Origin of the sequence: Burkholderia sp. AU39826 (assembly GCF_020419965.1) — a bacterium.
In the GTDB taxonomy this organism is placed as follows: domain Bacteria; phylum Pseudomonadota; class Gammaproteobacteria; order Burkholderiales; family Burkholderiaceae; genus Burkholderia; species Burkholderia semiarida.
Genome location: NZ_JAIZQG010000002.1, coordinates 341,303 through 455,482, shown reverse-complemented (window position 1 = coordinate 455,482; position 114,180 = coordinate 341,303). Strand labels below are relative to the sequence as shown.

104 protein-coding genes and 1 other RNA gene (2 of these 105 only partly in view) are annotated in these 114,180 nt (G+C 67.5%); 71 read left to right on the top strand and 34 right to left on the bottom strand.

From position 1 onward, the window contains the following. A protein-coding gene (locus LGM42_RS06900) for an acetoin dehydrogenase dihydrolipoyllysine-residue acetyltransferase subunit (RefSeq protein ID WP_226231858.1) crosses the window boundary here: on the top strand, positions 1-23 show its end. 1,093 nt of this gene lie to the left of the window's left edge; the window shows 23 of its 1,116 coding nt (coding positions 1,094-1,116); its start codon lies off the left edge, out of view; its stop codon occupies positions 21-23. A 2-nt stretch (positions 24-25) separates the two neighbouring features. Beyond that, on the top strand, positions 26-991 hold the full coding sequence (gene lipA, locus LGM42_RS06895) for a lipoyl synthase (protein WP_226231857.1): 966 nt from the start codon (positions 26-28) through the stop codon (positions 989-991). A gap of 11 nt (positions 992-1,002) precedes the next feature. Here lipA and LGM42_RS06890 read toward each other — a convergent pair whose 3' ends face one another. The 8 genes from LGM42_RS06890 to trxA all read right to left on the bottom strand — a co-directional run bounded on the left by LGM42_RS06890 (position 1,003) and on the right by trxA (position 9,596). Continuing rightward, on the bottom strand, positions 1,003-2,355 hold the full coding sequence (locus tag LGM42_RS06890; protein WP_226231856.1) for an MATE family efflux transporter: 1,353 nt from the start codon (positions 2,353-2,355) through the stop codon (positions 1,003-1,005). Positions 2,356-2,357: 2 nt separating this feature from the next. Beyond that, positions 2,358-4,190 (bottom strand): ArnT family glycosyltransferase, encoded by a 1,833-nt coding sequence (locus tag LGM42_RS06885; protein ID WP_089464815.1) that lies wholly within the window; start codon positions 4,188-4,190, stop codon positions 2,358-2,360. 145 nt (positions 4,191-4,335) lie between these two features. Next, positions 4,336-4,599 carry a type B 50S ribosomal protein L31 gene (locus LGM42_RS06880; RefSeq protein ID WP_040144297.1) on the bottom strand — a complete coding sequence of 88 codons (264 nt, stop codon included), beginning with the start codon at positions 4,597-4,599 and terminating at the stop codon, positions 4,336-4,338. 157 nt (positions 4,600-4,756) lie between these two features. Further along, positions 4,757-5,590 (bottom strand): zinc-dependent peptidase, encoded by an 834-nt coding sequence (locus tag LGM42_RS06875; RefSeq protein WP_226231855.1) that lies wholly within the window; start codon positions 5,588-5,590, stop codon positions 4,757-4,759. A gap of 38 nt (positions 5,591-5,628) precedes the next feature. Then, the gene (locus tag LGM42_RS06870; RefSeq protein WP_226231854.1) at positions 5,629-7,185 is read right to left on the bottom strand and encodes an MFS transporter; all 1,557 of its coding nucleotides are present in this window, start codon (positions 7,183-7,185) and stop codon (positions 5,629-5,631) included. Next, positions 7,182-7,682, bottom strand: a complete 501-nt coding sequence (locus tag LGM42_RS06865) for a MerR family transcriptional regulator (RefSeq protein ID WP_059645701.1) — start codon at positions 7,680-7,682, stop codon at positions 7,182-7,184. Before LGM42_RS06865 ends, LGM42_RS06870 begins: the two co-directional genes overlap by 4 nt. Positions 7,683-7,811: 129 nt before the next feature. After that, the gene (rho, locus tag LGM42_RS06860) at positions 7,812-9,074 is read right to left on the bottom strand and encodes a transcription termination factor Rho (protein ID WP_006753675.1); all 1,263 of its coding nucleotides are present in this window, start codon (positions 9,072-9,074) and stop codon (positions 7,812-7,814) included. Between the two features lie 195 nt (positions 9,075-9,269). Continuing rightward, positions 9,270-9,596, bottom strand: coding sequence for a thioredoxin TrxA (trxA, locus tag LGM42_RS06855; RefSeq protein ID WP_006402348.1), 327 nt, complete (start codon positions 9,594-9,596; stop codon positions 9,270-9,272). 389 nt (positions 9,597-9,985) lie between these two features. On the opposite strand from trxA, the gene ffs reads away from it, so the two are divergent. The 10 genes from ffs (at position 9,986) to LGM42_RS06805 (ending at position 19,583) form a co-directional block, all read left to right on the top strand. Beyond that, positions 9,986-10,084, top strand: an RNA gene (gene ffs, locus LGM42_RS06850) — signal recognition particle sRNA small type. Between the two features lie 127 nt (positions 10,085-10,211). Beyond that, entirely contained in the window at positions 10,212-12,590 is a 2,379-nt protein-coding gene (locus LGM42_RS06845) for a DNA polymerase III subunit gamma/tau (protein ID WP_226231853.1), read from the top strand. Positions 12,591-12,685: 95 nt separating this feature from the next. Beyond that, positions 12,686-13,012 (top strand): YbaB/EbfC family nucleoid-associated protein, encoded by a 327-nt coding sequence (locus LGM42_RS06840; protein ID WP_006482124.1) that lies wholly within the window; start codon positions 12,686-12,688, stop codon positions 13,010-13,012. Positions 13,013-13,043: 31 nt separating this feature from the next. Next, the gene (recR, locus tag LGM42_RS06835) at positions 13,044-13,640 is read left to right on the top strand and encodes a recombination mediator RecR (protein WP_006478665.1); all 597 of its coding nucleotides are present in this window, start codon (positions 13,044-13,046) and stop codon (positions 13,638-13,640) included. A 48-nt stretch (positions 13,641-13,688) separates the two neighbouring features. Further along, on the top strand, positions 13,689-14,894 hold the full coding sequence (locus LGM42_RS06830) for a CaiB/BaiF CoA transferase family protein (RefSeq protein WP_226231852.1): 1,206 nt from the start codon (positions 13,689-13,691) through the stop codon (positions 14,892-14,894). Between the two features lie 198 nt (positions 14,895-15,092). Continuing rightward, positions 15,093-15,854, top strand: coding sequence for a 5'/3'-nucleotidase SurE (gene surE / locus LGM42_RS06825; protein ID WP_059585303.1), 762 nt, complete (start codon positions 15,093-15,095; stop codon positions 15,852-15,854). Further along, on the top strand, positions 15,851-16,801 hold the full coding sequence (locus LGM42_RS06820) for a protein-L-isoaspartate(D-aspartate) O-methyltransferase (RefSeq protein WP_060316874.1): 951 nt from the start codon (positions 15,851-15,853) through the stop codon (positions 16,799-16,801). Before surE ends, LGM42_RS06820 begins: the two co-directional genes overlap by 4 nt. A 5-nt stretch (positions 16,802-16,806) precedes the next feature. Continuing rightward, positions 16,807-17,697, top strand: coding sequence for a peptidoglycan DD-metalloendopeptidase family protein (locus LGM42_RS06815; protein WP_059585304.1), 891 nt, complete (start codon positions 16,807-16,809; stop codon positions 17,695-17,697). Between the two features lie 11 nt (positions 17,698-17,708). Beyond that, positions 17,709-18,803, top strand: a complete 1,095-nt coding sequence (gene rpoS, locus LGM42_RS06810) for an RNA polymerase sigma factor RpoS (RefSeq protein WP_060316434.1) — start codon at positions 17,709-17,711, stop codon at positions 18,801-18,803. 3 nt (positions 18,804-18,806) lie between these two features. Next, positions 18,807-19,583: a 3'-5' exonuclease gene (locus tag LGM42_RS06805; RefSeq protein ID WP_059645787.1), complete on the top strand. Its 777-nt coding sequence runs from the start codon at positions 18,807-18,809 to the stop codon at positions 19,581-19,583. A gap of 29 nt (positions 19,584-19,612) precedes the next feature. Here the strand turns inward: LGM42_RS06805 and LGM42_RS06800 are convergent, their stop codons facing one another. Then, positions 19,613-20,467 carry an endonuclease/exonuclease/phosphatase family protein gene (locus LGM42_RS06800; RefSeq protein ID WP_226231851.1) on the bottom strand — a complete coding sequence of 285 codons (855 nt, stop codon included), beginning with the start codon at positions 20,465-20,467 and terminating at the stop codon, positions 19,613-19,615. A gap of 324 nt (positions 20,468-20,791) precedes the next feature. Here LGM42_RS06800 and rlmD point away from each other — a divergent pair, with 324 nt between their 5' ends. Continuing rightward, complete coding sequence (gene rlmD / locus LGM42_RS06795; RefSeq protein WP_264168169.1) at positions 20,792-22,096, top strand: 23S rRNA (uracil(1939)-C(5))-methyltransferase RlmD; 1,305 nt, start codon at positions 20,792-20,794, stop codon at positions 22,094-22,096. 64 nt (positions 22,097-22,160) lie between these two features. Here rlmD and LGM42_RS06790 read toward each other — a convergent pair whose 3' ends face one another. Continuing rightward, positions 22,161-22,859 carry a Bax inhibitor-1/YccA family protein gene (locus LGM42_RS06790; RefSeq protein WP_059585309.1) on the bottom strand — a complete coding sequence of 233 codons (699 nt, stop codon included), beginning with the start codon at positions 22,857-22,859 and terminating at the stop codon, positions 22,161-22,163. A 249-nt stretch (positions 22,860-23,108) separates the two neighbouring features. Here LGM42_RS06790 and ndk point away from each other — a divergent pair, with 249 nt between their 5' ends. From ndk to LGM42_RS06705, 17 genes are all read left to right on the top strand, one after another. Then, positions 23,109-23,534 carry a nucleoside-diphosphate kinase gene (gene ndk / locus LGM42_RS06785; RefSeq protein ID WP_040144283.1) on the top strand — a complete coding sequence of 142 codons (426 nt, stop codon included), beginning with the start codon at positions 23,109-23,111 and terminating at the stop codon, positions 23,532-23,534. Positions 23,535-23,589: 55 nt separating this feature from the next. Further along, on the top strand, positions 23,590-24,729 hold the full coding sequence (gene rlmN, locus LGM42_RS06780; protein WP_060316423.1) for a 23S rRNA (adenine(2503)-C(2))-methyltransferase RlmN: 1,140 nt from the start codon (positions 23,590-23,592) through the stop codon (positions 24,727-24,729). Positions 24,730-24,948: 219 nt separating this feature from the next. Continuing rightward, positions 24,949-25,962: a helix-turn-helix domain-containing protein gene (locus LGM42_RS06775; RefSeq protein WP_226231849.1), complete on the top strand. Its 1,014-nt coding sequence runs from the start codon at positions 24,949-24,951 to the stop codon at positions 25,960-25,962. A 112-nt stretch (positions 25,963-26,074) separates the two neighbouring features. Then, complete coding sequence (gene ispG / locus LGM42_RS06770) at positions 26,075-27,379, top strand: flavodoxin-dependent (E)-4-hydroxy-3-methylbut-2-enyl-diphosphate synthase (protein WP_059585331.1); 1,305 nt, start codon at positions 26,075-26,077, stop codon at positions 27,377-27,379. 20 nt (positions 27,380-27,399) lie between these two features. Beyond that, positions 27,400-28,740, top strand: a complete 1,341-nt coding sequence (hisS, locus tag LGM42_RS06765) for a histidine--tRNA ligase (RefSeq protein WP_034207440.1) — start codon at positions 27,400-27,402, stop codon at positions 28,738-28,740. A gap of 54 nt (positions 28,741-28,794) precedes the next feature. Beyond that, complete coding sequence (locus LGM42_RS06760) at positions 28,795-29,424, top strand: tetratricopeptide repeat protein (RefSeq protein ID WP_059585311.1); 630 nt, start codon at positions 28,795-28,797, stop codon at positions 29,422-29,424. Positions 29,425-29,465: 41 nt separating this feature from the next. Beyond that, positions 29,466-30,611, top strand: coding sequence for an outer membrane protein assembly factor BamB (bamB, locus tag LGM42_RS06755; protein ID WP_089464807.1), 1,146 nt, complete (start codon positions 29,466-29,468; stop codon positions 30,609-30,611). A 247-nt stretch (positions 30,612-30,858) separates the two neighbouring features. Further along, complete coding sequence (gene der / locus LGM42_RS06750) at positions 30,859-32,196, top strand: ribosome biogenesis GTPase Der (protein WP_226231848.1); 1,338 nt, start codon at positions 30,859-30,861, stop codon at positions 32,194-32,196. A gap of 142 nt (positions 32,197-32,338) precedes the next feature. After that, positions 32,339-32,578 (top strand): RNA chaperone Hfq, encoded by a 240-nt coding sequence (gene hfq / locus LGM42_RS06745; protein WP_006399927.1) that lies wholly within the window; start codon positions 32,339-32,341, stop codon positions 32,576-32,578. 72 nt (positions 32,579-32,650) lie between these two features. Then, positions 32,651-33,823: a GTPase HflX gene (gene hflX / locus LGM42_RS06740; protein WP_179231732.1), complete on the top strand. Its 1,173-nt coding sequence runs from the start codon at positions 32,651-32,653 to the stop codon at positions 33,821-33,823. Between the two features lie 47 nt (positions 33,824-33,870). After that, positions 33,871-35,217, top strand: a complete 1,347-nt coding sequence (hflK, locus tag LGM42_RS06735; RefSeq protein ID WP_060316414.1) for an FtsH protease activity modulator HflK — start codon at positions 33,871-33,873, stop codon at positions 35,215-35,217. 15 nt (positions 35,218-35,232) lie between these two features. After that, positions 35,233-36,132, top strand: a complete 900-nt coding sequence (gene hflC / locus LGM42_RS06730; RefSeq protein ID WP_226231847.1) for a protease modulator HflC — start codon at positions 35,233-35,235, stop codon at positions 36,130-36,132. 36 nt (positions 36,133-36,168) lie between these two features. Further along, on the top strand, positions 36,169-36,360 hold the full coding sequence (locus LGM42_RS06725) for a DUF2065 domain-containing protein (protein WP_006478685.1): 192 nt from the start codon (positions 36,169-36,171) through the stop codon (positions 36,358-36,360). Between the two features lie 113 nt (positions 36,361-36,473). Then, positions 36,474-37,622 (top strand): ATP phosphoribosyltransferase regulatory subunit, encoded by a 1,149-nt coding sequence (locus LGM42_RS06720; RefSeq protein ID WP_006496416.1) that lies wholly within the window; start codon positions 36,474-36,476, stop codon positions 37,620-37,622. 113 nt (positions 37,623-37,735) lie between these two features. Beyond that, on the top strand, positions 37,736-39,082 hold the full coding sequence (locus tag LGM42_RS06715; RefSeq protein WP_059585316.1) for an adenylosuccinate synthase: 1,347 nt from the start codon (positions 37,736-37,738) through the stop codon (positions 39,080-39,082). A gap of 8 nt (positions 39,083-39,090) precedes the next feature. Beyond that, a complete protein-coding gene (locus LGM42_RS06710; RefSeq protein ID WP_059585317.1) occupies positions 39,091-39,687 on the top strand; it encodes a phosphoribosyltransferase in 597 nt (198 codons plus the stop codon). Positions 39,688-39,960: 273 nt separating this feature from the next. After that, positions 39,961-41,877, top strand: a complete 1,917-nt coding sequence (locus tag LGM42_RS06705; RefSeq protein WP_059585318.1) for a potassium transporter Kup — start codon at positions 39,961-39,963, stop codon at positions 41,875-41,877. A 113-nt stretch (positions 41,878-41,990) separates the two neighbouring features. Here the strand turns inward: LGM42_RS06705 and LGM42_RS06700 are convergent, their stop codons facing one another. Next, positions 41,991-44,315: a Tex family protein gene (locus tag LGM42_RS06700; protein WP_226231846.1), complete on the bottom strand. Its 2,325-nt coding sequence runs from the start codon at positions 44,313-44,315 to the stop codon at positions 41,991-41,993. A gap of 163 nt (positions 44,316-44,478) precedes the next feature. Between LGM42_RS06700 and LGM42_RS06695 the strand changes: the two genes are divergently transcribed. The 3 genes from LGM42_RS06695 to LGM42_RS06685 all read left to right on the top strand — a co-directional run bounded on the left by LGM42_RS06695 (position 44,479) and on the right by LGM42_RS06685 (position 47,813). Further along, a complete protein-coding gene (locus LGM42_RS06695) occupies positions 44,479-45,216 on the top strand; it encodes a hypothetical protein (RefSeq protein WP_059585320.1) in 738 nt (245 codons plus the stop codon). A gap of 76 nt (positions 45,217-45,292) precedes the next feature. Continuing rightward, positions 45,293-45,508: a YdcH family protein gene (locus LGM42_RS06690; RefSeq protein WP_006478692.1), complete on the top strand. Its 216-nt coding sequence runs from the start codon at positions 45,293-45,295 to the stop codon at positions 45,506-45,508. A 55-nt stretch (positions 45,509-45,563) separates the two neighbouring features. Continuing rightward, positions 45,564-47,813: an ATP-dependent DNA helicase gene (locus tag LGM42_RS06685; RefSeq protein ID WP_226231845.1), complete on the top strand. Its 2,250-nt coding sequence runs from the start codon at positions 45,564-45,566 to the stop codon at positions 47,811-47,813. Positions 47,814-47,935: 122 nt separating this feature from the next. Here the strand turns inward: LGM42_RS06685 and LGM42_RS06680 are convergent, their stop codons facing one another. After that, on the bottom strand, positions 47,936-48,760 hold the full coding sequence (locus tag LGM42_RS06680; RefSeq protein ID WP_046545840.1) for an outer membrane protein assembly factor BamD: 825 nt from the start codon (positions 48,758-48,760) through the stop codon (positions 47,936-47,938). A gap of 41 nt (positions 48,761-48,801) precedes the next feature. On the opposite strand from LGM42_RS06680, the gene LGM42_RS06675 reads away from it, so the two are divergent. The 6 genes from LGM42_RS06675 (at position 48,802) to phaR (ending at position 56,000) form a co-directional block, all read left to right on the top strand. Then, the gene (locus tag LGM42_RS06675; protein ID WP_226231844.1) at positions 48,802-50,010 is read left to right on the top strand and encodes an RluA family pseudouridine synthase; all 1,209 of its coding nucleotides are present in this window, start codon (positions 48,802-48,804) and stop codon (positions 50,008-50,010) included. 6 nt (positions 50,011-50,016) lie between these two features. After that, entirely contained in the window at positions 50,017-50,856 is an 840-nt protein-coding gene (pgeF, locus tag LGM42_RS06670; RefSeq protein WP_226231843.1) for a peptidoglycan editing factor PgeF, read from the top strand. 356 nt (positions 50,857-51,212) lie between these two features. After that, a complete protein-coding gene (gene phaC / locus LGM42_RS06665; protein WP_226231842.1) occupies positions 51,213-53,075 on the top strand; it encodes a class I poly(R)-hydroxyalkanoic acid synthase in 1,863 nt (620 codons plus the stop codon). 99 nt (positions 53,076-53,174) lie between these two features. Beyond that, complete coding sequence (locus tag LGM42_RS06660) at positions 53,175-54,356, top strand: acetyl-CoA C-acetyltransferase (RefSeq protein WP_089464802.1); 1,182 nt, start codon at positions 53,175-53,177, stop codon at positions 54,354-54,356. 218 nt (positions 54,357-54,574) lie between these two features. Then, a complete protein-coding gene (locus LGM42_RS06655) occupies positions 54,575-55,315 on the top strand; it encodes a 3-ketoacyl-ACP reductase (protein ID WP_059583517.1) in 741 nt (246 codons plus the stop codon). Between the two features lie 118 nt (positions 55,316-55,433). Beyond that, positions 55,434-56,000, top strand: a complete 567-nt coding sequence (gene phaR, locus LGM42_RS06650; protein WP_006485265.1) for a polyhydroxyalkanoate synthesis repressor PhaR — start codon at positions 55,434-55,436, stop codon at positions 55,998-56,000. Positions 56,001-56,232: 232 nt separating this feature from the next. Here phaR and LGM42_RS06645 read toward each other — a convergent pair whose 3' ends face one another. The 3 genes from LGM42_RS06645 to LGM42_RS06635 form a co-directional block, all read right to left on the bottom strand. After that, positions 56,233-56,508, bottom strand: a complete 276-nt coding sequence (locus LGM42_RS06645; RefSeq protein WP_081059350.1) for a hypothetical protein — start codon at positions 56,506-56,508, stop codon at positions 56,233-56,235. Positions 56,509-57,341: 833 nt separating this feature from the next. Then, complete coding sequence (locus tag LGM42_RS06640) at positions 57,342-57,596, bottom strand: hypothetical protein (protein ID WP_226231841.1); 255 nt, start codon at positions 57,594-57,596, stop codon at positions 57,342-57,344. Positions 57,597-57,972: 376 nt separating this feature from the next. Next, positions 57,973-58,551 (bottom strand): inclusion body family protein, encoded by a 579-nt coding sequence (locus LGM42_RS06635; protein WP_059583513.1) that lies wholly within the window; start codon positions 58,549-58,551, stop codon positions 57,973-57,975. Positions 58,552-58,624: 73 nt separating this feature from the next. Here LGM42_RS06635 and LGM42_RS06630 point away from each other — a divergent pair, with 73 nt between their 5' ends. The 5 genes from LGM42_RS06630 to LGM42_RS06610 all read left to right on the top strand — a co-directional run bounded on the left by LGM42_RS06630 (position 58,625) and on the right by LGM42_RS06610 (position 63,331). Beyond that, entirely contained in the window at positions 58,625-58,894 is a 270-nt protein-coding gene (locus tag LGM42_RS06630; protein ID WP_226231840.1) for a hypothetical protein, read from the top strand. A gap of 189 nt (positions 58,895-59,083) precedes the next feature. Continuing rightward, the gene (gene rimO, locus LGM42_RS06625) at positions 59,084-60,445 is read left to right on the top strand and encodes a 30S ribosomal protein S12 methylthiotransferase RimO (RefSeq protein ID WP_226231839.1); all 1,362 of its coding nucleotides are present in this window, start codon (positions 59,084-59,086) and stop codon (positions 60,443-60,445) included. A gap of 3 nt (positions 60,446-60,448) precedes the next feature. After that, positions 60,449-61,375 carry a sugar kinase gene (locus LGM42_RS06620; protein ID WP_226231838.1) on the top strand — a complete coding sequence of 309 codons (927 nt, stop codon included), beginning with the start codon at positions 60,449-60,451 and terminating at the stop codon, positions 61,373-61,375. A 119-nt stretch (positions 61,376-61,494) separates the two neighbouring features. Then, complete coding sequence (locus LGM42_RS06615; RefSeq protein WP_226231837.1) at positions 61,495-62,037, top strand: hypothetical protein; 543 nt, start codon at positions 61,495-61,497, stop codon at positions 62,035-62,037. Positions 62,038-62,149: 112 nt separating this feature from the next. Further along, positions 62,150-63,331 (top strand): cystathionine beta-lyase, encoded by a 1,182-nt coding sequence (locus LGM42_RS06610; RefSeq protein ID WP_060318748.1) that lies wholly within the window; start codon positions 62,150-62,152, stop codon positions 63,329-63,331. 87 nt (positions 63,332-63,418) lie between these two features. On the opposite strand, the gene serB is transcribed toward LGM42_RS06610, so the two are convergent. Further along, positions 63,419-64,264 (bottom strand): phosphoserine phosphatase SerB, encoded by an 846-nt coding sequence (gene serB, locus LGM42_RS06605; protein ID WP_059583505.1) that lies wholly within the window; start codon positions 64,262-64,264, stop codon positions 63,419-63,421. Between the two features lie 169 nt (positions 64,265-64,433). After that, positions 64,434-65,372 (bottom strand): LysR family transcriptional regulator, encoded by a 939-nt coding sequence (locus tag LGM42_RS06600; protein WP_226231836.1) that lies wholly within the window; start codon positions 65,370-65,372, stop codon positions 64,434-64,436. Positions 65,373-65,498: 126 nt separating this feature from the next. Here LGM42_RS06600 and LGM42_RS06595 point away from each other — a divergent pair, with 126 nt between their 5' ends. Together LGM42_RS06595 and LGM42_RS06590 are read left to right on the top strand one after the other, a co-directional pair. Next, positions 65,499-66,515 carry a zinc-binding alcohol dehydrogenase family protein gene (locus tag LGM42_RS06595; protein WP_059583502.1) on the top strand — a complete coding sequence of 339 codons (1,017 nt, stop codon included), beginning with the start codon at positions 65,499-65,501 and terminating at the stop codon, positions 66,513-66,515. Between the two features lie 161 nt (positions 66,516-66,676). Then, positions 66,677-67,228 carry a DUF6013 family protein gene (locus tag LGM42_RS06590; RefSeq protein WP_060318844.1) on the top strand — a complete coding sequence of 184 codons (552 nt, stop codon included), beginning with the start codon at positions 66,677-66,679 and terminating at the stop codon, positions 67,226-67,228. Between the two features lie 155 nt (positions 67,229-67,383). On the opposite strand, the gene LGM42_RS06585 is transcribed toward LGM42_RS06590, so the two are convergent. Together LGM42_RS06585 and LGM42_RS06580 are read right to left on the bottom strand one after the other, a co-directional pair. After that, a complete protein-coding gene (locus tag LGM42_RS06585; protein WP_059583499.1) occupies positions 67,384-68,187 on the bottom strand; it encodes an ABC transporter permease in 804 nt (267 codons plus the stop codon). Next, positions 68,184-68,885, bottom strand: coding sequence for an ATP-binding cassette domain-containing protein (locus LGM42_RS06580; RefSeq protein WP_226231835.1), 702 nt, complete (start codon positions 68,883-68,885; stop codon positions 68,184-68,186). The genes LGM42_RS06585 and LGM42_RS06580 overlap by 4 nt, the downstream gene beginning before the upstream one ends. A gap of 152 nt (positions 68,886-69,037) precedes the next feature. Here LGM42_RS06580 and LGM42_RS06575 point away from each other — a divergent pair, with 152 nt between their 5' ends. Beyond that, positions 69,038-71,332, top strand: a complete 2,295-nt coding sequence (locus tag LGM42_RS06575; RefSeq protein WP_226231834.1) for an AsmA family protein — start codon at positions 69,038-69,040, stop codon at positions 71,330-71,332. 86 nt (positions 71,333-71,418) lie between these two features. Here the strand turns inward: LGM42_RS06575 and LGM42_RS06570 are convergent, their stop codons facing one another. Beyond that, positions 71,419-71,871: a lipocalin-like domain-containing protein gene (locus tag LGM42_RS06570; protein WP_059583495.1), complete on the bottom strand. Its 453-nt coding sequence runs from the start codon at positions 71,869-71,871 to the stop codon at positions 71,419-71,421. Positions 71,872-72,040: 169 nt separating this feature from the next. Between LGM42_RS06570 and LGM42_RS06565 the strand changes: the two genes are divergently transcribed. The 6 genes from LGM42_RS06565 (at position 72,041) to LGM42_RS06540 (ending at position 78,774) form a co-directional block, all read left to right on the top strand. Then, the gene (locus tag LGM42_RS06565; protein WP_060318733.1) at positions 72,041-73,633 is read left to right on the top strand and encodes an ABC-F family ATPase; all 1,593 of its coding nucleotides are present in this window, start codon (positions 72,041-72,043) and stop codon (positions 73,631-73,633) included. A gap of 232 nt (positions 73,634-73,865) precedes the next feature. Further along, positions 73,866-74,615, top strand: coding sequence for an FkbM family methyltransferase (locus LGM42_RS06560; protein WP_060318728.1), 750 nt, complete (start codon positions 73,866-73,868; stop codon positions 74,613-74,615). Next, positions 74,616-75,614, top strand: a complete 999-nt coding sequence (locus LGM42_RS06555; RefSeq protein WP_226231833.1) for a phosphotransferase enzyme family protein — start codon at positions 74,616-74,618, stop codon at positions 75,612-75,614. Position 75,615: 1 nt separating this feature from the next. After that, positions 75,616-76,494 carry a radical SAM protein gene (locus tag LGM42_RS06550; RefSeq protein ID WP_059583487.1) on the top strand — a complete coding sequence of 293 codons (879 nt, stop codon included), beginning with the start codon at positions 75,616-75,618 and terminating at the stop codon, positions 76,492-76,494. Further along, positions 76,491-77,558, top strand: coding sequence for an asparagine synthase-related protein (locus tag LGM42_RS06545; RefSeq protein ID WP_226231832.1), 1,068 nt, complete (start codon positions 76,491-76,493; stop codon positions 77,556-77,558). Before LGM42_RS06550 ends, LGM42_RS06545 begins: the two co-directional genes overlap by 4 nt. A gap of 7 nt (positions 77,559-77,565) precedes the next feature. After that, positions 77,566-78,774 (top strand): glycosyltransferase, encoded by a 1,209-nt coding sequence (locus LGM42_RS06540; RefSeq protein ID WP_124863573.1) that lies wholly within the window; start codon positions 77,566-77,568, stop codon positions 78,772-78,774. Here LGM42_RS06540 and LGM42_RS06535 read toward each other — a convergent pair. Next, positions 78,731-79,420 carry a cephalosporin hydroxylase family protein gene (locus tag LGM42_RS06535; RefSeq protein ID WP_059645933.1) on the bottom strand — a complete coding sequence of 230 codons (690 nt, stop codon included), beginning with the start codon at positions 79,418-79,420 and terminating at the stop codon, positions 78,731-78,733. The two genes, LGM42_RS06540 and LGM42_RS06535, sit on opposite strands and share 44 nt — an antisense overlap. Before the next feature lie 25 nt (positions 79,421-79,445). Here LGM42_RS06535 and LGM42_RS06530 point away from each other — a divergent pair, with 25 nt between their 5' ends. Then, a complete protein-coding gene (locus LGM42_RS06530; RefSeq protein ID WP_226231831.1) occupies positions 79,446-80,411 on the top strand; it encodes a phosphotransferase in 966 nt (321 codons plus the stop codon). On the opposite strand, the gene LGM42_RS06525 is transcribed toward LGM42_RS06530, so the two are convergent. From LGM42_RS06525 to LGM42_RS06515, 3 genes are all read right to left on the bottom strand, one after another. Further along, positions 80,408-81,004, bottom strand: coding sequence for a polysaccharide deacetylase family protein (locus LGM42_RS06525; RefSeq protein ID WP_226231830.1), 597 nt, complete (start codon positions 81,002-81,004; stop codon positions 80,408-80,410). The genes LGM42_RS06530 and LGM42_RS06525 overlap by 4 nt on opposite strands. A 15-nt stretch (positions 81,005-81,019) precedes the next feature. Continuing rightward, positions 81,020-81,592: a hypothetical protein gene (locus LGM42_RS06520; protein ID WP_226232040.1), complete on the bottom strand. Its 573-nt coding sequence runs from the start codon at positions 81,590-81,592 to the stop codon at positions 81,020-81,022. Positions 81,593-81,803: 211 nt separating this feature from the next. Further along, entirely contained in the window at positions 81,804-82,169 is a 366-nt protein-coding gene (locus tag LGM42_RS06515) for a hypothetical protein (RefSeq protein ID WP_027784520.1), read from the bottom strand. 267 nt (positions 82,170-82,436) lie between these two features. Here LGM42_RS06515 and LGM42_RS06510 point away from each other — a divergent pair, with 267 nt between their 5' ends. The 3 genes from LGM42_RS06510 to LGM42_RS06500 all read left to right on the top strand — a co-directional run bounded on the left by LGM42_RS06510 (position 82,437) and on the right by LGM42_RS06500 (position 85,894). Next, entirely contained in the window at positions 82,437-83,873 is a 1,437-nt protein-coding gene (locus tag LGM42_RS06510; protein ID WP_059583475.1) for an aldehyde dehydrogenase family protein, read from the top strand. 123 nt (positions 83,874-83,996) lie between these two features. Beyond that, positions 83,997-85,187, top strand: a complete 1,191-nt coding sequence (locus LGM42_RS06505; protein ID WP_060318707.1) for an NAD(P)H-dependent flavin oxidoreductase — start codon at positions 83,997-83,999, stop codon at positions 85,185-85,187. Between the two features lie 65 nt (positions 85,188-85,252). Next, entirely contained in the window at positions 85,253-85,894 is a 642-nt protein-coding gene (locus LGM42_RS06500; protein ID WP_059583469.1) for an OmpW/AlkL family protein, read from the top strand. Positions 85,895-85,970: 76 nt separating this feature from the next. On the opposite strand, the gene LGM42_RS06495 is transcribed toward LGM42_RS06500, so the two are convergent. Beyond that, positions 85,971-86,174 (bottom strand): DUF1289 domain-containing protein, encoded by a 204-nt coding sequence (locus LGM42_RS06495; protein ID WP_060318703.1) that lies wholly within the window; start codon positions 86,172-86,174, stop codon positions 85,971-85,973. Between the two features lie 418 nt (positions 86,175-86,592). Between LGM42_RS06495 and LGM42_RS06490 the strand changes: the two genes are divergently transcribed. The 4 genes from LGM42_RS06490 to LGM42_RS06475 all read left to right on the top strand — a co-directional run bounded on the left by LGM42_RS06490 (position 86,593) and on the right by LGM42_RS06475 (position 90,675). Continuing rightward, positions 86,593-87,687 (top strand): polyamine ABC transporter substrate-binding protein, encoded by a 1,095-nt coding sequence (locus LGM42_RS06490; RefSeq protein ID WP_059645918.1) that lies wholly within the window; start codon positions 86,593-86,595, stop codon positions 87,685-87,687. An 86-nt stretch (positions 87,688-87,773) separates the two neighbouring features. After that, positions 87,774-88,934, top strand: a complete 1,161-nt coding sequence (locus LGM42_RS06485; RefSeq protein ID WP_059583465.1) for an ABC transporter ATP-binding protein — start codon at positions 87,774-87,776, stop codon at positions 88,932-88,934. Next, positions 88,931-89,857: an ABC transporter permease subunit gene (locus LGM42_RS06480; protein ID WP_059498848.1), complete on the top strand. Its 927-nt coding sequence runs from the start codon at positions 88,931-88,933 to the stop codon at positions 89,855-89,857. The genes LGM42_RS06485 and LGM42_RS06480 overlap by 4 nt, the downstream gene beginning before the upstream one ends. Continuing rightward, positions 89,854-90,675, top strand: a complete 822-nt coding sequence (locus LGM42_RS06475) for an ABC transporter permease subunit (protein ID WP_059583461.1) — start codon at positions 89,854-89,856, stop codon at positions 90,673-90,675. Before LGM42_RS06480 ends, LGM42_RS06475 begins: the two co-directional genes overlap by 4 nt. Positions 90,676-90,778: 103 nt before the next feature. On the opposite strand, the gene LGM42_RS06470 is transcribed toward LGM42_RS06475, so the two are convergent. From LGM42_RS06470 to LGM42_RS06460, 3 genes are read right to left on the bottom strand one after another with little or no spacing between them, the layout of a single operon-like run. Beyond that, positions 90,779-91,585 carry a sulfite exporter TauE/SafE family protein gene (locus LGM42_RS06470; protein WP_226231829.1) on the bottom strand — a complete coding sequence of 269 codons (807 nt, stop codon included), beginning with the start codon at positions 91,583-91,585 and terminating at the stop codon, positions 90,779-90,781. 18 nt (positions 91,586-91,603) lie between these two features. Beyond that, positions 91,604-93,271, bottom strand: coding sequence for a bifunctional protein tyrosine phosphatase family protein/NAD(P)/FAD-dependent oxidoreductase (locus LGM42_RS06465; protein ID WP_059583458.1), 1,668 nt, complete (start codon positions 93,269-93,271; stop codon positions 91,604-91,606). A 33-nt stretch (positions 93,272-93,304) separates the two neighbouring features. Further along, entirely contained in the window at positions 93,305-94,189 is an 885-nt protein-coding gene (locus tag LGM42_RS06460; protein WP_059583456.1) for an MBL fold metallo-hydrolase, read from the bottom strand. Between the two features lie 253 nt (positions 94,190-94,442). On the opposite strand from LGM42_RS06460, the gene LGM42_RS06455 reads away from it, so the two are divergent. Further along, positions 94,443-95,825, top strand: a complete 1,383-nt coding sequence (locus LGM42_RS06455) for a sigma-54 interaction domain-containing protein (protein ID WP_226231828.1) — start codon at positions 94,443-94,445, stop codon at positions 95,823-95,825. A 78-nt stretch (positions 95,826-95,903) separates the two neighbouring features. Next, positions 95,904-96,428: a M949_RS01915 family surface polysaccharide biosynthesis protein gene (locus LGM42_RS06450; protein WP_226231827.1), complete on the top strand. Its 525-nt coding sequence runs from the start codon at positions 95,904-95,906 to the stop codon at positions 96,426-96,428. 121 nt (positions 96,429-96,549) lie between these two features. Here LGM42_RS06450 and LGM42_RS06445 read toward each other — a convergent pair whose 3' ends face one another. The 4 genes from LGM42_RS06445 to LGM42_RS06430 all read right to left on the bottom strand — a co-directional run bounded on the left by LGM42_RS06445 (position 96,550) and on the right by LGM42_RS06430 (position 103,511). Next, a complete protein-coding gene (locus LGM42_RS06445) occupies positions 96,550-97,578 on the bottom strand; it encodes a MerR family transcriptional regulator (protein WP_060318689.1) in 1,029 nt (342 codons plus the stop codon). 124 nt (positions 97,579-97,702) lie between these two features. Continuing rightward, positions 97,703-99,256 carry an efflux transporter outer membrane subunit gene (locus LGM42_RS06440; protein ID WP_060318686.1) on the bottom strand — a complete coding sequence of 518 codons (1,554 nt, stop codon included), beginning with the start codon at positions 99,254-99,256 and terminating at the stop codon, positions 97,703-97,705. Positions 99,257-99,258: 2 nt separating this feature from the next. After that, the gene (locus tag LGM42_RS06435; RefSeq protein WP_226231826.1) at positions 99,259-102,405 is read right to left on the bottom strand and encodes an efflux RND transporter permease subunit; all 3,147 of its coding nucleotides are present in this window, start codon (positions 102,403-102,405) and stop codon (positions 99,259-99,261) included. Further along, positions 102,402-103,511 carry an efflux RND transporter periplasmic adaptor subunit gene (locus tag LGM42_RS06430; protein WP_059583447.1) on the bottom strand — a complete coding sequence of 370 codons (1,110 nt, stop codon included), beginning with the start codon at positions 103,509-103,511 and terminating at the stop codon, positions 102,402-102,404. Before LGM42_RS06430 ends, LGM42_RS06435 begins: the two co-directional genes overlap by 4 nt. A gap of 189 nt (positions 103,512-103,700) precedes the next feature. Between LGM42_RS06430 and LGM42_RS06425 the strand changes: the two genes are divergently transcribed. Further along, positions 103,701-104,321, top strand: coding sequence for a TetR/AcrR family transcriptional regulator (locus LGM42_RS06425; protein ID WP_059583446.1), 621 nt, complete (start codon positions 103,701-103,703; stop codon positions 104,319-104,321). A 27-nt stretch (positions 104,322-104,348) separates the two neighbouring features. On the opposite strand, the gene LGM42_RS06420 is transcribed toward LGM42_RS06425, so the two are convergent. Beyond that, positions 104,349-106,082: a ClcB-like voltage-gated chloride channel protein gene (locus LGM42_RS06420; RefSeq protein WP_226232039.1), complete on the bottom strand. Its 1,734-nt coding sequence runs from the start codon at positions 106,080-106,082 to the stop codon at positions 104,349-104,351. Between the two features lie 103 nt (positions 106,083-106,185). Beyond that, on the bottom strand, positions 106,186-107,262 hold the full coding sequence (locus LGM42_RS06415) for a YeiH family protein (RefSeq protein WP_226231825.1): 1,077 nt from the start codon (positions 107,260-107,262) through the stop codon (positions 106,186-106,188). Between the two features lie 112 nt (positions 107,263-107,374). Here LGM42_RS06415 and LGM42_RS06410 point away from each other — a divergent pair, with 112 nt between their 5' ends. The 7 genes from LGM42_RS06410 to LGM42_RS06380 all read left to right on the top strand — a co-directional run. Next, the gene (locus tag LGM42_RS06410; protein WP_059583441.1) at positions 107,375-108,268 is read left to right on the top strand and encodes a LysR family transcriptional regulator; all 894 of its coding nucleotides are present in this window, start codon (positions 107,375-107,377) and stop codon (positions 108,266-108,268) included. 162 nt (positions 108,269-108,430) lie between these two features. Next, on the top strand, positions 108,431-109,195 hold the full coding sequence (locus tag LGM42_RS06405; RefSeq protein ID WP_226231824.1) for a sugar phosphate isomerase/epimerase family protein: 765 nt from the start codon (positions 108,431-108,433) through the stop codon (positions 109,193-109,195). Positions 109,196-109,223: 28 nt separating this feature from the next. Beyond that, positions 109,224-110,216 carry a sugar kinase gene (locus LGM42_RS06400; RefSeq protein WP_059645878.1) on the top strand — a complete coding sequence of 331 codons (993 nt, stop codon included), beginning with the start codon at positions 109,224-109,226 and terminating at the stop codon, positions 110,214-110,216. A 115-nt stretch (positions 110,217-110,331) separates the two neighbouring features. Beyond that, entirely contained in the window at positions 110,332-111,612 is a 1,281-nt protein-coding gene (locus LGM42_RS06395; protein WP_059583435.1) for an MFS transporter, read from the top strand. Positions 111,613-111,616: 4 nt separating this feature from the next. Then, a complete protein-coding gene (locus tag LGM42_RS06390) occupies positions 111,617-112,582 on the top strand; it encodes an NAD(P)-dependent oxidoreductase (RefSeq protein WP_060318835.1) in 966 nt (321 codons plus the stop codon). Positions 112,583-112,901: 319 nt separating this feature from the next. Beyond that, a complete protein-coding gene (locus tag LGM42_RS06385) occupies positions 112,902-113,945 on the top strand; it encodes a LacI family DNA-binding transcriptional regulator (RefSeq protein WP_226231823.1) in 1,044 nt (347 codons plus the stop codon). Positions 113,946-113,999: 54 nt separating this feature from the next. Then, positions 114,000-114,180 carry the beginning of a YhfC family intramembrane metalloprotease gene (locus tag LGM42_RS06380; protein ID WP_226231822.1) on the top strand. 608 nt of this gene lie beyond the right edge of the window, so only the first 181 of its 789 coding nucleotides appear in the window; the start codon lies at positions 114,000-114,002; its stop codon lies beyond the right edge, outside the window.

The following is a 114,180-nucleotide window of genomic DNA, read 5'->3' as shown; positions in this document are numbered from 1 at the left end:
TCGTCGCGTTCCTCGGAGACTGACGATGGCCGCCGCGCTCGAACGACCCAGCCTCACGGCGCTCGGCCAGCCCGGCGCGAGAAGTCGCGACAAGCTCGCGCGCATTCCGGTGCGCGTCGAGCCCGCGGCCGGCGCGGCGCTGCCGAAGCCGCCGTGGCTGCGCGCGCGGCCGATGATGAGCGCGGCGGTGGCCGACATGGCCGCCGTGCTGCGCGAGCATCGGCTGCATTCCGTCTGCGAGGAGGCGATGTGCCCGAACATCGGCGAATGCTTCGCGCAGCGCACCGCGACCTTCATGATCATGGGCGGGCTGTGTACGCGGCGTTGCCCGTTCTGCGACGTCGCGCACGGCCGGCCCGAGCCGCTCGATCCCGACGAGCCCGCGCGGCTGGCCGACGCGGCGGCGGCGCTCGGGTTGCGCTACGTGGTGATCACGTCGGTCGACCGCGACGATCTGCGCGACGGCGGCGCCGCGCATTTCGCCGCGTGCATCGCGGCGGTGCGCGCGAGCGTGCCGGGCATCGGCGTCGAGGTGCTGACGCCGGACTTCCGCGGCCGCACGGCACGGGCGCTCGATGCGCTGTCGTCGGCGTGGCCCGACGTGTTCAACCACAACATCGAGACGGTGCCGTCGCTGTATCGGGCGGCGCGGCCGGGCGCCGACTATCGCGGCTCGCTCGAACTGCTCGCGCAGGCGAAGGCCGCGCGGCCGACGCTCGTGACGAAATCGGGATTGATGCTCGGGCTCGGCGAGCACGACGACGAGGTGCGCGACACGCTGCGCGACCTGCGCGCGCACGAGGTCGACGTGCTGACGCTCGGCCAGTATCTGGCGCCGTCGGCGCACCATTTGCCGGTGCGGCGCCACGTGAGCCCGGAGGCCTTCGCCGCGTGGCGCGACGAGGCGCTTGCGCTCGGTTTCAGGGAAGTGGTCGCCGGCCCGCTCGTGCGGTCCTCCTATCACGCAGCCGACGTGCTGGAGGGCGCGTAGCGCGCCGCGCTTCAGGCTGTGGCTGCGTGCGCGCGGCCAATGCGGCGCAGGTACAGCACGAGCCCCGCGCCCGCCAGCATCAGGCTGGCCGTGTTCGCGAACCAGAAGCCGCGCGCACCGGTCAGCCACGCGGGCGCGATCCCGCCGACGTCGAAGCCGAGCAGGTAGCCGCCGCTGAGTCCGACGCCCCACAGGGCGACCGCATAGATCACGGTCGGCACGACCGCCACCTTGTACGCGCGCAGCACGAACGCCGACGTGACCTGCAGCGCATCGAACACGTGGTAGCACGCGACGATCGCGACGAGCGGCATCGCGGCCGCGGCGACGGCCGGGTTCGGCGTGTAGCCGCCGATGATCAGCGGGCGCAGCGCGAACACGAGCACGCCGTAGGCAGCCGCCACGCCGCACGCGAACATCACGCTGTGCCGGCCGAGCAGCCGGGCTTCCTCGGCGTGCCCGGCGCCGAGCGCGCGCGCGACCAGCGTCGACGCCGCCACGCCGATCGACAGCGGCGTCATGTACAGCACCGCGCCGATGTTGCCGGCGATCTGGTGGCCGGCGAGCGTCGTCGTGCCGAACTGCGCGATGAACAGCGCCATGCACGTGTACGACGTGACCTCGATCAGATACGACAGGCCCATCGGCACGCCGAGCTTCAGGATTGCCTTCTGGCGCGCCCAGACGGGCCAGCAGAAGCGGGAGAAGATCGCGAGCGGCGCGAACACGTCGAGCTTCGCGAGCAGCGTGTAGCCGATCAGCGCGAGCGCCCAGTTGATCAGCGTGCTCGCGAGCCCGCAGCCGCGGCCGCCGAGCGCCGGCACGCCGAAGCCGCCGAAGATGAACCAGACGTTCAGCGGAAACTTGAGCAGCAGCGCGCCGATCTGCAGGATCATCGCGAGCCGGGGCTTGCCGGCCGCGTTGGTCAGCGCGTTGTAGATGCGGAATACGAGGCTCGCGGGCAGCCCGTACGACAGGATGCGCAGGTAGTCGACGGTGCGCTCGTGCAGCGCGGCGGGCGCATGCGCGATGCGCAACAGCGGCTCGGGAAAATGCAGCAGCAGGAAGCCGGGAATCGCGAGCAGCAGCGCGAGCCACAGCGCCTGGCGCACTTCCTCGCCGATTTCCGCATAGCGCCGCGCGCCGTACAGTTGCCCGGTGATCGGCTGCAGCGCGGACAGGATGCCGGTTAGACCGATATAGATCGATACGTAGATCGACGAGCCGAGCCCGAGCGCGGCGAGATCGACGGCCGAGTAGCGGCCGACCATCGCGGTGTCGATCACGCCGAACGCGATGATCGCGAGCTGGCCGACCAGCACCGGCCACGCGAGACCGACGATCCGGCGGATGTCGCCGAACATCGTCAATCGGCCGCCCGACGGCGCGGCGGACGCCGCTTGACGGGCGTCTTCGGCCGTTCGATGCGCTCGTACAGGCGGAAGCGCTCGTCGCGGTCGGCGACGCGGCGGCCTTCCCAGACGAGACGCCACACGTATTGCGACATCGCGCTCGGCTCGCCGAAGTCGGCACGGTCCTGGCGCAGGATCACGTCGCAGTCGCCGGAGAAATCGAAGTGCATGTCGCCGAAGTACGCGAAGGTCGCGATCTGCGCGTCGCCGAGCCGCACCGGCGAGATGCATTCGTAGTCGGACGGCAGGTGCACGGCGATCTGTTGCGCGACGTCGCGATAGGTCCGGCCGTAATTGACGATCGGCAGCCACAGCGTCATCAGCAGCACCCACATCAGCGTCGTGCCCGCGCCCGACAGCACGACGCTGCGCCACAGCACCTTCGGCTGCCGCGACACGCGCCACCGCACGATGAAGCACCAGCACACGGTGACGATCACCGCGCAGATGAACGACAGGATCTTGAAATGCGGCTCGTAGCCGGGCACGAGGCGCGCGAGGTTGCGCGCGAGCGGATGCGGAAAGCCGGTGAGCGATGCGAGCCACACCAGCCACACGAAGGTGCCGAGGATCGTGAAGCTCAGTACGGCAAACCAGTCGATCGCGTTGATCGCGCCGCGCTTGAGGGTCGGCAGCGCAAACGTCGCCAGCACCGCGAGCGGCGGCAGCAGCAGCATGTACATGCGGTTCGACTGCTGGCTTTGCAGGATCACGAGCGCGACGAGCGGCACGGCCACCGACAGCGGAATCGCGATGTGCGCGCGACGGCGCATGCCGGCCCAGCTCCACCACGCCCAGATCGCGAGCGGCCAGGCGGGCCACGTGAACAGCGGCAGGTTCTTCGCCGCATAGCCGAGCACGGCCGTCGGCGGGCCCGAAAAGCGCATCAGGCTGCCGTGGATCCACTGGTTGAAGAACCATGCGGCGTCGTCCGGCGCCGCGACGAAGGCGGCGATCGGCCACAGCGCGAAGATCGCGGCCGCGAGCGGCAGGCCGACCAGCGGCAGGCGCAGGTTGCGCATCTCGGGCGTGACGAGCCACAGCGCGGCCGTGCCCGCGAGCAGCGCGACGACCAGCACCGGGTTGCCGGACAGCGCGACGAGGCCCATCGCGAGGCCCCACCACAGTGCGCCTTGCAGCGGCTTGTCGATGCCGCGCACGATCCCGTACACGAGCATCGCGATCCACGCGAATTGCGCGAGTTGCGGCGTCGTTTCATGCCCGCGTTCCGCGAGGCCGAAGCAGGCGACGAGCACCAGCAGCGCGCCGTCCGCGAGCGTGCGGCCGTAGTCGCGCGGCTCGGGCTCGCCGCCGAATGCGTATTTGAACGGTTGAACCTCGGCGCGCCGGCCGAGCAGGTAGGCCGCGTACCAGACGAACGCGCACGCGGCGCAGAACAGCACGCCGGTATCGACGCGCGACGCGTTGCTTGCGTCGACCCACGGGCCGAGGCCGCGGATCGACAGTGCGCCGAGCCAGTAGCCGAGCGGCCCGTCGGTCGTGATGAACTTGCCGACCAGGTTCGGCAGCAGCCAGTCGTGCCAGCCGCCCTTGGCCATCGTCCACATCACGCCGAAGCCCGCCGCGTCCTCGTTTTTCCACGGGTCGCGGCCGAACAGGCCGAACGCCGCGTAGACGAGGCAGAGCGTGAGCAGCAGCCAGCGCGGCAGCGCACGCGTGGCGGAGGCGGTGAGACGGACGACAGGCTTCATGCAGATGAGCGATTTGTTATGGGCGGGCGGCCGGCGCGGCTGCGCGCGGTCGAGCCGGTTTCGAGCATCCGGCATTGTAGTCGCGCCCGCTGTTGTGCGTCAGGTCGTTGCCCGGGCGCCGGGCGGCGCCTTTCCGGGCGGGCAGAGACAAAAAAGGGCAGCCTGGGCTGCCCTTTCGTGCGGTACCGGTGCGTTGCAACCACCGGATGCGGTGCGAAGCTTACTTCGCGACCTTGCCGCTGGCGCGTGCGCCGAACTTGTTCTTGAACTTCTCGACACGGCCTGCCGTGTCCATGATCTTTTGCTGACCCGTGTAGAACGAGTGCGATTCCGACGACACTTCGATCTTGGCGAGCGGGTAGGTCTTGCCTTCGTGCTCGATGGTTTCACGCGTCTGGATCGTCGAGCGCGTGATGAACTTGAAGCCGTTCGACATGTCTTGGAAGACGACTTCGCGGTAGTCCGGGTGAATGCCAGGTTTCATGATTTTCCTTGGTGATAGCGGTAGCCAACCCGCCGCTTGGCCGGCCGTGCCGCCCCGATGGGAGCGTTTCGGCTGACGTCAAGCCCGGCGCGAGCCACTTGCCTAAGGTCGAAAAACGGCGATTATGCCAGAAAATCAGACGGTTGACGAATAATTTTCATGGTGCGTCGAGCGCGCCGGTGCCGGCCGGATCCTGCCGGTAGTAGCGCGCGAGCAGCCGGTACAGCTCCGGAAATTCGGACTCGAACGCTTTCGGCCGCACGAACAGCGCCTCGCTGCATACGGCGAAGAATTCCGACGGGTGGTCGGCCGCATAGGGATCGATCAGCGAGTCCCGCTCGAAGCGCGCCCACGCGCGCTCCGGCACCGCGTCGACGCGCGCGCAGAACTGGTCGTACGCATGTTCGAACACGTCGGCCCACACCTGCGCGTCGAGGCGCGGCGCATGCCAGCGGCGAAAAAGGGGCGGATAGCCGTCGGCCGCGCCATTGACCATGTCGATCTTGTGCGCGAACTCGTGGATCACCACGTTGTATGCATCCCGGCCGTCCGTCATCTGCGCGTCTTCCCACGACAGGATCACGGGGCCGCCTTCCCATGCCTCGCCGCTCGCGTCCTGCTCGACTTCGTGAACGACGCCGTCCTCGTCCTGCACCGTCTTGCGGATCACGAATTCGCCCGGATACACGACGACGCCGACCCAGCCGTCGTACAGCGACAGGTCGAGATTGAGCACGGGCAGGCAGGCCTGCGCGGCGATCGCGACGATCATCGCGTCGGTCAGCTCGAGCCCGTGCGCGGTCGAAAACGATTTTTTCGCGACGAACAGGCTCGTCATCTCGCGCAGCCGGCCGAGCGCGTCGGGCGGAAGATCGGCCAGGAACGGCAGCCGCTCGACGGTTTCGCGCCATAGCGCGTCGGGAATCGGATGGCTGCGCAGCGCGCGGTCGCGGCGGCGGTCGTCGAACCACCGGGTCAGTTTCGAAAGCATGGAGGCTGCGGACGAAAATCCAAAGCCTGTCTTTTAACTCAATCGATCTGTTTTTGCCATGCCGCGAAGAGGCCGCCGACGAGCGCCACGCCCGCGAGGAAGTAAAAACCGTCGAGCGACGCGAGGAACGACGCCTGTTGCGCCACCATCCGCGCGATCGACGCGATCGCGAGGCCGTGCGCGTCGTTCAGCGCGTGGCCGGCGGCCGCATAGCCGCGCGTGAGTGCATCGGCGGTCTGCTGGAACAGCGGGTCGAACACGTTCGCGCGCTCGACGAGCCGTGTCTGGTGCACGGCCAGCCGGTGCTGCTCGACGATGATCACCGACGACGTCGCGAACGAGATCGTCAGTTGCCGCACGATGTTCTTGAGCCGGTAGCCGTGCGTGTATTCGTCGATCGCGAAGATGCGGAACGTGAGGTTCGCGACCGGCAGCACGATGAACAGCAGCAGCAACCCGCGCAGCAGCAGCGGGACGATCAGCGCCGCCTCGCCGACCTGCGGCGTCATCCGCGTCATCCACAGCGCGGCCGTGACCGCGATCGCGAACCCCGGCACGACGAACCACTTCTTGTGCGTGACGAATTTCGCGTAGCGCAGATAGGCGAACAGCGCGGTGGCCGAGATCAGCGACATCGTGCCGACCAGGCGCCCGGCGTTCTCGACCGGATAGCCGAGCCCGCCCTCGAGAAACCGCGACGTCAGGTAGCTGAAGCCCGTCGTCTCGTAGTAATAGAACATGTAGAGCAGCAGCCCGATCTGGAACGTCCGCTCGCGAAACGCGTGCAGCCGCACGAGCGGCGTCGGGTGATGCCACTGGTGATAGGCGAACCACGCGAGCGCGCCGAGCCCGGCGATCGTCAGCGCGATCAGCATCGGCGAGCCGCTGTAGAGCTGGTAATGCACCTGCTGCAGCACGATCTGCAGCGCCCCTTGCGCGAGCGCGAACAGGACGTACGGCCAGAAGTGGCCGGAACCGCGTTCGTCGTCCGGCGTGCGGCCCGAATCGGGCAGCGTGAGCAGCGCGAGGATCGCGAACGCGATGCCGGCCGGCGCCGTGCACGCGAACAGCGCGCGCCACGTCGAATGCGCGACGAGCAGCCCGCCGACGATCGGCGCGAGCGCGCTGCCGAGCAGGATCATGATCAGGAACGCGCGAGTCGCGGGCGGCCGCTCCTGCGGCTTGAAACTGATCTGGATCAGGATCCGGCACGCGCCCATCATCGGGCCGATGAAATAACCCTGGAAACCGCGCGCGAACGCAAGCGCCAGCGACGTGTCGGCCAGCGCCGACGCGACCGCGCCGAACGAGAACATCAGCATGCAGCCCGCGACGTAGCGGCGATGGCCGAGCCGGTCGACCCACCATTGCTGCTGCAGGATACCGAGCACGGCCGTGACCGCGTAGGCGCTCGACGACCACACGAGTTCGTCGGGCGATGCGTTGATGCCGCCCGCGATGTAGCTCGCGAAGAACGAGAAGACCGCGTTGTCGAAGTAGTCGATGCCGGTGACGAGCGCGAGCGCCCATGGGAACAAGTCCGCGCGCAGGTTCGCGCGGCTCCACAGCGGCGATCGGCCGGGCACCGCGTTCATTCGCGATCCTTGCGGGCGCGCCGCGCGCCGGCTTCCGCCCGCCGCTGCGCGATCAGCGCATCGGCGTTTTCGCCGGCGAGGCGCCGTTCGACGTAGTCGATGTCGTGCTGCAATTCCTTGCGCAGCGCGACGGCTTCCTTCAGCTCGCGCTGGACGGCCGCGATCCGCCGGTCGAGCGTATCGATCTGCTCGGCGAGGCCGGCGCGGATGTCGCGCAGCGATGCGTCCGAATAGCGTCGCCGGCCGTCGCCGGTTTCTTCCAGCGGGCGCTTCAGCATTTCGGTGATGCCGTGCAGCGAGAAGCCGAGCGCGCGCAGCCGCAGGATGCGCGCGAAGCGCTCGAGGTCGGTTTCGTCGTAGAGGCGGTAGCGGCCTTCGCTGCGCGACGGCGTGACGAGCCCGCGCTCCTCGTAATATTTGAGCGTGCGCGGCGTGACGCCGAGCCGCGACGCGGCGTCGCTGACGGTCAATAACGGGGTGGAGGCGTCGTTCGGCATCGGAGGTGGCGGATTTCGGCGGAAGGATGACGCGATTATAGATCAACGTGTACGTTCACGTACAGGTTGGGGCCGAAAAACGGCCGCCAGGCGGAATGCGCGGGCGGCCGTGTCGCGCGGCGAGGGCGATCAGCCGCCGCGGCGCATCAGGTCGAAGAACTCGGAGTTGCTCTTCGTCTGGCGGATCTTGTCGAGCAGGAATTCCATCGCCTCGACTTCGTCCATGTCGTGGATGAACTTGCGCAGCACCCAGATCTTCTGAAGGATCTCGGGCTTGATCAGCATTTCTTCGCGACGCGTGCCCGACTTGTTCAGGTTGATCGACGGATAGACGCGCTTTTCCGCGAGGCGGCGCTCGAGGTGCACTTCCATGTTGCCGGTGCCCTTGAACTCTTCGTAGATCACGTCGTCCATGCGGCTGCCGGTTTCGATCAGCGCGGTGCCGATGATCGTCAGCGAGCCGCCTTCCTCGATATTGCGCGCCGCGCCGAAGAAGCGCTTCGGGCGCTGCAGCGCGTTCGCGTCGACACCGCCCGTCAGCACCTTGCCCGATGCCGGGATCACGGTGTTGTAAGCGCGGGCGAGACGCGTGATCGAGTCGAGCAGAATCACGACGTCGTGCTTCATTTCGACGAGGCGCTTGGCCTTCTCGATCACCATTTCGGCGACCTGCACGTGACGCGTGGCCGGCTCGTCGAACGTGGACGCGATGACTTCGCCGGCGACCGAGCGCTGCATTTCGGTCACTTCTTCGGGGCGCTCGTCGATCAGCAGCACGAACAGGACGACGTCCGGGTGGTTCTGCTTGATCGCGTGCGCGATGTGCTGGAGCATCACCGTCTTGCCCGACTTCGGCGACGCGACCAGCAGGCCGCGCTGGCCCTTGCCGATCGGCGCGATCATGTCGATGATGCGGCCCGTGACGTTTTCCTCGCCGCGCATCTCGCGCTCGAGCGCCAGCGGCTTGTTCGGGTGCAGCGGCGTGAGGTTCTCGAACATGATCTTGTGTTTCGAGGCCTCGGGCGGCTGCCCGTTGACTTTGTCGACCTTCACCAGCGCGAAGTAGCGCTCGCCGTCCTTCGGCGTGCGGACTTCACCTTCGATGGTGTCGCCGGTGTGCAGGTTGAAGCGGCGGATCTGCGACGGGCTGATATAGATGTCGTCGGTGCTCGCGAGGTACGACATTTCCGGCGAGCGCAGGAAGCCGAAGCCGTCCGGCAGCACTTCGAGCGTACCGTCGCCGAAGATCGTCTCTCCCGTCTTGGCGCGCTTTTTGAGAATGGCAAACATCAACTCCTGCTTGCGCAGGCGGTTCGCGTTTTCGATCTCCAGGCCATTGGCCATTTCGATCAGTTCGGACACGTGCAGAGACTTGAGCTCGGATAAATGCATACGGAGAACCCGCCAGGGAGGAGAAGCGACGAAAGAAAATAAGGGAGGAGGGCGAGCGGAAGCGCTCAGAGACTTAAATGCGTCTTGCCGACGTTTTTTAATTCTAGCATAGGCCGATTCGCGCTTGAGCGAGCGATCGGCGGCTTGGCGGCGGACGTGTTGCCGACTGACAACACGTCCGCGGATCTGCCGGTATTACAGGTGGCTGTCCAGGAATGCGGTGAGCTGCGACTTCGACAGCGCGCCGACCTTCTGCGCGGCAGCCGCGCCGTTCTTGAACAGGATCAGCGTCGGGATGCCGCGCACGCCGAACTTCGCGGGCGTGGCCTGGTTGTCGTCGACGTTGATCTTCGCGATCTGCAACTTGTCGCCGTAGTCCTTCGCGACTTCGTCGAGGATCGGGGCGATCATCTTGCACGGGCCGCACCATTCGGCCCAGAAATCGACGAGTACGGGCTTGTCGGACTTGACGACGTCCTGTTCGAACGATGCGTCGCTGATGTGTTTGATCTGTTCGCTCATTGGGTCAATACCTCTTACGGTTCGGGGACTGCCTGCTTGCGCGTTGCGGCGAACCGGCCGCCGTAGGCTGCCGGCCGCCGCGGCAGGTCACTCCGCCTTTCCGGAAAGGAGGGGCGTAAGCGCTGCATCCGCGGCTCGCGGGTCGTTCGGGCGTCATATTAGCCTAAATTGCTATCTGCTGCGGGCGGCGATAGTAGCCGCTACGCGAGTAGGGGTACGACGCGACGTTCGACCGTCGTGCCATGCAGGTGGAGGCCGGTTCGCCAATTGCAAGGGGCGCGCCGCATGCAACGTATCCGAATGGACGACGGGCCGGTTTGCCCGGCGACGTTCGCATTGATGCGAACAAACGGTCGCATTCGTCCGGAAGCGGTGATAGAATATGCCGTGACGGGCCTCCTCGCATGGTGGGGCGGTGAACCTGGTCAGGTCGGGAACGAAGCAGCCACAATCGTTTTCCGCCAGTGCCGAGGGTTGGGCTCGTCACCTTCCTTCTCGCCCCGTTCGCCGGGCGTTTTTTATTTCCGCGTCACACTCCGTTCGACCTGCGCGTTGCCCGTGTTCCGCACCGTTTCGCGTGTCGGCGCGACGCAGCGTTACTGATACAATTTCCCGATGACCTATCAAGTTCTCGCACGCAAGTGGCGTCCGAAGGATTTCGCTTCGATCGTCGGCCAGGAGCACGTCGTCAGGGCGCTCACGCACGCGCTCGATGGCGGGCGCCTCCATCACGCCTATCTGTTTACCGGAACCCGCGGTGTCGGCAAGACGACGCTGTCGCGGATCTTCGCGAAGGCGCTCAACTGTGAAACCGGCGTCACGTCGCAGCCGTGCGGCGTGTGTCGCGCCTGTCGCGAGATCGACGAGGGCCGTTTCGTCGATTACGTCGAGATGGACGCGGCGAGCAACCGCGGCGTCGATGAAATGGCCGCGCTGCTCGAGCGCGCGGTGTATGCGCCCGTCGATGCGCGCTTCAAGGTCTACATGATCGACGAAGTGCACATGTTGACGAACCACGCGTTCAACGCGATGCTGAAGACGCTCGAAGAGCCGCCGCCGCACGTCAAGTTCATCCTCGCGACGACCGATCCGCAGAAAATCCCCGTCACCGTGCTGTCGCGCTGTCTGCAGTTCAACCTGAAGCAGATGCCGGCCGGACACATCGTGTCGCATCTCGAGCAGATCCTCGGCGAAGAGCGGATCACGTTCGAGCCGCAGGCGTTGCGCCTGCTCGCGCGCGCCGCGCAAGGCAGCATGCGCGATGCGCTGTCGCTGACCGACCAGGCGATCGCCTATTCGGCGAACGAGGTGACCGAGTCGGCGGTGTCGGGCATGCTCGGCGCGCTCGACCAGACCTACATGGTGCGCCTGCTCGACGCGCTCGCGGCCGGCAGCGGCCCGGAAATCCTCGCGATTGCCGACGAGATGTCGCTGCGCAGCCTGTCGTTCTCGACCGCGCTGCAGGATCTCGCGAGCCTGCTGCACCGGATCGCGTGGGCGCAGTTCGCGCCGGGCTCGGTGCTCGACGAGTGGCCGGAAGCGGCCGATCTGCGCCGTTTTGCGCAGACGCTGAGCCCCGAGCAAGTCCAATTGTTCTATCAGATCGCGACGGTCGGGCGCGCCGAGCTCGGCCTGGCGCCGGACGAATACGCCGGATTCACGATGACGCTGCTGCGGATGCTCGCGTTCGAGCCGGCCGTTGGCGCCGGCAGTGCGCCGGGCGGCCAGCCGTCCGTGCCGCCGCGTGCCGTGCCGGCCCCGCGCGCTGCCGCGGCGCCGGCCGCCGCCGCCGCGGCGAAGCCGGTATCCGCAGCGCCCGCCAGCGCAGCGCGTCCGCAAGTTGCGACGCCGGCCGCACCTGCCGTGCCGGTCGCACGTTCGGCGCCGGCGCAGTCGGGCGACGAAGCCGGGCGGTCGGCCGCCAAGCCGGCTGCCGTCCCGTCGCCGGTGGAGGCAGCAGCGCCGGCGCCGGTCGCGGCCGACGCACGCGCCATCGTGCCGCCGCAGCCGGAAACGAAGGCGGCGCCCACCGGCGACGTGCCGGCTTCCGCCCTCAAGGAACCCGAGCCGCCTGCCGTTGCCGCCGTGCAGCGAAACGACGAACCGGCGCCGCAGGCCGAACCGACGCCGCGCGCCGCGTCGCCCGAGCCGGCCGCCGCGCGTCCGGCGGCGCGCGCCGGCGGTGCCGCCGCCGCGCTCGACGTGCTGCGCAATGCAGGGATGCGCGTGTCGTCGGACCGCGGTCGTGCAGGCGCTGCGGCCAAGCCGGCGGCGGCTCAGCCGGCCGCCGAGAAGCCGGCCGCGCCGCGGCCGGCCGTGCAGGTGCCGACCCCGCGTGCCGCCGCCCGCGCGCCGCAAGCCGCCGAGGCGCGCCAGCCGTCGCCGCCGTGGGAGGACATCCCGCCCGACGACTACGTGCCGCTCAGCGCCGACGAAATGTTCGGCGGTTCCGACGACGGCTTCGTGCCGGTGTTCGACAGCGGTCCCGACGATGTGCGTGTGACGCCGAAGCCGGCGGACGCGCGTCCGGCCGCGCCGATCGACACGCGCCCGCTACCGCCGGCGATCGCGCTCGATCCGATCGGCTTCGACGGCGAATGGCCGGCGCTGGCTTCGCGGCTGCCGCTGAAGGGTGTTGCATACCAGCTCGCGTTCAACAGCGAGCTGACGGCCGTCGATGCGAGCGCGTTGAAACTGTCCGTGCCCGTGCCGCAGTATGCGGACGCCGCGCAGGTGGCGAAGCTGAAGGCCGCGCTGGCCGATGCGCTCGGCAAGCCGGTCGAGGTGACCGTGGAGGTCGGGCCCGCACGGCGCACCGCGGCGGCGCTCGATGCGGCCGCGCGCGCGGCGCGCCAGCGCGAAGCCGAGCAGGAGATTCACGGCGATCCGTTCGTCCAGCAGCTCGTGCGCGAGTTCGGTGCACGCATCGTCGAGGGGTCGGTGCGTCCGCTCGCCGATTCCGCGCCGGACGGCGCGCCGCCTACACTCCATTGAACTGAGCGCCCCGCGACAGGCACAATCACGCCCCGCACACATTGGCCGGCACGCGCCGCGTGCCGGTTTTCACACGATCGAGAAGGAGTATTCCCATGTTGAAAGGCAACCTCGCCGGACTGATGAAGCAAGCGCAGCAAATGCAGGAAAACATGAAGAAGATGCAGGAGCAGCTTGCGCTGATCGAGGTCGAAGGGCAGTCGGGCGCCGGCCTCGTCAAGGTGACGATGACGTGCCGCAACGAAGTGCGCCGCGTGTCGATCGACCCGAGCCTGCTCGCGGACGACAAGGACATGCTCGAGGATCTCGTCGCCGCTGCGTTCAACGACGCGGTGCGCAAGGCCGAAGCCACGTCGCAGGAAAAGATGAGCGGCATGACGTCGGGCCTGCCGCTGCCCCCGGGCTTCAAGCTGCCGTTCTGAGCTTGGCGTCCTTGCCACCGTTTGCCGCCGTATGAAACAGCCGTCCGCCCTGTCCGCTCTCGTTGAAGCGTTGCGCGTGCTGCCCGGCGTCGGGCCGAAATCCGCGCAGCGCATGGCGGTTCACCTGATGCAGCACGACCGTGAGGGCGCGGAGCGGCTCGGCCGGTCGCTGCTGTTCGCGACCGAGCACCTGCAGCATTGCGAAAAGTGCAACACGTTCACCGAAGCACAGATCTGCGAGGTCTGCAGCGACGAGGAGCGTGATCCGACGCTGCTGTGCGTCGTCGAGACGCCCGCCGACCAGATCATGCTCGAGCAGACGATGACCTACCGCGGGCTGTATTTCGTGCTGATGGGGCGACTGAGCCCGCTCGACGGAATCGGTCCGAAGGAAATCCATTTCGACCGCCTCGTGCGGCGCGCATCCGACGGCGTCGTCAAGGAAGTCGTGCTCGCGACCAACTTCACGAACGAAGGCGAAGCCACCGCCCACTATCTCGGCCAGACGCTCAAGGCGCGCGGGCTGGCGGTCACGCGTCTCGCGCGCGGCGTGCCGGTGGGCGGCGAGCTCGAGTACGTGGACGCGGGCACCATCGCCCGCGCGATGCTCGATCGCCGCACGATGTAAGCCGGGCGCCGCCTGCTAGCGGCGCCGTTCCTCATGCCAGGGAGACACATGAGCACCAGCCAGGGCCCGCTCGCGGGCGTCAAAGTGCTCGAATTCGGAACGCTGATCGCGGGGCCGTTCGCGTCGCGGCTGTTCGCCGAATTCGGCGCGGAAGTGATCAAGATCGAGGATCCGAACGGCGGCGACCCGCTGCGCAAATGGCGCAAGCTCTACCCGGAGCAGGGCGGCACGTCGCTGTGGTGGTCCGTGCAGGCGCGCAACAAGAAATCGGTCACGCTGAACCTGAAAGCCGACGCCGGCAAGGCGATCGCGCGGCAACTCGCGCGCGAGGCCGACATCGTGATCGAGAACTTCCGTCCGGGCCTGCTCGAAAAGCTCGGGCTCGGCTACGACGTGCTGTCGGCCGACAATCCGGGCCTCGTGATGGTGCGCCTGTCCGGCTACGGGCAGACGGGCCCGTACCGCGACCGGCCCGGCTTCGGCGCGATCGCCGAATCGATGGGCGGGCTGCGCCACATCACCGGCTATCCGGATCTTCCGCCGCCGCGCATCGGCATCTCGATCGGCGATTCGATCGCCGCGCTGCACGGCGTGATCGGCGCGCTGATGGCGCTCCATCACCGCAAGGTCAACGGCGGCGCGGGGCAGGTGGTCGACGTTGCACTGTATGAAGCCGTCTTCAACATGATGGAAAGCGTGGTGCCCGAATACGGCGTGTACGGGATGGTGCGCGAGCGCACCGGCGCGTCGCTGCCGGGCATCGTGCCGTCGAACACGTATGCATGCCGCGACGGCAGCATCGTGATCGGCGGCAACAGCGACCCGATCTTCAAGCGGCTGATGAAGGCGATCGAGCGCGACGACCTCGCCGACGATCCCGCGCTCGCGCAGAACGACGGGCGCGTGCCGCGCACGCAGGAAATCGACGACGCGATCGCCGCGTGGCTCGCGCCGCGCACGATCGACGAGGCGCTCGGCGTGCTGAACGCGGCCGACGTGCCGGCCGGACGCATCTACAGCGCGGCCGACATGTTCACCGATCCGCAGTTCGTCGCCCGCCAGATGATCCAGCGGTTCAAGCTGGCCGACGGCACCGACATTCCGCTGCCGAACATCACGCCGAAGCTGTCGGCCACGCCGGGCGAAACGCGCTGGCTCGGGCCCGAGCTCGGCGAGCACACCGACGAGGTGCTGCGCGGCCTCGGCTACGACACGCAGGCGATTGCCGCACTGCGCGAGGCGGGCGCGATCTGAGCGCAGCCGGCCCGGCGATGGGATCCCGTCGTCCAGACTTTCGTCGGGGCGGCAAATCGGGCGACACGGTGTTTTCCCCAGCGCGCGGAACGCCGCCGCGCAGTACGGCGGCGCATCGCGCGCCCATGCGTATACCCGCCCGTCTGCGGTGGCTGGACTGTCGCTCTCGCGCCATCCTTCCTCGGTTACAATCGCCGGATGCGAATCCTACTCAGCAACGACGACGGCTATCTCGCCCCTGGTCTCGCCGCGCTCAGCGAAGCGCTGCAGCCGCTGGCCGAGCTTACGGTGATCGCGCCCGAGCAGAACTGCAGCGGCGCGTCGAATTCCCTCACGTTGTCGCGGCCGCTGTCGGTGCAGCGCGCAGCGGGTACGGGTTTCTTCTACGTGAACGGCACGCCGACCGATTCGGTGCACGTCGCGCTGACGGGGATGGCCGATGCAAGGCCGGACATCGTCGTGTCCGGCATCAACAACGGCCAGAACATGGGCGAAGACACGCTCTATTCGGGGACAGTTGCAGCCGCCACCGAAGGCATCATGTTCGGCGTGCCGGCCATCGCGTTCTCGCTGGTCGACAAGGGCTGGACGCATCTGGCCGACGCCGCGCGCGTCGCCGCGGAAATCGTCGCGCACTACCTCGCGCATCCGCTGCCGGGCCAGCCGCTGCTGAACGTCAACATTCCGAACCTGCCGTACGATCAACTGAAGGGCTGGAAGGTCACGCGCCTCGGCAAGCGTCATCCGTCGCAGCCGGTGATTCGCCAGACCGACCCGCGCGGCGAGCCGATCTACTGGATCGGCGCCGCGGGCGAGGCGCTGGACGCCAGCGAAGGCACCGATTTCCATGCCGTCGCGAACGGTTTCGTGTCGATCACGCCGCTGCAGCTCGATCTCACGCATACGCAGATGCTGCCCGCGACGCGCGAATGGGCGCGCGCCGGAGGGCGGGCTTCATGAGCGGCGAGCGCGCGAAGCGGTTCCCGCTCGCGCTCGAAGATCTCAAGCGAGCGCCACGCAAGTCGGAAAAAGGCCGGGCCGGCGAACGCCAGACGGCGGGCGCGGTGCCGAAGGCCGCCGACAAACCCGCGGCCGCGCTGAAACCGGTCGCGGTGAAACCGGTTGCGGTGAAGCCGGCCGCCTTGCGTGCGCCGCAGCCGGGCATCGCCGCCGCGAAGCCGGCGACCGCACCGAAGCCCACCGCACTGAAACCTGCGCTACCGAAGCCGGCCGCGCCGAGTGTCGCGCCGGCCGGCGCGTTCGCGCTTACGTCGGAACGTGTGCGCGAGCGGATGGTCGAACGCCTGCGCGCGAACGGCGTGACCGATGCGCGCGTGCTGGACGCGATGGCCGCGGTGCCGCGCCACCTGTTCGTGGATCCGGGGCTCGCGACGCAGGCCTACGAGGATTCGGCGCTGCCGATCGGCCACCAGCAAACCATTTCAAAGCCGTCGGTCGTCGCGCGCATGATCGAGCTCGCGATGGCCGGCCGCACGCTCGAGCGCGTGCTCGAGATCGGCACGGGCTGCGGCTATCAGGCCGCCGTGCTGAGCCACGTGGCACGCGACGTGTATTCGATTGAACGCATCAAGCCGCTTTACGAGCGCGCGAAGCTGAACCTGCGGCCGCTGCGCGTGCCGAACATCCGCCTGCACTACGGCGACGGGCGTGTCGGCCTGCCGTCCGCGGCCCCGTTCGACGCGATCGTGATCGCGGCGGCGGGGCTCGACGTGCCGCAGGCGCTGCTCGAGCAACTCGCGATCGGCGGGCGGCTCGTCGCGCCTGTCGGTGCGCAGAGCGGACAGCACCAGGTGCTCACGCTCGTCGAGCGCGTCGCGCACGCGCAATGGCGAGAGTCCCGGCTTGATCGCGTTTTCTTTGTCCCTTTAAAATCCGGAGTGATTTGAAACCGATGAGTATGTTGCGCGCGATGCAAAACAACCGATCCAGGGAACCGCTCACGCTCGCCCAGCGCGCGATCTGTGTGGCTGCTTTCTCCACGCTGCTGGCCGCCTGTGCGACGCGGCTCGACAACGCGCCCGTCGTCGATCGCTCCGGGGCGCTCGGCACGAGCACCGCCGCGCAGCCCGCGGTGCCGCTCGGCCCGCCGCCGCCCGGCTTCTATCGGGTGAAGCCGGGTGACACGCTGTACCGGATCGCGCTCGAGAACGGGCAGAACTATCGAGACATCGCGTCGTGGAACAATCTGGCGAACCCGAACCAGATCGAAGTCGACCAGTTGCTGCGTGTCGCGCCGCCGGGCGGCGCTGCGGTCGCGGGCGCGCCGGCCACCGCACCGATCGCCGGTGGTGCGGTCGCGACCGCGCCGCTGAGCAGCGGCCCGGCCACGCCGGCTGCCGGCACGTCGTCGGCACTTGCCGCCACGCCGCCGGCCGCGGCAACCGGATCGAGCGATACGGCCGCGGCCCCGAGCGGCCCCGTGACGTTCGCGTGGCCCGCGCGCGGCCCCGTGCTGAACGGGTTCGACGATGCGAAGAACAAGGGTGTCAATATCGGCGGGACGGCCGGCGAGGCCGTGAAGGCGGCAGCAGACGGCCGCGTCGTTTACTCCGGCAACGGGCTGCGTGGTTACGGCAACCTCATTATCATCAAACACGATGCAACTTACCTCACGGCGTATGCACACAATCGCGCTTTGATGGTAAAAGAGGGGGACGCGGTAACGAAGGGGCAGAAGATCGCCGAGATGGGTAACAGCGATGCCGACCGCGTGATGCTGCATTTCGAGGTTCGCCGGCAGGGTAAGCCTGTCGATCCGCTGAAGTATTTGCCGCCTCAATAACCGAGACGACCATGCCGAAATCGAAGCGCCACGAGCCGCAAGCCGAGTCTGAGAAGATCAGTCGTGCCACGCAAGCATCGGTGGGGCGAGCAGGTGCTTCGACGGACGACGAAGACGACGTCGCGGAAAACGAACGCGATCTCGAGGCGCGCGACGCCGACGCCGACGCGGACGGTGGCGACGACGAGCGTGAAGGCCGCCAGGAAGCAGTTCCCGACGTCGACGATTTCCGCACGCTGCTGCAGGCCGAGCTCACGGCCGACACGATCCAGCATTACCTGAACCGCATCAGCGTGAAGCCGCTGCTGACCGTCGAGGAAGAGCAGCGCTATTCGCGCCTCGCGAAGGCCGGCGAATTCGAGGCGCGGCAGGTGATGATCGAGCGCAACCTGCGTCTCGTCGTCAGTATCGCGAAGGGGTACCTGAACCGCGGCGTGCCGCTGCTCGACCTGATCGAGGAAGGCAACCTCGGCCTGATGCATGCGATCGAGAAATTCGACCCGACGCGCGGGTTCCGTTTCTCGACCTATGCGACGTGGTGGATCCGGCAGAGCATCGAGCGGGCGATCATGAACCAGGCCCGCACGGTACGCCTGCCCGTGCACGTGATCCGCGAACTGAACCAGGTGCTGCGCGCGAAGCGCCACCTCGAAAAGAATTCGATGTCGACGGGCGAGGCGGCCGAGCGCCGCGAAGCCAGTATCGACGACATCGCCTATCTCACCGGCAAGACCGCCGAGGAAGTCACCGATATCCTCGCGCTCAACGAACACACGGCATCGCTCGACGCGCCGCTCGACCTCGATCCCGCGAGCAGCCTGCTCGACCTGCTGCCCGACGACCAGAGCCAGTCGCCCGACGCCGAGGTGCAGCATCGCGAGCTCGAAACGCTGACGCGCGCGTGGCTGTCGCGGCTGTCCGACAAGCACCGGCACGTGATCGAGCGCCGCTTCGGCCTGAACCACATCGAACCGGCGACGCTCGAGGAGCTTGCCGACGAGATGGGGCTCACGCGCGAGCGCGTGCGCCAGATCCAGCAGGAAGCGCTGGTGCGCCTCAAGCGGTTCTTCGCCTCCAACGGCGTGCGCAAGGACGCCGTTCTGTAACTGATGACGCCGATTCTCGTTTTTGACATCGAGACGATTCCCGATGTCGACGGCATCCGCCGTCTGGAAGACCTGCCCGCGACGCTCGACGATGCCGCGGTGGCCGAACATGCGTTTGCCGCACGCCGCGAGAAGACCGGCGGCGATTTCCTGCCGCACCATCTGCAGCGGATCGCGGCGATCTCGTGCGTGTTCCGCGACAACAACGGTTTTCGCGTGCGCTCGCTCGGGACGCCGCAGGACAACGAAGCCACGCTGATCCAGTCGTTCTACCGCGTGATCGAGAAATACACGCCGCAACTCGTGTCGTGGAACGGCGGCGGTTTCGATCTGCCGGTGCTCCATTACCGCGCGCTCGTGCACGGCATTCCCGCCACCCGCTACTGGGATCTCGGCGAGGACGACCGCGAATTCAAGTGGAACAACTACATCTCGCGCTATCACTCGCGGCATACCGACCTGATGGACGTGTTGGCGATGTATCAGGCGCGCGCGAACGCGCCGCTCGACGCGCTGGCGAAGCTGTGCGGTTTCCCGGGCAAGCTCGGGATGGACGGCAGCCAGGTATGGCCGGCGTTCCGCGACGGCCGGATCGACGAAATCCGCAACTATTGCGAAACCGACGTCGTCAACACCTACCTGCTGTATTGCCGGTTTCAGTTGATGCGCGGCGGGCTGACGCCGAGCGAGTACGCGGACGAAATCCTGCTCGTGAAGAACGCGCTCGCGCTGGAGCCGGCGCCGCACTGGGCCGAATACCTGGCCGGCTTCGACGCGTAGCGCGGGCGGCGGCGCCGCAACCTGCGCGTTCAGGCGAGCTCGAGCAGCACCGGCTGGTGATCGGACGCGCGTACGTCACCGTCGATCTCGCAGCCGGTGACGCGCGGCAACAGCGTGTCGGTCACGAACACGAAATCGCATGCGAGCGGGCCGTCCGACCATTGCACCGTATCGTAGACGCCGGCCGTCGGCGGCGGCGTACGACCGGGATGCAGCGCGACCCACGCGTCGACGAAACGCGGCGCGTCGGCGATCGGCTCCAGAAAGCGTCGGTATGCCTCGCTGCCGAACGCGCTGTTGAAATCGCCGCAGACGATCGCGTCGCGCGGTTGTCCGGTCGCGCTGAACGGCCCGTCGGCGGTTTCGGCGGGCGCGGGGTGGTCCGCGTGCGCACAGGCCTCGCGATGCCGGGCGCGTAACGCGTCGACCTGTGCAAGCCGCTGGCGCGCCGAGTAATACTCCAGATGCGTGGTGATCACGCGCAACGGCCCGAAGGGCGCCTGCAACTCGATATCGAGCGCGACGCGCGGCATCGACGGCGCGCCGGCGTCGGCGGGCCACGGCAGCAATTGGCGCAGCACGCGCCCGACCGGCAGCCGCGTCGCGATCGCATTGCCGAACTGGCGGCGTGCTCCCCCGGGCCGGATGGCCGGCAGGTCGGCGCCGATGGCCTCGACGATCGTATAGCCGGGCAACAGCGCCGCGAGTTCGGCGAACTGATCCGGGCCTGGCCGGCCGGGCAGTGCGTCGAAGCCGCGCGTGACTTCCTGCAGGCACAGCACGTCGAAATCGCCGAGCTGGCGAATGGCCGCGACGGTGCGCGGAAGATCGACGACGCCGTCCGCGTCCCGGCCCCATTGGATGTTCCAGTCGATCAATCGCATGGTCGAACCTCCTGTCGGGCGGGTAGGGATGTTGGGCCTCGGACGTTGCCTCGGCTGATTCCGTGGCCCACGCCGACTGCAGGCGAATCGGAAAGCCGCGTCGAGCGGCCGTCCGGGCCCGCGCCGCATGGTTTATGCCCGCGTGCCCGATGCGTGCCTCATCCAAAGCACGCGGCGAGGGCCTTCGTCGTCTACAATCTCGCCTTCTTCAACGTTTGTCAGGAAAAGCTGGTGTCCGAAGCCGTCCCCACTTCTGCGCGCAAATCGAAAAATGCGCCCGTTCCGCCCGGGCCTGCACCGGTTCTCGAGATCGAATCGCTCGACATGGAAGCGCGCGGTGTCGGCCGCACGGTGACCGAGGACGGCCAGCCGGGCAAGGTGATCTTCGTCGAAGGCGCGCTGCCGGGCGAGCGCGTGACCTATTCGAGCTATCGCCGCAAGCCGAGCTACGAGCAGGCGACGGTCGTCGACATTCTGCGTCCGAGCGTGATGCGTACGCAGCCGAAATGCAAGTTCTTCGGCACCTGCGGCGGCTGCTCGATGCAGCATCTCGACATGCGCGCGCAGGTCGCGGTCAAGCAGCGCGTGCTCGAAGACAATCTGTGGCACCTGGCGAAGCTGCGCGCGGAAACGATGTTCGCGCAGATCCACGGCCCGTCGTGGGGCTATCGCTACCGCGCGCGCCTGACCGTGCGCAACGTCGCGAAGAAGGGCGGCGTGCTGGTCGGGTTCCACGAGAAGAAGAGCAGCTACGTGGCCGACATGACGAGCTGCGAAGTGCTGCCGCCGCACGTGTCGGCGATGCTCGTGCCGCTGCGCCGGCTCGTCGAGGGGCTGTCGATTCGCGACCGGATGCCGCAGATCGAACTCGCGGTCGGCTCGGCGGTCACGGCGCTCGTGCTGCGCGTGCTGGAGCCGATCAACGCGGACGACGAAGCGCTGCTGCGCGCGTTCGCGGACGAGCACAAGGTGCAGTTCTGGCTGCAGCCGAAGGGGCCGGACACGGTAACGCCGTTCTATCCGCTCGACGTGTCGCTCGACTACACGCTGCCGGAATTCGGCATCCGCATGCCGTTCAAGCCGACCGACTTCACGCAGGTCAATCACCAGATCAACCGCGTGCTGGTGGGCCGCGCGCTGCGCCTGCTCGCGCCGTCGCGCGACGACCGCGTGCTCGACCTGTTCTGCGGAATCGGCAACTTCACGCTGCCGCTCGCGCGGCTGTCGCGCGAAGTGATGGGCATCGAGGGCAGCGACACGCTGACCACGCGCGCGCTGGCGAACGCGCGCGAGAACGGTGTCGACGGCCACACGACGTTCGCATGCCGGAACCTGTTCGAAGTGACGGGCGACGATCTGCGCGCGCTCGGCGCATTCGACAAGTTCCTGATCGACCCGCCGCGCGAAGGCGCGCTCGCGGTGTCGAAGGCGCTGGCCGAGATCGCACAGAGCGGCGAAGGCCCGCTGCCGAAGCGCATCGTCTACGTGTCGTGCAACCCGTCGACGCTCGCGCGCGATGCGGGCCTGCTCGTGCACGAGGCCGGCTATCGGCTGAAGGGCGCCGGGGTCGTGAACATGTTCCCGAATACGTCGCACGTCGAATCGATCGCGCTGTTCGAGCGCGACTGAGCCGGGCGTCGGACGTAAAAAAACCGGCCCGCGGGCCGGTTTTTTCATGGGTGCGCAGCGAACGTCAGTTGCGGTTGCCGCCGAAGATGCCGAGCAGCGCGAGCAGGTTCGTGAACACGTTGTACAGGTCGAGGTAGATCGCGAGCGTGGCCGAGATGTAGTTCGTCTCGCCGCCGTTCACGACGCGCTGGACGTCGAACAGCATGTAGGCCGAGAAGATCGCGATCGCGAGCACCGACACGGTGAGCATCAGCGCCGGCAGTTGCAGGAAGATGTTCGCGACCGACGCCAGCAGGATCACGATCACGCCCATGAACAGCCACTTGCCGAGCCCCGAGAAGTCGCGCTTGCTGACGGTGGCGATCGTCGCCATCACGGCGAAGATGATGCCGGTGCCGCCGAACGCGAGCATGATCAGCGACGGGCCGTTCGAGAAGCCGAGGATGAAGCTCAGCAGCCGCGACAGCATCAGGCCCATGAAGAACGTGAAGCCGAGCAGCACGAACACGCCGGCCGCGCTGTTTTTCGTCCGCTCGATCGCGAACATGAAGCCGAACGCGATCGCGAAGAACGCGAGCAGGCTCATCATCGGGCTCGTGGCCGCGAACAGCGAGAAGCCCGTCGCGACGCCGACCCAGGCGCCCAGCACGGTCGGCACCATCGACAGCGCGAGCAGCCAGTACGTGTTCCGCAGCACGCGGTTGCGAACCTCGGCGGTGCTGACGGAACCGCCGCGGCCGAAATTGTACGGATAGTCGTTCATGGTTTCTCCTAACATTGAACGCGTGGGCGTCCGGGGCCGGTTCGGCGCGCGCGATGTGCGGCGCAGCAAACCGGGGCAGCTATGGCTAAGATACGTTCCGTGCCGCGAGGTTTCAATGGCTCGGCGGAACAAAACATATGGATTCTGAACCTTTCATTCGTGTAAGGGTTCAATCGCAATGATACACGGGATCGTGCTACAATAGCGGATTCATTTGAACCTGTAACTTCTTAATTTTTTGGAGTTTTTATGGCAATCGAGCGCACCCTGTCGATCATCAAGCCGGATGCGGTGGCAAAGAACGTGATCGGCCAGATCTACAGCCGTTTCGAAGGCGCCGGCCTGAAGATCGTCGCAGCGCGCATGGCACACCTGTCGCGTGCTGACGCAGAGAAGTTCTACGCAGTCCACGCGGCACGTCCGTTCTTCAAGGATCTCGTCGATTTCATGATCTCGGGCCCGGTGATGATCCAGGTTCTGGAGGGGGAAGGCGCGATCCTGAAGAACCGCGACCTGATGGGCGCGACGGATCCGAAGAAGGCGGAAAAGGGCACGATCCGCGCCGACTTCGCCGACAGCATCGACGCGAACGCCGTGCACGGCTCGGACGCTGCGGAAACGGCAGCGGTCGAAATCGCGTTCTTCTTCCCGGAAATGAACGTTTACTCGCGTTAAGCCCTGGCTGACAGCAAGTAGGCAGGATTCAGCGCACGCGGCAAGGCAGCACATCATGACGAGCGAAACTTCCGTCAATCTTCTCGACTTCGACGCCGAGGGTCTTGTCGCGTACTGCGGCAGCCTGGGCGAGAAGCCGTTCCGCGCCAAGCAGTTGCAGCGCTGGATCCACCAGTACAACGCCGGCGACTTCGACGGCATGACCGATCTCGCGAAGTCCCTGAGGGAAAAGCTCAAGGGCCGCGCGTCGATCGTGATGCCGGATATCGTCAGCGATCACGTTTCCACCGACGGCACGCGCAAGTGGCTGATCGACGTCGGAAACGGCAATGCGGTCGAAACCGTGTTCATCCCGGAAGAGACGCGCGGCACGCTGTGCGTGTCGTCGCAGGCCGGGTGCGCGGTGAACTGCCGCTTCTGTTCGACGGGCAAGCAGGGCTTCTCCCGCAACCTGTCGACAGCCGAAATCATCGGCCAGCTCCGGATGGCCGAGTTTGCTTTGCGCGCGTCCCTGGGCCGCGCGCCCGGCCCGAATGGCCGGGCCGAGCGGGTCGTCACCAACGTGGTGATGATGGGCATGGGCGAGCCGCTGCTGAATTACAGCGCGGTCGTCCCCGCGATGCGGCTGATGCTCGACGACAACGCGTACGGCCTGTCGCGCCGTCGCGTCACGCTGTCTACATCGGGCGTGGTGCCGATGATGGACCGCCTCGGCGCCGAGTTGCCGGTCGCGCTGGCCGTTTCGCTGCATGCGCCGAACGATGCGCTGCGCGACGAGCTGGTGCCGCTCAACAAGAAGTATCCGCTTCGCGAACTGATGGCTGCGTGCCAGCGTTATCTGAAAGTCGCGCCGCGCGACTTCATCACGTTCGAATACTGCATGCTCGACGGCGTCAACGACACCGAAGCGCATGCGCGCGAACTGCTGGCCGTCACGCGCGACGTGCCGTGCAAGTTCAACCTGATCCCGTTCAATCCGTTCCCGGAATCTGGCCTGATCCGCTCGAAGCCGGAGCAGATCAAGCGCTTCGCGCAAGTCCTCATCGACGCGGGCGTCGTCACGACCGTGCGCAAGACCCGCGGCGACGACATCGACGCCGCGTGCGGGCAACTGGCCGGCGCGGTGAAGGATCGCACGCGCCTCGCGGAGCGGACGGGCGCAGCAGGAAAGATCATCGAAGTTCGGGCAGTTTGACGGGGACGCCTAGTCGGGGACGCCCAGTCGGGGACGCCTAGTCGGGGACGCCTGGTTCGGGGCACCTGCCCAGGGTGCCCGAACCCTTTGGCGGTGCAACACGCGAATAGCGATCGGTCGCGGCGCCTCGGCGCCGCGCAGGGTATGAACCGTTGCGGGTGCCGGCCGGCAGGAGCCGGCGGCACCCGCCAGTGAAGAAGAATCGACGCGAGGACAAGGATGAGTGAGCCGCAGCCGTCTAACGGCGCAGAGACGAATGCCGCGAAGCCGGCACCGGCGGGACTGGAATCGCTGGCGGCGGTCGGCAGCCGGCTGGCGCAGCTTCGGGAGACGAAGGGCTGGTCGGTCGACGACGTGTCGGCGCGACTCAAGGTCGCACCGCAGAAACTCCGGGCGCTCGAGGCCGGCGACATCAGCCATTTGCCCGGCGTGACATTCGCGCTCGGCGTCGTGCGCAGCTACGCGAAGATGCTCGGCGTCGATCCGGAACCGTTCGCGCAGGCGCTGCGCCGCGAGCGCGGGGTGCCGGAAGTCGACCTGTCGATGCCTGCGTCGTCGGGCACGGATCTGCCGCGCGGCCGCGTGTCGATTCCGCTGGGCGGCTCGTCGCGCCACCATCCCTGGCTGTGGGGAACGGGGATCGTCATCGTCGCGGTGATTGCCGCACTGATGTGGCACACTGGCGGCGATTCGTCGAGCCTGCTCGCGCGCTTCAAGGGCGGCGATGCCGAACATGCGTCGGCCGCGAGCGCGGCGGCAGCGTCGTCCGCTGAAGAAGCGGCCCCGAACGGTGCGTCGGCGGCGGTGGCGAATGAGGTTCCGGCCCCGGCTGCCGCGTCGGCGGCCCCCGCGCAGGCGATTGCATCGGCTGTCCCGGCGCCCGCGGCCCCGGTCGCGACGGCTGCGGCATCCCAGCCCGTGGCGGCAACGACGGCGGCAAGCACGGCCGCGCCGGCCCAGCCGGCGAGCGTCGCGGTCGCGGCAGGCCAGTCGATGGTCGAACTGAAGGTCAAGCAGGATTGCTGGTTCAGCGTGCGCGACAAGAACGGCAAGGAGCTGTTCTCGGCGCTGGTGCGCGCCGGCGAAACGAAGCAGGTTGCCGGCGACGGGCCGTTCAAGGTCACGATCGGCAACAAGGCCGGCCTCGACGCGATTGCGTTCGACGGAAAACCGGTCGATCCGGCAAAATATTCGGCAGCGCGGGGTAACGTGGCGCGGTTCACGCTGCCCTGACGTCAAGCGCCGTGGCGAAGGCCTGCCGTCGATATCGGCGGGCCGTGAGGGCACGGCGCTTTTTCAATTCATGCGCCGCGTCGCGGCGCATTCCGCGTAAATGGATCTATCGATGCAATCCGAAGCTCAATCCCCACGCAGCAGTCAGATTTGTTCAACCGAGCCGGTGTTCGGCGGGCATCAGCCGCGCCGCGTATCGCATGCGGTGGATGTCCGCTGGGGCGGGCAACTCGTGACGATCGGCGGCGACGCGCCGGTGCGCGTGCAGTCGATGACGAATACCGACACGGCCGACGCGATCGGCACGGCGATTCAGATCAAGGAACTCGCGAATGCGGGCTCCGAGCTGGTGCGCATCACGGTCAACACGCCCGAAGCCGCGGCCGCCGTGCCGGCGATTCGCGAGCAGCTCGACCGGATGGGCGTGACGGTGCCGCTCGTCGGCGATTTCCACTACAACGGGCACCTGCTGCTGCGCGACTACCCGGGCTGCGCGGAGTCGCTGTCGAAGTACCGGATCAACCCCGGTAACGTCGGTCAGGGCGCGAAGCGCGACACGCAGTTCGCGCAGATGATCGAGGCCGCGGCGAAGTACGACAAGCCGGTGCGGATCGGCGTGAACTGGGGCAGCCTCGACCAGGATCTGCTGGCGCGCATGATGGACGAGAACGCCGCGCGCGCGCAGCCGTGGGACGCGCAGAGCGTGATGTACGAGGCGCTGATCCAGTCGGCGATCGGCTCGGCCGAGCGTGCGGTGGAGCTTGGCCTGGGGCGCGACCGCATCGTGCTGTCGTGCAAGGTCAGCGGCGTGCAGGACCTGATCGCCGTGTACCGCGAACTCGGCCGCCGCTGCGGCTTCGCGCTGCACCTCGGGCTGACCGAGGCCGGCATGGGCTCGAAGGGGATCGTCGCGTCGACGGCGGCGCTCGGCGTGCTGCTGCAGGAAGGGATCGGCGACACGATCCGCATTTCGCTGACACCGGAGCCGGGCGCGTCGCGCACGGGCGAAGTGATCGTCGGCCAGGAAATCCTCCAGACGATGGGCCTGCGCTCGTTCGCGCCGATGGTGATCGCGTGCCCGGGCTGCGGCCGCACGACGAGCACGCTGTTCCAGGAACTTGCGATGCAGATCCAGACGTATCTGCGCGAGCAGATGCCGGTCTGGCGCAAGGAGTATCCGGGCGTCGAGAAGATGAACGTCGCGGTGATGGGCTGCATCGTCAACGGCCCGGGCGAATCGAAGCACGCGAACATCGGCATCAGCCTGCCGGGCTCGGGCGAGAACCCGGCCGCGCCGGTCTTCATCGACGGCGAAAAGGTCAAGACGCTGCGCGGCGAGCGGATCGCCGAGGAATTCCAGCAGATCGTCAGCGACTACGTCGCACGCAATTACGGCCGCACCGAGGCCCTGAACTAATTCGTCCACACACACGAACGATGACTGAACAGAAACGCAAGATCGAGAAGCTCACCGGCGTCAAAGGCATGAACGACATCCTTCCGCAGGATGCCGGCCTGTGGGAATTCTTCGAAGCTACCGTGAAATCGCTGCTGCGCGCGTACGGCTACCAGAACATCCGCACGCCGATCGTCGAACATACGCAGCTCTTCACGCGCGGCATCGGCGAAGTCACCGACATCGTCGAGAAGGAGATGTACAGCTTCACCGACGCGCTGAACGGCGAGAACCTGACGATGCGCCCGGAAAACACCGCGGCCGTCGTGCGTGCGTCGATCGAGCACAACATGCTGTACGACGGCCCGAAGCGCCTGTGGTACATCGGCCCGATGTTCCGTCACGAGCGTCCGCAGCGCGGCCGTTATCGCCAGTTTCACCAGGTCGGCGTCGAGGCGCTCGGCTTCGCGGGTCCCGATGCGGATGCCGAGATCATCATGATGTGCCAGCGCCTGTGGGACGACCTCGGCCTGACCGGCATCAAGCTCGAGATCAACTCGCTCGGCCTCGCCGAAGAGCGCGCCGCGCACCGCGTCGAACTGATCAAGTACCTCGAGCAGTTCGCCGACGTGCTCGACGAGGATGCGAAGCGCCGCCTGTACACGAACCCGCTGCGCGTACTCGACACGAAGAATCCCGCGCTGCAGGAGATCGCGCAGAACGCGCCGAAGCTGATCGATTTCCTCGGCGACGAATCGCGCGCGCATTTCGAAGGGCTGCAGCGCCTGCTGCTCGCGAACAACATTCCGTTCAAGATCAATCCGCGTCTCGTGCGCGGCCTCGATTACTACAACCTGACCGTGTTCGAGTGGGTGACCGACAAGCTCGGCGCACAGGGCACGGTCGCGGCCGGCGGCCGCTACGATCCGCTGATCGAGCAGCTCGGCGGCAAGCCGACCGCCGCGTGCGGCTGGGCGATGGGCATCGAGCGCATTCTCGAGCTGCTGAAGGAAGAGGATCTCGCGCCCGAGCAGGAAGGCGTCGACGTATACGTCGTGCACCAGGGTGAAACCGCGCGCGAACAGGCGTTCATCGCGGCCGAGCGCCTGCGCGACACGGGCCTCGACGTGATCTTCCACTGCAGCGCCGACGGCGCGCCGGCGAGCTTCAAGTCGCAGATGAAGCGGGCCGATGCAAGCGGCGCCGCGTTCGCGGTGATCTTCGGCGAAGAAGAGGTCGCGAACGGCACGGTGGGCGTGAAAGCGCTGCGCGGCGCGGGCGCGGAAGGGGAAAAGAACGTTCAGCAGACCGTACCGGTCGAAAGCTTGACCGAATTCCTAATCAATGCGATGGTTGCATCCGCCGAAGACGGCGACGACTGATCGCGCTGGCATCCGCTCGACAAGAAAAGCTGAACAGGAAGGAATCGCTCGCCGATGAGTTATCACGACGAACAAGAATCGATTGAAAGTCTCAAGGCGTGGTGGGCCCGCTGGGGCAACCTCACCACGTGGATCGTGCTCGCGGCGCTCGTCGTCGCGGCCGGTTTCAACGGCTGGAACTACTGGCAGCGCCGTCAGGCCGCCGAGGCGTCCGGGCTGTACGAACAGGTTCAGAAGGCGGCCGCCGCGAACGACAAGGCGACGATGGCCCGCGCGGCTGCCGACATGGAAGACAAGTTCGGCAGCACGCCGTATGCGCAGATGACGGCGCTCGCGGCCGCGAAGACGCTGTACGCGGCCGGCGATGCGGCAGGCGCGAAGGCGCAGCTGCAATGGGCCGCCGAGCACGCCAAGGACGAAGAGTACAAGCAGATCGCGAAGCTGCGGCTCGCGTCGCTGCTGCTCGACGAGAAGGCGTACGATGCGGGCCTCGCGCTGCTGTCGGGTACGCCGGTCGATGCGTTCAAGGGCCTCGTGGCCGATCGCCGCGGCGATCTGCTGGCCGCGCAAGGCAAGACCGACGATGCGCGCGCGGCTTACAAGCTTGCGCTCGACGGCCTGTCGAAGGACGACCAGTCGGCACGCCAGCTCGTGCAGTTCAAGCTGGACGCGCTCGGCGGCTGAATCCCGGCCCCCTCAACCTCTTAACTCTGCTTCGCTAACCGATGAATTTGCTGAAACGTTACGCTGTGCCCGTTGCCTGCGCGGCGGCTGTCCTCGCTTTGGCGGCTTGCTCGTCGTCGAAGGACGCGCGCCGCGTGCCGACGCCGCTCACCGAGTTCAAGCCCGTCATGGACGTGCAACAGGTCTGGAAGGCGAGCGTCGGCAAGGGCGGACGCTACCTGTTCTCGCCGGTGGCCGTGGGCGACGCCGTCTATGCGGCGGGCGAAAACGGTTCGGTCGAGAAGATCGACGCGAAGACGGGCCAGACGCTGTGGCGCTCAAAGGTGGGTTCGGACCTGTCGGCCGGTGTCGGCAGCGACGGCAACCTGACCGCGGTCGGTGCGTTGAAGGGCGGCGTGTTCGTGCTGGGCCCGGACGGCAAGCAACTGTGGAAGACCACCGTGCAGGGCGAGATCTTCTCGCCGCCGCTCGTCGGCAATGGTCTCGTGATCGTGCGCACGATCGACGGCCAGGTGATCGCGTTCAACGCGCAGACGGGCGAGCAGAAGTGGAACTACCGCAACCGTGCGGTGCCGCTGAACCTGCGCGTGTCGGCCGGCATGACGTTCGCGGGCGACGCGGCCGTGCTCGCCGGCTTCCCGGGCGGCGGTCTCGTCGCGATCAACCTGCAGACGGGCGAGCCGTTCTGGCAGACCCCCGTGTCGTTCCCGAAGGGCGTGACCGAGGTCGAGCGCATCAACGACGTCAGCGGCCCGCCGACGCTCGTGGGCGCGGAAACCTGCGCGGTGACGTTCCAGGGTCAGCTCGGCTGCTTCGATGCGAACTCGGGCCGTCCGCTGTGGGAAAAACCGTTCTCGAGCCGCAGCGGCCTCGCGCAGGACGATTCGGTGGTCGCCGGCGGCGACGACTGGTCGGTCGTCACCGCGTACGACGCGGCCACGGGCAACCCGCTGTGGCGCAACGACAAGCTGAAGAGCCGTGACGTCGGCGTGCCGTACCTGCTCGGGCACGCGGTCGTGATGGGCGATTACAAGGGCTTCGTGCATTTCCTGTCGCGCGAAGACGGCAGCTTCATCGCGCGGATGAAGACCGACGGCAGCGCGATTACGGCGGCGCCGGTCCTCGCGGGCAATACGCTCGTCGTGCAGACGAAGGACGGCGGCCTGTACGGGTTCCGCCCGCGCTGACACGCAGGAAACAGGCGGGGCCGCGGTGCGGCGGGCCGGTCCCGCGCGCCGCGGCCCCGCGACTTGAAGGCGGCCGGCGTTCCCGGCCGCTCGGTATTTGAAAGGCAGTTCGAGACGAAAGACGACGGCGCGCGACGCGCGCCCGGCGCGCGCATCCGGCGCGGCGCGAATTCGTGATATTTTCATTCAGCGCAGCCGCCCGCAGCAGCGGGCCTCCCGCTGCTGCGCTTCACCGTAGAAAACACAGATGAAACCGGTCATTGCCCTCGTTGGGCGCCCCAATGTGGGGAAATCCACGCTGTTCAACCGGCTCACGCGCTCGCGCGATGCGCTGGTCGCCGACTTGCCGGGCTTGACGCGCGATCGCCATTACGGCGAAGGGCGCGTCGGCGAACGGCCCTACCTGGTCGTCGATACGGGCGGCTTCGAACCCGTCGCGAAGGACGGCATCCTGCACGAAATGGCGCGCCAGACGCGGCAGGCCGTCGAGGAAGCCGATGTCGTCGTGTTCATCGTCGACGGCCGCAACGGGCTCGCGCCGCAGGACAAGTCGATCGCCGACTACCTGCGCAAGACCGGCCGGCCGATCTTCCTCGTCGTCAACAAGGCCGAGGGGATGAAGTACACGGCGGTCGCCTCCGAGTTCTACGAGCTGGGGCTCGGCGATCCGCGCGCGATCTCGGCCGCGCACGGCGACGGCGTGACCGACATGATCAACGAGGCGCTCGAAGTCGCGTACGCGGGCCAGCCCGAGGAAGCAGACGAGGATGATCCGTCGCGCGGCATCAAGATCGCGATCGTCGGCCGCCCGAACGTCGGCAAGTCGACGCTCGTCAACGCGCTGATCGGCGAGGACCGCGTGATCGCGTTCGACATGCCGGGCACGACGCGCGATTCGATCTACGTCGACTTCGAGCGTAACGGCAAGAAATACACGCTGATCGACACGGCCGGCCTGCGCCGCCGCGGCAAGGTGTTCGAGGCGATCGAGAAGTTCTCGGTCGTGAAGACGCTGCAGTCGATCTCCGACGCGAACGTCGTCATTCTTCTGCTGGATGCGCAGCAGGACATTTCCGACCAGGACGCGCACATCGCCGGCTTCGTCGTCGAGCAGGGCCGCGCGCTCGTGATCGGCGTCAACAAGTGGGACGGCCTCGACGACCACGCGCGCGACCGCGCGAAAGCGGATTTGACCCGCAAGCTGAAATTCCTCGACTTCGCGAAATCGCACTTCATTTCGGCCGCGAAGAAGACGGGTATCGGCGCGCTGATGCGCTCGGTCGACGACGCCTACGCGGCGGCCATGGCGAAACTGCCGACGCCGAAGCTCACGCGCGCGCTGATCGAGGCCGTCGAATTCCAGCAGCCGCGCCGTCGCGGCCCGGTGCGTCCGAAGTTGCGCTACGCGCACCAGGGCGGCCAGAATCCGCCGATCATCGTGATTCACGGCAACGCGCTCGACGCGGTGACGGAAACCTACAAGCGCTACCTCGAAAACCGGTTCCGCGAAACTTTCTCGCTGACCGGGACTCCATTGCGCATAGAGTTCCGTTCGTCGAGCAATCCGTACGCGGACAAGGGCTGACGCATGGCCCGCCACGGCTAGGCCGGAAGGCCTATGCACCGGGCGGGGCAGGCAAAATCAGCTATAGTGTAGCGATTGGCGCCGGATCTCTTTTTCTTCGCCGCCAATCCAGATCAACCTGCAAAAAAAGATGGAGTACGCCATGAGCAACAAAGGGCAATTGTTACAAGACCCGTTTTTGAACGCACTGCGCAAAGAGCACGTTCCCGTTTCGATCTACCTCGTCAACGGCATCAAGCTTCAAGGGAACATTGAATCGTTCGACCAGTACGTCGTGTTGCTCCGTAATACGGTGACCCAGATGGTTTACAAGCACGCCATCTCGACGGTCGTGCCGGCGCGCCCGGTGAATTTCCACCCGGACGCGGAAGCCTCGTCCTAACCTATCGCAGCGGCCGGCATCCGGTCGCCGCGAGCGACCGATGCCAGCCGCCTTATCTTGACACCCGATAATTTGATCAACGCAGCGCTCGTCGGCATCGATTTCGGCAAGACCGATTTCGAAGCCAGTCTCGAAGAACTCAGTCTTCTCGCCTCCAGCGCGGGAGCCCGTCCCGCCGTCACCCTCACGGGGCGTCGCGCCAGTCCCGATGCCAAGATGTTCATCGGCAGCGGCAAAGCCGAAGAGCTGCGGCTCGCCTGCGACGCGCACAACGTCGAAATCGTCATCTTCAACCACGCATTGGCGCCGGCCCAGCAACGCAATCTGGAGCAGGCGCTTAACAGGCGCGTGGTCGATCGCACGAGCCTCATCCTCGACATCTTCGCGCAGCGCGCCCGCAGCCACGAAGGCAAGCTGCAGGTCGAGCTCGCGCAGCTTCAATACCTGTCGACCCGGCTCATTCGCGCGTGGACCCACCTCGAACGGCAAAAGGGCGGTATCGGCCTGCGCGGCCCCGGCGAAACCCAGCTCGAAACCGACCGCCGGCTGATCGGCGAACGCATCAAGATGCTGAAGTCGCGGCTCGACAGGCTGCGCCGCCAGCACAGCACGCAGCGCCGGCAGCGCGCGCGCAGCGGCACGATGTCGGTGTCGCTCGTCGGCTATACGAACGCGGGCAAGTCGACGCTGTTCAATGCGCTGACGAAAGCGCAGGCCTACGCGGCCGACCAGCTTTTCGCGACGCTCGATACGACGTCGCGGCGCGTGTACCTCGGCGACGAGGTCGGGCAGATCGTCGTGTCCGATACGGTCGGGTTCATCCGCGAGCTGCCTCACCAGCTCGTCGCGGCGTTCCGGGCGACCCTCGAGGAAACGATCCATGCGGATCTGCTGCTGCACGTGGTCGATGCGTCGAGCGCGGTCCGGCTCGAGCAAATCGAGCAGGTCAACGGCGTGCTGCACGAGATCGGTGCGGACACGGTCCGGCAGGTCCTGGTGTTCAACAAGATCGACGCCGTGCCCGAGCTGGCGGCCCGCGGCGACGCGGTCGAGCGGGACGAATATGGTAATATTTCGCGCGTCTTTTTGAGCGCGCGCACCGGTCAGGGTCTTGATACGTTGCGTGCCGCCATCGCCGAAATCGCCTCCGCGGAACACCTTTCCAGCGCGACCTTGTCCGACGCGCTCGATGGCACGTCCGCTGAACCGCACGAAGACCACACGATTTCCGAACACGGGCGCTAACCGGCCCCGGCCGGTTCGCCGGCTTCCAATCTGGTGAACAAACTCTGGTGAACGAATACAACGAGCGGAGTACCTGGCGGCGGATGCGCGCCTTGTTGTCGATCAACGATCCCCGCTGGGGACGCGGCGAAGGCAATGGCAAGGACGGATCCCGCCCCCGCGCGAACGAATCGAAGCGTCCGCAAGGCGGCGACGGCGACGGTCCGCCCGATCTCGACGAGATGTGGCGCAACTTCAACCGACGCCTGAGCGGCCTGTTCGGCGGCAAGGGCGGTAACGGCTTGCGTCCCGACAACGGCCGGGCCGCACGGGTGGGCGTCGGCATCGTGATCGGCGTGCTGGTCGCGGTGTATGCGGGCAGCGGGCTGTTCGTCGTGCAGGAAGGCCAGACGGGCGTCGTGCTGCAGCTCGGCAAGCTGTCGGGCACGGTCGGCCAGGGCGTGCACTGGCGCGCGCCGTATCCGTTCGCGTCGCACGAGATCGTCGACACGTCGCAGGTCCGCTCGATCGAGATCGGCCGCAATAACGTCGTGCGCCTCGCGAACGTGAAGGAGGCCGCGATGCTGACGCGCGATGCCGACATCGTCGACGTGCGCTTCATCGTCCAGTACCGGATCCGTTCCGCCACCGATTACCTGTTCCGCAGCGTCGATCCCGAACGCAGCGTGTCGCAGGCCGCGCAGGCCGCGGTGCGCGCGATCGTCGGCACGCGCAGTGCGGCCGACATGCTGAATCAGGATCGCGATGCGCTGCGCGAGCAGCTTTCCACCGCGATCCAGCGTGATCTCGACCGCTACCAGTCGGGGCTCGAGGTGACGGCCGTCACGATGCAGAGCGTCGCGGCGCCCGACCAGACCCAGGCCGCGTACGCCGAAGTGGCGAAGGCGCGCGACGAGCGCGAGGCCGCGAAGCGCGCCGCGCAGGCCTACGCGAGCGACCTGCTGCCGAAGGCGCAGGGCGATGCGGCGAAGCTCGTCGACGAAGCGAAGGCGTATGCCGATCGCGTGGTCACGCAAGCCGAAGGCGATGCGGACCGCTTCAAGCAGGTCTACGCGCAGTACTCGAAGGCGCCTGCGGTCATCCGCGAGCGGATGTATCTCGAGACGATGCAGGAAATCTATTCGAACGCGACGAAGGTGTTCGTCGGCAACAAGGGCGGCAACAGCGTCGTGTATCTGCCGCTCGACAAGCTCGTCGAGCAGGGGCGGCAAAACGCCGCGGCGTCGACCGGCGCGTCCGCGCCCGATGCGGCGTCGGCCCCGGCGGCCACGACGCCGTCGGCAGCCGCGCCGGCACCGGCGAGCGCCGCACCGGCCGCCACCGCGTCGGGCGTCGACGTGCTGCGATCGCGCGAAGCGTTTCGCAGCCGGTCGCGTGAAGACGATACGAAGTAACGGGGAGCGCAGAACATGAACCGAATCATTGCGCTCGTCGTCGCAATCGTGATCGTCGCCTTCGCGGCATCGTCGACGGTCCTCACCGTCGATCCGCGCCATGCGGCCGTGCTGTCGGGCCGCGACGGTACGCAACCGGAGCTCGCGGGCCCCGGCGTCCACTTCAAGCTGCCGCCGCCGCTGCAGACGGCCACGCTGATCGACACGCGCGTGCAGTCGCTCGAGTCGTCCGATCCGCTGCAACTGGCAACCGAAGACAAGCACGACCTGCTGGTCGCGTATGCGGCGAAGTACCGGATCAGCGATCCGATGAAGTATTTCACCGCGACGGGCGGGGACCCGGCGGCGGCCGCCGACCGGCTGGCCGGCGTGCTGAAGGGCGCGCTCGGCGACGCACTCGGCAAGCGCGCGCTCGACGATGCGCTCGGCGGCCAGCGCGCGATCGCCGAGGCCGCGCGCGATGCGGCGAAGGCGCAAGCGTCCGGTTTCGGCGTCGACGTGGTCGATGTTCAGCTCACGCGTGTCGACTTGCCGGCCGCGCAGGCGGACGCCGTCTATCAACGGATGATCGGCGCGTTGCGCGATCAGGCGGCCCAGGTGCGTGCGCAAGGCGCGGCCGACGTCGAGCAGATCAAGGCCGACGCCGAACGCGAGCAGCAGGCCGTGCTCGCGAACGCGTACAAGTCCGCGCAGACGATCAAGGGCGAGGGCGACGCGAAGGCCGCGACGATCGCCGCCGACGCGTTCGGCCGCGATCCGCAGTTCTATCAGTTCTACGCGAGCCTGCAGGCCTACCGGAATACGTTCAAGCGCAACGACATCATCGTCGTCGATCCCGACAGCGAGTTCTTCCGCTTCATGCGCAGCCCGACGGGCGGCGCCGCACCGGCGGCGCCCGCTCCCCGCAAACATTGACCTTGGGGCGCCGCGTCGAGCGGCGCCGTCGCTCGCATGGACCTGGCTGGCTCGTTGTTGCTCGCGGTAGCGCTGATGCTGATCATCGAGGGGGCGTTCCCTTTCGTGTTTCCCGTCGCCTGGCGCGACACGTTTCGTAGAATAGCGGAGCGGCCGCCGCATCATATCCGGATCGGCGGGCTGATCGTGATGGTGCTCGGGCTCGTGCTGCTGTTGCTCGCGACCTGACCGGCGCCCCGATCCGGACGGCGCATCCGCCGTTCGTTCCGCCCGATTTCGAAGTTCCGATTCAACTCGCGGCGCGCGTGTCGCGCGCCGTTTCCCGTCGTAGGACCGTACCGATGTCGACCTGGTTACTTCCCGAGAATATCGCCGACGTGCTGCCGTCGGAAGCGCGCAAGATCGAGGAGCTGCGCCGCAGGCTGCTCGACCGCTTCCGTTCGTACGGCTACGAAATGGTGATGCCGCCGCTGCTCGAGTATCTCGAGTCGCTGCTGACGAGCGGCGGCGCCGATCTGCGCCTGCGCACCTTCAAGCTGGTCGACCAGTTGTCGGGCCGTACGCTCGGCCTGCGCGCGGACATCACGCCGCAGGTCGCGCGGATCGACGCGCACCTGTTGAACCGGCAGGGCGTGACGCGCCTCTGCTACGCGGGCCACGTGATGCATACGCGTCCGCGCGGCCTGCACGCGACGCGCGAGCAGATCCAGATCGGCGCCGAAATCTACGGGCACGCCGGGCTGGAAGCCGATCTCGAGATTCAGCAACTGATGCTCGATGCGCTGCATCTCGCGGGCCTGTCGCGCATCCGTCTCGACCTCGGTCACGCGGGCGTGCTCGCGGCGCTGCTGGCGCGCGACGCGCAGGCCGCCGAGCGCGGCGAGTCGCTGTACGACGCGCTGTCGGGCAAGGACGTGCCGCTGCTGAACGAACTCACCGACGATCTCGGCGCCGATACGCGTGCCGCGCTGCGCGCGCTGCCGAACCTCTACGGCGACGCGAGCGTGCTCGCCGAGGCGCGTACGCGCCTGCCGGTGCTGCCTGAAATCACGCGGGCGCTCGACGACCTCGCGCAGCTTGCGTCGCAGGCGAAGGGCGTCGAAGTCGCGATCGATCTCGCCGACCTGCGCGGCTATGCGTACCACAGCGGCGCGATGTTCAGCGCGTACATCGACGGCGTGCCGAACGCGATTGCGCGCGGCGGCCGTTACGACCACGTGGGGCAGGCCTATGGCCGGGCGCGTCCGGCAACCGGCTTCTCGCTCGACCTGCGCGAGCTCGCGCGGATTTCGCCGGTCGAGGCGCGCGGCACCGCGATCCTTGCGCCATGGGCGCAGGACGACGCGCTGGGCGCGGCCGTCGCGGCGCTGCGCGATGCGGGCGAGGTCGTGATCCAGGCGCTCCCGGGCCACGACCACGTGCTCGACGAATTCGCGTGCGATCGCTCGCTCGTGGAGCGCAACGGCGCATGGGTGGTCGAACCCCGATAAACAGGCGTTCGCGGGTCGTGCTTCGGCGTGCATATCGTTGAAGCGAAACGGAAAAATTCGGAATCGCCCGCGAACATAGGTAGAATACGTTTTTAACCAGCTAACGAATCAACATGTCTGCCAGCGCAGTGAACGTGACTCCCGGGCGCAATGTCGTCGTCGTGGGAACGCAATGGGGTGATGAAGGCAAGGGCAAGATCGTCGACTGGCTGACGGACCACGCTCAGGGCGTCGTGCGTTTCCAGGGCGGTCACAACGCCGGCCACACCCTCATCATCGGCGGCAAGAAAACGATCTTGCGCCTCATTCCGTCGGGCATCATGCGTGAAGGCGTCGCCTGCTACATCGGCAACGGCGTCGTCCTGTCCCCCGAAGCACTGTTCAAGGAAATCGGCGAGCTCGAAGAAGCCGGCGTGAACGTGCGCGACCGTCTGTTCATCTCCGAAGCCACGACGCTGATCCTGCCGTATCACATCGCGATCGACCAGGCGCGCGAAGCGCGCAAGGGCGCGGGCAAGATCGGCACGACGGGCCGCGGCATCGGCCCCGCGTACGAAGACAAGGTCGGCCGTCGCGCGCTGCGCGTGCAGGACCTGTTCGACGCGAAGACCTTCGCCGATCGCCTGCGCGAAAACCTCGATTTCCACAATTTCGTGCTGACCCAGTATTTGGGCGGTGCGGCCGTCGACTTCCAGGCCACGCTCGACACGATGCTCGGCTATGCCGACCGCCTGAAGCCGATGGTGGCCGACGTGTCGCGCCGCCTGTACGACGCGAACAACGCGGGCCAGAACCTGCTGTTCGAAGGCGCGCAAGGCACGCTGCTCGACATCGACCACGGCACCTATCCGTTCGTCACGTCGAGCAACTGCGTCGCGGGCGCGGCATCGGCCGGCGCCGGCGTCGGTCCGCAGAAGCTGAACTACATCCTCGGCATCACGAAGGCGTACTGCACGCGCGTCGGCTCGGGCCCGTTCCCGAGCGAACTGTACGATGCGGACAACCCGCAGCGTCAGGACCAGGTCGGCGTCACGCTCGCGAACGTCGGCAAGGAATTCGGCTCGGTCACCGGCCGTCCGCGCCGCACCGGCTGGCTCGACGCAGCGGCGCTGCGCCGCTCGATCCAGATCAACGGCGTGTCGGGCCTGTGCATGACGAAGCTCGACGTGCTCGACGGTCTCGATGAAGTCAAGCTGTGCGTCGGCTACCAGGTCGACGGCAAGGACGTGGACATTCTGCCGCGTGGCGCGGTCGACGTCGCGCGCTGCGAACCGGTGTACGAAACGTTCGCCGGCTGGAAGGAAAGCACCGTCGGCATCAAGACGTGGGACGCGCTGCCGGCCAACGCGCAGGCTTACCTGAGCCGCGTCCAGGAAGTGGCTGGCGTGCCGGTCGACATGGTGTCGACGGGCCCGGACCGCGACGAAACGATCCTGCTCCGCCATCCGTTCAAGGTGTAATTCCCAAGATGACGCAGCAAATCACGATGACGGCGGCAGACTTGATGACCGATCCGCGCAACGACGACAAGAACCTGTGGGTAGGCTGGGACGAGTACCACCGTCTGATCGAGCTGCTCGCGCTCCAGGTGCATGCGTCGGGCTGGAAGTTCGACCAGATCCTGTGCCTCGCGCGCGGCGGCCTGCGCGTCGGCGACCAGCTGTCGCGCATCTATGACGTGCCGCTCGCGATCCTCGCGACGAGCTCGTACCGGGAAGCGGCCGGCACCCAGCAGGGCGAGCTCGACATCGCGCAGTACATCACGATGACGCGCGGCCATCTCGCGGGCAACGTGCTGCTGGTCGACGATCTCGTCGATTCGGGCGTCACGCTCGCGCGCGTGCAGGAGCACCTGAAGGAGCGCTATCCGGCGGTCACGGCCGTGCGTTCGGCCGTGCTCTGGTACAAGGGTTGCTCGAAGGTCAAGCCCGACTATCACACGCAGTTCCTGCCGACGAATCCGTGGATTCATCAGCCGTTCGAGGAGTGGGACACGGTTCGTCCGCACAACCTCGAGGCGTGGATCAAGCGCGGTCGCGCGCAGCGCGACGGTTCGGGCGCGTAAGCGGCCGGCCGATCGAAGGAAAGCCTGGTACGGCGCCGCTTGCGGCGCCGTTTTTATTGGTGCGCGCGTTGCGCCGCGCGGCGCGCCTTGCGCACCCGATAGGCAGGCGGCGCGGTCCCGGCTATGATGGCAGCCCTGCCACAGGTGGCGCGGGATTGCATGCGCGGCGTGGATCACGTGGTTCCACGGCAACACGGCAGGGCGGCGTTTCACGGGGGCGCGAGTAGAATAGCGCTCGTTTTGTCCGACCCGGACCCGATTATTACGCTTCATATGAACGACACGACTCACGCGACCGACGCCGCACACGCGCCGCATTCGACGCAACAACATTCGATGCGGGCGCTAGCGATAGCAGCCATCGGCGTCGTGTTCGGCGACATCGGCACCAGCCCGCTGTATTCGCTCAAGGAGGCGTTCAGCCCCGCGCACGGGATTCCGCTGACCGAAGGGTCGATTCTCGGCGTGATCTCGCTGCTGTTCTGGGCCATCGTGCTGGTGGTCGGCGTCAAATACCTGCTGTTCGTGATGCGCGCCGACAACAACGGCGAAGGCGGCGTGCTCGCGCTGATGGCGCTGTCGCTGCGGCCGCTCGATTCCAAAACCCGTGTCGCGGGCGCGCTGATGGCACTCGGGATATTCGGCGCGTGCATGTTCTACGGGGACGCGGTGATCACGCCGGCGATCTCCGTGATGTCGGCCGTCGAAGGTCTCGAGATCGCGACGCCGCACCTGTCCCATCTCGTGCTGCCGATCACGATCGTGATCCTGATCGCGCTGTTCTGGATCCAGCGGCACGGCACCGCGCTGGTCGGCAAGCTGTTCGGCCCGATCATGGTGCTGTGGTTCGTCGTGATCGCGGCGCTCGGCGTGTACCACATCGTTCGCGTGCCGGGCATCATCGCGGCAATCAATCCGTATTACGCGGCGTCGTTCATGGCCGACCACCTGCTGCAGGCCTACGTCGTGCTCGGCTCGGTCGTGCTGGTGCTGACCGGCGCGGAAGCGCTCTATGCGGACATGGGCCACTTCGGTGCCAAGCCGATCCGCTACGCCGCGTACGGGCTCGTGATGCCGTCGCTCGTGCTGAACTATTTCGGCCAGGGCGCGCTGCTGATCCAGAATCCGAAAGCGATCGAGAATCCGTTCTTCCTGCTGGCGCCCGAATGGGGGCTGCTGCCGCTCGTCGTGCTGTCGACGGTCGCGACCGTGATCGCGTCGCAGGCCGTGATCTCGGGCGCGTATTCGCTGACGTCGCAGGCGATCCAGCTCGGTTACGTGCCGCGCATGAAGGTGCTGCATACGTCCGAGCTCGCGATCGGCCAGATCTACGTGCCGGTCGTGAACTGGCTGCTGCTGTTCGTGATCCTCTGTATCGTCGTCGGTTTCAAGAGTTCGGACAATCTCGCGGCCGCGTACGGTATCGCGGTGACGGCGACGATGGTGATCACGACCGTGCTCGCGTGCGTCGTGATGGTGAAGGTGTGGAACTGGAACCGGCTGCTGGTGGGCGCGATCATCGCCGTGTTTCTCGCGATCGACCTCGGCTTTTTCGGCGCGAACCTGCTGAAGGTCGCGCAGGGCGGCTGGCTGCCGCTCGGCATCGGCGCGCTGCTGTTCTTCCTGCTGATGACCTGGTACAAGGGGCGCCACATCGTCAAGGAGCGCACGGCGGCCGACGGTATTCCGCTGGAGCCGTTCCTGCAGGGGCTGCTCGCGCATCCGCCGCATCGCGTGTCGGGCACCGCGATCTACCTGACCGGCAACGACAAGCTCGTGCCCGTCAGCCTGCTGCACAACCTGAAGCACAACAAGGTGCTGCACGAGCGGACCATTTTCCTGACGTTCGTCACGCGCGATTTTCCTTACGTGCGCGACGACAAGCGCCTGAGCTCACGCGATGCCGGCGGCGGGCTGTACATCGTCAAGGCCGAGTACGGCTTCAACGAGACGCCGGACGTGAAGGCCGTGCTCGAGGAATTCGGCCGCTCGCACGACATGACGTTCGAGTTGATGGATACGTCGTTCTTCCTCGCGCGCGAAACGGTCGTGCCGACGCATCTGCCGGGGATGTCGATCTGGCGCGAGCGCGTGTTCGCGTGGATGCATCAGAACGCCGCGAAGCCGACCGACTTCTTTTCGATTCCGGCGAACCGCGTCGTCGAGCTCGGCACGAAGATCGAGATCTGACCGGTGCGGTGGGGCCGCGCATGCGGCCCATGCCGGCCAGGCTGCGCGTTTCGCCGAAGCAATAAAAAACCCGCCGGAAGGCGGGTTTTTTATTGCTTCGGGCGCCTTCGCGCTCAGCGCTTGAGCTTCGCGAATGCCGCGGCCATCGCGCCTGCCGGTTCCGGCTCGCGGGAACGCTGCGGACGAGCGGCACCGCGCCCCGCGTTGCCGCGATCCTGGCCGCCGCGCGACGACATGCCGGGCGCTGCCGCGTCGTCGTCGAGGCGCATCGTCAGCGCAATGCGCTGGCGTTTCACGTCGACGTCGAGCACCTTCACCTTGACGACCTGGCCGGCCTTCACGACTTCGTGCGGGTCCTTGATGAACTTCGTCGACATCGCCGACACGTGCACGAGGCCGTCCTGGTGCACGCCGATATCCACGAACGCGCCGAACGCGGCGACGTTCGTCACGACGCCTTCGAGCGTCATGCCCGGCACGAGATCCGATACCTTCTCGACGCCTTCGCGGAACGCGGCCGTCTTGAATTCCGGACGCGGATCGCGACCCGGCTTTTCCAGTTCGGCCAGGATGTCGCGCACGGTCGGCAGGCCGAAACGTTCGTCAACAAATTCCATCGGAGACAGGCCCGACAGCGCTTCGCGGTTGCCGAGCACGTCGTCGATGCGCTTGTTGATCTTCGCGAGCATCCGTTCGACGACCGGATATGCTTCCGGGTGCACCGACGAGCGGTCGAGCGGATTCTCGCCGCCGTTGATGCGCAGGAAGCCGGCGGCTTGCTCGAAGGTCTTGTCGCCCAGGCGCGGCACCTTGCGCAGGTGCTCGCGCGACGGGAACGGGCCGTTCGCATCGCGGTAGTCGACGATGTTGCGCGCGAGCGTCGCGTTCAGGCCCGACACGCGGGCGAGCAGCGGGACGGACGCCGTGTTCGCGTCGACGCCGACCGCGTTCACGCAATCCTCGACGACCGCGTCGAGCGAGCGGGCGAGTTCGCGCTGGTTCACGTCGTGCTGGTACTGGCCGACGCCGATCGCCTTCGGCTCGATCTTCACGAGCTCGGCGAGCGGGTCCTGCAGGCGGCGGGCGATCGACACGGCGCCGCGCAGCGACACGTCGAGCTCCGGGAATTCCTTCGCGGCGAGCTCGGACGCCGAGTAGACCGACGCGCCGGCTTCCGACACGACGATCTTCTGCAACCGCAGTTCGGGGTGCTTCGCGATCAATTCGCTCGCGAGCTTGTCGGTTTCACGGGACGCGGTGCCGTTGCCGATGCTGATCAGTTCGGCCTGCGTCTGCGCGGCGATGCGCGCGAGTTTCGCGATCGAGCCGTCCCAGTCGCGGCGCGGTTCGTGCGGGTAGATCGTGTCGGTCGCGAGCAGCTTGCCGGTGCGGTCGACCACGGCGACCTTCACGCCCGTGCGCAGGCCGGGGTCGAGACCGATCACCGCCTTCGGGCCGGCCGGCGCGGCCAGCAGCAGGTCGTTGAGGTTGCGGGCGAACACGCGGATCGCCTCGGTTTCGGCCGTTTCGCGCAACTGCGTGAGCAGTTCGTTTTCGATGTGCGGCTGCACCTTCACGCGCCAGCACCAGCGGCAGACGTCGGACAGCCATTTGTCGGCCGGGCGATTCTGGTTCGCGATCCCGAAATGGCGCGCGATCATCGCCTCGCCGGGGTGCGGCACCTGCGCGTCGAGCTCCTCGCCGAGGCCGAGCTTGATCGTCAGCACGCCGGCGTTGCGGCCGCGGAACAGCGCGAGCGCGCGGTGCGACGGCACGGTCTTGATCGTTTCCGCGTAGTCGTAATAGTCGCGGAATTTCTCGCCTTCCTCGTTTTCCTTGCCCTCGACGACGGCCGACGACACCACGCCCTGGTTGTGCAGGTAGTCGCGCAGCTTGCCGAGCAGCTCCGCCGTCTCGCCGAACTGTTCGGACAGGATGTCGCGCGCGCCGTCGAGCGCGGCCTTCACGTCGGCGACGCCCTTGTCGGCGTCGACGTACGCGGCCGCCTCCGCCTGCGGGTCGAGCAGCGGGTTCGCGAGCAGCGCGTGCGCGAGCGGCTCGAGGCCGGCTTCGCGGGCGATCTGCGCGCGCGTGCGGCGCTTCGGCTTGTACGGCAGATAAAGGTCTTCGAGCACCTGCTTGCTGTCGGCCGCGTCGATCGCGGCGCGCAGTTCGTCGGTCAGCTTGCCCTGTTCGTCGATGCTCGACAGGATCGCGGCGCGGCGATCCTCCAGCTCGCGCAGGTACAGGAGGCGTTCCTCGAGCTGGCGCAGCTGCGTGTCGTCCAGGTTGCCGGTCACTTCCTTGCGGTACCGGGCAATGAACGGAACGGTCGAGCCTTCGTCGAGGAGTTGCACGGCCGCCGCGACCTGGCGCGGCTGGACGGACAGTTCGGTGGCGATGCGCTGTACGATCTTGAGTGCTACGGTTTCCGTCATGTCGTGGATGGTCTGTCTGCCTGCTGAAATCGCGGCGCGGGCCGGCAGGCCCGCAGCGGCGGACTGCACGGCGGGCCCGCCGGGGCAAGGCCGCGGGTGAATGGAGCGGGGCATTTTGCCATAAATGGCGGAGCGTCCAGCCGGGGGTGATAGAATTTGACACATGTCCCGCAGCTTTCCTACGACGTTGCCAACTTCCCGTATTTCTCTCGTCGCGCTCGGCGCAGCGCTCGCCGCGGCTTTGTCTGCCGGGGCTTCCGGCGCATTCGCGCAGGCCTCGGACGCCGCCGCGTCCGCGCCCGTTGCCGCCTCCGCCGCCCCGGATTTCGACGCCCGTCAAAAAGTGCTCAATCAGCGCTCCGCGGAAAACGATTATCGTTATGCGGTGGCGGAGCACGATTGCTACAGCAAATTCTTCGTCAATCACTGTCTCGGCAAGGCGCGCGACCGGATGCGCGAGGAGCGGGCGAGCATCCGCCAGGAGCAGCTCGCGCTCAACGACGAGCAGCGCGCGGTGCGGGCGCAGCAGCGCGACCAGCAGCAGGCGCTGAAGCAGGCGCAGAACGCGGCGGAAGCGCCGCAGCGGGCGGCGAACGACGCGGCGAACGCGGCTGCATTCCGCGACAAGCAGGAGCAGAATGCACTGAAGCAGGCGCAGCGCGGCGCGGAAGGGCCGCAACGCGCGGCGAGCAAGCAGGCATACGACCAGAAGCAGGCGGATTTCCAGCGCAAGCTCGACCAGGCGCACCAGCAGGCGGCGCAGAAGGCGCAGGAGCGGGCGGACAACGCCGCGCGCTACGAGCAGAAGCAGAAGGAAGCCGCGCAGCACAAGGCCGATGTCGAGCGGCGTCAGCAGGAAGCGGCCGAGAAGGCCAGGCAGCAGCAACAGCAGGGGCAGTAACGTGTTGAATTGATCGGGATCAGTCTCGGGCGCGTCGGCACGCCAGCCGTCGCGCTGCTTCGATGAGGAGGCAACTATGCAAAACCGTCACACGGAACAGCAGCAGGAATTGCACAACCGTTTGGCTGCATTGCAGGAGCAGCACCAGCAGCTCGCTCGGGAGATCGAGCTGAAGGAAGGACACTCCGACATCGACGACATCACGCTGCACCGGCTGAAGAAGGAAAAGCTGGCGGCCAAGGACAAAATCATTTTGCTGCAATCGCAGCTCGAACCGGATAAGCGCGCCTGAGCGCGGCCTGGCAAGCGCCGGCGCCGCCCGGGCGCTGGACACAGGAACGCTTGCCTTGAATTCACCGCTTGAAGCCACCCCCGATGCCCGGCGTGACACGACGTCCGCCGGGCGCGCTCGTGCGCCCGAAGGCACTTTCGAGCTGAGCCGCAAGCGCGTCGACGAACTCGACACGATCTTCGGCGAAGGCGGATTGCTGGCGCGTGCGCTCGACGGTTACCGGCCGCGTACGTCGCAGATCGAGATGGCGCGGGCGGTCGCGTCCGCGATGGAGGCATCCGCACGCCGGATGCCGGAGCCCGAGATCTTCGAAACCCGCAAGCGGCCGGCGCGCCGCTTGGGCGAGGCCGACAAGACGGCCGCGCCGGCCGCGGACGACGCCGCGGCCGCAGAATCCGACCACGACGCAGGCGACAACACGCTGATCGTCGAGGCCGGCACGGGTACCGGCAAGACCTACGCGTATCTGGTGCCCGCGATGCTGTGGGGCGGCAAGGTGATCGTGTCGACCGGCACGAAGCACCTGCAGGACCAATTGTTCCTGCGCGACATCCCGACCGTGCGCAACGCGCTCGCGGTGCCGGTGTCGGTCGCGATGCTCAAGGGCCGCGCCAACTACCTGTGCCACTACTACCTGCAACGCACGGCCGACAACGGCCGGCTGCCGTCGCGGCAGGACACGGCCTATCTGCAGGAAATCGTCCGCTTCGCGAAAATCACGAAGAGCGGCGACAAGGCCGAACTCGCGAGCGTGCCCGAAAACGCGCCCGTGTGGTCGATGGTCACGTCGACGCGCGACAACTGCCTCGGCCAGGAATGCCCGCACTACAAGGAATGCTTCGTGATGCAGGCGCGGCGCGAGGCCCAGCAGGCCGACATCGTCGTCGTCAACCATCACCTGTTCTTCGCGGACATCATGCTGCGCGACACGGGGATGGCCGAACTGCTGCCGAACGCGAACACGATCATCTTCGACGAAGCGCACCAGTTGCCGGAGACGGCGACGCTGTTCTTCGGCGAGACGCTGTCGACGACGCAGATTCTCGAGCTGGCGCGCGACACCGTGGCCGAAGGCCTGAGCCATGCGCGCGACGCGGTCGAGTGGGTGAAGCTCGGCGGCGATCTCGAGCGCGCGGCGCGCGACTTGCGCCTCGCGTTCGCGAACGACCAGATCGTGCGCATGTCGCTCGCGCAACTTGGCGACGATCACCCGATGTTCGGTGCGCTCGACGCGCTCGACGTCGCGCTCGATGCGCTCGCATCGGCGCTCGCGAGCCAGGCCGAGCGCGCGGAATCGCTCGGTGCGTGCCTGCGCCGCGCCCGCGAGCTGCAGGACCTGCTGGCGGGCTGGGTCGCGCCCGGCGCGGCGAAAGCGGCCGCGCAGGCCGATGCGGCAGCCGCCGGCGACAACGTGGCATCCGACGGCGATCCGAACGAGAAGGTGCGCTGGGTCGAGGTGTTCGCGCATACCGTGCAACTGCACGAAACGCCGCTGTCGGTCGCGCCGATTTTCGCGAAGCAGCGTGCGGGCGTGCCGCGCGCATGGGTGTTCACGTCGGCCACGCTGTCGGTGCGCGGCGATTTCACGCACTACGCGGCGCAGATGGGCCTGAGCTCGCGCCGTTCGATGACGCTCGCCAGCCCGTTCGATTACCAGTCGCAGGGGCTGCTGTACGTGCCGCGCAACCTGCCGCAGCCGTCTTCGCCCGCGTTCACCGATGCCGTGTTCGATGCCGCGCTGCCGGCGATCGAGGCGTCCGGCGGCGGCGTGTTCATGCTGTGCACGACGCTGCGCGCGGTCGACCGGATCGCATCGAAGCTGCGCGACGTGATCGAATCGCGCGGCTGGAACACGCCGCTGCTCGTGCAGGGCGACGCAAGCCGCACGGAGCTGCTCGACCGCTTTCGCGCGTACGGCAATGCGATCCTAGTCGGCAGCCAGAGTTTCTGGGAAGGCGTGGACGTGCGCGGCGATGCGTTGTCGCTGGTCGTGATCGACAAGCTGCCGTTCGCGCCGCCGGACGATCCGGTGCTGGCCGCGCGGCTCGATGCGTTGACGAAGAAGGGGTTGAGCCCGTTTGCGGTGCATCAATTGCCGCAGGCCGTGATCACGCTGAAGCAGGGCGCGGGCCGGCTGATTCGTGCCGAGACGGATCGCGGCGTGCTGATGATCTGCGATACGCGGCTCGTCGACAAGCCGTACGGGCGCCGGATCTGGCAAAGCCTGCCGCCGTTCAAGCGCACGCGCGAGATCGCGGTCGTCCAGGATTTCTTCGACGAGCACCGCTCGGACAAGCGCGCGTGACCGCATGCGCGGCGCTGGCCGCGCGAACGCACCGGCGCTGCCTGCATGCGGCGCCAATAAAAAACCCGGCTCGTTGGCCGGGTTTTTTGTGTGCGCGCCGGGGTATTACGTCGCGCCGTGCTTCAGAACTGCCACCACGACTTCTTCGTACCGGGGCGCGAATGGCCCGTCACGTACGGGCTGTCGGGGAACGTGCCCGCGAGCACGCGCTTGGTGTCTTCGGCGAGTTCCGGCTGGTTCAGCTTGCCGTACGACAGGATCATGATGTGCAGCGCATCCTCGATCGCCGGCGCACCCTTGTAGTCCTTGATCGCGAGCTGCGCGCGGTTGATGGCCGCGACATACGCGCCACGACGGTAGTAGTAGTCGGCCGCATGCACTTCGTGCGACGCGAGCGCGTTGACGATGTAGCGCATCCGCGCGGCCGCATCGGGCGCGTACTTGCTCTTCGGGAAGCGGTCGACGACCACCTTGAACGCATCGTACGATTCGCGCAGCGCCTGCGGGTCGCGCTCGCTCATGTCCTGGCCGGAGAAGCGCCCGAACAGACCGAGATCGTCGTTGAAGTGGATCATTCCCTTCAGGTAGTACGCGTAGGGGATATCCGGGTGATCGGGGTGGAGCTGGATGAAGCGATCGACGGCCTGATCGGCCGCTGCCGCTTCGTTGTCCTTCCAGTTGCAGTAGGCAACGTTGATCTGCGCCTGCTGCGCGAAATGGCCGAACGGATCGCGGCCCTGCAGCGATTCGAAATATTTCGCGCACTTGCCCCAGTCGCCGCCGGACAGTGCGTCCTGGGCCTCTGAGTATAATTTGTTGTTCGACCAGGTAGCCGTCTCGTCCTGCTTCTGCGGCAAGCCGTGGCAGCCGGCGATGAGGGCCGCGGCCGCTACCGCCGCAGCCCGGGCGGCGACGGTTCTGGCCGTGCGTTTGGTCGAATTCATCATGCTCGCATGTCCTAGCTTCAAGTCTCGGTGACCCAGTCTAAATGACCCGTTCAAGTTCGCAGAATGCCCAGCCGGGCACACCAAATCGCGAAGATTATAGCCCAAGCGATCGGCCCGCCGACGCTGCGTCGGGGGATTCCCTCGATGACGATCTGGCCGGCGACGCCATGCAGCCGCCCGTGGTGCCGTCCGCGGCGGGCGACGACGCGCCGCGCATCGTCGAAGTGCCGCTGTCGCTCGCCGGCGAACGGCTCGACAAGGCGCTCGCCCAACTGTTCCCCGAATTCTCGCGCAGCCGCCTGCAGAGCTGGATCGAGGCGCAGCGTGTGCTCGTCGACGGCGCGCCGGCGAAGATCCGCCAGCCGGTGCCGCTCGGCGCGAAGATCGCGCTCGTGCCCGACCTGCTGCCCGAGCAGCTCGCGTTCACGCCTGAGCCCGTGCCGCTCGACGTGATCTACGAGGATGACGCGCTCGTCGTCATCAACAAGCCGGCCGGCCTCGTCGTGCATCCGGCCGCCGGCAACTGGAGCGGCACGATCCTCAACGGTCTGCTGCACCGCTACGGCGACGCGGCGGCCGGCCTGCCGCGGGCAGGGATCGTCCACCGGCTCGACAAGGAAACTTCCGGCCTGATGGTGGTCGCACGCACGCTGGCCGCGCAGACCGACCTCGTACGCCAGTTGCAGGCCCGCACGGTGAAGCGCCGCTATTTCGCGCTCGTGTGGGGCACGATGCCGGAGGAGGGCACGATCGACGCGCCGATCGGCCGCGACCCGCGCGAGCGGACGCGCATGGCCGTCGTCACGGGGGCGTCGGGCAAGCCCGCGCGCACGCATTTCCGCACGGTTGACACATGCCTGTGGCAACGTCAGCCGGTGTCCGCGATTCAGTGCGATCTCGAGACCGGCCGCACGCACCAGATCCGCGTGCATTGCGCGCACGCCGGGCACCCGCTGCTCGGCGATCCGGTCTACGGGCATGCGCGCGGCAAGCGTTCGGTCACGCCGCTGCCGGACGGATTCGCACGGCAGGCGCTGCATGCGTGGCGGCTCGGCCTCGTGCATCCGGTCACGGGCAAGGCGATGCAATGGCGCTGCCCGCTGCCGCACGACATGAACGCGCTCGTCGCGGCGCTCGGCTTCGGGCAGGGCGACGAGGAATTCGACGACGACGACGGTGTCTACGACGATGACGATTTCGGCGGCGAGTATCACGACGACGAGCCGTATCTGGACGATGAGGAGGAGTGAGTGCCGATGACGAACCTGGCGCCGTTGACGTGGCAGGACTGCGTGCAGCCCGACTGGCGGGTGTCGCCGCGCGTGCGTGCGCTGATCACGACGCGCAACGGCGGTGTGAGCGAAGGTCCGTACGGGCGCTGGCACGACGGTGCCGCGCTGCCGGGCGGGATGAATCTCGGCCTGCATACCGGCGACGATCCGGACCATGTCGCCGTCAATCGCGCGCGCGTGCTCGCGCTCGCGGGCCAGTCGAGCGCCGCATGGCTCGAGCAGGTTCACGGCGCGCAGATCGTGCAGGCGGACGCGGTGATCGCCGCGGCGCCTGCCGCCACGGCGCCGGTGCAGGCCGACGCGAGCGTCACGGACCAGCCAGGCGCCGTCTGCGTCGTGATGGTGGCCGATTGCCTGCCCGTGCTGCTGTGCGACGCGCAGGGCCGCGCGGTCGGCGCCGCGCATGCGGGCTGGCGCGGGCTCGCGGCCGGCATCGTCGAGCAGACCGCGGCGCGCGTCGCGGCGCTCGCGGGCGGCGCGGCGGACACGCTGCATGCCTATCTCGGGCCGGCGATCGGCCCGCGGGCGTTCGAGGTCGGCGCCGACGTGCGCGATGCGTTTCTCGACACGGCTTCGCAGTCGGAGCATGATGAAACCCGTCATGCGTTCGTCGCGATCGACGGCGCGCCCGGCAAGTTTCTCGCCGATCTCTACGCGCTCGCGCGCCTGCGACTCGCGCGTGCGGGGGTGGCGCACGTGAGCGGCGGGACGGCTTGCACGGTCGCCGAACGCACGCGCTTCTATTCGTATCGACGCGACCGCGTGACGGGCCGCATGGCCGCGGCAATCTGGCTCGCCGATTGATCGCACGCGCATGCGCGGGTTTTGTTGCGCCGCGAAATCGCTTTATCTCGATATTGAGGCGGCAATGCGGCGTTGCATGCGCGACTGAATGAAAAATTCCGACGTCAAGCCAGAAAAAATGTTTTATGTTTTGTCGGAACCCTTGTCCCGTCTGTTGTGCGAGGATTATCTCCGTGCAGAAATGTTCAGTGGTTTGATCGCGCATCACATGGGGAAAACGATAATGATAAAAATACCGCACTGCGGCAGAATCTGGAGACGCCTCTCCAGAGCATGACGGCCCGGCTCGCAGCCGGCACGCCGCGCGCGAGCAGGATTTCACGATTGACGCTCACGAATCACCGGTAAGGCAGGTAATGACAGCATCGAAAAATTCGTCGACGTCCGCGCATGCGGGCACTTCCGCGGGCAGCACCGGTTTCGATCCGGCTGCCCAGCCGATGCAGCAGATGTTCGAGTCGTGGTTGAACGCGTGGCGTGGTTTTGCGGATCCGGCGCGCGCCGCGACGGCGTCGGCCTCCGTCAATCCGTTCGCGACATTCCAGTTCCCGACGTCGTTCCCGTTCCAGATGCCGTCGATGCCCGACCTCGGCGCGATGGCGTCGCCGTTCGCGGGGCTGAAGCTGCCGGTTGCCGCGATTCCGCCCGAACGGCTCCAGGCATTGCAGGCCGACTACGCGCGCGATTGCATGACGCTGATGCAGCAGGCGGCCGCCGCGAAGCTCGAGTCGCCGGAGTTGAAAGACCGCCGCTTCAGCGGCGACGCGTGGAAGGCGTCGCCCGCGCATGCGTTTGCGGCTGCCTGGTATCTGCTCAACGCGCGTTACCTGCAGGAGCTGGCCGACGCGTTGCAGACCGATCCGAAGACGCGCGAGCGCATCCGTTTCACGGTCCAGCAGTGGACGGCCGCCGCCGCGCCGAGCAACTTCCTCGCACTCAATCCCGAAGCACAGAAATCGATCCTCGAGACGCACGGCGAAAGCCTGCGGCAGGGGATGATGAACCTGCTCGGCGATCTGCAGCGCGGCAAGATTTCGCAAACCGACGAATCGCAGTTCGTGGTCGGCAAGAACCTCGGGTGTACCGAAGGCGCGGTCGTGTACGAGAACGACCTGATCCAGCTGATCCAGTACACGCCGAAGACGGACAAGGTGTTCGAGCGGCCGCTGCTGATCGTCCCGCCGTGCATCAACAAGTTCTACATCCTCGACCTGCAGCCCGAGAATTCGCTCGTCGCGCACGCGCTGTCGAACGGCCATCAGGTGTTTCTCGTGTCGTGGCGCAACGCGGATGCGTCGGTCGCGCACAAGACCTGGGACGACTACATGAACGAAGGGCTGCTCGCCGCGATCGACGCGGTGCAGCAGATCAGCGGCCGCGAGCAGATCAACACGCTGGGCTTCTGCGTCGGCGGCACGATGCTCGCGACCGCGCTCGCGGTGCTCGCCGCACGCGGCGAACATCCGGCCGCGTCGATGACGCTGCTCACCGCGATGCTCGACTTCACCGATACGGGCATCCTCGACGTGTTCGTCGACGAGGCGCACGTGCAGATGCGCGAGCAGACCATCGGCGGCAAGAACGGCGCGCAACCGGGGCTGATGCGCGGCGTCGAGTTCGCGAACACGTTCTCGTTCCTGCGGCCGAACGATCTCGTGTGGAACTACGTCGTCGACAACTACCTGAAGGGCCGCACGCCCGCGCCGTTCGACCTGCTGTACTGGAACAGCGATTCGACGAGCCTGCCGGGCCCGATGTACGCGTGGTACCTGCGCCATACCTATCTCGAGAACAAGCTGCGCGAGCCGGGGGCGCTGACCGTGTGCGGGGAATCGGTCGACCTGTCGCTGATCGACGTGCCGACCTTCATCTATGGTTCGCGCGAGGATCACATCGTGCCGTGGCAGACGGCCTACGCATCGACGTCGATCCTGTCGGGCCCGCTGAAGTTCGTGCTCGGCGCGTCGGGGCACATCGCGGGCGTGATCAACCCGCCGGCGAAGAAGAAGCGCAGCTACTGGGTCAACGACGACCTGCCCGAATCCGCGGACGACTGGTTCGCCGCGGCGACCGAGCAGCCGGGAAGCTGGTGGCCGACGTGGGTCGAGTGGCTCGACGCGTACGGCGGCCGCAAGATCGCGCCGCCGGCCCAGCCCGGTTCCGCGCAATTCCCGGTGATCGAGCCGGCGCCCGGGCGCTACGTGTTGCAGCGCGATTGACGAAAACCAGACAGCGGCGCACGCTGTCCGGTGCACCGCAGTTTTTTTAACAGGGCCGGTAACGATGCGCCGTGTCGTGCGGGCCTGGAGGAAAGGGAAATGACGGACGTAGTGATCGTATCGGCCGCGCGGACCGCGGTCGGCAAATTCGGCGGCTCGCTGGCGAAGGTGGCGGCGCCTGAACTGGGCGCGACGGTGATCCGCGCGGTGCTGGAGCGTGCGGGCGTGAAGCCCGAGCAGGTCAGCGAAGTGATCATGGGCCAGGTGCTGACGGCCGGCTCCGGGCAGAACCCGGCGCGGCAGTCGCTGATCAAGGCGGGGTTGCCGAGCGCCGTGCCGGGCATGACGATCAACAAGGTGTGCGGCTCGGGCCTGAAGGCCGTGATGCTGGCGGCGAACGCGATCGTCGCGGGCGACGCGGACATCGTGATCGCGGGCGGCCAGGAGAACATGAGCGCGGCGCCGCACGTGCTGCCGGGCTCGCGCGACGGCTTCCGGATGGGCGACGCGAAGCTGGTCGACACGATGATCGTCGACGGCCTGTGGGATGTGTACAACCAGTACCACATGGGCATCACGGCGGAGAACGTCGCGAAGGAATACGGGATCACGCGCGAGGAGCAGGACGCGTTCGCGGCGCTGTCGCAGAACAAGGCGGAAGCCGCGCAGAAGGCCGGGCGCTTCAACGACGAGATCGTGCCGGTGTCGATCCCGCAACGCAAGGGCGAGCCGCTGCAGTTCGCGACCGACGAGTTCGTGCGTCACGGCGTGACGGCCGAATCGCTGGCCGGGCTGAAGCCGGCGTTCGCGAAGGACGGCTCGGTGACGGCGGCGAATGCGTCGGGGCTGAACGACGGCGCGGCGGCCGTGCTGGTGATGTCGGCGCAGAAGGCGGCGGCGCTGGGCCTGACGCCGCTGGCGCGGATCAAGGCGTACGCGAACGCGGGCGTGGATCCGAGCGTGATGGGCATGGGTCCGGTGCCGGCCTCGCGCCGGTGCCTGGAGCGCGCGGGTTGGACGCCGGGCGACCTGGACCTGATGGAGATCAACGAGGCGTTCGCGGCGCAGGCGCTGGCGGTGCACAAGCAAATGGGCTGGGACACGTCGAAGGTGAACGTGAACGGCGGGGCGATCGCGATCGGTCACCCGATCGGCGCGTCGGGCTGCCGGATCCTGGTGACGCTGCTGCACGAGATGGCCAAGCGCGATGCGAAGCGCGGGCTGGCGTCGCTGTGCATCGGCGGCGGGATGGGCGTCGCGCTCGCGGTCGAGCGTCCGTGACCGGCCGTCCGTGACCGGCCGTCCGTGACCGGCCGTCCGTGACCGGCCGTCCGTGACCGGCCGTCCGTGACCGGCCGTCCGTAACCAGCCGTCCGTAACCAGCCGTTCGCCATCGGCGAACCGAATCCGTGCGCCGGCCGATTGCGGCTTCGGCCGGCGTCACGTGAAGTCAGAGGGGGCTCCGGCAGCTCTCGAAACCAAAAAATGGAGTGAGATTTATGTCTCAGCGAATTGCGTACGTAACCGGCGGGATGGGCGGCATCGGCACCAGCATTTGCCAGCGTCTGTCGAAGGACGGCTTCAAGGTGGTGGCAGGTTGCGGCCCGAACTCGCCGCGCCGGGTGAAATGGCTCGAGGACCAGAAGGCGCTCGGGTACGACTTCATCGCGTCGGAAGGCAACGTCGGCGACTGGGACTCGACCAAGGCAGCATTCGACAAGGTGAAGGCCGAAGTCGGCGAGATCGACGTGCTGGTCAACAACGCGGGCATCACGCGCGACGTCGTGTTCCGCAAGATGACGCATGAAGACTGGACGGCGGTGATCGACACGAACCTGACGAGCCTGTTCAACGTGACGAAGCAGGTGATCGACGGGATGGTCGAACGTGGCTGGGGCCGCATCATCAACATTTCGTCGGTGAACGGCCAGAAGGGGCAATTCGGTCAGACGAACTACTCGACCGCGAAGGCCGGCATTCACGGCTTCACGATGTCGCTCGCACAGGAAGTCGCGACGAAGGGCGTGACGGTCAACACCGTGTCGCCGGGCTACATCGGTACCGACATGGTGAAGGCGATCCGTCCGGACGTGCTCGAGAAGATCGTTGCGACGATTCCGGTGCGGCGTCTCGGCGGGCCGGAAGAAATCGGCTCGATCGTCGCGTGGCTCGCGTCGAACGATTCCGGCTTCGCGACGGGCGCCGACTTCTCGCTGAACGGCGGCCTGCACATGGGCTGAGCGTCCGGGCCGCGCGGGCGGATGGCCGCGCGGCCGGGCGTTTTCCGAAGGCCCCCGCCTCCCGGATTCGGGCGGCGGGGATTCGTCACTTGCGCTACGCTGCACTCAAAGGCGTTACATGACTACTACAAAGAAGACGGCCGAACGGCTCATCAAGAAGTATCCGAACCGCCGGCTCTACGATACCGAGACAAGCACGTACATTACGCTGACCGACGTGAAGCAGCTCGTGCTGGAGCAGGAGGATTTCAAGGTCGTCGATGCGAAATCCAACGAAGACCTGACGCGCAGCATCCTCCTGCAGATCATCCTCGAAGAGGAAAGCGGCGGCGTGCCGATGTTCTCTTCGTCGATGCTGTCGCAGATCATCCGTTTCTACGGTCATGCGATGCAGGGCATGATGGGCACGTACCTGGAAAAGAACATCCAGGCGTTCATCGACATCCAGAACAAGCTCGCGGATCAATCGAAGAACCTGTACGAAGGGAACGCGATGAATCCGGAAGTCTGGTCGCAGTTCATGAACATGCAGGCGCCGATGATGCAAGGGATGATGACGAGCTACATCGAGCAGTCGAAGAACATGTTCGTGCAGATGCAGGAACAGATGCAGAACCAGGCGAAATCGATGTTCAGCACGTTCCCGTTCAAGCAGCCGGGAGCGTCGGAACCGGAGAAGAAGTAAGCGGCGATCCGGCGTGGGCGCGCAAAGTGTCGCGCCGGCATCGCGCGGGACGGCAACGGGCCGTTTCGCGGAACGATTGTCCGCACGGTGGCATTGCCCGCGAGTGCATGGACGTTGTCGTACCGTGGCGCATCAGTGCAAATTAAAAAGGCCGACCGGCAAAGCCCGGTCGGCCGAATATCAGATAAAGCGCTGATTGTAAAAGATGCCGATGGCCGGATTTTCAGCCGGCTTATCGAACCGCGAAGCGGCTTGCCGCCGATCCGTTCGAGCAGTTGTTTCCGTAAATAAAAATATTTCTATTTTCGGAAAATGCCGAGTAGATGATCGGAAAAACTTCCTTGGCGCTGAACGAGTAAATGCCATCGTTGATGGATACGAGGAGGTTGCCGCTCGTATCGGTTTCGATCTTGTCGATCTTGCCTGCCTTGCAAAGCGATTCCGCAGAGGCGTACGAGGATGCAGCAAGCATCATGGCCGAAACGAGGGCGGCCGCGAGTTTTCTCATGGTCTTTCCTTGGTGAATGGATGACTTGGTTGTGGTACGGGTAATGCGCGGTTCAGTGTTGCCAGGCTGAATAGGTGTCGAATATATTGGAGATTGATCGGGTGTTGGATGGGGGTGGCGGATTTGGAAATGATTTTTGTGGATTATTGACTATTTCAAAATATTTTTGCGAATTGTGTGTTGTGATGGTTTGCAAAGAATGCGGTGATTGGGTGGTCGTAAAAAATAAATTTATGGATTATTTCGAGTTGTGGTTTTGAGTCGTGGTGTGGTTTGGCGATTTTCATGTGGTTTGTTTTTCTATTTTTATTTTGTCGGTCGGATTTTTTGAATACGATTCATCGACAAACCCGAGGCCAGCGACGAGCGAGCCGCCGTGCCGGCCGATCGGTCGGGCAAGCGCTGATCGCGCTGGCGCGGGCCGCGCATCGGTGCTCGCGAAATAGACGGGCGGCCCGTTGGCGGGCTTCGACGTGAACGGCGACTTCGTACCGGGCGATGCGCGGGGCGCGCACGTTTCGTATGCGCGTTTCGGAACGCTACAGGCGATGGCGGGAAGATTCGCCCGGCGGCGTGCTGCGACGCGCAGGCATGCGATAACGGTGGCGCACAGGCTGGGTGCGTGCGGGGACGGTCGATAGCGATAGTCGCGCGCCTGCGCCGACAACCGGCCGACCGCAACGAGACGTGGCGCTGTGGTCGATCGGCGATGGCGACGATGCGGTCTGGTTCAATCGGTGCTTGACGGCAGCAACGTATCCGGCGCGAGCATCGGAGCGAGTACGGGCCTGCTGCGGCGGATTTTTGGCGATTGCGTCACGGAACTGGAGGCGTCAGGATTCCGGATCGAATCCATGTTCGTCATCCGACGGCGGTAGATCGAGAACGAGCTTGACCGCGCTGTAGTTCGCCTTGAGCGAGAACACGCGGCCGATCACGAGAAACGTCTGCCGGGAGTTTTCGAGCTCGACGAAGTCGCCCGGTTGCGGGACGTGCGCGCCCTGATCATACGAAAAGCTGGTGCTCGTTTGCTCGCCGACGGCTTCCGCCGCGTGCTCGGTGAATTCGATCGTGATGTGCGTGGTCATGCGAACCCCGTTGGGTCGATTGAAAAGGGTGGAGGGTTCGATTTTCGCATAGCGGCCGGCTGGGTTCGGGCCGATTTCGGTGTGGCATGTGGCGCCGATGGCGCGCCATGTCGCCTTTGCAGAAGGTGAAGCAGATCATCAGGCGGTGGCACGCATGAGAGAACAGGGTCGCCAGGAAGCGATGTATCCATGGCGCGTTAGCCGTTGTGCCGGGCAGAATCGCTCAGCGTGCTCGTCGCGCCGCCGCCCGAATGTGGCGCGACGACACGCTGATGAATGGTTGCCGCCTGATCGGCGGTGTCGAGCGTGACGGTCCCTGACAGGCGTGCCCACTCGACCGAAGCGAGCACGTGTCACGCAACGCGCACGCGTCGGCTCACAGCGCCAAGGTGGTGATCGTCGGATCCCATTCGTAGTAGCTATGGAACTTTTGCGTTTCCCCATCGGGCGCGAGCGTATACAACGCAAACCGGATCCAGAAACTCTCCGTTCCGTTTCCAATGACGCGCGTGTCGAAGAGCGAGAACGACCTCGGGACATGAATCGCATCAAGGCCGTCCTTCGTCTCCGGATTGGGCTCCGCGGCCCGCGCCAACGTATAGCCGCGGTGGGTCAGCCCGATTCCCGGGCGCAAATCCAATACGTTATCGCCGCTCTGATGGACAAGATCGTAGACAATGACGGCGTAGCGTGAATTGGTGTGAATCGTGGTTCCGGTAAAATTGACGGAATCGAACTTCTTTGCATAGAACTTGATATTCCATGCCCCTTGGTTTTCGGATGGGCGATAGGGGTCGTCGCACAGCAGGTACTGGTGATTGTGCCCGACCTGGACGGGGCGGCTTTTGTCGGACGACACTTTCCCATTCGCTTCTTCTATTACTTTTTCTGCATTAATAACCGAGAGTAACGTGATTTCCTGAATGCTGGCGTCAACGCTGGGTCCCTTGTACATTTCATTTCCTCGGTAAGTGGATGGTTCGCATTCCTGGTAGGCGCGTATAAGGCCGTGTTCCTGGATTTGCGGCGTGCTGTTCGATGCTCACGCACGACAAACCGTACATGCTGGAAAACAGTCGATCCATTACAGCCAATTACGCGCGGATGGCATCGAAACGCAGCGCAATTACGAGAAGTCGAGGCGTCCCGATATTTCGACACATCGCCTTGTCGGCATAAACGGGAATGGCACCATCAGGAGCCGTGGTGTCGTGAAGATCTGGTCGAAGGTTTCGACCACGCGCCAGCGCGCCCGGGGCCGGATAAAGCCCGCAATTCCGGTTTTCTGTCCCCATTAACACGCTTTGCCCGCGCCGTGAGGGGCGGGGGATGCGGACCGTCCGTCCCCCGACGCGATCGTCAATGACCCGCACGGAGCCGACGAGCACCCGGCATGGGCGCGCGCCGGCTAGCGCTGCGGGATTTTGCCTCGCCGCCCCTAAACGGCTGTAAACTCACGCTTTTGCCGCCACGCCCCCACACCCCAGATGTCTCAGTCCCCCAAAGTAGGCTTTGTCAGCCTCGGCTGCCCGAAAGCGCTCGTCGATTCCGAACAGATCATCACGCAACTGCGCGCCGAAGGTTATGAAATCTCCGGCAGCTACGACGGCGCCGACCTCGTCGTCGTGAACACCTGCGGCTTCATCGACGAAGCCGTGCAGGAAAGCCTCGACGCGATCGGCGAAGCGCTGACCGAAAACGGCAAGGTGATCGTCACCGGCTGCCTCGGCGCGAAGTCGAGCGCAAGCGGCTCGAACCTGATCGAGGAAGTCCACCCGAAGGTGCTCGCCGTCACCGGCCCGCACGCGGTGGGCGAAGTGATGCAGGCCGTGCATTCGCACCTGCCGAAGCCGCACGACCCGTTCGTCGACCTCGTGCCCGCGGCCGGCATCAAGCTCACGCCGCGTCACTACGCATACCTGAAGATCTCCGAAGGCTGCAACCACCGCTGCACGTTCTGCATCATCCCGTCGATGCGCGGCGATCTGGTATCGCGCCCGGTCGCCGAAGTGATGCTCGAAGCCGAGAACCTGTTCAAGTCGGGCGTGAAGGAACTGCTCGTGATCTCGCAGGACACGAGCGCATACGGCGTCGACGTGAAGTACCGCACGGGCTTCTGGAACGGCAAGCCGATCAAGACGCGCATGACCGACCTGGTCGCCGCGCTCGGCGAACTCGCCGCGCAGTACGGCGCGTGGGTGCGCCTGCACTACGTGTACCCGTATCCGAGCGTCGACGAAGTGATTCCGCTGATGGCCGAAGGCCCGTTCAAGGGCCACGTGCTGCCGTATCTCGACGTGCCGTTCCAGCACGCGCACCCGGACGTGCTGAAGCGCATGAAGCGTCCGGCGAACGCGGAGAAGGTGCTCGAGCGCGTGCAGAAGTGGCGCGAGATCTGCCCGGACCTGACGATCCGCAGCACGTTCATCGCGGGCTTCCCCGGCGAGACGGAAGCGCAGTTCGAAACGCTGCTCGACTTCATCCGCGACGCGGAACTCGATCGCGTCGGCTGTTTCGCGTATTCGCCGGTCGAAGGCGCGACCGCGAACGACCTCGATGGCGCGCTGCCGGACGAAGTCCGCGAGGAACGCCGCGCGCGCTTCATGGAAGTCGCCGAGGAAGTATCGGCGAACCGCATGCAGCGCAAGGTCGGCAAGACGCTCAAGGTGCTGATCGATGAGGTGAGCGCAGAAGGCGGCATCGGCCGCACGGCAGCCGACGCGCCGGAAATCGACGGCGTCGTCTACGTCGAGCCGGCGGCGAAGGCATCGAAGCGCTACAAGGTCGGCGATTTCGTGTCCGTGAAGATCACGGGCGCCGACGGGCACGATCTGTGGGGCGAGGTGTAAGCGATGGCCGCCGCATTCCCGGAGATTCTCGCGCTCGGCGAGGCGATGATCGAATTCAACCAGTCGCAGCCGGGGCGTCCTGAATTCCTGCAGGGCTTCGGCGGCGATACGTCGAACTTCTGCATCGCGGCGGCGCGCCAGGGCGCGTCGACGGGCTTCGTGTCGGCGATCGGCGACGATCCGTTCGGCCGCCTGCTGGCCGACATGTGGGCGTCGGAACGCGTCGACACGACGTACGTGCGGATCGACCGTTCGGCGCCGACCGGCGTGTATTTCGTCACGCACGGCGCCGACGGCCATCAGTTCGACTATCTGCGCGCGGGGTCGGCGGCGAGTCGCTATGTAGCGGCCGATCTGCCGTTCGACGCGCTGGCCGCGGCCAAGGCCGTGCATTTGTCGGGCATCAGTCTTGCGATCAGCACGGCCGCGTGCGACGCGGCATTCGCGGCGATCGATCATGCGCGCAGCAACGGCGCGCAGGTCAGCTTCGACACGAACCTGCGGCTGAAGCTGTGGCCGCTGCCGCGTGCCCGCGCGGTGATGCGCGAGGCGCTGCGGCAGACGGACATCTGCCTGCCGAGCTGGGACGATGTCACGGCGCTCACGGGCGCGAACGATCGTGACGCGATCGTCGACGCGATGCTCGAACACGGGCCGCGGGTCGTCGCGCTGAAGCTCGGCAAGGAAGGCGCGTATGTCGCGACGCCGAACGAGCGGCGCGTCGTGCCGGGCTTCGCGGTCGAGGCCGTCGACGCGACTGGCGCGGGCGACTGCTTCGGCGGCGCGTTCGTCGCGCGGATCGTCGCGGGCGACGATCCGTTCGCGGCCGCGCGCTATGCCAACGCGGCGGCGGCGCTGTCGACGACCGGTTACGGCGCGGTCGCGCCGATTCCGCACCGCGATGCGGTGGAACGCCTGATGCAGGGCTGACGCGAAACGCGCAAGCCGGCGCATTGGCCGCGCCGGTTCGCGCGGCCACGCAGGAACCGGGTCTCGACCCGGCACGGTCCGCGGTTGTCGGGCGAATCTGAAGCAAGGAGCAACACAACGTGGGTCGATATTCGGAATGGCAACGGGCGCTCGTCGTCGCGGGTGCGCTGGCAGCAGGCGTCGCGATGCCGACGGTGGTCGCGGCGCAGGCCGCCGTACCGGGCGTGCAGCAGGATGAACCGGCGCCGGCGCGGCCGCTGAAGCCGAATCCCGAGTTCGCCCGCCTGCCGCGCTACGAAGGCACGCTCGGCGATCGGCCGATCGTCGTGCATCTCGGCCCGAAGACGGACGAGGAAGGCGTGCACGGCGAATACCAGTTCGCCGACACGGGCGAGGTCGTGCTGCTCGCGGGCGATCGCGACGGCGATACGCTCGAGATCGAGGAGTCGAACGACGGCACGAACATCACCGGCGTGTGGATTGGCCGCTTCGACGCCACGGGCGACCTGAAGGCCGACCGGATGAATTCGGACGAATCGGATCCGCAGCCGGTCGTGCTGCGTCTGGCGCCGGGCAAGCGCGCGGCGCTGCAGGTGCGCGACGGCCGCGTGCAGGAAATCGAGACGGTGGGCGGCATCGTCAACCTGCGTACCGACGACTGAGCGCGTGCTGGCTCGGTGTGCGCGGCGCGCATTGTACCGGGCCAAGCGTACCGATTTTGGCTACTCTAACGACATATTCCGCAACCGAACGGCCTCGTGCCCGGCCCCAGTCATGACTGCATCCACTCCCAAGCGCGCGCTGCAAACCCGTATCGTTCAACCCGACGACGTCATTCCGGAAGGCTTCCGTTCGTTCGTGCCGCCGGTCGCGCGCGCGTCGACGGTCGTGTTCCCCGATCTCGCGACGATGCGCGCGCTGGTCTGGCACGACGACAACCAGTGGCGCTACGGGCTGCACGCCACGCCGACGTCGCTCGCGCTCGCGCAGCGGCTCGCCGAGATCGAAGGCGGCACGCACGCGCTGCTGCAGCCGTCGGGTCTCGCGGCGATCATGAACGTCTACTTCGGGATCGTGAAAGCGGGCGACGACGTGTTGATTCCGCATAACGTGTACGGCCCGAACGCCGATTTCGGCAACTGGCTCGCGAAGGATTTCGGCCTGACCGTGCGCTTCTACGATCCGCTGATCGGCGCCGGCATTGCCGGGCTGATCCAGCCGAACACGCGACTGATCTGGCTCGAGGCGCCCGGCTCGGTGACGATGGAAGTGCCCGACGTGCAGGCGATCACGGCGGCCGCGAAAGCGCGCGGCGTACTCACCGCGATCGACAACACCTTTTCGGCGGGGCTAGCGTTCAAGCCGTTCGAGCACGGCGTCGACATTTCGGTGCAGGCGCTGACCAAGTATCAGTCGGGCGGCAGCGACGTGCTGATGGGCGCGACGATCACCGCGAACGCGGAACTGCACGCGAAGCTGAAGCTCGCGCGGATGCGCTGCGGGATCGGCGTGTCGGTCGACGATTGCTCGCTCGTGCTGCGCAGCCTGCCGAGCATGCAGGTGCGCTTCGACGCGCACGGCAAGAGCGCGCTCGCGCTCGCGCAGTGGCTGAAGGCGCGGCCGGAGATCGCGGCGGTGCTGCATCCGCAGATCGCCGACTGTCCGGGGCATGCGTCGTTCATGCGTGATTTCACGGGCGCGGGCGGGCTGTTCTCGGTGGTGTTCGATGAACGCTACAGCGCGGAGCAGGTCGACCGTTTCGTGGAGTCGCTCGAGCTGTTCGCGATCGGCTGGAGCTGGGGCGGCGCGTGCAGCCTCGCGATGCCTTACGACGTCGCGTCGATGCGTCCGGACTGGCCACATCGCGGCACGCTGGTGCGTTTCTACGTGGGTCTGGAAGACGAAGCCGACCTGCGCGCCGACATCGAGCGGGCGATGCAGGCCACTCTCGGCTGATCGCACGCCGGCAACGTCCGGCACAAAAACAAAACGCCGGCGCGATGCGATATCGCGCCGGCGTTTTTCATTGACGGTGCGGCGGGATCAGAACAGTCGCAGCAGCCCGTCGAGGCCGACATGGTCGAATGCGACGGTGGCCGCATCGCGCACGACGGGCTTCGCGTGGAACGCGACCGACAGGCCGGCTTCGGCCATCATCTTCAGGTCGTTCGAGCCGTCGCCCATTGCGATCGCGCGGCTCGGCTCGAGGCCGAGCGATGCGCACGTCTCGCGCAGCAGGCGCGCCTTCACGTCGGCGTTGACGATCTCGCCGAGCACCTTGCCGGTCAGCTTGCCGTCGACGATCTCGAGCGTGTTCGCATGCGCGTAGTCGAGGCCGAGGCGGGCTTTCAGCCGCTCGGTGAAGAACGTGAAGCCGCCCGACACGAGCAGCGTCTTCAGGCCGGCGGCCTTCACGCCGGCCAGCATCGTCTCGGCGCCCGGTGACAGTTGCAGCCGTTCTTCGTACACGCGCTCGAGCGCGTGCGCGTCGAGCCCGGCCAGCAGCGCGACACGGCGCGTGAGGCTTTCGTTGAAGTCGCGGATCTCGCCGCGCATCGCCGCTTCGGTGATCTCCGCGACCTGCGTTTTCAGCCCGCAGAAATCGGCGATCTCGTCGATGCACTCGATCGTGATCAGCGTCGAATCCATGTCCATCACCGCGAGCCCGAAATCGCCGAGCGTGCGGCCGGCCTCGACGAAGCCGAAGTCGAGCGCATGCGTGCCGCAGTACGCGTCGATGTCGAGGCGTTGCGCCGGGTTCGCGTTTTCGATGCGCAGCGCGTGATCGTCGGTCTGCACGACGCGGGTGCCGCGCGACAGCGCGAGCAGCGGTTTGTGATGGGCGTCCGACAGCGGCGCAAGACTCTGGATGACGAGATTGTGGGTCATGACGAGTGGTTGGGAGGCGAATGAATGACGTGCGCGGCCCGCGGGCGGCCGCCTGCGAACGCGGGCCCCGTGCGTCTGCGGGCCGTTGCGTCGCGAACGCGCCATTGTAGCCGGTTGGCCGCGCAGGGCGCCCGGCGCCGGAGCGAAACCGTGCGCGCAGCGGTAGCGCTCACCCGTTTGCGCGATCCCAATACGGCGGATCGCCGAAATGCTCGGCCAGGAACGCGATGAACGCGAGCGTTTTCAGCGGCACGTGCGCGCGGCTCGGATAGACGGCCCAGATCGCGACGTCTTCCGCGAACGGGTAATCGTCGAGCACGGTGACGAGCGCGCCGCTCGCGAGCAGCGGGCCGACGTCCCAGGTCGACTTGATCGCGATCCCGAAGCCGTCGACGAGCGCTTCGCGGATCGCCTCGCCGTTGCTCGCGACGAGCCGGCCGCCGACCCGCACGGTGAGCGGGCCCTGCGGCGTCGCGAACGACCAGTCGCGCTGGTCGCCGAGGATCACGCACTCGTGCTGGGTCAGGTCGGCCGGATGGCGCGGCGTGCCGCGTTGGGCGAGGTAGGCGGGCGAGCAGCACAGCACGCGGCGGTTGACGGCGAGCTTGCGGGCGACGAGCGTCGAATCCTTCAGCGCGCCGAGGCGGATCGCGACGTCGTAGCCGTCGTCGACCAGATCGACGATCTCGTCGGACAGCCGCAGATCGAGCGACACCGACGGGTAGCGGCGCAGGAACGCGGGAATCACCGGCGCGACGTGCTGGCGGCCGAACGACGACGACATCGACACCTTTAGCCGTCCGTACGGCTCGCTGCGGCCGCGCCCGACCGATGCGCGCGCGGCGTCGGCGGCCGCCAGCAGCGCGTCGGCGCGCGCCATGAAGATTTCGCCGTCCTGCGTGAGGCTGATGCGGCGCGTGGTGCGATGCAGCAACCGCGCGCCGAGCTGGCGTTCGAGCTGGGCGATGCGCGCGCTGGCGACCGCGGCCGACACGCCGAATTCTCGGCCGGCGGCGCTGACGTTCGCGAGCAGCGCCGCGCGCACGAACAGCGCGACGTCGAGCAGGTCGAGCGGCTTGTCGGGCGCAGGCATCGGATCGGACGTCATTATTCTGAAATTCCTGAAAATGTTTCAGGAAATATAGCGGTTTTCTCGAATGATCGGGGTGTCTACGATGGCACGCATGGAGGTTGCGCCGCAGCCTGTCCGAATTCCGTTGAAAGGAGTATCGAAATGAAAGCCGTTGGATTGACCCGTTATCTGCCGATAGACGACCCGCAAGCGTTGCTCGACGTCGAACTGCCGCAGCCCGTGCCGGGCCCGCGCGATCTGCTCGTGAAGGTGGAGGCGATTTCCGTGAACCCGGTCGACACCAAGGTGCGCGCGCCGAAGCCGCAGGTCGAGGAGACGCCGCGCGTGCTCGGCTGGGATGCGGCCGGCACGGTCGTCGCGGTCGGCGCCGACGTCACGCTGTTCCGGCCCGGCGACGAAGTGTTCTACGCGGGCAGCATCACGCGGCCCGGCGCAAACAGCGAATTCCACGCGGTCGACGAGCGGATCGCCGCGCTGAAGCCGCGCACGCTCGACTTCGCGGCGGCGGCCGCGCTGCCGCTCACCGCGCTGACCGCGTGGGAAGCGCTGTTCGACCGGTTGCGCGTGTCGCCGCAGGGCGCGGACGCCGGCAAGTCGGTGCTGATCATCGGCGGCGCGGGCGGCGTGGGCTCGATCGCGATCCAGCTCGCGAAGACGCTCGGCAAGCTGCACGTGATCGCGACCGCGTCGCGGCCGGCGTCGGCCGAATGGGTGCGCGCGCTGGGCGCGGATGCGGTGGTCGACCATTTCGGCGACCTGCCGGCGCAGTTGCGCGAGCTCGGGCATCCGACGGTCGACTACGTGCTGATCTTCAACGATACCGACCATCATTTCCCGGCCGCGGCGGAAGTCATCCGGCCGCAGGGCGGCATTTGCACGATCGTCGAGAACGCGAAGCCGGTGCCGGTCGAATTGCTGAAGGCGAAGAGCGCCGCGTTTCATTGGGAATTCATGTTCACGCGCGCGATGTTCGAGACGCCGGACATGATCGAGCAGCACCGGATCCTCGGCGAAGTCGCGCGGCTCGTCGACGGCGGCACGCTGCGCACGACGCTCGGCGAACAGCTCGGCACGATCAACGCCGAGAACGTGCGGCGCGCGCATCGGATGCTCGAGGGCGGGCGCGCGATCGGCAAGCTCGTGCTGAGCGGGTTCTGAGCCGGGTACGCGCGATTAAGGTCGCGGCGCCGCGAACGCAAGCGGGGTAACACCCGATGCGTTTGCGGCGCATTGCGTCCCGCTTGGCGGTAGACTGGCAGCGCATCATGCATCTAAAACCGCGCGGCACGCGCGTGCCGCCGCATGACAAGGAGGTCAGCATGAGCCAACGCAGCTTGTCGGTCGCCGCATCGTGGTCGGTCGTGTTCGCGGCGGCGTGCGCCAGCGCGAGCGTATTCGCGGCGCCGCCGGTCAAGGGCAGCCTGAAGGGCGGCGGTACCGGACAGCTCGAATACACCGTCAAGGTCGACTCGAAGACCTTCGGCAACACGCAGGAGACCCGCAAGATTCGCTCGGGCGAGACGGACGATTTCAACTGGAAATCGGTGCCGCCGAGCGGCGCGGTCGCGATGCCGGATGGCTGCCCGAACGCCGACAACCTGCCGCGCGACGCGAACGGCGCGATGGTGCGGCAGACCCAGGTGCGGCTCGCGCCGTCGGTCGACGCGAAGGGCGTCGCCAACGTGCAGTTGAGTTTCCAGGCGGCCGCACCGAAAGGCACGCGCAGCGTGACGGCCGGCGGCAAGTCGCTGCAGTGTCCGGACGTCGTGTCGGTGAGCCAGGTGAAGTGGGTGTCGATTCCGACCAACGGCGGGTCGAAGTCCGTGACGATGAGCGACGGAACCAAGGTGACGGTGTCGATCAAGCATTGAGCGATGCGCGCGAGCCGGAGCTTCTTCGGTGCGCGCGCAACCGGTTCGATTGGCGTAACGAGCAGGGCGGCGCGCGAGCAAGTCGCGCCGTGCCGCCGTTGCAATGCGCTCCGCTGCCCGCTTCGCGGTACGGCTCGCGCCGTCGCCGCCGCGCATCACTGCGTGCGCTCTTCGAGCCGCGACGCGAGAAAGCGGTGATCGGCCGAGAACAGCCGGCGATAGGTCATCAGCACCGCGCCGACGGTGCCGAGCGCGGACGCCGCGGCGATCAGGAACATGATCACGATCTGGTAGCGCACGGCCTGCAGCGGCGACTGGCCGGCGAGCACCTGGCCCGTCATCATCCCCGGCAGGCTCACGACGCCGACCACCGCCATCTGGTTCAGCGTCGGCAGCATGCCCGCGCGCACGGCCTGGCGTGCGGCGTCCTGCGCGGCTTCCCAGCGCGTCGCACCCAGCGCGAGCGCGGTTTCGACGCGATCGCGGCGTGCCGTGAGTTCCTCCATCATCCGCTCGACGCCGAGCGAGACGCCCGTCAGCGTATTGCCGAGAATCATCCCGAGGATCGGGATCGCATACTGCGGCGCGTACCACGGATGGATGCGGATCACGACGAACAGGCCGACCGCCGCGACGAACCAGCTGCTGAACCAGATCGACGCGATGCTGTCGACGCGCTGGCCGCGGTACGTGCGCTTGCCGCGCCCCGCGCCGGCGAAGCCGGCGATCAGCGTCATCAGCGCGGTGAGCGGCAGCACGACGTACCAGTGCGGATGACCGAACACCCAGCCGAGCACGTAGCCGATCGCCAGCAACTGCACCACGGTGCGCACCGCCGCGAGCGCGAGCTTGCGGCCGAGGCCGAGCGACAGCGCCGCCGAGATCGCGCCGTTGACGGCGACGAGCGCGGCGGCGATGCCGACGTCGACGAGGCTTAGGTCCTGCAGTGCCGGGCTCATTGCGCGGCCTCCGTCGGGTTGGCCGCGTGCAGGACGCCAGCCTGCATCACGAGCCGCATCGTGCCGATCCGCGCGGCCTGGGCCGGGTCGTGCGAGATCCACATGTAGGCCCGTGCGTCGGGCGCCGCGTCGAACCACGCGCCGACGAGCGCCTCGATCGCGCGCGCCGATTCGGGATCGAGCGCGGAGGTCGGCTCGTCCAGCAGCAGGACGTCCGGGTCGAGCTGCAGCACGCGCAGCAGCGCGGTAATCTGCGCTTCGCCGCCGGACAGGTCGCTCGCGCGCCTGTCGAGAAAGTCGGCGCCGCGGCCGGCCTGCGCGGCGAGCGCTTCGGCGCGTGCGCGGTCGAACGCGACGTCGCGATAGATCGCGAGCGAGTAGGGGTAGCGCAATTGCGATTCGACGGTGCCGTCCATCTGCGCCGGGCGCTGGCGGACATAGGCGATGCTGCGCCGGTAACGCGGGATCGCACTGCGCCGGATCCGGCGGCCGCGCCACAGGAGGTGACCGCCGTCGAGCGGATCGAGCAGCGCGAGCGCGCGCAGCAGCACGCTCTTGCCCGACCCGGACGGTCCGGTGATAGCAATTCGCGATCCCGCGGCGAGGCTGAAATCGGTCGGGGCGAGCAGCGTCTTGCCGCTGCTGGCGTCGCGCCGCGTGATGTGCCGCGCGTCGATGAGGCCGGTGGGGGAGGTCATGTCAAAAATGAAAAAAAGCGTTAATGGCGCCGAAAGGCCGCCATCTCGTGCGCCATAATACCGATTGAAAAGCCGCAGTTGTCGTGCGCCGTTCGTCCACGCAAGCGGCCCGGCATGGTGCGGCAACACTTCAGAACAACAACGGAACCGCCATGACGCTAGCCCGAACCATCGGCAAATCGGCTGCATGGATCGTCGGTATCGTCGCGGTGCTCATCGCGGCGGCCGGCATCTTTCTCTTCACGTTCGACTGGAACCGCGCGAAACCGTGGGTCAACGAACAGGTGAGTACGGCACTTGGCCGTCCGTTCGCGATCAACGGCGATCTCAAGGTCGGCTGGCGTCGTCCCGATGGCGAGACCGGCTGGCGCGCATGGGTGCCGTGGCCGAGTTTCTCCGCCACGCAGCTCGAGATCGGCAATCCCGACTGGGCGCAGGCGCCCAAGTTCGTCACGCTCGACGCCGCGCACTTCGACCTCGCGATTCTGCCGCTGCTCGCGCATGAAATCGTGATCCCGTCGATCGACGTCGTGAATCCCGCCGTCGATCTCGAGCGGCGCGCGGACGGCAGCAATACGTGGACGTTCCAGTTCAAGCAATCGTCGCAGCCGTCGCGCTGGAAGGTGCGGCTCGACAGTTTCGGTTTCGCGAAGGGCACCGTCACGTATCGCGACGCGATCACGAAGGCCGATCTGACCGTCGCGATCGATACGCTCGGCCAGCCTATCCCGCTCGGCGACGTGCTGAAGGAGCAGGAGCAGACGTCGCGAGCGGCGTCGGCGCAGCGCGTCGGCAAGCACGGCGCCGCGCAACTGGGCGCGAAGGTCGATGCGCAAGCCGCGTCGGGCGCGTCGGCGGCAAGTGCGGCTGCGGCCTCGGGTGCGTCGGCGGCGAGTGTCGTTGCTCCGGCTGCTGGCGGTTCGTCGGGGGCATCCGCTTCGTCCGCGCCTTCCGCGTCAGCGGCTGCCGCGTCCGGCGCGAGCGGGGCCGCGGCGCCCGCGAAGCCCGCCGGCCCGACCTATGCATTCGGCCTGAAGTTCGACGGCCGCTACAAGAACGTGCCGATCAGCGGCACCGGCAAGGTGGGTGGCGTGCTGGCGATCGAGAACGCGACGCGGCCGTTCCCGCTGCAGGCCGACGTGAAGGCCGGCGATACGCGGCTCGCGATCGTCGGCACGCTGACCGACCCGAGGCATCTCGCGGCGCTCGACCTGCGGCTGTGGCTGCAGGGCACGTCGATGTCGCACCTTTACCAGCTCACCGGCATCACGCTGCCCGATACGCCGCCTTACGCGACCGAAGGGCGCTTGATCGGCAACTTCAAGCCGAACGCGAGCACCTTCCGCTACGAGAACTTCAACGGCCGCGTCGGCGGCAGCGATCTCGGCGGCACGCTCACCTGGGCGCAGCGCGAGCCGCGGCCGAAGCTGTCGGGCGAACTCGTGTCGAACCTGCTGCAGTTCTCTGACCTCGCGCCGGTGATCGGCGCCGACTCGGCCGCGAGCAAGAAGAAGCGCGGCGACACGACGCGCCAGCCGCCGGACCGCGTGCTGCCGGTGGCGACGTTCCGTACCGAACGCTGGAGCGCGATCGATGCAGACGTGAAGTTCACCGGCCGCAAGCTGATCAAGAGCGCGCAGTTGCCGATTACGAACCTGTACACGCACATCCTGCTGCAGGACGCCGTGCTGACGCTCGAGCCGCTGCAGTTCGGCGTCGCGGGCGGCACGCTCGCGACGAATGCGCATCTCGACGGTAGCCGCACGCCGCTCAAGGGGCACTTCACGCTGAGCGCACGCCACCTGAAGCTCAAGCAGCTGTTCCCGACTCAGAAGGTGATGCAGACCGCGCTCGGCGAGATCAACGGCGACGCGTCGCTGTCGGCGACCGGCAATTCGCCGGCCGCGCTCGCCGGGACGTCGACCGGCGAAGTGAAGGCGCTCATCACGAACGGCCGCATCAGCCTCCTGCTGATGGAGGCCGCGGGCCTGAACGTCGCGAACGTCGTCTACGAGAAGCTGTTCGGCACGCGCGACGTCAACATCAATTGCGCGGCGATCGATTTCGTCGCGAACGACGGCATGCTCGAGCCGAAGGTCTTCGCGCTCGATACCGACGATGCGCTGATCAACGTCGACGGCCCGATCAACCTGCGCGACGAATCGCTCGACCTGAAGATCCATCCGCACACGAAGGGCTTCCGGATCTTCTCGCTGCGCTCGCCGTTGTATGCGAAGGGCACGTTCAAGAACCCGAAGGTCGGCGTCGATGCGGGCGCGCTCGCGCTGCGCGCCGGCGCGATGGTCGGGCTCGGGCTGATCAACCCGTTCGCGGCGCTGATCCCGCTGATCGCGCCGAGCAACAACCGCGACGTGCCGTGCTCCGAGTTGTTCGGGCAGATGAAGGCGCAGGCCGCGCAGAAGGCGGCCAAGAAGGCCGGCAAGTAATGCTCAGCCGCCGGAGCGGCTTGCTCCGGTGCGCCCGGGGCGGTTGCGGCGCTCGAGCGCCGGCTGTGCGACGCCGCCGGGGGCGTTCAGCGGCGCGCGCGGGCCCAGACGAGCACCGGTTCGACCTCCCGGCCGCCGATCCGGATCGGGGCGGTGGTGCCGAGTTGCAACCGGTCGCCGTCCAGGCTGACGACACGCTGCTGGACGTTGCCGATCCAGTTCGGATACAGGCTGACGTCCATTTCATGAGTCAACGTGCCGTCGTCGTCGACGTTGAAGGGGCCTGAATACGCAATGTAGCCGTGCGCCGCGGCCGCGCGCTCCTCGACGCTGCCACCCTGCAGGTCGCCGTCCGCGTAAGGCGGGCGGCCGGCCGCCATCAGCTGCGCGGACATGTAGCCGTCGGGCGTATAGAGGATCCAGCCCCGCGCGTCGCGGCCGAGCGGATAGGTGATGGTCCCGCCGTCACGCGGGCGGATTTCGTAGGACACGAGGCGCCATGCGCCGACGAGTCGTTCGCGAAGCTGGCTGGCGAGCATGCGGGATTCCGGTAGGACGGCGGTGACGCGCGTGCCGTCGTGTTGACGGGCCGCCGGGCGGCGGGCCGGAGTTGCCGGAAAGCGCTGCCGGGGCGGGGCGGTCGGCAGTTTCTCCGACACCTGCTAAAATACACGGTTTTCCGTCGATTTCTCTCTTACGGGACCTGCCGTGCTTTCTACTGCCAACATCACGATGCAATTCGGGCCGAAGCCCTTGTTCGAGAATATCTCGGTCAAATTCGGCGAGGGCAACCGCTACGGTCTGATCGGCGCGAACGGCTGTGGCAAGTCGACCTTCATGAAGATCCTCGGCGGCGACCTCGAGCCGAGCGCCGGCAACGTCGCGCTGGAGCCGAACGTGCGCCTGGGCAAGCTGCGCCAGGACCAGTTCGCGTACGAAGACGTGCGCGTGCTCGACGTCGTGATGATGGGCCACACCGAGATGTGGGCCGCGATGACCGAGCGTGACGCGATCTACGCGAACCCGGAAGCGACCGACGACGACTACATGCACGCGGCCGAGCTCGAAGGCAAGTTCGCCGAATACGGCGGCTACGACGCCGAAGCGCGCGCGGGCGCGCTGCTGCTGGGCATCGGCATCGAGGAGAAGTTCCACAACGGCACGATGGCCGACGTCGCGCCGGGCTGGAAGTTGCGCGTGCTGCTCGCGCAGGCGCTGTTCTCGAAGCCGGACGTGCTGCTGCTCGACGAACCGACCAACAACCTCGACATCAACTCGATCCGTTGGCTCGAGCACACGCTCAACGAGTACAACTCGACGATGATCATCATCTCCCACGATCGTCACTTCCTGAACTCGGTGTGCACGCACATGGCCGACATGGACTTCGGCACGCTGAAGGTCTGGCCGGGCAACTACGACGACTACATGCTCGCATCGGCGCAGGCGCGCGAGCGCCAGGCGGCGGCGAACGCCCGCGCGAAGGAGCGCGTGGCCGAACTGCAGGATTTCGTGCGCCGCTTCTCGGCGAACAAGTCGAAGGCGCGCCAGGCGACCAGCCGCGCGAAGCAGATCGACAAGATCAAGATCGAGGAATTCAAGCCGTCGTCGCGCCAGAACCCGTTCATCCGCTTCGAGTTCGAGAAGAAGCTGCACAACGTCGCGGTGGTCGCCGAAGAGATCACGAAGAAGTACGAGCGCACGATCTTCCAGAACTTCAACCTGTCGGTGCAGCCGGGCGAGCGCATCGCGATCATCGGCGAGAACGGCGCGGGCAAGACGACGCTGCTGCGCTCGCTGCTCGGCAACCTGCCGCTCGATCACGGCACGGTGAAGTGGGCAGAGAACGCGAATGTCGGCTACATGCCGCAGGACACGTACGAGGAATTCCCGGACGACATCACGCTGATGGACTGGATCGACCAGTACCGCAAGGACGGCGACGACGAGACGATGGTGCGCGGCACGCTGGGCCGCCTGCTGTTCTCGTCGGACGACATCAAGAAGTCGGTGAAGGTGCTGTCGGGCGGCGAGAAGGGTCGCATGATCTGGGGCAAGCTGATGCTCGGCCGCCACAACGTGCTGCTGATGGACGAGCCGACCAACCACATGGACATGGAGTCGATCGAGTCGCTGCAGATCGCGCTCGAGCAGTTCGAAGGCACGCTGATTTTCGTGTCCCACGACCGCGAGTTCGTGAGCGGGCTGGCGAACCGGATCATCGAGGTGCGCACGGACGGGACGCTGTTCGACTTCGGCGGGAATTACGAGGAGTTCCTGACGAGCCAGGGGCAGGAGTAAGTGCCCTGAGGTTTCCTCCGGGCGTGGGCCAGGTCGGGCATCACCGTACGGAGCGAACCGCCGGAAGTGCTACGGGCCCGCATCGACAGCCATGTCGATGCGGGCTTTTTCATATCCGCCGCGCCCGAACCCCGCCGTGCCGCGCATGCCGGTTTCCTCTGCTTGATCGACTTCGGGTAAATTACCCACCCAACACCCCCATCATTCCCCATTTCACCCGGAGCCGCCCTCGATGCAGGACCATCCTCTCCCGCTCGACCTGTCCGGCCTTGCGCCCAGCCTGTACGCGCAGGGCACCGAGGAGGGCATCCTGTCGCGCCTGATGGAGCGGATCGCGCCGACCAACCGCTTCTGCGTCGACATCGGCGCGAGCGACGGGCTGCGCAACAGCAATACCGCGCGATTGCTGCGCGAACAGGATTGGGCCGGCGTACTGGTGGAAGGCAGCGCATACCGGTTCGGCAAGCTCGCCGCCCACTACGCGGGGGTGGACCGCGTCCGCCTGCATCATGATCGCGTCCAGCCCGATACGGTCGATCAACTACTCGTCGATGCAAACGTACCGACCGACTTCGACCTGCTGTCGATCGACATCGACGGCAACGATTACTGGGTGTGGCGCGGCCTGCAAGCGTTCCAGCCGCGCATCGTCGTGATCGAATACAACCCGTACTACACGCCGCCCGAGCGCTGGGTCATGTGCTTCAATCCGGACCACGAATGGGACGGCTCGACCTATTACGGCGCGAGCCTCGAATCGCTCGTGCATCTTGGCAGGCAGAAGGGCTATGAGCTCGTGTGCTGCGACGACATGGGCAACAACGCGTTCTTCGTGCGGCGCGACCTGTACCCGCTGCTCGGCATCGCGAACAACGACCCGTCGGTGCTGTTCCGACCGGCGATGTACAAGCTGCGCTACGTCGGGCACAACACGTTCCTGACCGGTCATCCGTATCGGCACGGGCCGGCCGAGCACATCTGAATGGATACGCTCGCCGCCACCTTCGACGAGATTCGCGACGCCTACGGGCTCGGCCGCGGCGGGCTGCCGACGCAGGTCAGCGAGCGGGTGTGGCATCTGCCGACCGACAGCGGCGCAGGCGTGGCGGTCAAGCGCTATGCGCTTGAACACCATGCGCGCGCGGTCAAGGAAGCCACCGTCCTCGCACATCTGGAAACGCATGTCGATACGCGCTTCCATGTGCAGACGCTCAAGCGCACGACGTCCGGCGCATCGCTTTGGTCAGGACAAAATTCCCATGCGATGCTGACCCGCTGGGAAGTCGGGCAATTCAAAACCTACGATACGTTCTCGACAACCGAATGGGATGCGCTCGGCGCCAGTCTGGCCGCGTTGCACGTGAGTCTCGAACAACTGCATCTGCCGTCGCTCGACACGATCCATGCGCGGCTGACCTCCATCGACGCGGATGCGGTACGCGGCAGCCTGCTGGAGGCACTCGATCGAGCCGGTGCGAACGCTGCCGCCGCCGCGAACCTGCGCCGCTACGTCGATCTCGCGCTGCGCATGCTCGACCGCTACTATCCCGGCAGCATCGAAGCGTTTCCGGCCGACGATCCGCAGCATCCCGTTCACAACGACTACAACCAGTTCAACTATCTGTTCACGGGCACGCTGCCGCCGCTGATCCTCGACTGGGAAGCGTCGATCGGTGCGCCGCGCGAATACGAACTGGTGCGATGCCTGAATCATTTGCCGCTGGAGGCGCCGGACCGCGCGGAAGCGTTCGTGCGTGCGTACCAGCGAGTGCGGCCGGTGAACCCGGCAAACATCGCATGGGCGGTCGATGCCGCCTGCTTGCAGCACGCGCTGAAGCTGTGGATCGTGCAAGGCTGGCTCGACGATCCGTCGCGCTTCGCGTCGCACCTGAACGGCGCGGTGACGATGGCGTCCGCGATGGTGGACGCGCGTGACCATCTGATCGATTTCTTTTCCCGTTGCGTGGAAGCAGGAAGCTGATGTGAGTACGAGCCCAAACGAGATCCCGAATCGGCCACGTGCCGGCGAGCGGCAGCACGTGTTTCCGCCGCCGCTCGATCGCGATTACCGCGTCGAGGACGGACGCGTCCAGACGCGCTCGCTGGAAGCGCATATCGTCGATCACTGCAACCTCACTTGCGCGGAATGCTGCTCGCTATCGCCGCTCCTGCCCGAGTGGCATGCGAGCCCCGCATCGATCGAAGCCGATTTGCGCAAGGCCGCGAAGGTGTTGCGCCCGCGCATGTTCAAGCTGGTTGGCGGTGAGCCGCTGCTGCATCCGGCGCTCGTCGAAATCGTCGAGCGCGCGCGCGGCACCGGCATCGCGCCCGTGATCTCGGTCACGACGAACGGCCTGAAACTCGGCGAGATGCCCGACGCGTTCTGGCAAGCGGTGGATGCGCTGACGATCTCGCGCTATCCGAAGCCGGCGCTTTCCACCGATCTGGTCGCGCATGTCGAGCGCCAGGCCGCACGCTTCGACGTGCGTCTGAACTGGAAAGTGCAGGACGTGTTCACGACGATGAACCGCGCACAGCCGGGCACGGATCGCGACGAAGCCCGACGCCTTTATCACGATTGCTGGATCCGGGAGCGCTGCCATATGATTCGCGACGGCATGTTCTACACGTGCACGCGCCCCGCGCATTTCCATACGTTGTACAAGGGCGAGAAGGACTTTCAGGCCGACGGCCTGCCGCTGCGCGACGACGCCGGCATGCTCGACGCGATGCTCGCGTATCTGCAACGCGAGACGCCGCTCGAAGCATGCCTGCATTGTCGGGGCGGCAGTGCGCCGGTCGCGCCGCATCGCATCCTGAAACGCATTGAAGTGGACACCTTGAAGGCTCGTTATCCATGATCGTCGGCACGCGCGACCCGTTCGGTTTCGATCGGCTGTACTACCATCCGCGCAGCGGCGTGTCGGCATCCGGCATCCGCGCCGTATTGCGGGCGTCGGGGCAACCGGCCGGCGCGCCGGACGCGTCCGCCATCGCGGGCTACCTGAGCGGCGAGCGTCTCGTCGGCCGTACCGTGCTGCGCGACGTGCTCGCGCTGCCGCCCGGTCATGCATTGATCCGGTCGCCGCAAGGGCTGACGGTGCGGCCGGCGCCCGAGCGGCCACGGCCAGCCGATCTCGACACCGTGCTGCGCGCGTCGCTGCAGCGCGCGCTCGACAGCGGCAAGCGGGTCGCGCTGGCGCTGAGCGGCGGGCTCGATTCGGCGCTGCTGCTCGCGTTGCTGCGCGAACTCGGCGCGTTGCGGCACGTGACGGCCTACATCCTTGCGACCGACATGCCCGATTACTGCGAACGCGACGCGGCGCTCGAACTGGCCGCGCAGATGCAGGCGAACGTGAAGATCGTGCGCGCGAACGAGGCCGATTTCGTCGCGGCGCTGCCGAGAACGACCCATGCGGTCGAGGAACCGATGTTCAACCTGCATCCGGTCGCGAAGCTGCTGCTGGCCGACGCGATGGCGGCGGACGGCGTCGAGGTGGCGATTACCGGCGACGGCGCGGATCAGGTCTTGCGCCGCGACCGCTCGGCCAACTATCTGCCGCTGTGCCATGCGCTGTTCTGCGAGGCCTCGGTCGACCTGCATCCGCCGTTCGTCGATGCCGCCGTCGTCGCGCATCTGACGAGCATCGCGCCCGACCCGAACAAGCAGTGCCTGCGCGATCTCGGTGCGCGCCTGAACCTGCCGGACCGTCTCGTGCACGGCCCCAAGCGCGGGCGGCTCGCGCCGGCGATGAATCTCGCGACGCTGCTCGATCGCGACCGCACGCAGGCACTGGCCGATACGCTCGGCCTGGCCGTGCCCACGCTGCAGGCGGATACCGAACGCGTGCTGTGGACGACGCTGACACTGCTTCTCGATCATCTCGATCGCCTTCACCGCGATGCCGCGCATCGCCCAACCTGAGCCGCTCATGAAACGCATCCTGTTCTGCGTGGTGCCCGAGAAGGGCCACGTCAATCCGTGCATCGGCCCGGCCCAGCATCTGCGCGCCGCCGGCTGCGACGTCGCGTTCTATGCGCCGGCCGACATCAGCGCACAGCTCGACGGCGCGGGCGACTTCGCGTTCGTCGGGCCGCGCGAGACGCCCGAGCGCCACGACCTGTCGCGCGGCGCGAGCTTCGCCGCGAACATTCGCGACGCCGACTGGCTGCGGCACTGGATCCGCACGCTGCTGATCGACCTCGCGCCCGCGCAGGTGGACGGCATTCGCGCGGTGCTGCGCGAATGGCAGCCCGACGTGGTCGTGATCGATCCGCTGCTCTATGCGGCGGCGATTGCCGCCGAGCTGGAAGGGCTGCCGTGGGTGTCGATGTCCAATTCGCTGAATCCGGTGCTGCCGGACGATCTCGATTCGGAATTGCTGCGCACGGTGCGATGGCTCGAACCGGAACGCACGCGCCTGTTCGCGCGCTACGGCCTCGACGCGCGCTTTCGCGGGTGCGACGTGCTGTCGCCGCACCTGACGCTCGCGTTCACGACCGACGCGCTGGTCGGCGCGCCGCCGCCCGGCGTCGAGCTGGTCGGCCCCGCGATGCCGTCGGGCCCGCGCGGCGACGAGACGGTGTTTCCATGGGAACGCCTCGACGCGGATCGCCCGCTCGTCTACATGTCGCTCGGCAGCCAGCTTTACTACCATCCGGACGTGTTCGCGAAGGTAATCGACGCGACGCGTGCGACGGCCGCGCAACTGGTGCTGTCGGTGGGCGAACTGGTCGATTCGGATCTGCTGCCTGCCGGCGACGAACGCGTGATCGCGGTACGTTACGCGCCGCAACTGGCGCTGCTGCGGCGCACGCATGCGTTCGTCAGCCACGGCGGCGCGAATTCGGTGATGGAGTCGCTCGCGTGCGGCGTGCCGATGCTGCTGTCGCCGTTCTGCAACGACCAGTTCCATTCGGCGCATTTCGTCGAGCGGGCCGGCGCGGGCTGCGTGCTCGATCTGCGGCAGGCCGGCGTCGCGGCCATTACCGACGCGCTCGAACGCCTGTTGCGTGCCGGATCGTTGCGCGAGCAGGCGGCGCGGATCCGCGACAGCTATGCCGCGTGCGACGGCTCGGCGCGAGCCGCCCGCCTGATCAGCGCACTCGCTTCAGGAAGCCGCCTGGCGACAGCGTCATGAGCACGCGGTCCTCGATGTCGTGGTCGACTTCGAACCGGTCGTCGCGGCCAAGAAATTCGCGCGCGGCCGTGGCCGGGTTGTTGCCTCGGCCGTACGGCTTGCCGTCGAACATCGACTCGGGCAGGTACTCCATGATCGTGTCCATCACGATCGCGTAGCTGCCGGGCGTCACGAACGGCGCATAGCATTCGAGTTCGCGCAGCACGTGCGCGTGCGTATGCGTGAGATCGAGAATCGCCATCACGCGCGCGCCGTCGCCGATCTGCGCGCGCACCGACGCGAGCGTGTCGGCCGCGCACGATTCGCCCTCGATCAGCACCATGCGGTGGGCGAGCCGGTGCGCGTGCAGGCGCTGGCGGACCTCGTCGCGCAGGCGCGGCTCGATCGCGACGACGCGGCCATCGGTGCCCGCCAGCTCCAGCATCGACGCGGTGAACACCACGCCGCCGCCCGCCGCGATGCCGGTCTGCACGATGCAGTCGGGACGCTCGCGCCAGATGAGTTCCTGCAGCGCGAGCATGTCGCCGGGCAGATGGAAGAAGCGCTCGCCGAGCCAGCGGGTCTGGAACAGATGGCCGAATTCGGCGGCGCGCGTCAGCCATTCGATGTTGATGTCCCGCATGCGGGCCGAAGGACGCTCTGACATGGTCGATGCAACGAGTAGGAGTGACGTGATAACGCTGGAATCGTGGCTTCACCGGTACTGGAATACCGGGCCGGCGCGCCTGCAGGCGCTGGCGTCGGGCCATACTAACAAAACGTATCTCGTCGAGGGCGATGCGGGGCGCACGGTGCTGCGCGTGTCGTGGTCCGGCAAGCCGGTCGCGCAGATGCGGCGCGAGGCGTCGATACTCGCGCGTCTCGGCGAGGCGCGCACGGTGTCGACGCTGCCCGCGCTGCCGCGGCTGCGGCCGACCGTCGACGCGCAATCCGGCGTGCAGAGGCCCGACGGGAGCTGGTTGCATCTGTTCGAGCATATCGACGGCCGTCCCGGCCTGCCGGACGACCCGCATGCGGGCGCGATCGATGCGATGCGCACGCTCGCGCATCTGCATGCGGCGCTGGCCGCGATACCCGCCGGCGAAGCGGCGCCGCTGGCGTGGCTGTCGGCCCGTCATGCGCGCGTCGCGGCGCGCGCGATGCCGTCGCTGCCGGCCGGCTTGAGCGACGACTACGGCACGGTGATCCGGCGGATCGGCACGCATCTCGACGCGGCGGCATCTTGGTTGACGGGGCCGGTGCATTGGCTGCACGGCGACTATCACGCGGGCAACCTGCTGTATGTCGGCAACGCGGTGAACGGCGTGCTGGATTTCGACGACGTGGGGCAGGGCGCGCAATGGCTCGAGGCGGCCTTTGCGTCGTTCGCGCTGTCGCGCGATGCGGGCCGGGACGATGGCTTCGTGTTCGACCGCGGGCGATGGACGGCCGGCCTGGAGGCTTATGCGGCGACGCGGCCGGATGCGGCGCCAGCGTGGCTGCGCGACAACCACGACGCGCTGACGACGCTGTTCTGCGCGGATCAGACGCTGATCCATCTCGAGGCCGCGCAGCGCGGGCTGTGGATGCCGGGGCCCGGGATCGGTTTCCTTGGCGGCTGGCGCCAGTTGCTGGACGGGGCGGTGCCCGCCGGTTAGCGGGGCGTCGCGTCGGCGCGCCGCCGGTTCAGGAACAGGCGCACGGCTTCGACCGTGTTGGGCCGCGCTTCGCCATGCCGCGACCCGTCATGCAGGCAGAACAGCACGTCGCGCTGCCGCGCCGTGCAGGCGTCGACATGCGCGCACATCGCGTCGAACAGCGCCTGGGGTGACGGGGGCGGCCGCTGCCAGTCGTCCAGTATCGCGGTCCAGCCGGTGTGTTCGCGCCGCAGGCGCGCGAGCACGGCCGCGCGATCGTCGTGCGGCATCAACCCGTACGGAAGGCGCAGCGGGATCGTGCCGAGCGCGGCAAGGCCGGCGCGGCGGTAGACGTCGCGGATCAGCGCATCGGTTGCATCGATCTCGTCGATCAGTGCGGCGTCGGTGAGCGTGCCCGGCCTCGCATGCGAATAGGTGTGATTGCCGAGCCGGTGGCCTTCGCGCGCGATTCTCGTCGCGACGTCGAGCGCGCCTGGCAAGTGCTGGCCGAGCACGAAGAACGTCGCCGCGCACGCGGCGTCGCGCAGCACGTCGAGCAGCGCGGGCGTCGACGGGCCGGGGCCGTCGTCGAAACTGAGGTGAATGGACGTCATGATTGCCAGGGGCGCTCACTGAACCGGCTCGATGGCCAGCGGGCAGGTGCCGACCGGACGCAGCCGGGAGCCGGTCCATTCGTAGAAGAAGCGGGCCGCTTTCGCGTGGCCGTCGCCGCAATCGTCGTTGAAGCAGCCGGCGACGATCAGCAGCCTGCTGCCGGCACGGAAGTCGACGCGCTCGTCGTCGTTGCCCATCACGCCCGAGATGGCCGTCACGCCGGGCATCGTGTACGTCGCGCCCGTGTTCTTGTCGAGGATCGCGAAGTTTCGGCAATCCGTTCCGCAACCCCAGATCGCGACGCGGTAGTGACCGGCAAAATTGGCCGGTTGCGCGAATGCGTCACGAATGACGGTGCGGTACAGGCGCGCTTCGCTGCTGGCGAGCCGAGGCGCGCCAGCCGGTTTGCGTGGCGCGCGGGTGGCGGCCGGCGCCGGATAACGGTCGAACGAAGGCGAGGCGCAGGCCGCGGCCGCCGCGGCCGCGGGTGCCGCACCGGCGGTACCGGCGGTACCGGCGGTACCCGCGCCGGCCATCGGCGCGATCGAGGCGCCGGCGATCAGCAGAAGTCGATGGGCGAGCGTCACGCGCGTGTTCTTCATGTTCGAGAGGGATGTCGGGCCGCAGCGGCCGAGCTGCCGGCGACGACGATTCTATGATGCTTCGCGCGGGGCGGCGACACGGAAGGGCGGTCGTGCGCCTGCCGCCCCCGCGACGCCGCGCGGAATCGCTCAGTCGAGCGTCGTCAAACCGCCGCGATATCACGCTGCCTGACGTTTCACGCCGCCTTTGCGCGGCTCAATCGGCCAGCCGCTTGTCGGCGAGCGCCTTGCAGCAGTCCTCGTACACCCACTGCACGAGTTTGGCCCGATAGTCGAGATCGTCGGTATCGACGATTTCCTCGACCGCGTCGCGCGCCCACGACGCGTCGACGAAGCCCGCATGCCGCTTCGCGATGTCCTGCGCGAGCGCCGCGAGCCTGGCGACCGCGAGCCAGTCGGCCTGGCGGTGATGGCGGTCGAGCCAGCGGTGCGCGGCCTGGACCTGGAACGCGGCGTCCGGCCAGGATTCGTTGAGGTAAAACGCGCCGAGGTTGCCGCAGGTGAGCCAGCAAAGCAGCTCCAGGCGGTCTTGCGAGCCGAGGGTATGGGATGCGTCGGACATGGCAGCGCTCACGAAGTGCGTCGATTCCGGGCGGCGCCGGCCGCAACGGGCCGATGCCGATAGTAAAAACATAGCACGATGCGGGCCCGGCCGCGCACCCGGGTGGACGCTGACGCGGCGTTGGCCGGACGAAGGCGCCGCCGGCCATGCGCGCGGGCGGCGGAGCACCGGCGCGGGGCCTGGCCGGTCCTTTCGGATGGCTGTCATTCGTCACACCAGCCACCGAAACGCTCGCTAGAATGGCGGCTTCCCTGGAGGCGGAACACGATGAAAATCTACGACCAGTTCTACATCGACGGCGCATGGCGCAAACCGGCCGGCACGGGCACGATCGACGTGATCGATTCGGGCACCGAAGCCGTGATCGGCCGGATTCCCGAGGGCGTCGCGTCCGACGCGCAGGCCGCGATCCGCGCGGCGCGTGCGGCCTTCGACGCGTGGGCGGCCACGCCGGCCGCGACGCGCGCGGGTTACCTGCGCAAGATCGTCGAGCATCTGCAGGCGCGCAGCGAGGAACTCGCGCAGTCGATCACCGGCGAAGTCGGCATGCCGATCAAGCTGTCGCGCGCGATCCAGGTCGGCGGCCCGATCTACAACTGGAAGGCGTACGCGAAGCTCGCCGAATCGTTCGAATTCGACGCGCGGGTCGGCAATTCGCTGGTGGTGCGCGAGCCGGTCGGCGTCGTCGCGGCGATCACGCCGTGGAACTACCCGCTCAATCAGGTCACGCTGAAGGTCGCGCCGGCGCTCGCGGCCGGCTGCACGGTGGTGCTGAAGCCGTCGGAAGTCGCGCCGCTGAATGCATTCATGCTCGCCGAAGCGATCCACGAGGCCGGGCTGCCGGCCGGCGTGTTCAACCTGGTGTGCGGGTATGGCCCGGTCGTCGGCGAGGTGCTGGCCAGCGATCCGGACGTCGACATGGTGTCGTTTACCGGCTCGACGCGCGCGGGCAAGCGCGTAGCCGAGCTGGCGGCCGCGGGCGTCAAGCGCGTCGCGCTGGAGCTGGGCGGCAAGTCGGCGTCGGTGATTCTCGACGATGCCGATTTCGCGACGGCCGTGAAGGGCACGGTCAACGCGTGCTACCTGAACGCGGGCCAGACCTGCTCCGCGCATACGCGGATGCTGGTGCCGCAAGCGCGCTACGAAGAGGCGCGCGAGCTCGCGAAGGCGGCGGCCGAGTCGTACGTCGCGGGCGACCCGCGGCACGAGGCGACGCGCCTCGGCGCGCTTGCGTCGGCCGCGCAGCAGCAGCGCGTGCAGGCGTACATCCAGCGCGGCATCGACGAAGGCGCGGAACTCGTGACGGGCGGCACCGGATTGCCGGCAGGGCTCGAAAAGGGTTTCTTCGTGAAGCCGACCGTGTTCGGGCGCGTCGATCCGAAATCGACGATCGCGCAGGAAGAGATCTTCGGGCCGGTGCTGTCGATCATCACGTATCGCGATGAAGACGAGGCCGTGCGGATCGCGAACGATTCGCCGTACGGGCTCGGCGGTGCGGTGTGGGCAGGCAGCGACGAGCGCGCGATGCGCGTCGCGCGCCGCATCCGCACGGGGCAGGTCGACATCAACGGCGGCACGTGGAACGCCGCCGCGCCGTTCGGCGGCTTCAAGCAGTCGGGGTACGGCCGCGAGAACGGCGTGTACGGGCTCGAAGAGTATCTCGAGTACAAGTCGATACAGTTGAAGCCGGCGAAGCCGGCCTGAACGCCGCTCGCGGCCCGAATCGGAAACGGCACGCTCGCGTGCCGTTTTTTTCTTGACGGCCGTCAAGGTGCGCGGCGGTGGATCGTCGATCATCGCGGTTCCGATGTTCCGACGAGGTTTCAGATGACCGTACGCACTTCCTTTCCGCCGCTGACGATCCGCGGCCGCACCTTGCTGCCCGTCGTGCAGGGCGGCATGGGCGTCGGCATCTCCGCGCACCGGCTGGCGGGCAGCGTCGCGCGCGAAGGCGCGGTCGGCACGATCGCGAGCATCGACCTGCGCCACCATCATGCGGATTTGCTCGCGCGTTGCCGCGCGCAACCCGATCGCGCGACGCTCGAGGCGGCGAACCTCGACGCGCTCGCGCGCGAGATCCGTCTCGCGAAAACGTACAGCGAAGGGCGCGGGATGATCGCGGTCAACGTGATGAAGGCGGTGAGCGCGCATGCGGACTACGTGCGGGTCGCGTGCGACGAGGGCGCGGACGCGATCGTGATGGGCGCGGGCCTGCCGCTCGATCTGCCCGACCTCACGCAAGGGCGCGACATCGCGCTGATCCCGATCCTGTCGGACAGCCGCGGGATCGCGCTGGTGCTGAAGAAGTGGATGAAGAAGGGCCGTTTGCCCGATGCGATCGTGATCGAGCATCCGGCGCACGCGGGCGGCCACCTCGGCGTCACGCAGCTCGACGACATGCACGACAGCCGCTTCGATTTCGCGCGCGTGCTCGACGAGACCGCGCAGGTGATGGCGTCGCTCGGTGTCGCCCGCGACACGATCCCGCTGATCGTGGCCGGCGGGATCAACAGCCACGACACGGTGCGCGCGGCGTTCGCGGCCGGCGCGAACGGCGTGCAGGTCGGGACGCCGTTCGCGGTGACCGAAGAGGGCGATGCGCATCCGCGTTTCAAGCGCGTGCTTGCCGATGCGACGCCCGACGACATCGTCGAATTCGTCAGCGTGACGGGGCTGCCGGCACGCGCGGTGAAGACGCCGTGGCTCGATCGTTACCTGCGCAACGAGACGCGCATTCGCAACAAGCTCGGCGCGTTCAGGCAGCGTTGCCCGACCGCGCTCGAATGCCTGAGCGTATGCGGGCTGCGCGACGGCATCGAGAAATTCGGCCACTTCTGCATCGACACGCGGCTCGCGGCCGCGCTGCGCGGCGACATCGCGAACGGGCTGTTCTTCCGCGGCCGGGAAGCGTTGCCGTTCGGCCGCGCGATCCGCAGCGTGCGCGATCTGCTCGACCTGCTGCTGACGGGCAGTGCGACCGAGCCTGCGGCAAACCGTCCCACGTTTACGCTGGCTTGACCAATATCAAGATGACGAAAAGACCCTACAGGGAGAATGGAAACCATTCTTTGGGGGTCCGTACCATGCATAAAACGATTCGAACTTGTGTCACCACCGCCGCCGTCGCGGCGAGCGTCCTCGCGATGCCGTCGCTGTCGTACGCGGCATCGCCGGGGGACGGCATCAACCAGGGTGACGTACTGGTTCGGCTTCGCGCGATCAGCATCCAGCCGAACGAACGCGCGAGCGACACGCTCGGCGCGATCAACACGGGCGTGAACAACGCGATCGTGCCCGAGCTCGACTTCACGTACATGATCCGCGACTACCTCGGCGTGGAACTGATTCTCGGCACGTCGCGGCACCAGATGACGTCGAGCCTCGGCAATCTCGGCGGCGTGGGCGTGCTGCCGCCGACGCTCTTGCTGCAGTATCACTTCAACCATGCGGGCAAGGTGCGTCCGTACGTCGGCGCCGGGTTGAACTACACGTACTTCTACAACAACGGGCTCAACGTCGGCGGGGAGGGCGTGTCGATCAACAAGAGCAGCTTCGGCCCCGCGCTGCAGTTCGGCGTGGACGTGCAGTTGACGAAGAAGGTGTTCATGAACGTCGACGTGAAGAAGATCTGGATGAGCACCGATGCGACGTTGGGCGACAAGGGCATCGGCACGCTGCACATCGATCCGCTGATCGTCGGCGTGGGCGTCGGGATGAAGTTCTAGACGCGACTGTAAAAGAACAGAGTTGGGGTTGGCGGCATGGCGGTCGGCATGCCGCTCTTTTTTTGTGCGCGCGGATTTACAGCTTGTCGTACTGGAAGCGCATCGCGGTGCCTTCGTGCGTGATGCGTTCCCACACCGCCCGCTTTTCGTCGTCGCTCAGGAACACCCAGTTCGAGACTTCGGCGGCCGTGCGGCCGCAGCCCTTGCAGACTTCGTCGAAAAGCGTCGAGCACACGCCGATGCAGGGGCTGTCGGGGAGGTCGTGAAGATTGGAGGCCATCGGCAGGGTTCGCGCAGTTGAATCGTCAGCCGCCATTTTAATGCATCGCGGCGGCCCGGCCGGACGTTGCCGCCCGCATGCCGTCCCGGCGCGGGAGCGCGACAGTACGGGCCGGCGTTGCGCGCGGCCGTCGAACGGGCCGTGCGCCATGCAAACGCGGATTCTCCGTCGTCCGTTTTTGCCGGTGGACAAGCGCCGATTACCCGATAGAATTCCCCCGGAACGCCCCGCCGCACGGGCGGCTCGACCGACCGGCGGCGGGAATCTGTTCCGTTTGCGCGACACCGGCATGATTTTTTTGTGACGGGGCGCGAATGATGGTAGTTTTCGGGGTTTTCGAGGGGCGGCGCGCCGGAATGCGCCGCCATGACGAGGCAGACGGCAGCCGGGCAATGCGTCCGGCCGAAGGGAGAACGGGATGAAAGCAAAGGTAGTGGGCCGGTTCGCGGCGCTCGCGCTGTGCGTGGGCGCATCGGCGGCAGCGGCGAAGGATACGCAGCTCAATGTCTATAACTGGTCGGACTACATTGCGAAGGACACGATCCCGAACTTCGAGAAGCAGACGGGCGTCAAGGTCCGCTACGACAACTACGACAGCGACGACACGCTGCAGGCGAAGCTGCTGACGGGCAGCTCGGGCTACGACATCGTCGTGCCGACCAGCAACTACGCGGGCAAGCAGATCGCCGCCGGCATCTTCGCGCCGCTCGACAAGTCGAAGCTGCCGAACCTCAAGTACCTCGATCCGCAACTGATGGCGCTCGTCGCCGGCGCGGATCCGGGCAACAAGTACTCGGTGCCCTGGGCGTACGGCACGACCGGTCTCGCGTACAACCTGACGAAGGCGCAGCAGGCGCTCGGCAAGGTGCCGCTCGACAACTGGGACATCCTGTTCAAGCCGGAAAACATCGCGAAGCTGAAGACCTGCGGCGTGTCGGTGCTCGACGCGCCCGACCAGATGTTCGCGGCGACGCTGCACTACATCGGCAAGGATCCGATGAGCACGAACCCGGCCGACTACAAGGCCGCGATGGACGTGCTGAAGAAGATCCGCCCGTACATCACCCAATTCAACTCGTCGGGCTACATCAACGACCTGGTCGGCGGCGACATCTGCTTCGCGTTCGGCTGGTCGGGCGACGTCGTGATCGCGAAGCATCGCGCGATCGAGGCGAAGAAGCCGTACAAGGTCGAGTACTACATTCCGAAGGGCGGCGCGCCGGTGTGGTTCGACGTGATGGCGATCCCGAAGGACGCGAAGAACAAGGAAGCCGCGCTGCAGTGGATCAACTACATCGAGGATCCGAAGGTGCACGCGGCGATCACCAACGCGGTGTACTACCCGAGCGCCAACACCGAGGCACGCAAGTACGTGCGGCCCGACGTCGCGAACGACCCGGCCGTCTACCCGCCGGCCGACGTCGTGAAGACGCTGTTCCTGCTCAAGCCGCTGCCGCCTGAAATCCAGCGTCTGCAGACGCGTCTGTGGACCGAGTTGAAGTCGGGCCGCTGACGCGAGCCGAAGTGAACCCGCGGTCATGAAGCCCCTGGTGCCCCCGGGGGCTTTGTTCGTCTAACGCAGGAGAGAAGCAGCACATCATGAATAGCCAGTCGGGCGCGCCAGTTGCGGGCGCGCCGTTCTCCGTTTCCTCCTCCGGCGCCGATGCGCGCGCCGAGAACTTCATCCAGATCGTCGACGTCGTCAAGAAATTCGGCGACACCGAAGCCGTGCGCAGCGTCAACCTGACCGTGCGCCAGGGCGAGCTGTTCGCGCTGCTCGGCAGCTCGGGATGCGGCAAGTCGACGTTGCTGCGGATGCTCGCGGGCCTCGAGACGGTCACGTCGGGCAAGATCCTGATCGACGGCGAGGACCTCGCGCAGATGCCGCCGTACAAGCGGCCCGTGAACATGATGTTCCAGTCGTATGCGCTGTTCCCGCACATGTCGGTCGAGTCGAACGTCGCGTTCGGCCTCAAGCAGGAAGGCACGCCGAAGGCCGAACTGAAGGCGCGTGTCGCGTCCGCGCTCGAACTCGTGCAGATGGGCAAGTATGCGAAGCGCAAGCCGCACCAGTTGTCCGGCGGCCAGCAGCAGCGTGTCGCGTTGGCCCGCTCGCTGGTCAAGCGCCCGAAGCTGCTGCTGCTCGACGAGCCGATGTCGGCGCTCGACAAGCAGATCCGCCAGCGCACGCAGATCGAGCTCGTCAACATCCTGAACAAGGTCGGCGTCACGTGCATCATGGTCACGCACGACCAGGAAGAGGCGATGACGATGGCGAACCGGCTCGCGGTGATGAGCGAAGGCCAGATCGTGCAGATCGGCTCGCCCAACGAAGTGTACGAATACCCGAACAGCCGCTTCTCGGCCGAATTCATCGGCTCGACGAACCTGTTCGACGGCGTGACGGTCGAGGACGAGCCCGATCACGTGTACATCGAATCGCCGGAGCTGCCGAGCCGGCTGTACGTGAGCCACGGGATCTCGGGCCCGCTCGGGATGCCGGTCACGGTGTCGGTGCGCCCCGAGCGGATCGCGCTCACGCGCAAGCCGCCCGAAGGCGCGTTCAACTGGGCGCGCGGCCGGATCAGCAACGTCGCGTACATGGGCGGCTATTCGCTGTATCACGTGAAGCTCGACGGGGGCAAGACGGTGATCGCGAACGTGTCGAGCCTCGCGATTTCCGAACTCGACACGCCGGCGCTCGCCGACGAGATCTACGTGCGCTGGAGCGCGACCGCCGGCGTGGTGCTGACGTCATGAACGCGTTCAAGTCCCTGCTCGAGTGGCCGGTGCGGCGCTTCAACCTGACGGGCGCCACGGCGGTCGTGGCCGGCCCGTTCACGTGGCTCGTGCTGTTCTTCCTCGTGCCGTTCGTGCTGGTCGTGAAGATCAGCTTCGCGGAGCTGCAGCTCGGCATCCCGCCGTATACGGAACTCGCGTCGTACGCGGACGGCGTCGTGCACATCGCGCTGAACCTGTCGCACTACGCGTTCCTGTTGACCGACAGCCTGTATTTCGCGACCTACGTGAACTCGGTGTGGGTCGCCGCGATCACGACGCTGCTGTGCCTGCTGCTCGGCTATCCGATGGCGTATTACATCGCGCGCTCGAACCCGGCCACCCGCAACCTGCTGATGATGGGCGTGATGCTGCCGTTCTGGACGTCGTTCCTGATCCGCGTGTACGCGTGGATCGGCATCCTGAAGAACAACGGGCTGCTGAACAACTTCCTGATGTGGATCGGGCTCACCCATACGCCGATCGAGCTGTACCGCACGAACTACGCGGTGTACATCGGGATGGTGTATTCGTACCTGCCGTTCCTGGTGATGCCGCTCTACGCGCACCTCGTGAAGATGGACCTGCGCCTGCTCGAAGCCGCGTACGACCTCGGCGCGAAGCCGTGGAAGGCGTTCGTGCAGATCACGCTGCCGCTGTCGAAGAACGGGATCATCGCGGGCTGCCTGCTGGTGTTCATCCCGGCGGTCGGCGAGTACGTGATTCCGGAGCTGCTCGGTGGCGCGAATACGCTGATGATCGGCCGCGTGATGTGGAACGAGTTCTTCAACAACGCGGACTGGCCGATGGCGTCGGCCGTGACCTGCGCGATGGTGCTGCTGCTGCTCGTGCCGATGGCGATGTTCCAGCACTTCCAGGCGAAGGAACAGGGAGGCCGCCGATGAAGCCGAATCGCTACCTGCAGTTCGCGGCGCTGTTCGTCGGCTTCGCGTTCCTGTACATCCCGATCCTCAGCCTGATCGTCTATTCGTTCAACGAGTCGAAGCTCGTCACCGTGTGGTCGGGTTTTTCGTTCCGCTGGTACGCGGCGCTCGTCGAGGACGACGAGTTGCTGACGGCCGCGTGGCTGTCGCTGAAGATCGGCGTGCTGACCGCGTTCGCGTCGGTGTTCATCGGCACGTGGGCCGGCTTCGTGCTCGCGCGGATGGGGCGCTTTCGCGGCTTCGCGCTGTTCAGCGGGATGATCAACGCGCCGCTCGTGATCCCCGAGGTGATCCAGGGGATCTCGCTGCTGCTGCTGTTCATCGAACTCGCGAAGTGGATCGGCTGGCCGGCCGAGCGCGGCGTGTTCACGATCTGGCTCGGCCACGTGATGCTGTGCATTTCCTACGTCGCGATCATCGTGCAGTCGCGCGTGCGCGAGCTGAATCCGTCGCTGGAAGAAGCCGCGCTCGATCTCGGCGCGACGCCGTTGAAGGTGTTCTTCACGATCACGCTGCCGCTGATCTCGCAGGCGTTGATCGCCGGCTGGCTGCTGTCGTTCACGCTGTCGATCGACGACCTCGTGCTGTCGGCGTTCCTGTCGGGCCCCGGCTCGACGACGCTGCCGCTCGTCGTGTTCTCGCGCGTGCGCCTCGGCCTGAACCCGGAGATGAACGCGCTCGCGACGCTGTTCATCATCGCGGTGACGGCCGGCGTCGTGATCGCGAACTTCGTGATGCTGCGTCAGGAACGCAAGCGGATGGCGGGATTCGCCGCCTGACGCGCCGGTTGCGGCCGTGATGAAAAACGCCCGGTGCCGACGACGAGTCGGGCCGGGCGTTTTGTTTGGCGGCGCGTCACGATCGCCGGCCCGTCGCCGGCGTTCATGCGCCGAACGCCGCCTTCGCCAGCAACCCCAGCGCGACGCACACGAGCACGGCCGCGAACCCGGCCTGCACGTGCCGCGCGGCGAGGTGGCGCGACGCGCCGCGGCCGATCGCCATCCCGATCGCGGTCGCGACGGTGAACCACAGCGTCACGTCGAGCGGCGCGCGCGTGCCCGACACGAGCGTGGCCAACACGCCGCCGGTGCCGACCAGCGCGATCACCATCAGCGACGTCGCGACCACCCCATGCATCGACACGTTCGTGAACTTGCGCAGCATCGGCACGATCACGAAGCCGCCACCGACACCGAGCAATCCCGTCATCAAGCCCGTGACCGCGCCGGTCGACGCCAGCGCGATGCCCACGGGCCACGACCACACGAGCCGGCCCGTATCGGGATTCACGCGGCCGACGCACAGCGGCGACGCGTCCGCATCGGCCGCCTGCCGCCGCAGCGCCTGTCGCAACAGGCGGCCGGCGACGACCAGCATCGTCAGCGCGAACAGCGCGAGCAGCAGGCGCTGCGGCAGCACGTGCGCGAGCCGCACGCCGAGCGTGGTCAGCGGCACGCCGGCCACGGCCATCAGCAGCGCGGCGCGATAGCGCACGAGCCCACGGCGAAAGCCTTCGAGCGCGCCGAGCGCGGCGCTGCCGGCCACCGCGACGAGCGCGACGGGCGTGGCCTGCTGCATCGGCCAGCTCATTCCGACGACGAGCGCGGGCACCGCGAGAATGCCGCCGCCGGCGCCGGTCAGGCCGAGCACGGCGCCGACGAAACCGCCGAGCACGAGGGAAATCAGCATGACGTCATCGCGCTCCGGTCAGCGTGCGATCGCGGGCTTCGCGAGCCATTCGCGGCCCTTGAGCATCGCCTTCCAGTAGAGCGGCGGCAGCACGCGCTCCTTGAGCAGCCATGCGAGCCGCGACGGGCGCTTGCCGTCGATCAGCCATGCGGGGAAGGTCGGCGCGACCTTGCCGCCGTACAGGAACTCGGCGAGCACGATCTTGCCGCGCTCGACGGTGAGCGGGCACGAGCCGTAGCCGTCGTACACCGCGTCGCCGTGCGCGCGGCCGAGCGACGCGAGCAGGTTGTGCGCGACGACGGGCGCCTGCTTGCGGGCGGCCGCGGCCGTTTTCGCATTGGTCGTGTTGGTGACGTCGCCGAGCGCGTAGATGTCCGGAAACTGCTTGTGCCGCAGCGTCGCCGGATCGACGTCGATCCAGCCGGCCGCGTCGGCGAGCGGGCTCGCGCGCACGAAGTCCGGCGCCTTCTGCGGCGGCACGACGTGGATCATGTCGAACGCGCGCTCGACGGTTTCCTTGCCGCCTTCCGGCAGCGCGCGCGAGAACGTCGCACGGCGCGCGGGCCCGTCGATCGCGACGAGGTTGTGGCCGAACGACAGCGCGATGTCGTAGCTTTTCACGTACTCCATCAGCGCGGGCACGTAATCGGCGACGCCGAACAGCGCGCCGCCCGCATTGAGGAATTCGACGTTCGCGGCCGCGAGTCGGCCCGCGCGCCGCCAGTGGTCGCATGACAGGTACATCGCCTTTTGCGGCGCGCCCGCGCACTTGATCGGCATCGGCGGTTGCGTGAAGAGCGCATTGCCGCCGCGGAACGCCCGCACGAGTTCCCACGTGTACGGCGCGAGATCGTAGCGGTAGTTCGACGTGACGCCGTTGCGGCCGAGCGTGTCGGCGAGGCCGTCGATCGCGTGCCAGTCGAGCTTGAGCCCCGGGCACACGACGAGCTTGCGATAGCCGATGCGCCGGCAGCCGTCGAGCACGACCGCATGCGCGTCGGGCTCGAAGCCCGCGACGGCGGCCTGGATCCGCTGCACGCCGCGCGGCAGCACGTCGGTCATTGGCCGCGCGGTGGTGCCGGGCTGGAACACGCCCGCGCCGACCATCGTCCACCCGGGCTGGTAATAGTGGACGTCGGCCGGATCGATCACCGCGATGTCGAGCGACGCGTCGCGCGCGAGCAGGCTCGACGCGACCGCGATGCCCGCCGCACCGGCGCCGACGATCACGATGTCGTGCCGTGCGTCCACGGTCGGCGCCGTCCGGCGGCCGCCTGGCGCGATACGCGAGGCGAGTGCGCTCAGATCGTAGCCAGCCGCGCCGGCGGCTGCCACGAGGTCGTCCAGCGGCCGCAGCCCGGCTTGCGACAGCGCCCACAGCGTGGCCGAACGCGTGCCGCTGCGGCAGTACGCAAGCACGGGCCCGTCGAGCGACGCAAGCAGCGCACCGAACTGCGCGGCCTGGTCGTCGGTTACCTTGCCGGTATCGACCGGCAGGTAATGCACGTCGATGCCGAGCGGCGCGGCGGCCGCGCGGATCTCGGTGACGGTCGGCTGGTCGGCGCCTTCGCCGTCGGGCCGGTTGCAGATGATCGCGCGGATGCCCGCCGCGTGAAGCGCGGGCAGGTCGGCCGCCGCGATCTGCGGCGAGACCGACAGCGTGTCGGTCAGCTTGCGGATGGTCATGTCGGGGTTCTCCGGATGGGCGGGGCGCACGGCTCAGATCGCGTCGAGCGGGATCTTCAGGTAGCGCACGCCGTTGTTCTCGGGTTCGGGCAGGTGGCCGGCGCGCATGTTGACCTGCACGGACGGCAGCATCAGCACGGGCATGTCGAGCGTCGCGTCGCGCGCGGTGCGCATCGCGACGAAATCGTCCTCGGTCACGCCGTCCTTCACGTGCACGTTCGCGCGGCGCTGCTCGGCGACGGTCGTCACGAACTGCACGTCGCGGCCGCCCGGCTGGTAGTCGTGGCACAGATACAGGCGCGTGTCGGGCGGCAGCGCGAGCACGCGCGCGATCGAGCGGTACAGCGTGCGCGCGTCGCCGCCGGGGAAGTCGCAGCGGGCCGTGCCGTAGTCGGGCATGAACAGCGTGTCGCCGACGAACGCCGCGCGCTGTGTCGCATCGTCCACGCAGTAGGTCATGCACGCGGGCGTGTGGCCCGGCGTGTGCAGCGCGCGGATCGTCAGCGCGCCGAGCGCGAGCGTGTCGCCGTCGTCGACGAGCCGGTCGAACTGGCGGCCGTCTTCCGCGAAGCCGGGGCCGGCGTTGAACAGCGTGCCGAACACGTGCTGCACGCGACGCACGTGCGAGCCGATCGCGATCCGGCCGCCGAGCCGCGCTTTCAGATACGGCGCGGCCGACAGGTGGTCGGCGTGCACGTGCGTTTCCAGCAGCCAGTGCACGGTCGCGCCGAGTTCGGCGACGCGCGCGATCAGCCGGTCGGCGCTGGCGGTGCGTGTGCGGCCGGATTTCGGGTCGTAGTCGAGCACGCTGTCGATCAGCGCGCAAGCGCGGCTCGCCGTATCGAGCAGGAGATAGCTGACGGTGTGGGTCGCCGGGTCGAAAAAACCTTCGACCGACAGGGCGGGGGCGTGGCTCACGGGGTGTCCTCGATCGGGTTCTGCATCTGCAATCGCGATCTTTACTTCAAGAAGCGTGCCAACCTGCGGTGCAGCGTCCACCGATGTGGCAAGGACTTGATTCGGCTCGGTTTTTCGGTGCATCGGCGGCCCGCTGAGGGCGGCGGCGACATCCGGTTGACGACGATGACTGCCACAACTGGCAGTGTCGTGGCAGAATTGGCAGCCTGCCTGGCAGTCCGTCCGGGCGCCCCTTCGCCGAGCGAGCCGCCGCATGAATCCGCACGACACCATTCCGATCGTCCCCGCCCCGCGCCACGACGCGATGCCCGACGTACGCGCACTCGTCGCGTATCTCGAGCAGGACCCGCAGCCGATGATCGTGGTCGATCCCGACTACCGGATCCTCGCGGCGAACGACGCGTACCGGAGCCAGTTCGGTGTGGCCGGCGTCGAGCACGTGGGCCGGCACTGTTTCCAGGTGTCGCATCACTACGACGTGCCGTGCGACCAGGCCGGCGAGCATTGCCCGATGAAGCAGGCGCTCGAATCGCGCGGGCTGAACCGCGTGCTGCACATCCATCACACGCCGCGCGGCCCCGAGCATGTCGACGTCGAACTGCGGCCGATCTTCGATGCGCACGGCACCGTGATCGCGTATGTCGAGCGGCTGACGACGGTGCGCAGCGCGTCCGCGCAGCCGAGCGCGGAAGGGCTCGTCGGCGGCTCGGACGCGTTCAACGCGGCGCTCGGCGCGCTGCAGCGCGTGGCACCCTCGACGCTGCCGGTGCTGCTGCTCGGCGAATCGGGCACCGGCAAGGAGCTGTTCGCCCGCGCGTTGCACGAGGCGAGCGACCGCGCGATGGGGCCGTTCGTCGTCGTCGATTGCTCGGGGATCGCCGAGACGCTGTTCGAGAGCGAGCTGTTCGGCTACGAGAAGGGGGCGTTCACGGGCGCGAACCAGCGCAAGCCGGGCCTCGTCGAAACCGCGCAGGGCGGCACGCTGTTTCTCGACGAGATCGGCGACGTGCCGCTGCCGATGCAGGTGAAGCTGCTGCGGCTGATCGAATCGGGGACGTTCCGGCGTGTCGGCGGCGTCGAGGCGCTGCGCGCCGATTTCCGGCTCGTCGCGGCCACCCACAAGCCGCTGCGCGAGATGATCGACGACGGCCGGTTCCGGCAGGATCTCTACTACCGGATCAACGCATTTCCGATTCCGCTGCCGGCGCTGCGCGAACGGCGGGGCGACGTCGCGCTGCTGGCCGAATCGATCCTGCGGCGAATCGCGAACGCGCGCGGCAAGGCGGGCGACGCGAATGCCCGGCCGTTCACGTTGACCGAACGCGCGCGCGCATGCCTCGACGCGTATGCGTGGCCCGGCAACATCCGCGAGCTGCGCAACGTGCTCGAACGCGCGTGCCTGTTCGCGGACGACGGGACGATTCGCGTCGAACACCTGCCGGCCGAGCTGGTCGCGGCCGCGGCGGCGCCGCACGTGCAGGCGGCGGACACGCGCGGTGTGTCGGACGCGGAGCTCGTGCGCATCGCGCGCGCGTTCGACGGCACGCGCAAGGCGCTCGCCGAGCGGCTCGGATTGAGCGAACGGACGCTGTACCGGCGGATGAAGGCGCTCGGTCTCGGTACGCGGGAGCGCTGAACGGCGGGTGTCGCGCGAGGCTGTCGGCGGCACGCGGCTTCGTCGATAATGGCGCGTTCGATTCTCACCCCGTCGCCGATGAAAATACGCTTCCTTTTGCCTGGCCTGTTTCTCACGGCGGCAGTGCTGTCCAATCCCGTACAGGCGGCCGATTACACGTGGACCGACGCGGCCGGCGCGCATGCCGTGACGCTCGCCAGAACCGTATCCGGCGGCGACGTCGAGCTCAAGGTATCCGCGACGCTCGACGGCCGCCCCGACTGGACGGTGCGCGACTACGTGAAGGATTGCCCGGTCGACGTGATTCTCGACGTCGTGCCGAAATCGATCGAGATGCGCGACCTGCTCGGCACCGGCCGCAAGCAGTTCCTGTTCGCGTACAAGATCGGTTGCCGCGGCGACGTGAGTGCCGATCAGGTCAAGTATTTCCTGATCGACGCGGGGACGAAGTACGTGCTGCGCGGCGAGGAAACCGTGACGGTCAACGGCAAGTTGGTCGACGGCGGCGCGGCGCCCGTGCCGAACGCGGACCTGAAGGCGCAGCCCGCGCTTCTGCGCTACATGACGAAGCGCTGGCGCGGGATCAGCATGCGCAGCGACTAGGGTGGGTTATTGGCGTGAACGGGCGCTGGCCGGACGCCCGGCCGGTGAGCGCGCGATACCGGCCGCCAATGGCGAAACGGGCGGCAAACGGGAAACAGCTCGCCGCCCGCCCGTCATGCGATCAACGCACCGGCGCCAACTGCGCCATCGCTGCGCGCATGAAACCGAGCAGCGTGTCGTCGGTCCACGAGTCCTTCGTCAGCGCCGGCTCGTTCATCAGCGCCTGACGGAATTTCGCGTGCGTGGCAGGATCGTCGCCCGCGTAGCTGCGGAACAGCTCGAGCCAGCGCTGCGCGAGCGCGCGGCCTTGCGGCGAATCGGGCGGCGTGCCCGCATCGATCGCGTCGCGCACGTCGGCCATCAGTTGCGGCCATTCCATCGCGCGTTCGGCGTAGTGCGCCCGCATGAAGCGGATCTCGTCCGGCGTGAGGTACTTCTCGAAGAGCCGCATCTTCGTTTCCGACGATGCGCGCAGCACGTAGTCGCGCAACGCGGTCGAGATGCCGATCTTCGACTGCATCGACGGCTCCTGCTCGTGCATCAGGTTCAGTTTCGCGAGCAGCCGCGGATCGTTGTTCGTGTCGCGCACCAGCAGCGCCATCCAGCGCGCGGCGAGCGCACGCACGCGCTCGTCCTCGGCGGGCACGCCCGCCTCGTGCAGCGCACGAACTTGCGCGACGAGCGCGATCCATTCCGCGTCGCCGGCCTGGCTCTTCTGGTACATCGGCAGGCGCGCGAGTTCTTCCTCGGAGAAATATTTGTCGTACACGGTCATCAACTCCAGTGTGGTGAGCCAATCGGCCAGTTCCGGCTCGGTGCCCGCCGCGAGCTGCGCGTGCAGGCTCGCGAGCCGCTCGCGCAGCTGCGCGGTTTGCGCGAGCTGGCGGTCGAGCGACGCGATCTGCTTCGCGACGAGATCGACGAGCGGGGTGCCGGGCTGGTTCAGGTAGTCGCCGATTTCGGCGAGCGACAGTCCGAAGCGACGCAGGGCCTGGATCTGGTGGAGCCGGGCGATGTCGTCGCGGTCGTACAGCCGGTAGCCGTTGTCGGCGCGCGCCGAAGGCGTCAGCAGGCCGATGGCGTGATAGTGATGAAGCGTGCGGACGGTCAGCCCGCTGCGTTTCGCCAGTTCTCCCACTTTCAGCCGCATTCGTTCCTCCGTTCGGTGCGCACACTGGAGTCTCGAACGTTACGCTACGTGAGGGTCAAGCGGAAGATCGGCGATCGGACGCGCGTGGCGGGTAGCCGCACGCGCGTCCGATCCGGGGGGGCGGTTATTGCGCCGAAGGCGCGGCGGCGCGTGCTTCCTTGCCGGTCGCAGTGTCGCCGGCGGCGTTGCCGGCCTTGTCGGACGGCGCGTCCTTGCCGGCCGGCGGCGTGCCCATCGCCTGGTAAAGCCGCGCGGTATCCGCGAGCCGCGCACCGGTCGCGCGAATCTCGTCGAGCCGCGCATTGCGGTACTGCAACTCGCTCGCGCGCGCGGCCGACGGCGGCAGCGCGCCGAGCCGCACGCGGGCGGCCGCGTCGTCGTATGCGCCCCGTGCGGACAGCGCGGCGCGCGACGACGCATCGAGCGCTTGCGCGTCGTGCTCGAGCGCCGCGAGCGAATCGGCGACGTTCTGGAACGCGCCGAGCACCGCCTGCTTGTACTGGTCGACCGCGGCCTCGTAAGTCGCCTTCGCCGCGCGGCGCTGCGCGAGCAGCGCGCCGCCGTGAAAGATCGGCTGGCTCAGCGACGCGCCGACGTTCCAGATCGCGCCGGCGCCCGACAGCATCGCCGGCCAGCTGAAGCCGCCTTTGCCCATCGCCGCCGACAGCGACAGTTGCGGGAACATCTGCGCGGTCGCGAGGCCCACTTCGGCGGCGGCGGCCTTCAGCCCCGCGTCGGCGGCCTGGATGTCCGGGCGGCTTTGCAGCAGGTCCGACGGCACGACGACGGGCACCTGTTCGGGCAGGTGCAGGTCGGCGAGCGCGAGATCGGCCGGCGGCCGGTCGGGCGTGCGGCCGACCAGCACCGCGAGCGCATGGCGCGCCGAGTCGCGCTGCTGGCGCAGCGCGGGCAGGCTCGCCGCGAACGTGTCGGCGCTTTGCCGGGCATTGAGCGCGTCGCTGCGCGATGCCGAACCGAGCGCGTAACGGCGCTCGGCGTCGTGCGCCTGGTCGTTCGCGAGCGCGACGAGCCGCTCGGTGGTCTCGATCTGCGCATTGAGCACCGACACGGTGATCGACGCGGTGACGATGTTCGCGGCCAGCGCACGCCGCGCGGATTCGAGCTGGAACGCGCTGACGTCGACGCGTTTCGCGAGCGCGCGGTTCCCGAAGCGCGACACGCCGAACAGGTCGACCGTGTAGCTCGCCTGCAGTTGCCCGACGAACGTGTCGTACAGCAGCGTCGGCGCGCCGAGCGCGGGAATCGGCACGCCGAGCGCGCGCTGGCGTGCGGCCTGGCCGACCGCGTCGATCGACGGCAGCATCGAGCTGCCGATCTGCCCGCGCAACTGTTCGCGCGCGGCATCGAGCGAATGCGACGCCGCGCTCAGCGTCGGGCTGTTGCGCAGCCCTTCGTCGACGAGCGCGTTCAGCGCATCGGAACGGTACTGTTTCCACCAGTCCGGCACCGGCTGTGCGCCGACCTCGAACTGCTGCGCGACGCCTTGCGCGGACACGGTCTGCTCGACCTGCGGCGCGGCGCCGTAGTGCGCGGGCGACGGCATCGCGGGCGGCTCGCCGCTCGGCGCGAACCATGCGCAGCCCGCGAGCGGGCCGGCGAGGCTCGCCGCCGCGAGCGCCCGAACGGTTTTCGTTTTCAGGGTCATCGATCGATTCATGGTCAGGTTCCCGACGGCGCGGCAGACGTGGCGCCTGGCGGCGGGCCGTCCCGAGGGTCGCGTTCGTCGCGCTTCACGCGGAACCACGTCGCGTACAGCGCAGGCAGGTAGAACAGCGTCAGCACGGTGGCGCTCGTGATGCCGCCCATCAGCGCGGTCGCCATCGGCCCGAAGAAATTCGAGCGCAACAGCGGGATCAGCGCGAGCACGGCGGCCGCGGCCGTCAGCGTGATCGGGCGGAAGCGCCGCACGGTCGCGCCGATGATCGCGTCGACGCGGCCGTGGCCGGCCGCGATGTCCTGCTCGATCTGGTCGACCAGGATCACCGAGTTGCGCATGATGATCCCGAACATCGCGATCACGCCGAGCATCGCGACGAAGCCGAACGGCTGGCCAAATAGCAGCAGCGTCGCGGCCACGCCGATCAGCCCGAGCGGCGCGGTCAGCACGACCATCAGCACGCGCGAGAAGCTTTGCAGCTGGATCATCAACAGCGTGAACACGGCGATCGCCATCAGCGGCATCTGCGCGTTGATCGATGCCTGCGCCTTCGCGCTTTCCTCGACCGAGCCGCCGATGTTGATCTGGTAGCCGACCGGCAACTGCGCGCGCAGCGCGTTCAGCTTCGCGTCGACCGCGTGCGTGACGTCGATGCCCTGTGCGCCGGCGCGCACGTCGGATTGCACGGTGATGGTCGGCTGGCGGTCGCGCTCCCACACGACGCCGTATTCGAGCGTCGGCGTGAAGCGGCCGAGCGAGCCGAGCGGCACGGGGCCGTTCGGCGTCGGCAGCGCGAGGCCCGCGAGCTTCGCCGGATCGACGCGGTCGGCGCGCGGCGCGCGCAGGTCGACGGCGATCAGCTTGTCGCGCTCGCGATACTGCGTGACGGTCGTGCCGGACAGCGTCATCGCGAGGAAGCTCGACACGTCCTGCGACGTGACGTTCAGCTCGCGCGCCTTCTTCTGGTCGAGCTCGAAGCGCACCGAGCGCTCGGCCGGCTCGTCCCAGTCGAACTGCACGTTGACCGTGCGCGCGTCGCCGCGCATCGTCGCCGCGACCTTCTCGGCGATCGAGCGGACCGTCGCGATGCTGTCGCCGCTCACGCGGAACTGCACCGGATAGCCGACCGGCGGGCCGTTCTCGAGCCGCGACAGCCGCCAGCGCACGGCCGGGAACTTGTCGCGCAGCGTGGTTTCGAGCCAGGCCGCGAGCTTCTCGCGATCCTCGACCGATTTCGCGGTGATCACGAACTGCGCGAAGTTCGGCAGTTGCAACTGCTGATCGAGCGGCAGGTAGAAGCGCGGCGCGCCGCTGCCGACGAAGTTCACCGAATGGTCGATCTCGGGACGCTTGTCGATCACCTTCTCGAGGCGCTCGGTCTCGCGCAGCGTCGCCGCGAACGACGCACCTTCGGGCAGCCGCAGGTCGACCAGCAGCTCGGGCCGGTCGGAGCTCGGGAAGAACTGTTGCGGCACGAGCGTGAAGCCCATCAGCGCGACGACGAACAGCGCGCCCGTGATCAGCAGCACGACGAAGCGCCGCTCGATGCACCAGTCGATCCAGCCGCGCAGCCGCCGGTAGAAGCGGGTGTCGTAGATGTCGTGCTCGTGATCGTCGGGCAGGTGCGCCTCGTGCGCGTGCCGCTTGCGCTCGGGCAGCATGTGATAGCCCAGCAGCGGGATCAGCACGACGGCCGCGAACCACGACGCGATCAGCGCGATCGCCGACACCTCGAAGATCGAGCGCGTGTATTCGCCGGTGCTCGATTTCGCGAGCGCGATCGGCAGGAAGCCCGATACCGTGACGAGCGTGCCCGTCAGCATCGGGAACGCGGTGCTGGTGTACGCGAAGGCGGCGGCGCGCGCGCGGCTGTAGCCCTGTTCGAGCTTCACGGCCATCATCTCGACCGCGATGATCGCGTCGTCGACGAGCAGCCCGAGCGCGAGCACGAGCGTGCCGAGCGACACCTTGTGCAGCCCGATGTCGAACAGGTACATGAAGAGGGCGGTGACCGCGAGCACGACCGGAATCGAGATCACGACGACCATCCCGGTGCGCAGCCCGAGCGACACGAGGCTCACGACCAGCACGATCGCGACCGCTTCGGCGACGGCTTCGAGGAAGTCGTCGACCGAGTGCGAGACCGCGTGCGGCATGCTCGATACTTCGGTCAGCTTCAGGCCGGCCGGCAGTTGCGCCTGCAGATCCTTCGATTCGGCGTCGAGCGCCTTGCCGAGCCGGATCACGTCGCCGCCCGGCTGCATCGTCACGCCGATGCCGAGCACCGCATGGCCGTTCGCGCGCATCTGCGTAACCTGGGGATCGTCGTAGCCGCGCCTGACCGTCGCGAGATCGCCGAGCCGGAACGTGCGGCCGTTGATGCGGATCAGCGTATCGGCGATCGCGGCGACGTTGTCGAACTGGCCGCTCGGCCGCACGAACACGCGATCGTCGGCGGTCGTCAGCACGCCGGCCGACGAGATGTCGTTCTGCGCGTTGATCGCCTGCCCGAGCTGCTGCGGCGAGATGCCGAGGCGCGTGAGTTGCGCGTTGTTGACCTCGATGAAGATCCGCTGGTCGGGGTCGCCGAAATAGTCGACCTTGCCGACGCCCGGCACGCGCAGCAGCACGGTGCGCAACTGGTCCGCGTAGTCGTGCAGTTGCGCGGGCGTGAAGCCGTCGCCCTCGAGCGTCCAGATGTTGGTGTAGACGTCGCCGAATTCGTCGTTGAAGAACGGACCCTGCACGCCGGGCGGCAGCGTATAGCCGATGTCGCCCACCTTCTTGCGGATCTGGTACCAGGTCTCGGGCACGTCCTTCACGGGCGCCGAATCCTTCATCGTGAAGAAGATCAGCGATTCGCCCGGGCGCGAATAGCTGCGCAGGAAGTCGATGGCCGGCGTTTCCTGCAGCTTGCGGCCGATCCGGTCGGTCACCTGTTCCTGCACCTGCCGCGCGCTCGCGCCGGGCCAGAAGGTACGGATCACCATCACGCGGAACGTGAACGGCGGGTCTTCGGATTGCGCGAGCCGCGTGTAAGCGAGGATGCCCGCGAGCGTCGCGAGCGCGATCAGGTAGACGACCAGCGCCTGGTGGCGCAGCGCCCAGGCGGACAGGTTGAAGCGGCCTTCTTCGTGGGAGACGCTCACGATGCGAAGTCCTCCGGATGCAGCGGCGCGATCGCGCGCACCTTCTCGCCCGCGCTGACCGTATGCACGCCCTGCAGCACGACGCGCTCGCCCGGCTGCAGCCCGCGCGACACGGTGACGGTGCGCTCGTTGAAGCGCGCGACGTCGACGCGGCGCAACTCGAGCGTGTCGTCCTTGGTGCGCACGACCCACACGGCCGGCTGCGCGCCGTCGTGGAACAGCGCGGTGGCGGGCAGCGTGATCGGCTGCGCGTCGCCGGCAACCGGCGCGCCGGCGAACGCGACGTCCGCGGTCATCCCGAGCCGGATCGCGGGGTCGGGCGTACCGAGCGTGAGCTTCACGCGCCAGGTGCGGCTTTGCGGATCGGCGGCCGGCGCGATTTCGCGCACCTTCGCGGCGAACTGGCGCCCCGGCAGCGACGGCAGCGTGACGGTGGCCGCATGACCGGGCGCGAGCGACGCGAGCGCGGCCTCGGGCACGTCGCTCACCACGTCGACATCGCCCGACCACGCGAGCTGGTAGACCGGCTGGCCGGCCGACACGTTCTGGCCGGTGTCGGCCTGTTCGGCGGTGATGGTGCCCGCGTGATCGGCGACGAGCGTCGCGTAGCGGAGCTGGTTCTTCGCGAGCGCGAGCTGCTGCTGCGCCTGGTCGCGTTGCGCGAGCGCCGACGTGTAGCTGTTCTGGGTCTGTTCGAGCTGCGCGGTCGCGATCAGGTTTTCGCGGGCCTGCGCGCGATCGCGGTCGAGCTGCTGCTTCGCGAACGCGAGGCTGTGCGTCGCGGCATCGAGTTGCGCCTGCGCACTCGCGGCGTTCTTCTCGACGTCGGACGGATCGAGCAGCGCGACGACCTGGCCGACCTTCACCGTATCGCCGAGCCGCACCCGGCGCTCGATGATCTTGCCGGCGATGCGGAACGACAGCGGGGTGGCATAGCGCGGCTGGATGTCGCCGGGCAGCGTGCGCGCGGCCGCGGCGGTGTCGGCCCGTGCGGGCAGCGCGACGACGGGGCGCGGGGCGGGCGGCGCGGATTCTTTCGGATGACAGGCGGCAAGGACGAGCGCGGCGCCGATCAGCAGCGCGGCGCGGGAACCGGAGCGATTCACGAAACCCCCAGGTGAGGTGGAGCGGAACGAAGCCGGCAAGCGCGGCGGGCGCTTGCCCCAAAACGGCGCCGGCATCGGCGCGCGCGGACAGACGGACAACATTGTCAGAAACTGTGGCGGATTCTAATACACACCTGTATCCGAATGCAAAGATGAATCTGAAAGGGAAAGGATGCTAGACTGCGCGCCATGAAACCACAGCGCTTAACTCGAGAGCAGAGCCGGGACCAGACGCGCGAACGTCTGCTGAAAGCCGCGCATCGCATTTTTCTGAAGAAGGGCTATGTGGCCGCGAGCGTCGAGGACATCGCGGCGGCGGCCGGCTATACGCGCGGTGCGTTCTATTCGAATTTCCGCAGCAAGTCCGACTTGCTGCTGGAGTTGCTGGAGCGCGATCACGAGGAGGTGCGGGCCGACTTCGAGGCGATTTTCGAAGGCGGCGGCACGCGCGAGCAGATGGAATCGATGGCGCTCGCGTATTACCGGACGCTGTTTCGCGACGACGAATATTCGCTGCTGTGGGGCGAGGCGAAGCTGCAGGCCGCGCGCGACGCGAAGTTCCGCGTGCGCTTCAACCAGTTCCTGCACGGCAAGCGCGTGCAGATGGCCGAATTCATCGAGCGCTTCGCCGAGCGTTCGGGCACGCCGCTGCTGCTGCCGGCCGACACGCTCGCGTTCGGGCTGATGTGCCTGTGCGACGGCGTGCAGTCGTACTACACGGCCGATCCGCAGCACGTGTCGGCCGACGTGGCCGAAGCGGCGCTCGCGGGGTTCTTCGCGCGGGTCGTGCTGGGGCGCGCGCCGGACTGACCGGCGCGGGCGGTGCGGCGGCGCGCGTCAGCGCTCGCCGGTCATCCGCCGGTACGCATCGAGCAGCGACGTCTTGTAGACGACGCCCGCGAGCGTCGGCTCGGCTTCGCTCTCGATCACCGGCAGGCGCTCTCCCTGGAACGCCATGAAGCGTTCGAGCGCGGTCGCGAGCGGCATGTCGGGCGTGAGCAGCGGAAACGGCGTATGCGCGTAGTGCGCGGCCGTCTTGTCGGTCGTGTCGCGCTTGTCGAGCAGGTCCGACGTGATGTCCTTCAGCGCGACCGCGCCGCGAAAGCGCCCGGCGTCGTCGGTCACGTACAGGTACTTCACCGGATATTCGAGAAACACGCGTGTCATGTCGGCGACGCTCGCGGTGAGCGGCACGACCGTCTGCGCGGGCTGGATCAGCGCGCGCATCTGCGTGGTGCGCAGCCGCTGCCGCTCCTGCGCGTCCTGGTAGTGATGCTGCGTGATGTCGTACATCGACGTCGTGCCCGTCGCGCGCGCGACGAAATACGCGAACACGCACGACACCAGCAGCGGCAGCACGACCTGATAGCTCAGCGTCATCTCGAAGATCATCAGGATCGCCATCAGCGGCGCCTGCGTGGCGCCCGCCATGAATGCGCCCATCCCCACGATCGCGTACGCGAAATAGGCCGACGTATGGCCGGGCCACAGCGCGTCCATCGCGAGCCCGAACAGCGAGCCGAACACGGCGCCGACGAACAGCGTCGGCGTGAACACGCCGCCGATCGCGCCCGAGCCGGCCGTCGCGGCGGTCGCGATCACCTTGAACACGAGTACCGCGACGAGCGCCTGCCAGGTCCACGGTGAATGGAGGATGTGGTTCACGACGCTGTAGCCGTTGCCCCACACGTCGGGAATCCACACCGAGATCACGCCGACGACGAGGCCGCCGAGCGCGAGCCGCACGGGCAGCGGCACCGGCAGCCGCTTGAACTGCGTCTTCGACGCGTCGATCAGATGCAGGAACTGCGGCGCGAGCACGCCGCACAGCGCGCCGAGCACGACGAACGGCAGCACCTCGGCGCCCGTCACGGCCGGAAACACCGGCATCTCGTACGGCGGTCGGTAGCCGGCGAATTCGCGCATCACGATGTTCGCGACGACCGATGCGACGACCATCGGCCCGAAGCTCTCCATCGCGATCGTGCCGAGCACGATCTCCGACACGAAAAAGGCGCCGGCGATCGGCGCGTTGTACGCGGACGTGATGCCGGCCGCCGCCCCGCACGCGACCAGCAGGCGCAGGCGCGGCGGGTCGAAGTGCGCGAAGCGGCCGACGAGCGACGCGGCGAGCGCCGCAAGCTGCACCATCGGGCCTTCGCGGCCGATCGAGCCGCCGCTGCCGATCGTCAGCAGCGACGACACGCTGCGCCACAGGCTCTGGCGCACGGGCACGACGCCGTTGCCGAGCGCGACCGATTCCATGTAGTCGGTCTTGGCCGCCTCCTTGTCGCCGCGCGTCGCGAAGAGCAGCACGCAGCCGGCGAGGAAGCCGCCCGCGGCCGGCATCCAGAACCGCACGTACCACGGCAGGCTCCTGGCCATCTGCACGAAGCTGCCGCTGTGCCCCGAGATCAGGCGCTGCATCAGGTCGATGCCTTCGCGGAACGCGATCGTCGCGAAGGCGCCGCCGACGCCGACGATGGCCGACCAGATCAGCATCGTATGGGCGTCCGACAGGCGGAGCAGCGTTCGGGCGCGTGTGCGCAGCTTCAGCAGGAACGAGAGCACGGCTGAAAGGGGGCGATGGAAAACGACGCGAAGCATAGCACCGCGCCGCGCCCGCGGGACTCTCCCGTCGGGCGCGGCGCGCGAACCGTCGCGGACGTGCGGCTCAGCCAAGCCAGTGCTGCACGGCCCAGGTGACGCCGTAGCCGCCGACGATCAGCCACACGTACAGGATCAGGCCGGTCATCAGCGCTCGCGGGCCGGCCGCGCGGATCTGGGCGACGCGCGTCTCGATGCCGAGTGCGGTCATGGCCATCGTCAGCGCGAAGGTGTCGAGCACGTTCAGCGTGTGCGTGACGTCCGCCGGCAGCACGTTCAGCGAATTGACGATCACGAAGCCGAGGAAGCCGAGCGCGAACCAGGGCACCGCCACCTTGCGCCTGCCTTGCGTGCCGCCGGCCGCGTCGTGCGCCGAGCGCGCGGACCGGGCGAGCCACCAGCCGAGCGCGAGCAGCACCGGCACGAGCAGCATCACGCGCGTCATCTTGACGATCGTCGCGACGCGCACGACCTCCGGGCTGATGTCGCTCGCCGCGCCGACCACCTGCGCGACTTCGTGGATCGTGCCGCCGAAGAACAGGCCGAGGCCCGCCGGATCGAGGTTCAGCAGACCGGCGTGATAGGCGAGCGGATACAGGAACATCGACAGCGTCCCGAACAGCACGACGCTGCCCACGGCCATCGCGCTCTGGTGCGGCTTCGACTGCAGCGTCGACTCGAACGCGAGCACGGCGGCCGCGCCGCAGATCGCGCTGCCGGCGGCGGTCAGCAGCGCGGCGTCGCGGTCGAGCTTCATCAGCTTCATGCCGACCCAGGTGCCGATCACGAGCGTGCTGACGACGACCAGCACCGATACCGTGAGGCCCGGCAGCCCGACCTGCGCGATTTCCTGCAGGCTCACGCGCAGGCCGAAGAACGCGACCGCGATGCGCAGCAGCTTGCGCGCGGAGAAATTGACGCCGGCCGCCCAGCTGGCCGGCATGCCGTCGCGCAACGCGTTGCCGTACAGCGCGCCGGCGACGATGCCGACGATCAGCGGCGACAGGCCGAGCCCCGCGATCGCGGGGAGCTCGGACAGGCTCGTGACGGCGGCGGCGAACAGCGCGACGAACAGCACGCCGTTCAACTGGCCGCGCATCGACGGCGCGGCATGGCTGAGAGGGGGAGTCGGAGCAGTGGACATGGGAGCACCGTGATGGAGCGTGTGGCGATGGTGTAATCCTAATTTCGTTATATCGATATGAAAAATTGTGATTTGTGACGTAAACTATCCGGAAAGCCGATAATTCATCGCCATGACCCCGGATCAACTGATAACGTTCGCCGCCGTCGCCGAGCATCTGAACATCAGCCGCGCCGCCGTGGCGCTGCATCTGTCGCAGCCAGCCGTGTCGGGCCAGTTGCGGCTGCTGCAGGACGAGTTCGGCGAGCCGCTGTACCAGCGCGACGGCCGCGGCATCCGCCTGACGCCGGTCGGCGAACAGCTCGCGCAGTACGCGAAGGCCCAGCGCGACACGTTCGCGCAGGCGCGTGCGTTTCGCGACGCGGTGCGCGGGCTGGAAGCCGGCACGCTGCGCATCGGCGCGAGCACGACGCCCGCGAGCTACCTGCTGCCGTACCTGATCGCGGCGTTCCAGCCGCGCGCGCCGCGCGTGTCGATCCAGACGATGAGCGGCAATACGGCCGACGTGGTCGCGGCGCTGCCGTCGCTCGACATCGCGCTGATCGAAGGGCCGCCCGGCGAGGCGCTGCCGCCGGGTACGGCCGTGCACGCGTGGCACGAGGACGAGATCGTCGCGATCGTGCCGGCCGGCCATCCGCTCGCGGCGCCTGGCCACGACGCGGGCGTGACGCTCGATGCACTCGCCGCGCATCCGCTCGTGCTGCGCGAGGCGGGCTCCGCGGTGCGGCAGCTCGTCGAGCGCGCGTTCGCGCACGGCGGCGCGCCGATGCGCGTCGCGTTCGAGATCGCCGGGGTCGAGGCCGTGAAGGAAGCCGTGCGCGCGGGAATGGGCGTCGGGTTCGTGTCCGCGATGTCGCTGCGTCACGAGGATGCGGCGCTCGTGCCGCGCTCGCTGGCGCCCGCGCCGCTCACGCGGCATTTCTCCATTCTCGTGCCGCACGGCGGCGCGCCGTCGCGAATCGCCGCGCAATTCCTCGAAATGAGCCTCGCGCAGGGCCTCGCATAGACGCTCGACGCTGCGCCGGGAACAGGTGTTGCATGCGTTCGGGCGCGTATTCGTGTGACCAGCGGGCCTTAGGGATTTCCTCTATGGCGTGGGTCTGAAGCGAAGCGCACCATCCGTCTCAAGCAAATGGAACCGGTTCCATTCCGGTTGAAAAAGGGCAACATGGCAGACATCGTGATCGTGGCGAGCGCACTCGGGATGGACCGGGTGCGCCAGGAGGGCCACAGTGCATTCATCGCGACCGTGGCGGCATCCGGTGCGACCGGGTTCGAGGTGCGGCGCGAACTGTTCGCGTCGGACGACGACACGGCGCCCGGCGCGCTGGCCGCGCTCGGCGCGCGAATCGCCGGCCACGGATTGTGGTCGGTCTATTCGACACCGGACTCGCTGTATACGGAAACGGGCGCGCTCGATGCCGACGCTTTGCGCGACGCGCTCGCGCAAGCCGATGCGCTCGGCGCGCGCTTCGTGAAATTGCAGCTCGGCGGCTTCGCGGGCGACGCGCACGCGGCCGAGATCGTCGCGCTGTCGGGCGGCGCGCGGGCTCGCGTGGTGGTGGAAAACGGTCAGCTCGAGGTCGGCGGCGCGTTCGCGCAGTTCCGCGCGCTGTTCGATGCGCTGGCCGATGCCGGCGTGCCCGATGCGCTCGGCATGACGTTCGACATCGGCAACTGGCAGTGGCGCGGCGAAGCGCCGCTCGACTGCGCGCAGGTGCTCGCGCCGCATGTGGAATACATTCATTGCAAGGCCACCGAAGGCGAGGGCGCGCGTCGTTTCGCCGTCGCGCCGGCGCCGAACGACCCGCTCGTGACCGGCGTGCTCGCGACACTGCCGCGGCATGCGCCGCGCGGCATCGAGTTCCCGTTCGACGCGGCCGACCTGGCCGGCGATGCCTGCCGGCGTGTCGCGTGGCTCGCGACCGCGTGACGGCAGCAGGATCCTGAGGAGTTCAGTCATGAAAGCAGCACTCGATGTCGTGACCTACGGCGAAGCGATGGCAATGTTCGTCGCGACGGAGCCCGGCCACCTCGCGCACGCCGGGCAATTCGCGAAGCGGATCGCCGGCGCCGATCTGAATGTCGCGATCGGCCTGTCGCGGCTCGGCTTCCGGGTCGGCTGGATGAGCCGGGTCGGTAGCGATTCGTTCGGCCGCTACGTGCTCGACACGCTGGCGCGCGAGGGCATCGACGCGTCGTGCGTGACCGTCGACCCGCGTTACCCGACCGGTTTCCAGCTGAAGTCGCGCAACGACGACGGCAGCGACCCGACCGTCGAATATTTCCGCAAGGGTTCGGCCGCGAGCCACCTGTCGTGCGACGACTACGTGGCCGACTACGTGCTCGGCGCGCGCCATCTGCACCTGACGGGCGTCGCGCCGGCGATCTCGGCGACGTCGTGCGAACTGGCATTCCGGCTCGCACGCGAGATGCGGGCGGCCGGCAAGACGATCTCGTTCGATCCGAACCTGCGCCCGACGCTGTGGCCGTCCGCCGACGTGATGGCGAAGACGCTGAATGCGCTCGCGACGCTCGCCGACTGGGTGCTGCCGGGCCTTGCCGAAGGGCGGCAGCTCACCGGGCACGACACGCCGGCCGACATCGCGGGCTTCTATCTCGCGCAGGGCGCGCGCGGCGTCGTGATCAAGCTCGGCGAGCAGGGCGCGTATTTCCGCACGGCCGACGGCCGCGAAGGCATCGTTGCCGGCGAGCGCGTTGAAAAGGTCGTCGATACGGTGGGCGCCGGCGACGGCTTCGCGGTCGGCGTGGTCAGCGCGTTGCTCGAAGGCCGCAGCGTCGAGCAGGCGGTCGCGCGCGGCAACCGGATCGGTGCGCTCGCGATCCAGGTGATCGGCGACTCGGAAGGGTTGCCGACCCGCGACGCGCTCGACCGGCTCGAAAATGTCAGCAATGACGCCGATCGCTTAGAGGAAACCATCACCGCGCAATGAGAGGCCGGACACGGCACAATCCGCGGATCCATTTCGTGCGCGACGCACAGCAGTTTTGTTCGAGGCCGGGCAGGCGCCAGCGCGTCCACTCCGGTCCATATACGGAGACACTCACATGGCAGCCAATCTCGCAGCCCGTCGGTGGTGGACGATCATGCCGATCGTCTTCATCACATACAGCCTCGCCTACCTCGATCGCGCGAACTACGGGTTCGCGGCGGCGGCCGGCATCAACCAGGATCTCGGGATCAGCAAGGGCCTGTCGTCGCTGATCGGTGCGCTGTTCTTCCTCGGCTACTTCTTTTTCCAGATCCCCGGTGCGATCTATGCGGAACGCCGCAGCGTGAAGAAGCTCGTGTTCGCGAGCCTCGTGCTGTGGGGCGGCTGCGCGGCCCTGACCGGCGTGGTCAGCAACATCCCGTCGCTGATGGCGATCCGCTTCGTGCTCGGCGTCGTCGAGGCGGCCGTGATGCCGGCGATGCTGATCTACATCAGCAACTGGTTCACGAAGAACGAGCGCTCGCGCGCGAACACGTTCCTGATCCTCGGCAACCCGGTCACGGTGCTGTGGATGTCGATCGTGTCGGGTTATCTCGTGCATGAATTCGGCTGGCGCCACATGTTCATCGCCGAAGGCATCCCGGCCGTCATCTGGGCCGTGTGCTGGTGGTGCCTCGTGCAGGACAAGCCGGCCGATTCGCCGTGGCTCAACGCACAGGAAAAGCGCGACCTCGACGCCGCGCTCGCGGCCGAGCAGGCGGCGATCAAGCCGGTGCGCAACTATGGCGAGGCGTTCCGCTCGCCGGCCGTGATCAAGCTGTGCGCGCAGTATTTCTGCTGGAGCATCGGCGTGTACGGCTTCGTGCTGTGGCTGCCGTCGATCGTGAAGAACGGTTCCGATCTCGGGATGGTCGCGACCGGCTGGCTGTCCGCGCTGCCGTACCTCGCGGCGACGATCGCGATGCTCGCCGCGTCGTGGGCGTCCGACAAGGTCGGCTCGCGTCGCGGCTTCGTGTGGCCGTTCCTGCTGGTCGGCGCGGCCGCGTTCGCCGCGTCGTACGCGCTCGGCTCGTCGCATTTCTGGATCTCGTATGCGCTGCTGGTCGTCGCGGGTGCCGCGATGTATGCGCCGTACGGCCCGTTCTTCGCGATCGTGCCGGAACTGCTGCCGAAGAACGTCGCGGGCGGCGCGATGGCGCTGATCAACAGCATGGGCGCGCTCGGCTCGTTCGTCGGCTCGTACTTCGTCGGCTACCTGAACGGCGCGACCGGGTCGCCCGTCGCGTCGTACGCGTTCATGAGCGCCGCGCTCGTCGCCGCGGTGATCCTCACGCTGTCCGTCAAACCCCAGGCGCGCGATGCGCATCCGCTCGCCGCGCCGCTGCAAGGAAAATGAAACGATGAAGCCCCGTATCGTCGCGTACAAGCCGCTGCCCGATGACGTTCTCGCGTACCTGCGCGAGCATGCGGACGTCGTGCACGCCGACGGCGCCGACGCGCTTGCCGCCGCGCTCGGCGACGCCGACGGCGCGATCGGCGCGAGCCTGAAGATCACGCCGCAGATGCTCGACCGTGCGCCGCGGCTGAAGGCGTGGTCGACGATCTCGGTCGGCTACGACAACTTCGACGTCGCCGATCTGACGCGGCGCGGCATCGTGCTCGCGCATACGCCCGACGTGCTGACCGAGTCGACGGCCGATACGGTGTTTTCACTGATCCTGGCCTCCGCACGGCGCGTGGTCGAGCTCGCCGAGTGGGTGAAAGCCGGCCATTGGCATCGCAGCATCGGCCCCGACCTGTACGGCACCGACGTGCAGGGCAAGACGCTCGGCATCGTCGGGCTCGGGCGCATCGGCGGCGCGGTCGCGCGCCGCGCGGCGCTCGGCTTCCGGATGCAGGTGCTGTACGCGAACCGGTCCGCGCATGCCGAGGCCGAGACGCAGTACGGCGCCCGGCGCGTGACGCTCGACGAGTTGCTCGCGCAGTCGGATTTCGTGTGTCTGCAAGTGCCGCTGTCGCCCGACACGCGCCATCTGATCGGCGCGCCCGAGTTCGCGAAGATGAAGCGCGGCGCGATCCTGATCAACGCGTCGCGCGGGCCGGTGGTCGACGAGGCCGCGCTGATCGACGCGCTGCGTGCGGGGACGATCCGCGGCGCGGGGCTCGACGTGTTCGAGAAGGAGCCGCTGCCGGCCGATTCGCCGCTGCTGCGGATGAAGAACGTGGTCGCGCTGCCGCATATCGGCTCGGCGACGCACGAGACGCGCCATGCGATGGCGCGCTGCGCGGCGGAAAACCTGGTCGGCGCGCTGGCCGGCACGCTGCGCGCGAATCTCGTCAACCCGGATGCGCTGGCGCACGCCTGAGCCGCCTGCGATAACCGCCCTGCGCGGTTAGAGTCGATGGTCTTGGTGCCCGAGGGCTGGCTGCGTTATGATCGCCCGCGCTCGTCGCATCGACGGCCGGCCACGCGGCCGGCGGCGTCGCGCGACGGGCTTCCGCGCCAGGTCCGGTGCGGCCGACTGCTGTAACGCCATTGGCGGGCGCTGCTCGAGCGTGAAGCACCGGGCCGGCGCAGGCGCCGACGCGCCAGGACAGGGGAGGCCGCCGGTTGGCTTACGTTTCCAACAACAATGGTCCGTCTGCTCACGAAGCGGCGCGGATCGTACGTCGCGAGGCACGACAGTGACCGATTCGCAACCTTCCACGACGCGTCCGGCGACGATCAGCGACGTCGCGCGCGAGGCCGGCACGGGCAAGACCAGCGTTTCGCGCTACCTGAACGGCGAGACGCATGTGCTGTCGGTCGATCTGCGCCAGCGGATCGAGGCGGCGATCGCGCGGCTCAACTACCGGCCGAACCAGATGGCGCGCGGGCTCAAGCGCGGCCGCAACCGGCTGCTCGGCATGCTCGCGGCCGACCTGACCAATCCCTACACCGTCGAAGTGCTGCAGGGCGTCGAGGCCGCGTGCCATGCGCTCGGCTACATGCCGCTCATCTGTCACGCGGCGAACGAAGTCGAGATGGAGCGCCGCTTCCTGCAACTGCTCACGACCTACCGCGTCGAAGGGCTGATCGTCAACGCGCTCGGCGCCGAGGAAGACGTGCTGCGCCCGCTGCGCGGCGCGGGCATTCCGGCCGTGCTCGTCGATCGGACGGTCGAGGGCTTCGAGGCCGACCTGATCGGCCTCGACAATACCGATGCGATCGAGACGGCGCTCGCGCATCTGGTCGCACAGGGCTTCGACGCGATCCATTTCGTCGTGCAGCCGTTCGAGCACGTGAGCTCGCGGCGCGTGCGCGAGGCCGCGTTCCGCGCGGCGCTGGCGGCGCGCGGGCTGGCGGTGCCGTCGACGGTCGTGCTCGACCTGAACGAGCCGGACGCGGCCGCGGCGGCGCTTGCCGACGTCGATGCGCGCATCGACGATGCGGCGCGGCGCGGCGTGCGCGCGGCGCTGTTCGCCGCGAATGCGCCGGTCGCGCTGACGATCGCGCGCCACCTGCGCGCGCGCTTCGGCGCCGCGTGGCAGCAGCAGGCCGCGCTGCTGTCGATCGACGATCCGGAATGGGCCGAGCTGATCGGCATCACGACGATCCGTCAGCCGACCTACGAAATCGGCTACAAGGCCGTCGAATTCGTGCACGAGCGGATCGACGGCGCGGCGGGCGACGTGCGCGTCGCGATGCTGCCCGGCGAGCTGATCGCGCGCGCGTCGACCGCAAGCTGAGTATCATTCGGGGCACGCAGCGCGCCAGGTGCGCTGCCCCGAACAAGGAACTCCATGACTGTCGCTCCCGTCACGCTGGCGGCGCTGATCGCCGCCACGCTGATCATCGCGCTGCTGCCGCTCGTCCTCTACCGCTTCCTGCGCAAGCCGCTTGCGCTCAACCGCCGCGACACGATCGTCGGCGTCGCCGTCTTCACGCTGTTTGCCATGATCGTCGAGCGCGCGTTCCACGGGC

Bases quoted from the DNA above. Each gene is read 5' to 3' on its own strand.
- lipA (WP_226231857.1), top strand. From the start codon at position 26: ATGGCCGCCGCGCTCGAACGACCCAGCCTCACGGCGCTCGGCCAGCCC.
- LGM42_RS06890 (WP_226231856.1), bottom strand. From the start codon at position 2,355: ATGTTCGGCGACATCCGCCGGATCGTCGGTCTCGCGTGGCCGGTGCTG.
- LGM42_RS06885 (WP_089464815.1), bottom strand. From the start codon at position 4,190: ATGCCGGATGCTCGAAACCGGCTCGACCGCGCGCAGCCGCGCCGGCCG.
- LGM42_RS06880 (WP_040144297.1), bottom strand. From the start codon at position 4,599: ATGAAACCTGGCATTCACCCGGACTACCGCGAAGTCGTCTTCCAAGAC.
- LGM42_RS06875 (WP_226231855.1), bottom strand. From the start codon at position 5,590: ATGCTTTCGAAACTGACCCGGTGGTTCGACGACCGCCGCCGCGACCGC.
- LGM42_RS06870 (WP_226231854.1), bottom strand. From the start codon at position 7,185: ATGAACGCGGTGCCCGGCCGATCGCCGCTGTGGAGCCGCGCGAACCTG.
- LGM42_RS06865 (WP_059645701.1), bottom strand. From the start codon at position 7,682: ATGCCGAACGACGCCTCCACCCCGTTATTGACCGTCAGCGACGCCGCG.
- rho (WP_006753675.1), bottom strand. From the start codon at position 9,074: ATGCATTTATCCGAGCTCAAGTCTCTGCACGTGTCCGAACTGATCGAA.
- trxA (WP_006402348.1), bottom strand. From the start codon at position 9,596: ATGAGCGAACAGATCAAACACATCAGCGACGCATCGTTCGAACAGGAC.
- LGM42_RS06845 (WP_226231853.1), top strand. From the start codon at position 10,212: ATGACCTATCAAGTTCTCGCACGCAAGTGGCGTCCGAAGGATTTCGCT.
- LGM42_RS06840 (WP_006482124.1), top strand. From the start codon at position 12,686: ATGTTGAAAGGCAACCTCGCCGGACTGATGAAGCAAGCGCAGCAAATG.
- recR (WP_006478665.1), top strand. From the start codon at position 13,044: ATGAAACAGCCGTCCGCCCTGTCCGCTCTCGTTGAAGCGTTGCGCGTG.
- LGM42_RS06830 (WP_226231852.1), top strand. From the start codon at position 13,689: ATGAGCACCAGCCAGGGCCCGCTCGCGGGCGTCAAAGTGCTCGAATTC.
- surE (WP_059585303.1), top strand. From the start codon at position 15,093: ATGCGAATCCTACTCAGCAACGACGACGGCTATCTCGCCCCTGGTCTC.
- LGM42_RS06820 (WP_060316874.1), top strand. From the start codon at position 15,851: ATGAGCGGCGAGCGCGCGAAGCGGTTCCCGCTCGCGCTCGAAGATCTC.
- LGM42_RS06815 (WP_059585304.1), top strand. From the start codon at position 16,807: ATGAGTATGTTGCGCGCGATGCAAAACAACCGATCCAGGGAACCGCTC.
- rpoS (WP_060316434.1), top strand. From the start codon at position 17,709: ATGCCGAAATCGAAGCGCCACGAGCCGCAAGCCGAGTCTGAGAAGATC.
- LGM42_RS06805 (WP_059645787.1), top strand. From the start codon at position 18,807: ATGACGCCGATTCTCGTTTTTGACATCGAGACGATTCCCGATGTCGAC.
- LGM42_RS06800 (WP_226231851.1), bottom strand. From the start codon at position 20,467: ATGCGATTGATCGACTGGAACATCCAATGGGGCCGGGACGCGGACGGC.
- rlmD (WP_264168169.1), top strand. From the start codon at position 20,792: ATGGAAGCGCGCGGTGTCGGCCGCACGGTGACCGAGGACGGCCAGCCG.
- LGM42_RS06790 (WP_059585309.1), bottom strand. From the start codon at position 22,859: ATGAACGACTATCCGTACAATTTCGGCCGCGGCGGTTCCGTCAGCACC.
- ndk (WP_040144283.1), top strand. From the start codon at position 23,109: ATGGCAATCGAGCGCACCCTGTCGATCATCAAGCCGGATGCGGTGGCA.
- rlmN (WP_060316423.1), top strand. From the start codon at position 23,590: ATGACGAGCGAAACTTCCGTCAATCTTCTCGACTTCGACGCCGAGGGT.
- LGM42_RS06775 (WP_226231849.1), top strand. From the start codon at position 24,949: ATGAGTGAGCCGCAGCCGTCTAACGGCGCAGAGACGAATGCCGCGAAG.
- ispG (WP_059585331.1), top strand. From the start codon at position 26,075: ATGCAATCCGAAGCTCAATCCCCACGCAGCAGTCAGATTTGTTCAACC.
- hisS (WP_034207440.1), top strand. From the start codon at position 27,400: ATGACTGAACAGAAACGCAAGATCGAGAAGCTCACCGGCGTCAAAGGC.
- LGM42_RS06760 (WP_059585311.1), top strand. From the start codon at position 28,795: ATGAGTTATCACGACGAACAAGAATCGATTGAAAGTCTCAAGGCGTGG.
- bamB (WP_089464807.1), top strand. From the start codon at position 29,466: ATGAATTTGCTGAAACGTTACGCTGTGCCCGTTGCCTGCGCGGCGGCT.
- der (WP_226231848.1), top strand. From the start codon at position 30,859: ATGAAACCGGTCATTGCCCTCGTTGGGCGCCCCAATGTGGGGAAATCC.
- hfq (WP_006399927.1), top strand. From the start codon at position 32,339: ATGAGCAACAAAGGGCAATTGTTACAAGACCCGTTTTTGAACGCACTG.
- hflC (WP_226231847.1), top strand. From the start codon at position 35,233: ATGAACCGAATCATTGCGCTCGTCGTCGCAATCGTGATCGTCGCCTTC.
- LGM42_RS06725 (WP_006478685.1), top strand. From the start codon at position 36,169: ATGGACCTGGCTGGCTCGTTGTTGCTCGCGGTAGCGCTGATGCTGATC.
- LGM42_RS06720 (WP_006496416.1), top strand. From the start codon at position 36,474: ATGTCGACCTGGTTACTTCCCGAGAATATCGCCGACGTGCTGCCGTCG.
- LGM42_RS06715 (WP_059585316.1), top strand. From the start codon at position 37,736: ATGTCTGCCAGCGCAGTGAACGTGACTCCCGGGCGCAATGTCGTCGTC.
- LGM42_RS06710 (WP_059585317.1), top strand. From the start codon at position 39,091: ATGACGCAGCAAATCACGATGACGGCGGCAGACTTGATGACCGATCCG.
- LGM42_RS06705 (WP_059585318.1), top strand. From the start codon at position 39,961: ATGAACGACACGACTCACGCGACCGACGCCGCACACGCGCCGCATTCG.
- LGM42_RS06700 (WP_226231846.1), bottom strand. From the start codon at position 44,315: ATGACGGAAACCGTAGCACTCAAGATCGTACAGCGCATCGCCACCGAA.
- LGM42_RS06695 (WP_059585320.1), top strand. From the start codon at position 44,479: ATGTCCCGCAGCTTTCCTACGACGTTGCCAACTTCCCGTATTTCTCTC.
- LGM42_RS06690 (WP_006478692.1), top strand. From the start codon at position 45,293: ATGCAAAACCGTCACACGGAACAGCAGCAGGAATTGCACAACCGTTTG.
- LGM42_RS06680 (WP_046545840.1), bottom strand. From the start codon at position 48,760: ATGATGAATTCGACCAAACGCACGGCCAGAACCGTCGCCGCCCGGGCT.
- LGM42_RS06675 (WP_226231844.1), top strand. From the start codon at position 48,802: ATGACCCGTTCAAGTTCGCAGAATGCCCAGCCGGGCACACCAAATCGC.
- pgeF (WP_226231843.1), top strand. From the start codon at position 50,017: ATGACGAACCTGGCGCCGTTGACGTGGCAGGACTGCGTGCAGCCCGAC.
- phaC (WP_226231842.1), top strand. From the start codon at position 51,213: ATGACAGCATCGAAAAATTCGTCGACGTCCGCGCATGCGGGCACTTCC.
- LGM42_RS06660 (WP_089464802.1), top strand. From the start codon at position 53,175: ATGACGGACGTAGTGATCGTATCGGCCGCGCGGACCGCGGTCGGCAAA.
- LGM42_RS06655 (WP_059583517.1), top strand. From the start codon at position 54,575: ATGTCTCAGCGAATTGCGTACGTAACCGGCGGGATGGGCGGCATCGGC.
- phaR (WP_006485265.1), top strand. From the start codon at position 55,434: ATGACTACTACAAAGAAGACGGCCGAACGGCTCATCAAGAAGTATCCG.
- LGM42_RS06645 (WP_081059350.1), bottom strand. From the start codon at position 56,508: ATGAGAAAACTCGCGGCCGCCCTCGTTTCGGCCATGATGCTTGCTGCA.
- LGM42_RS06640 (WP_226231841.1), bottom strand. From the start codon at position 57,596: ATGACCACGCACATCACGATCGAATTCACCGAGCACGCGGCGGAAGCC.
- LGM42_RS06635 (WP_059583513.1), bottom strand. From the start codon at position 58,551: ATGTACAAGGGACCCAGCGTTGACGCCAGCATTCAGGAAATCACGTTA.
- rimO (WP_226231839.1), top strand. From the start codon at position 59,084: ATGTCTCAGTCCCCCAAAGTAGGCTTTGTCAGCCTCGGCTGCCCGAAA.
- LGM42_RS06620 (WP_226231838.1), top strand. From the start codon at position 60,449: ATGGCCGCCGCATTCCCGGAGATTCTCGCGCTCGGCGAGGCGATGATC.
- LGM42_RS06610 (WP_060318748.1), top strand. From the start codon at position 62,150: ATGACTGCATCCACTCCCAAGCGCGCGCTGCAAACCCGTATCGTTCAA.
- serB (WP_059583505.1), bottom strand. From the start codon at position 64,264: ATGACCCACAATCTCGTCATCCAGAGTCTTGCGCCGCTGTCGGACGCC.
- LGM42_RS06600 (WP_226231836.1), bottom strand. From the start codon at position 65,372: ATGACGTCCGATCCGATGCCTGCGCCCGACAAGCCGCTCGACCTGCTC.
- LGM42_RS06595 (WP_059583502.1), top strand. From the start codon at position 65,499: ATGAAAGCCGTTGGATTGACCCGTTATCTGCCGATAGACGACCCGCAA.
- LGM42_RS06590 (WP_060318844.1), top strand. From the start codon at position 66,677: ATGAGCCAACGCAGCTTGTCGGTCGCCGCATCGTGGTCGGTCGTGTTC.
- LGM42_RS06585 (WP_059583499.1), bottom strand. From the start codon at position 68,187: ATGAGCCCGGCACTGCAGGACCTAAGCCTCGTCGACGTCGGCATCGCC.
- LGM42_RS06580 (WP_226231835.1), bottom strand. From the start codon at position 68,885: ATGACCTCCCCCACCGGCCTCATCGACGCGCGGCACATCACGCGGCGC.
- LGM42_RS06575 (WP_226231834.1), top strand. From the start codon at position 69,038: ATGACGCTAGCCCGAACCATCGGCAAATCGGCTGCATGGATCGTCGGT.
- LGM42_RS06570 (WP_059583495.1), bottom strand. From the start codon at position 71,871: ATGCTCGCCAGCCAGCTTCGCGAACGACTCGTCGGCGCATGGCGCCTC.
- LGM42_RS06560 (WP_060318728.1), top strand. From the start codon at position 73,866: ATGCAGGACCATCCTCTCCCGCTCGACCTGTCCGGCCTTGCGCCCAGC.
- LGM42_RS06555 (WP_226231833.1), top strand. From the start codon at position 74,616: ATGGATACGCTCGCCGCCACCTTCGACGAGATTCGCGACGCCTACGGG.
- LGM42_RS06545 (WP_226231832.1), top strand. From the start codon at position 76,491: ATGATCGTCGGCACGCGCGACCCGTTCGGTTTCGATCGGCTGTACTAC.
- LGM42_RS06540 (WP_124863573.1), top strand. From the start codon at position 77,566: ATGAAACGCATCCTGTTCTGCGTGGTGCCCGAGAAGGGCCACGTCAAT.
- LGM42_RS06535 (WP_059645933.1), bottom strand. From the start codon at position 79,420: ATGTCAGAGCGTCCTTCGGCCCGCATGCGGGACATCAACATCGAATGG.
- LGM42_RS06525 (WP_226231830.1), bottom strand. From the start codon at position 81,004: ATGACGTCCATTCACCTCAGTTTCGACGACGGCCCCGGCCCGTCGACG.
- LGM42_RS06515 (WP_027784520.1), bottom strand. From the start codon at position 82,169: ATGTCCGACGCATCCCATACCCTCGGCTCGCAAGACCGCCTGGAGCTG.
- LGM42_RS06510 (WP_059583475.1), top strand. From the start codon at position 82,437: ATGAAAATCTACGACCAGTTCTACATCGACGGCGCATGGCGCAAACCG.
- LGM42_RS06505 (WP_060318707.1), top strand. From the start codon at position 83,997: ATGACCGTACGCACTTCCTTTCCGCCGCTGACGATCCGCGGCCGCACC.
- LGM42_RS06500 (WP_059583469.1), top strand. From the start codon at position 85,253: ATGCATAAAACGATTCGAACTTGTGTCACCACCGCCGCCGTCGCGGCG.
- LGM42_RS06495 (WP_060318703.1), bottom strand. From the start codon at position 86,174: ATGGCCTCCAATCTTCACGACCTCCCCGACAGCCCCTGCATCGGCGTG.
- LGM42_RS06490 (WP_059645918.1), top strand. From the start codon at position 86,593: ATGAAAGCAAAGGTAGTGGGCCGGTTCGCGGCGCTCGCGCTGTGCGTG.
- LGM42_RS06485 (WP_059583465.1), top strand. From the start codon at position 87,774: ATGAATAGCCAGTCGGGCGCGCCAGTTGCGGGCGCGCCGTTCTCCGTT.
- LGM42_RS06480 (WP_059498848.1), top strand. From the start codon at position 88,931: ATGAACGCGTTCAAGTCCCTGCTCGAGTGGCCGGTGCGGCGCTTCAAC.
- LGM42_RS06475 (WP_059583461.1), top strand. From the start codon at position 89,854: ATGAAGCCGAATCGCTACCTGCAGTTCGCGGCGCTGTTCGTCGGCTTC.
- LGM42_RS06470 (WP_226231829.1), bottom strand. From the start codon at position 91,585: ATGCTGATTTCCCTCGTGCTCGGCGGTTTCGTCGGCGCCGTGCTCGGC.
- LGM42_RS06465 (WP_059583458.1), bottom strand. From the start codon at position 93,271: ATGACCATCCGCAAGCTGACCGACACGCTGTCGGTCTCGCCGCAGATC.
- LGM42_RS06455 (WP_226231828.1), top strand. From the start codon at position 94,443: ATGAATCCGCACGACACCATTCCGATCGTCCCCGCCCCGCGCCACGAC.
- LGM42_RS06450 (WP_226231827.1), top strand. From the start codon at position 95,904: ATGAAAATACGCTTCCTTTTGCCTGGCCTGTTTCTCACGGCGGCAGTG.
- LGM42_RS06445 (WP_060318689.1), bottom strand. From the start codon at position 97,578: ATGCGGCTGAAAGTGGGAGAACTGGCGAAACGCAGCGGGCTGACCGTC.
- LGM42_RS06440 (WP_060318686.1), bottom strand. From the start codon at position 99,256: ATGAATCGATCGATGACCCTGAAAACGAAAACCGTTCGGGCGCTCGCG.
- LGM42_RS06425 (WP_059583446.1), top strand. From the start codon at position 103,701: ATGAAACCACAGCGCTTAACTCGAGAGCAGAGCCGGGACCAGACGCGC.
- LGM42_RS06415 (WP_226231825.1), bottom strand. From the start codon at position 107,262: ATGTCCACTGCTCCGACTCCCCCTCTCAGCCATGCCGCGCCGTCGATG.
- LGM42_RS06410 (WP_059583441.1), top strand. From the start codon at position 107,375: ATGACCCCGGATCAACTGATAACGTTCGCCGCCGTCGCCGAGCATCTG.
- LGM42_RS06405 (WP_226231824.1), top strand. From the start codon at position 108,431: ATGGCAGACATCGTGATCGTGGCGAGCGCACTCGGGATGGACCGGGTG.
- LGM42_RS06400 (WP_059645878.1), top strand. From the start codon at position 109,224: ATGAAAGCAGCACTCGATGTCGTGACCTACGGCGAAGCGATGGCAATG.
- LGM42_RS06395 (WP_059583435.1), top strand. From the start codon at position 110,332: ATGGCAGCCAATCTCGCAGCCCGTCGGTGGTGGACGATCATGCCGATC.
- LGM42_RS06390 (WP_060318835.1), top strand. From the start codon at position 111,617: ATGAAGCCCCGTATCGTCGCGTACAAGCCGCTGCCCGATGACGTTCTC.